At 71.5% G+C, this 115343-nt stretch carries 59 protein-coding genes and 1 pseudogene (1 of these 60 running past the window's edge); 31 read left to right on the top strand and 29 right to left on the bottom strand.

The features are described 5' to 3' along the window. The 3 genes from ABGB17_RS18135 to ABGB17_RS18145 all read left to right on the top strand — a co-directional run. On the top strand, nucleotides 1-1112 hold a 1112-nt coding region (locus ABGB17_RS18135; RefSeq protein ID WP_347630929.1), incomplete at its 5' end, for an aminotransferase class I/II-fold pyridoxal phosphate-dependent enzyme. Continuing rightward, nucleotides 1109-3517, top strand: a complete 2409-nt coding sequence (locus ABGB17_RS18140) for a DUF4910 domain-containing protein (protein WP_347630931.1) — start codon at nucleotides 1109-1111, stop codon at nucleotides 3515-3517. The genes ABGB17_RS18135 and ABGB17_RS18140, both read left to right, overlap by 4 nt. Next, the gene (locus tag ABGB17_RS18145; protein ID WP_347630933.1) at nucleotides 3514-4758 is read left to right on the top strand and encodes an MFS transporter; all 1245 of its coding nucleotides are present in this window, start codon (nucleotides 3514-3516) and stop codon (nucleotides 4756-4758) included. The genes ABGB17_RS18140 and ABGB17_RS18145 overlap by 4 nt, the downstream gene beginning before the upstream one ends. Here ABGB17_RS18145 and ABGB17_RS18150 read toward each other — a convergent pair. The 4 genes from ABGB17_RS18150 to ABGB17_RS18165 all read right to left on the bottom strand — a co-directional run bounded on the left by ABGB17_RS18150 (nucleotide 4755) and on the right by ABGB17_RS18165 (nucleotide 8919). After that, a complete protein-coding gene (locus tag ABGB17_RS18150) occupies nucleotides 4755-5903 on the bottom strand; it encodes an alkaline phosphatase family protein (RefSeq protein ID WP_347630935.1) in 1149 nt (382 codons plus the stop codon). The two genes, ABGB17_RS18145 and ABGB17_RS18150, sit on opposite strands and share 4 nt — an antisense overlap. A gap of 82 nt (nucleotides 5904-5985) precedes the next feature. Beyond that, entirely contained in the window at nucleotides 5986-6129 is a 144-nt protein-coding gene (locus ABGB17_RS18155) for a hypothetical protein (protein ID WP_347630937.1), read from the bottom strand. A 1176-nt stretch (nucleotides 6130-7305) separates the two neighbouring features. Continuing rightward, nucleotides 7306-7428: a hypothetical protein gene (locus tag ABGB17_RS18160; protein WP_347630938.1), complete on the bottom strand. Its 123-nt coding sequence runs from the start codon at nucleotides 7426-7428 to the stop codon at nucleotides 7306-7308. Between the two features lie 540 nt (nucleotides 7429-7968). Further along, nucleotides 7969-8919 (bottom strand): hypothetical protein, encoded by a 951-nt coding sequence (locus tag ABGB17_RS18165; RefSeq protein WP_347630940.1) that lies wholly within the window; start codon nucleotides 8917-8919, stop codon nucleotides 7969-7971. Between the two features lie 656 nt (nucleotides 8920-9575). Between ABGB17_RS18165 and ABGB17_RS18170 the strand changes: the two genes are divergently transcribed. The 3 genes from ABGB17_RS18170 (at nucleotide 9576) to ABGB17_RS18180 (ending at nucleotide 11071) form a co-directional block, all read left to right on the top strand. Then, nucleotides 9576-9839: a hypothetical protein gene (locus ABGB17_RS18170; RefSeq protein ID WP_347630942.1), complete on the top strand. Its 264-nt coding sequence runs from the start codon at nucleotides 9576-9578 to the stop codon at nucleotides 9837-9839. A 195-nt stretch (nucleotides 9840-10034) separates the two neighbouring features. Further along, nucleotides 10035-10583: a hypothetical protein gene (locus ABGB17_RS18175; protein ID WP_347630944.1), complete on the top strand. Its 549-nt coding sequence runs from the start codon at nucleotides 10035-10037 to the stop codon at nucleotides 10581-10583. A 113-nt stretch (nucleotides 10584-10696) separates the two neighbouring features. Continuing rightward, nucleotides 10697-11071 carry a DoxX family protein gene (locus tag ABGB17_RS18180; RefSeq protein ID WP_347630946.1) on the top strand — a complete coding sequence of 125 codons (375 nt, stop codon included), beginning with the start codon at nucleotides 10697-10699 and terminating at the stop codon, nucleotides 11069-11071. Nucleotides 11072-11075: 4 nt separating this feature from the next. On the opposite strand, the gene ABGB17_RS18185 is transcribed toward ABGB17_RS18180, so the two are convergent. Together ABGB17_RS18185 and ABGB17_RS18190 are read right to left on the bottom strand one after the other, a co-directional pair. Then, nucleotides 11076-12191, bottom strand: a complete 1116-nt coding sequence (locus ABGB17_RS18185; RefSeq protein ID WP_347630948.1) for an MBL fold metallo-hydrolase — start codon at nucleotides 12189-12191, stop codon at nucleotides 11076-11078. Between the two features lie 324 nt (nucleotides 12192-12515). Beyond that, the gene (locus ABGB17_RS18190; protein WP_347630950.1) at nucleotides 12516-13520 is read right to left on the bottom strand and encodes a transcriptional regulator; all 1005 of its coding nucleotides are present in this window, start codon (nucleotides 13518-13520) and stop codon (nucleotides 12516-12518) included. A gap of 146 nt (nucleotides 13521-13666) precedes the next feature. Here ABGB17_RS18190 and ABGB17_RS18195 point away from each other — a divergent pair, with 146 nt between their 5' ends. From ABGB17_RS18195 to ABGB17_RS18220, 6 genes are all read left to right on the top strand, one after another. Continuing rightward, nucleotides 13667-14746 carry a sigma-70 family RNA polymerase sigma factor gene (locus ABGB17_RS18195; protein ID WP_347630952.1) on the top strand — a complete coding sequence of 360 codons (1080 nt, stop codon included), beginning with the start codon at nucleotides 13667-13669 and terminating at the stop codon, nucleotides 14744-14746. An 11-nt stretch (nucleotides 14747-14757) separates the two neighbouring features. Further along, complete coding sequence (locus tag ABGB17_RS18200) at nucleotides 14758-16491, top strand: MFS transporter (RefSeq protein ID WP_347630954.1); 1734 nt, start codon at nucleotides 14758-14760, stop codon at nucleotides 16489-16491. A 125-nt stretch (nucleotides 16492-16616) separates the two neighbouring features. Beyond that, nucleotides 16617-17792 carry an MFS transporter gene (locus ABGB17_RS18205; protein WP_347630956.1) on the top strand — a complete coding sequence of 392 codons (1176 nt, stop codon included), beginning with the start codon at nucleotides 16617-16619 and terminating at the stop codon, nucleotides 17790-17792. A 52-nt stretch (nucleotides 17793-17844) separates the two neighbouring features. Beyond that, on the top strand, nucleotides 17845-19524 hold the full coding sequence (locus tag ABGB17_RS18210) for a serine/threonine-protein kinase (protein WP_347631063.1): 1680 nt from the start codon (nucleotides 17845-17847) through the stop codon (nucleotides 19522-19524). A 161-nt stretch (nucleotides 19525-19685) separates the two neighbouring features. Further along, on the top strand, nucleotides 19686-20402 hold the full coding sequence (locus ABGB17_RS18215; RefSeq protein ID WP_347630958.1) for an alpha/beta fold hydrolase: 717 nt from the start codon (nucleotides 19686-19688) through the stop codon (nucleotides 20400-20402). A 169-nt stretch (nucleotides 20403-20571) separates the two neighbouring features. After that, nucleotides 20572-21912, top strand: coding sequence for a SpoIIE family protein phosphatase (locus ABGB17_RS18220; RefSeq protein WP_347630960.1), 1341 nt, complete (start codon nucleotides 20572-20574; stop codon nucleotides 21910-21912). A gap of 56 nt (nucleotides 21913-21968) precedes the next feature. Here the strand turns inward: ABGB17_RS18220 and ABGB17_RS18225 are convergent, their stop codons facing one another. Genes ABGB17_RS18225 through ABGB17_RS18255 form a run of 7 tightly spaced genes read right to left on the bottom strand, consistent with a single transcriptional unit; the run spans nucleotide 21969 to nucleotide 28424 of the window. After that, a complete protein-coding gene (locus tag ABGB17_RS18225) occupies nucleotides 21969-22481 on the bottom strand; it encodes a hypothetical protein (protein ID WP_347630962.1) in 513 nt (170 codons plus the stop codon). A gap of 29 nt (nucleotides 22482-22510) precedes the next feature. Then, on the bottom strand, nucleotides 22511-23785 hold the full coding sequence (locus ABGB17_RS18230; protein WP_347630964.1) for a DUF418 domain-containing protein: 1275 nt from the start codon (nucleotides 23783-23785) through the stop codon (nucleotides 22511-22513). Between the two features lies 1 nt (nucleotide 23786). Then, entirely contained in the window at nucleotides 23787-25004 is a 1218-nt protein-coding gene (locus ABGB17_RS18235; RefSeq protein WP_347630966.1) for an acyl-CoA dehydrogenase family protein, read from the bottom strand. After that, nucleotides 25001-25894 (bottom strand): branched-chain amino acid transaminase, encoded by an 894-nt coding sequence (locus ABGB17_RS18240; protein WP_347630968.1) that lies wholly within the window; start codon nucleotides 25892-25894, stop codon nucleotides 25001-25003. The genes ABGB17_RS18235 and ABGB17_RS18240 overlap by 4 nt, the downstream gene beginning before the upstream one ends. Nucleotides 25895-25930: 36 nt before the next feature. After that, complete coding sequence (locus ABGB17_RS18245) at nucleotides 25931-27583, bottom strand: AMP-binding protein (protein WP_347630970.1); 1653 nt, start codon at nucleotides 27581-27583, stop codon at nucleotides 25931-25933. Continuing rightward, on the bottom strand, nucleotides 27580-28173 hold the full coding sequence (locus ABGB17_RS18250; protein ID WP_347630972.1) for a ferritin-like domain-containing protein: 594 nt from the start codon (nucleotides 28171-28173) through the stop codon (nucleotides 27580-27582). Before ABGB17_RS18250 ends, ABGB17_RS18245 begins: the two co-directional genes overlap by 4 nt. Continuing rightward, on the bottom strand, nucleotides 28170-28424 hold the full coding sequence (locus ABGB17_RS18255) for an acyl carrier protein (protein WP_347630974.1): 255 nt from the start codon (nucleotides 28422-28424) through the stop codon (nucleotides 28170-28172). Before ABGB17_RS18255 ends, ABGB17_RS18250 begins: the two co-directional genes overlap by 4 nt. A gap of 471 nt (nucleotides 28425-28895) precedes the next feature. Between ABGB17_RS18255 and hppD the strand changes: the two genes are divergently transcribed. The 7 genes from hppD (at nucleotide 28896) to ABGB17_RS18290 (ending at nucleotide 37737) form a co-directional block, all read left to right on the top strand. Next, entirely contained in the window at nucleotides 28896-29939 is a 1044-nt protein-coding gene (gene hppD / locus ABGB17_RS18260; RefSeq protein ID WP_347630976.1) for a 4-hydroxyphenylpyruvate dioxygenase, read from the top strand. 2 nt (nucleotides 29940-29941) lie between these two features. Further along, nucleotides 29942-31045: an alpha-hydroxy acid oxidase gene (locus ABGB17_RS18265; protein WP_347630978.1), complete on the top strand. Its 1104-nt coding sequence runs from the start codon at nucleotides 29942-29944 to the stop codon at nucleotides 31043-31045. After that, the gene (locus ABGB17_RS18270) at nucleotides 31039-32361 is read left to right on the top strand and encodes a PLP-dependent aminotransferase family protein (protein WP_347630980.1); all 1323 of its coding nucleotides are present in this window, start codon (nucleotides 31039-31041) and stop codon (nucleotides 32359-32361) included. The genes ABGB17_RS18265 and ABGB17_RS18270 overlap by 7 nt, the downstream gene beginning before the upstream one ends. Nucleotides 32362-32688: 327 nt before the next feature. Next, entirely contained in the window at nucleotides 32689-33708 is a 1020-nt protein-coding gene (gene gntD / locus ABGB17_RS18275; protein WP_347630982.1) for a guanitoxin biosynthesis L-enduracididine beta-hydroxylase GntD, read from the top strand. A gap of 48 nt (nucleotides 33709-33756) precedes the next feature. Further along, a complete protein-coding gene (locus ABGB17_RS18280) occupies nucleotides 33757-35688 on the top strand; it encodes an ABC transporter ATP-binding protein (protein WP_347630984.1) in 1932 nt (643 codons plus the stop codon). Continuing rightward, nucleotides 35681-37465, top strand: a complete 1785-nt coding sequence (locus ABGB17_RS18285) for an ABC transporter ATP-binding protein (RefSeq protein ID WP_347630986.1) — start codon at nucleotides 35681-35683, stop codon at nucleotides 37463-37465. The genes ABGB17_RS18280 and ABGB17_RS18285 overlap by 8 nt, the downstream gene beginning before the upstream one ends. A 53-nt stretch (nucleotides 37466-37518) precedes the next feature. Further along, nucleotides 37519-37737 (top strand): MbtH family protein, encoded by a 219-nt coding sequence (locus ABGB17_RS18290; protein WP_347630988.1) that lies wholly within the window; start codon nucleotides 37519-37521, stop codon nucleotides 37735-37737. A 60-nt stretch (nucleotides 37738-37797) separates the two neighbouring features. Here ABGB17_RS18290 and gntD (ABGB17_RS18295) read toward each other — a convergent pair whose 3' ends face one another. Continuing rightward, nucleotides 37798-38829: a guanitoxin biosynthesis L-enduracididine beta-hydroxylase GntD gene (gene gntD, locus ABGB17_RS18295; RefSeq protein ID WP_347630990.1), complete on the bottom strand. Its 1032-nt coding sequence runs from the start codon at nucleotides 38827-38829 to the stop codon at nucleotides 37798-37800. Further along, entirely contained in the window at nucleotides 38822-39958 is a 1137-nt protein-coding gene (gene vioD, locus ABGB17_RS18300) for a capreomycidine synthase (RefSeq protein ID WP_347630992.1), read from the bottom strand. Before vioD ends, gntD (ABGB17_RS18295) begins: the two co-directional genes overlap by 8 nt. A gap of 256 nt (nucleotides 39959-40214) precedes the next feature. Between vioD and ABGB17_RS18305 the strand changes: the two genes are divergently transcribed. The 3 genes from ABGB17_RS18305 (at nucleotide 40215) to ABGB17_RS18315 (ending at nucleotide 43576) form a co-directional block, all read left to right on the top strand. Continuing rightward, nucleotides 40215-41396: a DUF418 domain-containing protein gene (locus ABGB17_RS18305; RefSeq protein ID WP_347630994.1), complete on the top strand. Its 1182-nt coding sequence runs from the start codon at nucleotides 40215-40217 to the stop codon at nucleotides 41394-41396. 228 nt (nucleotides 41397-41624) lie between these two features. Beyond that, entirely contained in the window at nucleotides 41625-42842 is a 1218-nt protein-coding gene (locus ABGB17_RS18310; protein WP_347630996.1) for an MFS transporter, read from the top strand. 41 nt (nucleotides 42843-42883) lie between these two features. Further along, nucleotides 42884-43576 (top strand): CGNR zinc finger domain-containing protein, encoded by a 693-nt coding sequence (locus ABGB17_RS18315; protein WP_347630998.1) that lies wholly within the window; start codon nucleotides 42884-42886, stop codon nucleotides 43574-43576. A 13-nt stretch (nucleotides 43577-43589) separates the two neighbouring features. On the opposite strand, the gene ABGB17_RS18320 is transcribed toward ABGB17_RS18315, so the two are convergent. Together ABGB17_RS18320 and ABGB17_RS18325 are read right to left on the bottom strand one after the other, a co-directional pair. Next, nucleotides 43590-44168, bottom strand: coding sequence for a hypothetical protein (locus tag ABGB17_RS18320; protein ID WP_347631000.1), 579 nt, complete (start codon nucleotides 44166-44168; stop codon nucleotides 43590-43592). 1 nt (nucleotide 44169) lies between these two features. Continuing rightward, nucleotides 44170-44748, bottom strand: a complete 579-nt coding sequence (locus tag ABGB17_RS18325; protein ID WP_347631001.1) for a dihydrofolate reductase family protein — start codon at nucleotides 44746-44748, stop codon at nucleotides 44170-44172. A gap of 130 nt (nucleotides 44749-44878) precedes the next feature. Between ABGB17_RS18325 and ABGB17_RS18330 the strand changes: the two genes are divergently transcribed. Then, nucleotides 44879-45793: a LysR family transcriptional regulator gene (locus ABGB17_RS18330; RefSeq protein ID WP_347631003.1), complete on the top strand. Its 915-nt coding sequence runs from the start codon at nucleotides 44879-44881 to the stop codon at nucleotides 45791-45793. A gap of 49 nt (nucleotides 45794-45842) precedes the next feature. On the opposite strand, the gene ABGB17_RS18335 is transcribed toward ABGB17_RS18330, so the two are convergent. The 4 genes from ABGB17_RS18335 to ABGB17_RS18350 form a co-directional block, all read right to left on the bottom strand. After that, nucleotides 45843-46907 carry an LLM class flavin-dependent oxidoreductase gene (locus ABGB17_RS18335; RefSeq protein ID WP_347631005.1) on the bottom strand — a complete coding sequence of 355 codons (1065 nt, stop codon included), beginning with the start codon at nucleotides 46905-46907 and terminating at the stop codon, nucleotides 45843-45845. A 198-nt stretch (nucleotides 46908-47105) separates the two neighbouring features. Beyond that, the gene (locus tag ABGB17_RS18340) at nucleotides 47106-48338 is read right to left on the bottom strand and encodes an MFS transporter (RefSeq protein ID WP_347631007.1); all 1233 of its coding nucleotides are present in this window, start codon (nucleotides 48336-48338) and stop codon (nucleotides 47106-47108) included. Between the two features lie 136 nt (nucleotides 48339-48474). Continuing rightward, nucleotides 48475-48864, bottom strand: a complete 390-nt coding sequence (locus tag ABGB17_RS18345; protein WP_347631009.1) for a nitroreductase/quinone reductase family protein — start codon at nucleotides 48862-48864, stop codon at nucleotides 48475-48477. 93 nt (nucleotides 48865-48957) lie between these two features. Then, nucleotides 48958-49371, bottom strand: a complete 414-nt coding sequence (locus tag ABGB17_RS18350) for a PPOX class F420-dependent oxidoreductase (protein WP_347631011.1) — start codon at nucleotides 49369-49371, stop codon at nucleotides 48958-48960. A gap of 87 nt (nucleotides 49372-49458) precedes the next feature. Here ABGB17_RS18350 and ABGB17_RS18355 point away from each other — a divergent pair, with 87 nt between their 5' ends. Then, nucleotides 49459-49977, top strand: coding sequence for a MarR family transcriptional regulator (locus tag ABGB17_RS18355; RefSeq protein ID WP_347631013.1), 519 nt, complete (start codon nucleotides 49459-49461; stop codon nucleotides 49975-49977). Between the two features lie 590 nt (nucleotides 49978-50567). On the opposite strand, the gene ABGB17_RS18360 is transcribed toward ABGB17_RS18355, so the two are convergent. Next, nucleotides 50568-51242: a TetR/AcrR family transcriptional regulator C-terminal domain-containing protein gene (locus ABGB17_RS18360; RefSeq protein WP_347631016.1), complete on the bottom strand. Its 675-nt coding sequence runs from the start codon at nucleotides 51240-51242 to the stop codon at nucleotides 50568-50570. Nucleotides 51243-51620: 378 nt separating this feature from the next. Between ABGB17_RS18360 and ABGB17_RS18365 the strand changes: the two genes are divergently transcribed. Continuing rightward, entirely contained in the window at nucleotides 51621-52109 is a 489-nt protein-coding gene (locus ABGB17_RS18365; RefSeq protein ID WP_347631018.1) for a DUF6326 family protein, read from the top strand. Between the two features lie 75 nt (nucleotides 52110-52184). Here ABGB17_RS18365 and ABGB17_RS18370 read toward each other — a convergent pair whose 3' ends face one another. Beyond that, the gene (locus tag ABGB17_RS18370) at nucleotides 52185-52535 is read right to left on the bottom strand and encodes a hypothetical protein (RefSeq protein ID WP_347631020.1); all 351 of its coding nucleotides are present in this window, start codon (nucleotides 52533-52535) and stop codon (nucleotides 52185-52187) included. Between the two features lie 357 nt (nucleotides 52536-52892). Between ABGB17_RS18370 and ABGB17_RS18375 the strand changes: the two genes are divergently transcribed. Then, complete coding sequence (locus ABGB17_RS18375; RefSeq protein ID WP_347631022.1) at nucleotides 52893-53720, top strand: M55 family metallopeptidase; 828 nt, start codon at nucleotides 52893-52895, stop codon at nucleotides 53718-53720. A gap of 667 nt (nucleotides 53721-54387) precedes the next feature. Here ABGB17_RS18375 and ABGB17_RS18380 read toward each other — a convergent pair. Further along, nucleotides 54388-82155 carry a non-ribosomal peptide synthase/polyketide synthase gene (locus ABGB17_RS18380; protein ID WP_347631024.1) on the bottom strand — a complete coding sequence of 9256 codons (27768 nt, stop codon included), beginning with the start codon at nucleotides 82153-82155 and terminating at the stop codon, nucleotides 54388-54390. A 468-nt stretch (nucleotides 82156-82623) separates the two neighbouring features. Here ABGB17_RS18380 and ABGB17_RS18385 point away from each other — a divergent pair, with 468 nt between their 5' ends. Further along, nucleotides 82624-83625: a pyridoxal-phosphate dependent enzyme gene (locus ABGB17_RS18385; protein WP_347631026.1), complete on the top strand. Its 1002-nt coding sequence runs from the start codon at nucleotides 82624-82626 to the stop codon at nucleotides 83623-83625. 35 nt (nucleotides 83626-83660) lie between these two features. Here ABGB17_RS18385 and ABGB17_RS18390 read toward each other — a convergent pair whose 3' ends face one another. Then, nucleotides 83661-84401, bottom strand: a complete 741-nt coding sequence (locus tag ABGB17_RS18390; RefSeq protein WP_347631028.1) for a cellulose binding domain-containing protein — start codon at nucleotides 84399-84401, stop codon at nucleotides 83661-83663. A 212-nt stretch (nucleotides 84402-84613) separates the two neighbouring features. Then, nucleotides 84614-93862 carry an amino acid adenylation domain-containing protein gene (locus ABGB17_RS18395; RefSeq protein WP_347631030.1) on the bottom strand — a complete coding sequence of 3083 codons (9249 nt, stop codon included), beginning with the start codon at nucleotides 93860-93862 and terminating at the stop codon, nucleotides 84614-84616. A 316-nt stretch (nucleotides 93863-94178) separates the two neighbouring features. Between ABGB17_RS18395 and ABGB17_RS18400 the strand changes: the two genes are divergently transcribed. The 4 genes and pseudogenes from ABGB17_RS18400 to ABGB17_RS18415 all read left to right on the top strand — a co-directional run bounded on the left by ABGB17_RS18400 (nucleotide 94179) and on the right by ABGB17_RS18415 (nucleotide 99011). Next, nucleotides 94179-95474 (top strand): MFS transporter, encoded by a 1296-nt coding sequence (locus tag ABGB17_RS18400; protein WP_347631033.1) that lies wholly within the window; start codon nucleotides 94179-94181, stop codon nucleotides 95472-95474. A gap of 212 nt (nucleotides 95475-95686) precedes the next feature. Beyond that, the gene (locus ABGB17_RS18405; RefSeq protein WP_347631035.1) at nucleotides 95687-96439 is read left to right on the top strand and encodes a phosphatase PAP2 family protein; all 753 of its coding nucleotides are present in this window, start codon (nucleotides 95687-95689) and stop codon (nucleotides 96437-96439) included. Between the two features lie 241 nt (nucleotides 96440-96680). Next, nucleotides 96681-97661 (top strand): annotated as a pseudogene (locus ABGB17_RS18410) (IS30 family transposase); the annotation flags it as partial. Nucleotides 97662-97979: 318 nt separating this feature from the next. Further along, nucleotides 97980-99011 (top strand): hypothetical protein, encoded by a 1032-nt coding sequence (locus ABGB17_RS18415; protein WP_347631037.1) that lies wholly within the window; start codon nucleotides 97980-97982, stop codon nucleotides 99009-99011. On the opposite strand, the gene ABGB17_RS18420 is transcribed toward ABGB17_RS18415, so the two are convergent. From ABGB17_RS18420 to ABGB17_RS18430, 3 genes are all read right to left on the bottom strand, one after another. After that, a complete protein-coding gene (locus tag ABGB17_RS18420) occupies nucleotides 99005-99454 on the bottom strand; it encodes a MauE/DoxX family redox-associated membrane protein (RefSeq protein ID WP_347631039.1) in 450 nt (149 codons plus the stop codon). The genes ABGB17_RS18415 and ABGB17_RS18420 overlap by 7 nt on opposite strands. After that, nucleotides 99448-101526 carry a PKD domain-containing protein gene (locus tag ABGB17_RS18425; protein ID WP_347631041.1) on the bottom strand — a complete coding sequence of 693 codons (2079 nt, stop codon included), beginning with the start codon at nucleotides 101524-101526 and terminating at the stop codon, nucleotides 99448-99450. The genes ABGB17_RS18420 and ABGB17_RS18425 overlap by 7 nt, the downstream gene beginning before the upstream one ends. A gap of 432 nt (nucleotides 101527-101958) precedes the next feature. Beyond that, nucleotides 101959-115343 carry the 3' portion of an amino acid adenylation domain-containing protein gene (locus tag ABGB17_RS18430; protein WP_347631043.1) on the bottom strand. It continues 265 nt past the right edge of the window, so 13385 of the gene's 13650 nt are visible here — the last part of the coding sequence; the start codon falls outside the window, past its right edge; the stop codon is at nucleotides 101959-101961.

A 115343-nucleotide genomic window follows, 5' to 3' on the forward strand; every position in this document is an offset into this window, starting at 1 on the left:
ACCCCGGCGCCACCCCCGAACCCTCTCCTCGGCCCACCGCCGGCGCCACCCCCGAACCCTCTCCTCGGCCCACCGCCGGCGCCACCCCCGAGCCCTCCCCCCGGCCCGCCACTGAGGCTGCCTCTCGGTCCGTCACCGAGCCCTCCCCCCGGCCCGCCATCGGGGCCACCGCCGGATCCTTCCCTCGGTCCCACGCACCGGCCGGCGCCACGGCGGACAGGGGGGTACTGGAGATCGTCAGGGACTACGCGCTGCGCGACCCCTACGGCGGGGAGCGCGCCGCCCCCGCCCTGTCCCGGCATTTCGGCACCGAGATCCCCCCTGACCGGGTCGTCGCCGGGGCAGGCACGACGGGCCTGCTGCACAGCCTGAGCGTGCTCGCGGCCTCCGGCATCGTCCTGTGCACGGCCTACCCCCACCCCGACCTGCCCGGCTGGGCCGCCCGGCAGGGGAGCGTCCTGCGCCCCTTCGACCCCGCCTCCGGCGACGCCGCGGAGGTCATCGCGGCCGAACGCCCGTCCCTGGTCCTGGTGGAACGCCCCGGGGTCCTCGGCGACCTCCTCCCCCCCGAGCGTGTCGAGGAGCTGGCGCAGGCCGCCCACCGGGCGGGGGCCCTCCTCGTCCTCGACGAGGCCTGCGCCACCTACGCCGGCCCCGCGGCGAGCGCCGTCCCCCTGACGGCGCACACCCCCGCCCTGGTCGTGCTCCGCAGCCTCTCCAAGGGCTACTGCTGTGGCGGCCTGCGCGCGGGCTTCGCCGTCTGCTCCCCCGGCGCCGCCACGGCTCTGCGCCAGGTCGCCCCGCCCCTCGCGATCTCGTCGCTCTCCTTCGAGTACGCCCTGCGCCTGCTCTCCCTCGGCGACCTGCTCGCCCCCCTCCGTAGCGCGCTGTCCACCGCGAAACCGGCTCTCGTGGACGGCCTGCGCCGCCTCGGCGCCACGGTGGCCCCCGGCCACCCGTCCCTCCCCTGGGTCGTCGTCGACGGTCCCCCGCCGCAGGGCATCGTGGGCAAGCCCATCCGCCCGCTGACCGGCGGCCCCACGGTGACCAGGGTGAGCGTGCCGTTGTCACGGGAGCGGCGGGAGGCGTTCTCCGGCCTGGTGGGCGGGTGAACGTCCGGGAACTCGTGCGAGCGGTGTTCGACGGGTTCGACACCGGCGCCGCCATGGAGGACGTCGCGGCGGTCTGCGCGTTCGACCGGTACCAGGCCTCCGACGGCATCGTGAAAGCCGCACGGTACGTCGCGGAACGGGCCGAGGAGGCCGGGCTTCAGGAGGTGCGGGTGCACGAGTTCCCCGCCGACGGAGCGCGGCGGTGGTGGTCGTTCCGGGCGCCGATGGGCTGGAGTCCGGTCGCGGGGATGCTTCAGGGCGGCGGCGTGGACATCCGGTACCCCGAGGAGCCGTACACGCTCGCGGCGTACTCGAAAGCGACGGTGGACGGCGGGGTGGAGCTGGCCGTGACCGGGGTGGCCGGCGTCGCGAGGGCGCAGGGGGCGGTGGTGCTGCACGACGACGTGACCGTGCCGCTGCCGACGGTACTGGCGCTGGCGGAGCGGCACGGGGCGGCCGGGGTGGTCACCGAGCAGACCTCCCCAGGTGGAGGCATCGGCAGGGTCGAGCTGCGAGCGGATGGCTCACTGTTCACGTTCAGCGTCCCCCCGGGGGTGGTGTCACGGCTCGCCGACGCGGGACAGGTCCGGGTCGCCGTCACCGTCGACCCGACGGCCACCATGCCACTGGTGACCGGCGTGCTGCCGGTGGACGACGCCACGCCGATAGGCGATGCCACCGACGAGATCCTGCTTTATGCACATCTGTGCCATCCCCGGCCAAGCGCCAACGACAACGCCACCGGCGTGGCCGCGTTACTCGGAGCGGCAAGGGTACTGGCATCCCGCCAACGAGCGGCCCAGGAGCGAGCAGTCCAGGAACGACCAGCGCGGGACCCAGCGGCACAGAACCTGGCGGCACAGAACCTGGCGGCACAGAACCTGGCGCCGCGGGACCCGGCGCCGCGGGACCCGGCGGCACAGGACCCGGCGGCACAGGACCCGGCGGCACAGGACCCGGCGGCACAGGACCCGGCGGCACAGGACCCGGCGGCGCGGGGGCGGCGCAGGAGGGTGCGGTTCGTTTGGGGGCCGGAGTTCACGGGGATGGCGGCGTACCTGCACGAGGTGGCCGAGCGGGTGCCGTTCGCCGCGGTGAACGTGGACATGGCCGGGGAGGACCAGCGGGTGTGCGGGGGGCCGCTCATCGTGGAGCGGTGCGCCGACCATCTGCCGGCGTTCGTGAGCGCGCTGGCCGAGCACGTGGTCACGGTGTTGCCGCAGGCGGCGCGGTCGTACGCGGGGACGGTGGAGTGCGACACGTGGGCGTGGCGGGCCACCCCGTTCGTGGGTGCGTCGGACCACAGCCTGCTGGTGGACCGGGCCGTCGGGACGCCGGTCGTCACGCTCGGGCACTGGCCGGACCGGTTCAACCACAGCTCGGGCGACACCCTGGACAAGGTGGACCCGGCGGAACTGCGCCGTACGGCGACGGTCGCCGCCGCCACGGCCGCGGTGCTCAGCACGGCCACCGCAGCGGACCGCCCCGAGCTGGAGAACATCACGCTTCAATGGGCGGCCGCACGGCTGATGGAGTGCGTTCCCTGCTCTCCCGGCACTCCTTTCTCCCCCGTCTCTCCTTTCTCCCCCGTCTCTCCTTTCTCCCCCGTCTCTCCTTCCTCCCCCGGCACTCCTTCCTCCCCCGGTGCCGGGCGGGCCGCCGCCCTGCTGCGGCACCGCGCGGAGGTGGGGGACGCGGCCCTCGGGTGGCTGGACGAGGTGTGCGGGGACCGCGGAGGGCCGGGGGCGCGGCAGTGGCTCGCCGGCCTGGCCGCGCACGTCGCGACGCTGCTCCCCTCCGAGGTGCCGGACGGCGTGCCGGCGGGCCGGCCGGTGCGGCGGTGCTGGCCGGGGCCGTTCAACGTGCGGGGCTTCGCGGAGGCGGCCGGGGACGCGGGCCGGGAGTGGGTGGACGCGAGGCTCACCGCCGGCCGCGCCCAGGGGTACACGCTCATGCTGGCCCTGGCGCACGCCATCGACGGCGTACGCGACCGCACGGGGGTGGCCAGGTACGCGGAGCTCGCGTCCGGCATCCCGGTCGAGAAGGACTTCGCGGAAGAGTTCCTGGACCTGCTGGTGGCGGCGGGCTGGGCCCGGGAGGATGAGGCCACGGCGCACCCCGCCGGCGCGGGAACCCCGCGTCCCGACGAGGGGGCGGCCGGAGAACCCGGAACGACACACCCCACAGACGAGGAAACCACCCGTCCCCACAACGGGACCACCGGAGAACCCGGAACGACACACCCCACAGACGAGGAAACCACCCGTCCCCACAACGGGACCACCGGGGAACCCGGGACGGCGCACCCCGCCGGTGCCGGAGCACCGCCTTCCGGTGACGGGGCGGCCGGGGGGGCGGTGCCGGGGACCACCAGACGATCAGCGAGACCGAAGGAAGGCCCGTGACGTCCGCGACTCCAGCGACACCGAAGGACGCCCAGGCACGGCCGATGCGCCGGCTGATGCGTGACCCGCGATTCCTGCTGTTGTTCGCCGGTCAGGCGATCAACATGTTCGGGGATCGGGCGCTGCTGGTGGTCCTCGCCATCTGGGTGAAGGAGCTGACGGGGTCGGACGCCCTGGCGGGTGTGGTGTTCGTGCTGTTGTCGGTGCCGTCGTTGCTGGCGCCGGTGACGGGGCTGCTGGTGGACCGGTTCCCGCGGCGGGCGACGCTCATCGTCAACGACCTGGTGGCGGCCGCCCTGGTGTTGTGCCTGTTGCTGGTCAGGGACGCGGGCGATCTGTGGATCGTGTTCGCGGTCACCCTGGGGTACGGCATCTCCAACGCCATCTTCAACGCGGCACGCGGCGGGCTGCTGCACTCCATGGTCCCGGGGGAGCTGCTCGGCGACGCCAACGGCTTGTTCGGTTCGCTCGCCCAGGGTTTGCGCATCCTCGGGCCGCTGCTCGGCGCGGGCATATTCGTGACGCTCGGGCTCGGCGCGGTGGCGATCCTGGACGCGACGACGTTCCTCGTGTCGGTGCTGGTGTTGCTGATGTTGCGCCGCACCCCCGACCTGGTCCGCTCCGGTGAGCGGGAGGAGAGCCACCTGTGGCGGGACCTGACCGCCGGGGTGCGGCACATCCTCGGGAACCGCGACCTGCGCGGCGCGGTCATCGCGCTCGGCCTGTCCCTCGGCGCGGCCGGCCTGATCAACCCGGCGATGTTCGCGGCCGTCGACCAGGGGCTGAACCGCTCCTCGGCGTTCATCGGCGTCATCTCGGCGTTCCAGGGCGCGGGGTCCATCGCGGGCGGCCTCGCGGTGGGCACGCTCATCCGGCGGTTCGGCGAGCGGCGCACGGCCGCGATCGGGTTCCTGTTCAGCGCCGTCGGCCTGCTGCTGGTCATCCCCACCAGCGAGGCCGGCATGTGCGCGGCCGGTGTCCTGGTCGGGGTGTCCATCCCGGTCTTCATGGTGGCGACGACGACGCTCGTGCAGCGCAGCACCGAGAAGGAGCTCCAGGGCCGCGCCCTCACCGCGATGGACGCCCTGATCGACATCCCGTTCGTCGGTTCCCTGGCGCTCGGGTCGTTCCTCATCCAGTTCGTGGAGTACCGCCTGGTGTACGCGTTCAGCGCGGTGGCGTTCACGGTGGTGGCGGTGTTCGTGCTCGTGCCGCGCCGCAGGGAGCCCGCGGCGGCCTAGCCCCAGGTGGCGAGCGGTACGGCCGTCTCGTCCTCGGTGAGCGCCCCGTGCTCGTACGCCAGGCCCGGCACGGGCAGCGGGAAGCGGGGCGACGCCGCGATGGCGACCACACCGCCGATGCGCTCGCGCACGGCCGGGGTGAGGTCCATCAGGCCGAGCGACGGCAGCTCCGCGGCGTCCACGACGACGGCGTGCTCCCCGAGGGCGTCGCGCAGCCGTCCGGCGGCCTCGTCGCGCCGTTCCTCGCGGGGGTACAGCCACCGCACCCGACCGGCGCCCCCGGCGGGCAGCACGCACAGCTCGGGGATGTCCACGCGGGCCCAGGCGTCCTCGAGCGCGGTGTCGCGGACGCACCGGACGTGGCCGTGGTCGGAGTGCGCGAGCACGGTCCAGCCGCGCCCGGCCCAGTCGAGGGCGTGGCGTTCCAGCACGCGCAGGGCACCGAGCGCGCGGTCGTCGTACCCGTGGCGGTGCAGGTGGAGGTCGAGGTTGACGTAGATCCACAGCAGCAGCGGCCGGTCCTCGCGGTGCGCGGCGAGCGCCCCTTCGACGTCGCGGGCCACGGCGGCGGCGAGGGCCGCGGGGTCGTCCGCCTCGGCGTCCAGCGCCGAGGTGTCGGGGTCCGGCACACGTTCGGCGCCGCGCAGCAGTGCGGTCACCCAGGGGCCGGTGAGCGTGTCCAGTTCCCGCCCGATGACGAGGGCACGCGCGCGGGGTGCGGCGGCCTCGAACACGGTGGGCAGGCCGCGCAGCGTGTCGCCGGGGCCGGGGCCGGGGGTGGCGGACAGCACGTCGCCGTCGCTCACGTCGACGATCGTCTCCCCGGTGATGACGTTGACGAGGGCGTTCTCGGCGGGCGAGCGGTAGACGGCGCCGACGACGAGGTGGCCTGGCACCGCCGCGCCGGTGACGGCGGTCATCCACGCCGTGGCGGAGGTGCTGGGGAAGGTGGAGTTCAGGACGACCGTCTCGGCGGACGTCCAGGTCTCGGCCGCCGCGCGTGCGGACAGGCCGTCCACCGCGAGCACGACGACGCCGCGGTCCGCGCGCTCCAGCGCCCCGAGAATGTGCCCGGGGACGGCACGCAGTGATAGCCGGGGATGCGGGCGGACAGCACCCCCGGACACCATCCTGCGGTCATTCACCCGTTACACCACAGCAGTCCCGAAAACCCGTTTCCGGTTCCATGCCCAGGACCGTGAACGAACCGGGCGGGACCATTCTCGATCAGTAGTTCGGCACGCAGTCGGTGCAGGTGGTGCGGAACTTCATGACCTGAACGGCCTGCCGGGCAGCGAGCATCTTCTGGACGAGTTCGGGCGTGAGCATAACGGGGGTTTCGGTTGTCGTCCTCGTCAGTTCGGGCGTCATTAGAGCCTCCTGTCGTGGGAATACACCGCGCTGCTAGTAAAACGCTAACACAGCGTAAAATATGCGTAGATAGCCGTCAACCATGAAACAACCGGACACTGCATCCCGGCCATTAAATGCACTGTTTCCCCCAGGTCCGCCCTGGCGCCGCCACCACAGGCGCGACCCGATCGAGGCCGCCGGCAGCAGGACGAGGACGCTCCCCACGTACCAGAGGCCGCTCCCCCGCGAACCGGTCGCGCGGGCGGCACCGGCAGGTCGGAGTCGGCGGCGCAAACGAGGGGGACGCTTCACGGACCTGAGCGAGGCACAGGCGACCACGGCGAGACGATTGGCGGACGGCACCCGGTCCAGGCGGGCCGTCACGGTGTAGCGGCCGGCCTCTCCGGCGGGCAACGCGCGCCGCCAGGTGACGCGGCCACCGGAGACGGTGCCATTCGTCGTGGCGGCGACGAAGGCCGGTCCGGGCGGCAGGGTCCGACTGAGCAGCAGGGAGGGTGTGCGCCCGCTCCCGCCGTTGCCCACGTCGATGGTGCAGGTGAGGCGGTCGCCGCGCTTGACGCCTGGTGGCCGTTGCCGATGGCGATGGCGATGCGCAGCGCGTACGGCTGCTCCGGCGGTTCGAGGCGCCGGCGTGCGCGGCCGGGACCGGCGTCAGGGCGAACGCCAGGGCGAGGGACGTCAGGGGACGGGTGGAGGTGCGACGGAAGGTCATGAGAAGGGTCCCCGTTGGCTGGGCGGCGCCCGCGTTCCACGCCACGGCAGGGCGGGTCGGGGGGAGCCGGGGCCGGTGCCGGTGCCGCTCCGCCGCGCCGTACGCGGGAATCCGCGGGTCGTCGCTACTTCGGCGAGTTCTCCGGGAGTTTCGGGATCAAAGGGTGGTGACGACGTAGTCCAGAATTCCGATGCAGGTGTCCGGGCGGAGGAACGGAATGGTGATCCGGTAGTCGTCGGTGACGGTGTCGCCGGCGGGGCGGCGACGCGGTGTTCTAGGTCGCCACGGTCACGGGGGTGTCGGTGGACAGGTTGACGAACGACCCTACTGCGCGGGGCCGAGACCTGCAGGCTCGTGCCCGGGATGACGTCGGTGTTCCGGGGATCGCCGGGGTCAGATCGGGTGTGCGGGGATGACCGTGACGGTGTGGCCGGTGATGTTGCCGGTGGTGAGCAGCATCGTCACCTGGGCGGTGGGGGAACCCCCGGCTCACCGGCCAGGGTGATGGACGCGGTGAGCGTGATCGACGAGGTGACCTCGACGTTCACCGTGGTGGAGCCGGTGCCGGTGTCCGCCCGCGCCACCGGCTCCCGGGGCCGGGCATTGCCCCAGCCGCCAGCGCAAGGCCGGCACCTGTAACCCGCGAATATCTGGTTCTGGACATATTCCCCGTGCGAAAATAGCTCGTCACGATGACCACCCGCATTTCCTGCGATAGACCTCCCGCTTCAGCACACCGCGGAAATCGAGGAGATCGCCTGGCATGGCCATTTCGACGGACGGCAAACCGGCGTCATCGCCTGCCGGCGATATAGCCGACCGTCCCTGAATACCTGCCGGACGGGGCAAATCGGAATATCCACCTCAGGTGAGGCACACACGGCGTTGGTCCCGGACTTGCCGCTCGGCAATGCGGGGCTGGCCACCGGGTACGCCGGGTCGATGGTGTTGTCCGCGAAAACTGCTGGAACAGCCTCGTACCCGGCGCCGGCGGGGGACCCGGGAGGGCGACGAGCGCGCCCCAGAGCAGACCGGCCAGTGCGGCGCGCATTTCCAGGCGGCGGACCGGTGACGTCCGCGCGGCGCGGGTGGGAAGGAGCCGACCAGAAGCGGGAAGGAGCCGGCTAGAAATGGGGACCGTCCTCGCGGTCGCGTGTGACGGCGGCGGCCGCGGTGCGGCGCCGGCGGCGCAGGATCCAGAAGAGGGACAGCGCCGCGAGGGCGGCGAGCGGTATCGCCATCAGGTGCAGCGGGAGGACGACGATGCGGGTGGAGGCGTGCGTGCCGCCTCCGGGGCCGGGGATCGACACCGTCGCGCGGCAGACGCACATCAGCGGCGGTTCCCAGCTCGTGCTGACCTCGCGGACCGAGCCGCGCAGCACGGTGAAGTCGGGGAACCGCACCACGTCGTCGCCGACCCGGGCCGTCAGCCGCCCGGCGCCGCGGAAGTCGCGGTGCACCGTGCCGAAGTCGCGGACGCGGGTGGTCAGGTGCACGGGGCCGCCCGTCGTGAACCCGGGGGCGCGCAGCTCGGTCACCGCGACCGAATCGTCCACCGGTCCCGGCACGGTGATGAAGACCGGCGCGGCGATGGCCCGGTTCACCCGGGTGTCGGCCGCGTTGCGCCCGGCCGGCACCTTGAACAGCACCGCGAGCTGGTGGTCGCCGGGCTCCGGGGCGACCGGCACGGTGAGCCGCACCAGCACCCGGCGCGACTCCCCCGCCGCCAGCCGCAGGCCCACCGGGCTGACGGTCACCCACTCGGACGCGGCGTACGGGGCCCTCGGCTGGAAGGTCATCACGCCGCGCTCGTCGGTGACGAAATCGGCCTTCTCGACGGTCACGTGGAACGGTGTCCTGCCCCGGTTGGTGAGGCGGAAGTACCGGCTTGCCGTCACCGTGCCGGCCGGGATCTCCAGCCGGGTGGGGCTCACCTGCAGTGAGTGGTCGTACGGCGAAGGCTTGGCGCCGGCGGGCGCCGGGACGAGCGGCACGCACAGGACGGCGGCGAGGGCTGCCGCGCGCCGGAGCACGGCACCGTTCGATCGCGCCTGCCCGGATCGCAGCACTCTCATCCCCGTATCCCCGTCACCCCTTGTGATCAATTACGGAAAGCCTCGGGCCGATCACCACCGAGTGTCAAGAATGACCACCTGAAAGACTTCGTATGCCGATCCCCAAGCAGAACTCTTCACGCCTGCATTTCTCGACAACGGCCCCGAACGCGACATCAGCCGCCTCGACCCGCTAACCCCGCCCATTTCCAGGAGATCATGACGAGGAATTAAACGGCCAGCATGCCGCTATTTCCCCACTCGTGGGTCATGAGGGCGATCATGCCGTGATACCGGCCGAGATGGGGGTAAAACCGCGACAGCCCAACGATCAGTCGTCTGCCGGTCGATCTCAGCTTGGGGGAACATCAGTGTTCAAGCGGCTCACATCCACCCTGGCAAGTGGCGCGATCCTGTGCGTGTGCGGCGCCCTCACCGCGTCCCCCGCCCTCGCCGCCCCGCGAGGCGGCCCCCAGGCCGTCCCCCGCCAGACGGAGCTCTCCGCCGCGTCCTTCGAGGTGAGCATCGAGGTCCTCCCGCCTTCCGGCTCCACGCCCGCCCGTCCGGCCTCTCCGGCGTCCGGCACGGACTGGGGTGTCACCGAGGACCGGAGGTCGTCCGGCGACCGGCAGGGAGAACGGGTCCGTGAGCTCCTCGGCGGCTCCGTCGTGGGAGTTATGGAACACGGCACGAATTCCGGCGGCACGCGCGATTCCGGCCACCATGCCCGCACTTCGTCCGGGAAAATCGAGAAGGCACGGGAAAAGGCCGTCCCCACGGCCCGGCAGGAGAAGCCCGCGGAAACCGCACGGATTCCGTTCACCGGAATCAGTGCCCAGCGCCTCGGCGTCCTGATAACCGCGGCTTCCCTGACCCTCCTCACCGGTGGCATCCTTCTCCGCATGGTCACCCGCAGAAAGCGCAGGACCCCGGATTCGTGACGCCCCCGCCGCCATGGGTCCGCATCGATCCCTGGAACGGGTACGCGGCCCCCCGCACGGCCGCTTCGCCACGGTTGGTGAAACTTTCAGCAGCTCAGGCCGCTGATCGGCTCCGGGCCGCCGGGCCGTCCGCCCGTGCTGGTCCCCCCCGCCGACGCCACTTATGGTGACGTCAGCGGAGCAAAGGAGTGGTGAATGGCACACCGCGCAAGCTCACGATTCCTGACGGCGGCGGCACGGCTGCTGACCGTCCCGGCCGCCCTGGTGCTGGGGCTCGCACTGAGCCCCGCGGCGGCGCACGCCGACACGTACCGGACGGCGTCCTCCACCGGGTCGGGGCCCACGACGTACTCTGGGCAGACGAACGCGGCGAACAACGCGCGAGCGGCGTTGAACAGCCAGGCCCGGGCGGCCGGGGAGGTCTGCCCGTCCGTCACGACGACGACCCAGCTCGTGTACACGGCGCCGGACGGCTCCGCGTACGTCTACAACGCGACGGCTTCCGGCTGGTGCACGCCGGCGGCCGCCCCGCCGTACGTCGTGCCGAGGTCGGCCACGGCGCAGGGCGGCGGCAGCTCGTCCCAGGCCGCGCAGAGCAACGGCGCCGCGGCGGCCCAGGCGGCGGTGCTCGCCGCGGGTGTGGCCTGCTCGGGGTGGCAGTACTCCTACGCGGTCGTCTACATCGCGCCGGGCGGCGCCTGGTACATCTACGACGTCACCGCGAGCGCCCTCTGCACGAACTGACCGGCCCCGCTCAGGCCGGGCGGCCGGAGGCGGTGGCGGCGGGCTCACGGAACGGCGGAACAGGACTAGGTTCAGTTGAACCTTAAAGTGCTATTCCGTAAGAACGGACTTCGATGAACATCGTTCTGTGGGTCGTCGCCGGCCTGCTCGCCCTCGTCTTCACCGGCGCCGGCGTCATGAAGCTGATCCAGCCCAAGGAGAAGCTCGCCGCCTCCGGCCTGGGCTGGACCGAGGACTTCTCCGCCGGCGCCGTCAAGGCCATCGGCGCCGTGGACCTCCTCGGCGGGCTCGGGCTGGTCCTCCCGGCCGTCACCGGCATCGCCCCCGTACTCGTGCCGCTGGCCGCGCTCGGCCTCGCCCTGACCATGGCCGGCGCCATCGTCGTCCACGCCCGCCGCGGGGAGACCCCGGTCGTCGTGTTCAACGTCGTGCTTCTCGTCCTGTGCGCGTTCGTGGCGTGGGGACGCTTCGGCCCCTACGCCTTCTGACGCGTCAGGTCCCGAGCGTCTGCCACCAGCCGTCCACCGGCGGAGCGGCGTGCGGATCGACGGTCTCCCCCGGCCGGGGCACCACGATCCGCACGTCCCGCGCCTTCGCCTCCCGCCACAACCGGTCCGGCGGCTCGGTCCAGGAGTGCATGGCGAGGGTGAACGTCCCCCAGTGGACGGGCAGCAGGGTACGACCGCCGAGGTCGAGATGGGCTCTGACCGCCTCCTCGGGGTCCATGTGGATGTCCGGCCACGCCGGGCTGTACGCCCCGATCGGCATGATGGTCAGGTCGAACGGCCCGTGCGCCGCCCCGATCCCCGCGTACCCCTCGAAGTATCCCGAGTCCCCCGCGTAGAAGACCCGATGCCGCTCCCCCGCCACCGCCCACGACCCCCACAGGGTGTCGTTCCGCGTGAAGGCCCTCCCGGAGAAGTGCCGCGCCGCCGTCGCCGTGAACCGCAGCCCCGCGACGTGCGCCTCCTCCTCCCAGTCCAGCTCGATCACCCGCTCCGGCGGCACCCGCCACCGCTCCAGATGCGCCCCGATCCCGAGCGGCACCAGGAACGGCGCGTCACCGAGCCGCGTGAGCGCGCGCACCGTGGCCAGATCCAGGTGGTCGTAATGATCGTGCGAGATCACGATCGCGTCGATCTCCGGCAGTTCCTCCAGCTCCACCGGCAACGCATGCAGCCTCCTCGGCCCGAAGAACTGCAAAGGCGACACCCGCCGGCTCCACACCGGATCGAACAGGACGTGCCGCCCCTCGATCTCCACCAGCGTCGTGGCGTGCCCCATCCACACCGCCCGCAACTCCCCCGAGGTCCCGGCCGTGGGCGCCCGCAGCGGAACCGGCCCTCCTGGCCGCCGAGCCTCACGTTGGGTGAACAGATCCCGCCAGAAACCCTCCGGCGGCTTACTGGGCGCGAGGGTCCGCCCCGGCATCGGGTTCACGAACACCCCACCGTCGAACAACGCCGACGCCCGCATCCGCTCGGCCCGCGCGCCTCCGGCCGTCAACGGCCGCACCCCGAGCTCAGCGGGCACGTTCCGCAACGCCCACCCCGCCGCCAGCAGGGCCCCTCCCGCCAGCACCCGCCGCACCACCCGACTACGCGCCATCAGCCCGCCTTTCGCAGCTCCGAGACACATACACGATATATCGCGGCATGGGTACCGGGCTGCGTTCGCCGTCCCGGGGCCTCGATACGGCACGGCGAAGTAAGGGGACCTGTCATGGACCGAACCTGAGGGTCAGCCGTCTTACCTGGTCAGAAGCCCTGAAGAGCTGAGGTCCGGCGCGTTCGCCGGCATGGTGAGGGGAAAGGCACAGCCCGACCGCGCCCGAACCGCTACCCCGTGCCGCCGAGCGGAAACCAGGCGACTTGTGGCGTTCTGTCCGCCAGATCGTCCTGCCTGGCCGCCCCGGTGCCCGAGGTGTGACGCTCACTCCGGGTTCAGGAGACGGTCCCCGAGGGGGGTGCGGTAGTAGAGGACGGACCGGCCGGAGCGGCGGCGGTCGATCAGGCGGGCGGCGAGGAGGACCTTCAGGTGGCCGCCGACCGAGCCGAGGCTGTGGCCGGTCAGGGCGACGAGGTGGGTCGTGCTCCGTGGTTCGCCCAGGTGGGCGAGGATGCCGGCGCGCACGGGGCCGATCAGGGCGCGTACCGCGGCGGGGGGCGCGGTGCCCGCGCGGACGGGCGGGGGCGTGGGGTTCTCCCCGGCGCGGAGGGCCGGAGGGGCGGCCAGGAAGCCGGTGCAGGGGTAGATGATCGCGTAGCGGTGGGGGGTGTCCCAGGTGACCCAGCCGTGGGTGGTCGTGGTGGGGATGAACAGGAGTTGGGCGTCGTCGGCGATGTGCCTCGGCGGGTTGTCGTAGGGGTTGATCCGCAGACGGCCGTCGCCGAGCCAGCGCAGGCCGGGGCGCAGGCCGGCCAGGGCGGCGGCCCAGCCGCCGGTGCCGAGGTGGCCGGTGCGCGAGACGATGTCGGCCTCGAAGACGCGGCGCAGGCGGGGCCACTCGGGCTGGACGGTGGCGGTCCAGACCCATTCCAGGAGCGCGGCGGCGCGGGCGGGCAGGTCGGGGACGCGGAGCTCCGCGGGGAGGGGGGCGCCGACGGCGACGGCGAGGTCGGCGGCGGCGACCTCGGCGGGGGTCTGCCGGACACGCCGCAGTTCGTCGTGGAACGTCCGGTCGTCGTCCCGCGGCGGGGTGATGAGGAAGTCCGCCAGCCACGTGGGACGCAGCGCCGCCCAGACCAGCAGCGCCTCCACCCGGTCGCCGTCGAGCCGCTCCCGGTACGCCGGGCGGTGTTCCCTGAGCCACGCCTGCCGCCCCGGAGCCGCCCGTCCCTTGTGCAGGGCGTTCAGGGCCGCCACGGTCTGTGCCAGCGGCGACACGGTGAAACGGCTCCCCGCCAGCACGTCCGCGCCGACCCGCCAGATCCCCATGGTCCCTCCCTCCGGGCGCCGGGCCGCCACCTTACGTCACGTCCGCGACGGGACGGCATTGCCGGAAATCTGCGGCGGACCGACCATTTTCCGGTACCGGCGGTGTCCATTCATCCGTGAGGGACTTCGGACCAGAAGGAGTGACCATGCGAGGTGTCCCGCCTGGCCGGGAAACCGAAGCCTCGGCCGGCGACGGGGGCCCGGCCGAGGATCCGCTGGCGCGGGCGCGGCGAGGAGACGGCGAGGCGTTCCGGGAACTCGTCGAGCCGTACCGGCGCGAGCTCCAGGTGCACTGCTACCGCATCCTCGGCTCCGTGCAGGACGCCGAGGACCTGCTGCAGGAGACGTTGCTCGCGGCATGGCGCGGGATCGGCGGCTACGAGGAGCGCGCGTCGGTACGGACGTGGCTCTACCGGATCGCCACCAACCGCTGCCTCAACGCGCTGCGGGACGGCGCCCGCCGGCAGGACCAGGTGGACTACCAGCCGGAGGTCCCGTTGCCCGAGCCGTCGCGCCGCCGCGCGGAACCGAGCTGGCTGGAGCCGTACCCGGACGTACTGCTCGACGAGATCGCCGACCACGCGCCCGGGCCGGAGGCGCGATACGTGGGCAGGGAGTCGGTGTCGCTGGCGTTCCTGGCGGCGCTGCAGCAGTTGCCGCCGAAGCAGCGCGCCGTACTGGTGCTGAGGGACGTGCTGGGGTTCCGGGCCGCCGAGGTGGCGGAGATTCTCGGCACCACCGAGAACGCGGTGACCGGCGCGTTGCGACGCGCGCGGGGCACGCTGGCGCAGGAGTTGCCGGCGCCAGGCCGGGAGAGCGCCCCGCTGCCGGACTCGCCACGGGAACGGCGGATCATGGACGACTTCGCCCGTGCGTTCGAGGCCGGGGACGTCGACGCGATCGTGGCCCTGCTGACGGACGACGTGTGGCTGACCATGCCGCCGCTGCCGCTGGAGTACCAGGGCTTGGAGCCCGTCCGGCACTTCCTCGCCACGATCGCGCTCCGCGACGGCCACCGGCACGTGCTCATCCCGACGCGGGCGAACGGCCAACCGGCGTTCGGCTGCTACATACGCGACCCGAGGACGCCGATCATGCACGCGCACGGCCTGCTCGTGCTGTCCCTGACCGGCGACCGGATCTCCGCGCTGACCCGTTTCGTGGACAACTCGTGCCTGACGGGCTTCGGGCTCCCGCGGTCGCTGCGCGCCGGCGAGCAGGCCTGAGAAGGGAAACGGTGAATTCCGACGGGGGACGGATGACGTCCAAGCAGGCATGGGTCCTCGGGCTCGCCGCGCTGGCGTCGTTCATGATGGCACTGGACAGCTCGGTCGTGACGACGGCGCTGACCACGATCAAGCACGATCTCGCGGCGTCGGTCGAGGAACTCGAGTGGACCGTCAACGCGTACAACCTGCCGTTCGCGGTGCTGCTGCTGACGGGGGCCGCGCTCGGTGACCGGTTCGGCCGCCGCCGGGTCTTCGTCGCGGGGCTCGCGCTGTTCACCGCCGCGTCGGCGGCGTGCGCGCTGTCCCCGGGCATCGGCGCGCTGATCGCCGCCCGGGCCGCGCAGGGTGCCGGTGCCGCGATGGTGCTGCCGCTGTCGCTCACCCTGATCAGCGCGGCGTTCCCGCCCCGGCAGCGGGGCAGGGCGATGGGGCTCTACCTGGGGATCACCGGTCTCGCGACGTTGGGCGGGCCGTTCATCGGCGGCGTCATCGCCGAGGGCCTCGCCTGGCAGTGGATCTTCTGGCTGAACCTGCCGTTCGGGGTGATCACGATCCTGCTCACGATGCGGCGCGTCGGCGAGAGCCACGGCCCGGACACCCGGCTCGACCTCGGCGGGGTGGTGCTCGTGACCTCGGGCGCGTTCGGCGTCGTCTGGGGACTGGTCCGCAGGAACGCGGCGGGCTGGGGCAGCGCCGAGGTGGTGGGAGCCCTGGTCCTCGGGGTCACGCTGCTGACCGCCTTCGTGCTCTGGGAACGGCGCGCGAAGGCACCGATGCTGCCGATGCGGTTCTTCCGGCTGCGAGCGTTCGCCACGGCCAACCCGGCGAACTTCTGTGTGTTCGCCTCGCTGTACGGCACGCTGTTCTTTCTCGCCCAGTACTTCCAGACCGTGCTCGGAGAAGGACCGCTCGGCGCCGGTCTGCTGCTGATGCCGTGGACCGCGACGCTGATGCTCTGCGCGCCGATCGCCGGCGCGCTGGCCGACAGGTACGGCGAGCGGACGTTCGTGGCCGGCGGGCTGGCGCTCCAGACCCTCGGCACGGGCTGGATCGCCGTGGTCGCCGGCACCGGGGCCGGCTATCCCGCACTGCTGCCCGCGCTGATCCTCAGCGGGGTCGGGCTGACCATGGCCATGCCCGCGGCGCAGAGAGCGGTGGTCGGGGCGGTGCGGCCGCACGAGATCGGCCAGGCGTCCGGCGCGTTCATGATGCTCCGGATCTTCGGCGGCGTGTTCGGCGTCGCGGTCTCGGTCGCCGTCTTCGCGAGCGCGGGGGGCTACGCGTCGGCCGAGGAGTTCAACGAGGGTTTCACGGCGGCGATGGCCGCGGTCGCCACCCTCGCGTTCATCGGCATGCTCACCGCGCTCGGCATGCCGCGCAGAAGACCGGCCGCCGTGGCAGCACCGCCGCGGGGGGACGAGCCCAAGGAGGAGTCACACATGACGAGTACATCCATCATCCGATACACGACCAAGCCGGACGCCGCCGACGAGAACCAGCGGGTGGTCGAGAAGGTGTTCGCCGAACTCGCCGAGAAGGCCCCCGCCGGCCTGCGCTACGCGACGTTCCGGCTGGCCGACGGCGTCACGTTCGTCCACATCGTGCAGAAGGAGGAGGGCGACGACACCCTGACCGAGCTCGCGGCGTTCAAGGAGTTCGGCGACGGGTTCAAGGACCGGGCCGCGAGCGGGCCGGAGCGCCAGGGCGCGACGCTCGTCGGGTCGTACAACTTCATGAGCTGAACCGGCGGCATCCATGACGGCCGCGGACACCGGCGCATCGCGCCGGTGTCCGCGGCCGTACGGCGCTGTTTCGGCTGAGGCCGAAACTGTGGCGGCCGTGCCGGGCAGGGCCGCAGACTCCCCCTATGCGCACCTACCGGCAGCTCTTCCGCACCCCCGAGTTCACTCCGTTGTTCGTCGGCGCGTCGGCGCAGGTGGCGGCGTCGACCGTCGCGGGGCTGGCGCTCGGGTCGCTGGTGTACGCGAGCACCGGGTCGCCGCTGTTGTCGGCACTCAGCCTCTTCGGGCCGTCGTTCGCGCAGGTGGCGGGGGCCATGGTGTTCCTGTCCACCGCGGACCGGGTGCCGCCGCGGGCCGTGCTGGCGTCGCTGGCCGCCATGTTCTCCGTGGGGACGGCGCTGATGGCGCTGCCGGGGATGCCGGTCTGGGGCATGTTCACGGTGATCGTCGTGATGGGGCTGGTGCAGGCGGCGGGCAGCGGGGTGCGGTGGGGGCTGCTGACCGAGATCCTGCCGGAGGGCGGGTACATCCTCGGGCGGTCGGTGTTCAACATGTCGGTGGGTGTCATGCAGATCGCCGGGTTCGCGCTCGGCGGCACGCTGGTCGCCGTGATGTCGCCCCGGGCGGCGCTGCTCGTCGCGGCCGGGCTGGACCTGGTGGCCGCGCTCGTGGTGCGGTTCGGGCTGACGCGACGGCCGCCGCGCGCCGCCGGACGGCCGTCGGTGCGGGAGACCTGGCGGGGGAACGCACGGCTGTGGGCGTCGCCGGAGCGGCGCCGGGTGTACCTCGCGCTGTGGGTGCCGAACGGGCTCGTCGTCGGGTGCGAGGCGCTGTTCATCCCGTACGCGCCGGACGCGGCGGGCGTGCTGTTCATGTCGGCGGCGTTCGGCATGCTCGCGGGCGACACGCTGGTCGGGCGGTTCCTGCCCGGCCGGTGGCGCACCAGGCTCACCACCCCGCTGCGGGTGCTGCTCGCCCTGCCGTACCTGCTGTTCGCGCTGCCGCTCCCCCTGCCGGTGGCCGCGATGGCCGCCGCCCTGGCCTCGATGGGCTTCGGTGCGGGACTGCTGCTCCAGGAACGGCTCATCGCGCTGACCCCGGAGGAGATGCGCGGCCAGGCGCTCGGGCTGCACTCCTCGGGCATGATGACGATGCAGGCGGTCGGGGCTTCGGTCGCCGGCCTGTTCGCGCAGCACATGCCCGTCGGCGTCGCGATGACCGTGATGGCGGTGCTGTCGCTGCTCACCACGACGTCCCTGGTGCCCCGCCGCGCCGCCGTCCTCGCCGAGGCGCGCGATTGAGGTGAGGCGCCTGCGAAACGGGTGATTCAGGCGCTATGTTCCCCAGGTGACCATGACGCCGTCCCCGCGTACCCTGCTCGGGCGTTACCGGCTCGTCGCCCCGCTGGGCCGGGGCGGGATGGGCACCGTGTGGCGGGCCACCGACGAACTGCTGCGGCAGGACGTCGCGATCAAAGAGGTGCGCCTCCCGCCGGACCTGGACGAGGCCGCGCGGGCCGAACTGCGCGAACGGACGCTGCGGGAGGCCAGGGCCGCCGCCCGGCTGCGCGCCCACCCGTCCATCGTCACCGTGCACGACGTGGTCGCCGACGACGGCCGCCCGTGGATCGTCATGGAGCTGGTGCAGGGCCAGTCCCTGCACCAGGTGGTCAGGGCGCACGGCCCGCTGCCCCCGCACGAGGTCGCCCGCATCGGCCTCAGCCTCCTGGACGCGTTGACCGCCGCCCACGGCGCCGGCATCCTGCACCGCGACGTCAAACCGGCCAACGTGCTGCTCACCGGCGCCGGCCGCGTCGTGCTCACCGACTTCGGCATCGCCAGCCTGGCCGGCGACGTCGCCCTCACCCAGAACGGCGCGGTCGCCGGCTCCCCCGGCTACATCTCCCCAGAACGCCTCCGCGGCGACGACGACCGCCCCGAGTCGGACCTGTGGTCCCTGGGCGCCACCCTCTACACCGCCGTAGAGGGCCGCTCCCCCTATGCCCGCGAACAACCCGCCGCGATGTTCGCCGCCGTCCTCCTCCACGACCCCGACCCCATGCGCCTCGCCGGCCCCCTGACCCCCGTCGTCACGGGCCTCCTGGTCAAGGACCCCGCCCGCCGCATGCCCGCCGCCGAGGCCGCCTGGCACCTGCGCGCCCTGCTGCCCCCCGACGCCCGGACTCCCCTCCCCGGCCCGGCCGCACCCGGCCGCGCACCCGCGCCCCAGCCCCCTTTCCAGGGCCCGGCCGCACCCGGCCACCGGCCCGCACCGCAGCCGTCCTCCCCCGGCGGCCGGGGAACCACGCCTCCGCCCGGGGGTCCCGGCACCTCCGCGCCTTCGCACCCCACAGGCCCGACCGCGCCTCCTCCCCACGCCGCCGGCACCGGCCCCGTGCGTCCCGCGCGCAAGAACAAGGCACCGGTCGTCGTGGGAACGGTGCTCGCGGCGCTGCTCGTCACCGCGACCGGGGTGACCGTCTGGCAGATCCGCCAGCGCGAGCTCCCCACCCGCCCGCAGGCTCAGCCCACCGCGACGAGGACGACGACCGCCACCGCCACCGCGACCACCACCAAGGCGGCCGCGAGTGGCCTGTTCGCCCAGGAACCCCGCGCCTGCTCCCTGCTCACCGACCGCCAGGCCGCACTCCTCCTGGCCGGCACCGCCAAACGCCAGTTCATGACCCGCGGCTCGTGCATGTGGCAACGCACGGACGGCTCCTTCTTCAGCATCCAGCTCGCCCGCTTCAACGACACCGGCATCGCCAAGCTGGCCTTCACCCAGATGCGCACCACCACCGAGGAAGAGCCGGAACGCTACCCCGGCACCTACCTCCGCAACGGCCCCGACGTCGGCGACGAGGCCATCAGCTACACCCGCCGCGAACCGGAGATCGGCGTGCATCGCACCTCGATCCTCTTCCGCAAGGACAACCTCACCGTCACCGTCTACTTCACCCTCCGCGCCCCCGGCTTCACCCGCGCCGACCAGGCCGCCACCCTCATCGAACGCGCCCTGGAAAACTTCCGCTGACCCCCGGACGGGCGGCGTGCGACCCCGGCCGGTTTCCGGAGGTAAGTAGTGGGGTTTTAGCACCGGTATGGGGCATTGGGCCCTGCTAGGCTGGCGTTTTCGGGGAAACGCCGGGTGGTCGTTACGGGTGAGGTCAAGTGAACAGAGGGAACCGGTGGGTTATGAGGTGGGCCGCGCGGCCTTTGGCGCGGGTTCGTCTCTTTTGTTTTCCGTATGCGGGTGGGGGGGCTTCGGTCTACCGCACTTGGCATGAGCAGCTCCCCGAGCACATCGAGGTGTATGCGGTGCAGACGCCGGGACGGGAGTCCCGGCTGGGGGAGCAGCCGTATTCGCGGATGGCGGATCTGTTGCCCCCACTCGCCGAGGGACTGTCGCCGTTGCTGGACAAGCCTTATGCCATCTTCGGGCACAGTCTGGGGGCGGCGATCGGGTTCGAGTTGACGCGGTATCTGCGGCGCACGGGTGGGGAGTTGCCGGTTCATCTGTTCGTGTCGGGGCGGCAGGCGCCGCACCTTCCTTCGCGGAACGAGCGGATTCACGGCATGTCGGATGACGCGTTCCTCGCGGGGGTGCGCAAGCTGGACGGAATCAGTCCTGAGCTGTTCGACCATCCTGAGCTGCTGGAACTGCTCCTTCCATTGTTGCGTGCCGACTTCGCGATGAGCGAGGACCACACCTATCGGCCGGAGCACAAGCTCGACGTGCCCATCACGGCGTTCCACGGGACCGACGACCCGACGACCCGTGAGTCGGAGATGGCTTCCTGGGCGGCGCACACCAGCGCGCCGTTCGCGTTGCGCGTGCTGCCGGGCGACCACTTCTTCGTGCGAGCGGAGCAAACGCGCCTTCTGTCCGATATCGCCGGACGCCTCACCTGACGCCGGATATCCCCGGTTTTCGCTAATCACTCGAATATGCATTTATACACAAAAACACCGCGAAAAACGGCGTTCACCACGGCAGCCGGGCGGTATCAGCCTATATTCAGCACGTGGTCAGTGGCGCTCGCGGCTGCCGGAGGACGACGCTCAAGTGAATCCTGGTTTCGTGATCAAGGATCCGCGCAGCCGTGTCGAGTTACGCGTGCGCGGCGACGCGTCCGTGCAGGAACGCCTGGCGTTCCTCAATGACGCGAGCACGCGCATCGGCAGCACTCTTGACCTGGCGCAGACGTGCCGTGAAGTGGTGGACGTGGCGGTGCCGCGCATCGCCGACGCCAGCGGCATCATGGTCCAGGAGCGGCTCATCACCCAGGCCGAGTTCCCTGGGCATCCCACCGACAGCGGCGCCCTGGTGCGCCGCCTCGCGACGGCGGTGGCGGTCGCCGACCCGTGGGCCTGGGACACCGCCTTCCCGGCCGGCGAGGTCACCGTGTACCCGCCGTACCTGCCGCAGGCGCAGGCCATGGCGACCGCCAAAACGGTGATCGTCCCCCGGCTGGACCGGACAATCGTCGAGGACAACGCCCGTGCCTTCGAGCGCCCCATCATCTCGCGGCTGCTGCTCGACTGCTCGTTCCTCGTCACCCCGCTGATCGCCCGGGGCATCGTGCTCGGCTACGTGGTACTGGTACGCGAGCCGTCCAGCGACCCGTTCCAGGAGACCGACGCCGCGCTGGCCGAGGAACTCGCCGCGCGCACCGCGATCTGCATCGACAACGCGCGTCTCTACCACCGCGAGCGGCGCACCGCGCTGACCCTGCAGAGCAGCCTGCTGCCGACGCGCCTGCATCGGCCGCCCGGCCTGGAGATCGCCCACCGCTACCTGCCCGCGGGCAACCTCGAAGGGGTGGGCGGCGACTGGTTCGACGTGATCCCGCTCCCCCGTGACCGCACGGCCCTGGTGGTGGGTGACGTGATGGGCCACGGCATCGGCGCCGCCGCCACCATGGGCCAGCTCCGCACCGCGACGCAGACCCTGGCCACCCTGGACCTCGACCCCGCGGAGCTGCTGTTCCAGCTGGACCGCGTGGCCCGGCGTCTGCACCCCGACCACATCGCCACCTGCGCCTACGCCACGTACGACCCGGCTTCCGGCGCCGTGGCGGTGGCGAGCGCGGGCCATGTCCCGCCGGTGCTGGTCCCCGCAGGCGGCGCCCCCGTGCCGCTGCCTGTCGTGCCCGGCCCGCCGCTCGGGGTGGGCGGCGAGCGTGTCCAGCTCTGTACGGCGACGATGCCCCCCGGCGCGATGCTCGCCCTGTACACCGACGGCCTGGTGGAGACCCGCGACCGCGGCATCGACGTCGGCATCGCCGTCCTCTGCTCACTGCTCGGCGGCCCGCCCCGCGACCTCGAACGGGTGTGCGACACCATCACCGAGGTGTGCCGCCAGGTCGACGAGCGCGACGACATGGCGCTCCTGCTCGCCCGCGCGGTGGGAAACCCGTAGCGGACACACGAACGGTGTGCCGGGCCACGGAGCCGCCCGGCACACCGTCGCGAGGTTCAGCCGACCGTGACGACCTTGAAGGGCGTGCCCGGGTCGTCGGGGGTGCAGTTGACCGTCACCTGGCCGTACACCTGGAGGTCGCCGGTGACCGTCGCCTTGCCGGGGCGCAGCTCGTACGTGCCGGGCTTGGTCGGGGTCCAGGTGCCGTTCAACTGCATGCTGATCAGGTCACCGCCAGGGAAGGCGCCGCCCTTGGCCTCCGTCTTCACCGTGACGTTCTCCGGGCCGGTCACATCGATGTCGATGCTCGCGGTCCAGCTCTTGACGTCCTCCGGCGAGTCGATGGGGGCCTTCACGGCCAGCGCGATCGCGGTGGGCGTGCCCGCCTTGACCGTGCTGGGGGTGAGGGTGGTGTAGCCGGTGGTGCTTCCTTCCAGCGGGCCGACGGTCGGGATCTGGCAGGTGTACGGAGCCTTGAACTCGTACCTGAACGCCAGGGCCTGGCCCGCGATGGCGACGAGCGCGACCACCGAGAGGACGGTCGAGGTCTTCTTGCCGAGGGTGATCACCCGGATACTCCTTGGTCGTTGGCCGCGGCTCAGGCCTGCGCCGGCTGGTCGGACTGCTCGCGGACCACCGGTGCGGGCTCCTCAGAGGGCTTCGCGGGCTCCTTGGGCTCCTTCTTCCGGTCCGGCACCGTGATCATGATGACCTGGTGGGTGAGCCATTCCAGCGGCCCGCGCCGTCCCCAGTTGCGCCACATCGTCGCGAAGACCAGCGAGAACACCAGGAAGCTCGCGAAGATGTGGAACGAGAAGGGCGGCTCGCCGAACGGCATCAGGGCGAGGAAGTGCCCGACGTAGATGGTGAGCGCGAGGCTGCCCGTGGCGGCGAGCGGCCACAGGAGCCGCTGCCAGGGCTGCTTGTCCATGATGATGAGGAACGCGCCGAGCAGGAACGACGCGATGCTCAGGCTCATCACCACCATGGGGATGCTGAGCGCGTAAAGCTGGTGCGGCGGCGCCATGAGCAGCGAAGCCCAGGGCACGGGGCCGCTGTCCGCCGTGCCGGGGATGCCGGAGCCGGGCGGGCGCAGCTGCTGCAGCACGCCGAGCGGGGTGGCGACGAACCACGACACCGCGAGCGACGCCGTGAGGCCGATCGCGCCGAGCTTGACCATGCGGACGCGCAGCGCGTGGCCGTTCAGGTCGAGCCGCCCGATCGCCAGGCCGGTGAGCAGCAGCGGCAGCGCGTACAGCATCTGCGGGTGGGTCGTGTAGAACAGCGCCCACGCCGGCCAGTCCATCGGGCTGAGCAGCACGTCGAAGCCGCTCACCGGGGGATAGGTGTAGAACTCCCTGGCGAAGCCGCCCGCGTAGTTCAGCACGACGAGCGTGATGATCGGGTTGACCACCGTCATGACGCCGGAGGTGATCAGCAGTGTCTTCGCGCTGAGCCGCAGGAACGGGATCAGCAGCAGGAACCACACGAAGTACCACATCAGGATCGGCTCGCCGATGCCGTCCATGTACAGCGAGAACGGCAGCAGCGCGACCGACCGCATGGCGAGCCGGCGCCGCGTGATCGTCATGGCGTGCCCGGACGGCGGCTTCATGCCGCCGGTCATCAGCGCCGCGGACACGCCGGCGCAGATGACGAACAGGCTCATCGGCCGGCTCGGCAGGTTCTGCTCCAGCCAGCCGAGGATCGGCTCGGGCGCGGCCGGCGGCAGGATCGGCGCCAGCCAGCCCGTGGGCAGGACATGGATGTAGATCATCGCGAGGATCGCGAGCGCCCGGACCACGTCGAGGCCGAGGAGGCGTCCGAGGGGCCGGATCCGGTTCGGTGCTGGGGGGCTGGCTTGAGAAGTCATGTCACCGATCGTCCAGACGTGGCAGATCGCTCATGCTCAGGCGACTGATGAGGTCCTCGAAGGCAGGGTCCTGCCGATCGATCCCCGAAGCGACCATGTCGGCCAGCACCTCATCGGTCCCGCCACCGAGACGGGAGAGCCTGGCGTCCCGCCAGAATCGTTCGAGTGGGAAGTTCTTTGAGTATCCGCGCGCGCCGAACACCTGCATAGCCGTGTCGATGATGCGGCAGGAGCTCTCGCCCGCGGTGAGCTTGAGCGCGGCGATCCCGTGCGAGGGCATCCGCCCGTCGCCGCGGGCGGCCTCGACCAGCTGGGCGAGCCGGCTCTCCAGGTTCCACAGCTCGGCCTGGCAGGCCGCGAGCCGGTGCCGGATCGCCTGCTTGTCCATGATGCGGTCGTTGCCCACGCTGCGGCGCCGCGCGTACGCGATGGCGAGACGCAGGGCGGTGGCGGCCGAGCTGATGAGCTGCGCGCAGATGGCGAGCCGCTCGAACTGCAGCAGGTGCGTGGCGTACAGCAGGCCGACCCCGTGGTTGCCGAGCAGCGCGTCGGCGGGCAGCTCGGCGTCGAAGGTCACCTGCCCCACGTCGCAGCCGTGCAGGCCCATGGTGTCGAAGAAGCCGTCGACGGTGACCCCGGGGTGGTCCAGCGGCAGCAGGAACAGGCTGAGGTCGCCGACGTGGGCGGGGTTCTCCATCTTGGCGAGCACCAGGATCTGGTCGGCCCGCCCGACGTTGGAGATGTAGCGCTTGCAGCCGCTCAGCCGCCACCCGCCTTCGACGGCCACCGCGGTGGTCCGCATGCCGGCGAGGCTGGAGCCGCCGCGCGGCTCGGTGGCGCCGAAGCAGCCGACGACGCGGCCGTCCAGCGCGTCCTCCAGCAGCGCCTTCTGCCGTTCGCCCTTGGCGAGCCACTGCAGGGCGCCGATGAACACCTCGCTGTGGCCCATGGCGACCAGCGCGAGGCCGCTGCTGGCGGTGCAGATCTCCTGGCACATGGCCACGAGCCGCGGAACACCCCGCTCGGCCCCCTGTTCCCAGCGGCGGCGGAACAGGCCCGCCTCCCCCAGGGAGGCGATGACCTCCTTGGGGATGTGGCGGTCCTGTTCCCAGCGTTCGAAGTCCTTCTCGTCGAAGGCGGCGAGCATGCCGCGGACCTGCTCGCGAAAGCCGGCCACCTCGTCGCTCTCCGTCCCCGCGTACCCCCGTTGAAGGCTCATTCCACAGGCTCCAGCCAGTCCTTGTGGCTCGCGGAGTGCACGGCGTCGTGCAGGTCCTTGATGAGCGTCGCGGTGACGTCGCCGCGGTCGCCGCCGCCGATGGGACGGCCGTCCACCGCGGACACCGGGACGATCCCGGCGGCCGTGCCGGTGAGGAACACCTCGTCGGCGAGGTAGAGGTCGGTGCGCACCAGCTCGGTCTCGCGGGCCGTGATGCCGCGCTCGGCGGCCAGCGTGAGCACCGACTCCCGGGTGATGCCGGGCAGCGCGCCGCTGGTCGTGGGCGGGGTGAGAAGCTCACCGCGGCGCACGACGAACACGTTGTGCGCCCAGCCGTCGGCGACGTAGCCGTCCTTGTTGAGCAGGAGCGCCTCGTCGCACCCCGCCGCCCTGGCCTCGGTCTGCGCCAGCATCGCGTTGAGGTACTGGCCGGTGGCCTTGGCCGCGGGCGGCAACGAGTTGGCGGTGAACCGGTGGAAGCTGGAGATCTTGGCCTTGACGCCCCCCGTGGGCGGCGCGCCGACCAGCGGGCCGTGCTGGAACGCGATCACGGCGGTGTGGAACGGCGCACGCAGCGGGTCCGCGCCCTGGCCGAGGAACATGATCGGCCGCAGGTAGCAGTTGTCGAAGCCGTTGGCCTTGATGACGTCGAAGGTCGCCTGCCGGAGCTCCTCGACCGAGTACGGGGCCGGCACGCCGTAGATCGCCGCCGAGCGCCGCAGCCGTTCCAGATGGTCGGTCAGGCGGAACACCACCGTGCCCCGGTCGGTGGCGTGGCTGCGGATGCCCTCGAAGAACCCGATGCCGTAGTGCAGGCCCAGGGTGCTGACGTGGACGGTCGCGTCTTCCCATGCCTTCAGTTCGCCGTCGAACCAGATCTTGCCGCTCATGAGGACGCGCCTCCCTTCTCCCGTGTCGAAATCGGCTTACCTCAGCTCGGCCAGCGTGCGCCGGTCGAGTTCTCCGCTGTCATGGAGCCTGCGGCACTGAGCCCGCTGCACCTTGCCGGACGTGGTGACCGGGATCGAGCCCTTGCGGACGATCCGGACGGACGTCAGGCGGGTGCCGAGCAGTTCGGTGACCGTCGAGCGGATCCTGCGCGCGAGGTCGGCCGCGTCCTCGGGGGACGCGGTGAGCGACCGGTCGCCCTCGACCACCACGGAGAACCGGTGGTCCCCGCCGGAGTCGCGGAACGCGGCGCACGCCGCGACCTGGCCCGCGCCGGCGTCGTGGCCGATGGCCTCGACGTCCTCGGCGAAGATGTTGCGCCCCGCCAGCGAGATGACCTCGTTGCGGCGGCCGAGCACGTACAGCTCGCCGTCGTGCACGAAGCCCGCGTCGCCGGTGTCCCACCAGTCGCCCTGCCGGGGCTGGAAGCCCTCGGCCGTCTGGTAGCCCGCGAGCAGCCACTCGCCGCCGAGGTGGATGGGACTGGGCTCCAGCCCTTCCCGCACGCGCACACGGTTGCCGGGCAGCAGCGGCCCGACCGAGACGTGCCCGCCGGGGCCGCGCACCGGGCCGCGCAGCAGCGGGGTGCTGGCGCTGCCCACGATGCCCTCGGCGAGGCCGTAGCTCGGGCGGATGACCTCCCACCGGAACCCGAGGGGGCCCGCGACGGCGTGGAAGTCGAGCAGGGTCTGCCAGTGCAGCCGCTCCCCGCCGCTGAGCGCCATGCGCATGCGCGACAGGTCGAGCCCGTCCTCGTACGGCACCGACGCGGCGAGCCGGTAGGCGAAGTTGGGCGCGGCCGTCATGGTGGCCCGGTACTTCGACAACATGGTGAGCCAGTTGGACGGCTTGCCGGCGAACGTGCTCGGCGCGGCGATGACCATGTTGACCCGCGCGCACAGCCCGGTGAGGAACATGGCGACCAGGCCCATGTCGTGGTACAGCGGCAGCCACGACACGAGCGCCTCTTGCTCGACGTCGGGGATGCCCATGCCCTGCTCGATCATCGCGAGGTGGCCGGCGAGCCGGTCCCCCGGGATGACGACGCCCTTGGGGGCGCCGATGCTGCCGGAGGTGAACTGGATCAGCGCCCGGTCCGGGATCGCGATGTCGGGGACCGTGCGCCGCTCGTGGTCGCCCGCGGTGAGGACGGCCGGGTTGAGCGCGGTCGCCTTCGCCGGCATCGGCAGGTCGGCCGGGTCCTCGGAGGAGATGAAGTAGCGGCAGTCGATGGTCTCGAGCACCGGGATGAAGTTGCTCCGGTACCACTGCAACGCCGCCGCGCGCGGCGGGGGCGGCACGGAGACCACGCAGCCGCCGGCCATCCAGACGCCCAGCACCGACAGGATGGACTCCAGGGTGTTGGAGATCGTCATGGCGACGGGCGTGCCCGGCTCGACCCCGGCCTTGCGCAACCGCTCGGAAGCGGCGGCGGCCCTCGTGGCGAGGTCGGTGTAGCTCAGGCGTACCTCGGACTGCCGGTCGACGACCGTCAGCCCGCGCCGTTCCACGGAGAACGGCCGGACGATCTCCTCCAGGGAGAGGTGCCCGCGCGGGGGCGCGGGCGACTCCAGGAGAAGCTCCCCGCCGGCCGTCTGCCGATCGCCGGCGTTCACTGCCGGGGCCGTCATGTCGATCGGACCGCCTCGGCGCCGACGGCGGTCATGTCCTCCATGGCCCGCTGGTCGGCGATCAGGGCGCGGTCCATGACGGCCTGCACCTTGGGGTCGGCGAGGGCCCGGCGCTCCAGCTCCTCCTGGATGTAGGAGACGTGCCAGGTCTCGTCCTTGATGATCCCGCGCAGCGTGCGCCGGATGATCGACGGGATCTCCTGGACGTCCAGGTGCTCCACGTACTGCGCGCAGCCACGACGCTCGGACACCCAGGTCAGCGCCAGGATCTCCTCAAGCGTGCGCGGGATGCCGAAGTGGTGCCCGAGCCGCGTCTGGTACGGCTCGTCCACCGGCATGATGTCGCCCCCGATGTCGTGGATCGCCTTGGTCCACAACCACGCGTGCACGGCCTCGTCCCGCAGGTGACGGGTGAGGTCGTTCTTGAGCTGCAGGTTGTCGGCCAGCCGGCTCAGGCGCAGGATGACACCCGCGCCGTGCACCTCGGCCGCGCGGTACTGGTTGAGCAGCCACATCGGGTCGTGCTCGTCCGGGGCCGCGTACGCCCCCGGCGCCGCGTACTCCCTCGTCACGTTCTGGTCCGTGGTCACGCGTGACTCCCCTCATGCACGCGAACCAGGACGGTCGCGACACTTCCCACCGTCTGGAAGTCCTCCATCGAAGTGAAATCCAGCTGTTTCCCCGTCTCCATGTGAAGCGCCGCGAGCAGTTCGGCGGCGTCCAGCGAATCCAGCCCGAGATCGTTGACCAGATGAGTGGAGGGGGATATGTCCTTGAGCGCGATGGAACGCCCTCGGCTAATCAGCTTCGAAACGAGATCGATTGCCTGTGCCTCGGTCATGTCCCGACTTCCTCGCATAGAGAAGCAATTCAGGCACAGAGTTCCATAGCGGAGCGCCACGGGTCAAGCCGGTTTCGGCCCACGGACGTGATATACATCACACCGGCGAGGAAAGCGTAATGAAATCGGGTTGAAAGGCGTACGCATTACCCTGCGGATCCCGTATTCAACGAGTGCCGGAGATAACACCGTGAACACCGGGGACAATGGCGATCCCGGTTGGCCGACGGGGGTGTACGGCGATCTTGCGGGCCGCTGACCAGCGAAGATGTCCAAACAGATACCCGGGAGAGTGATTTTAAAACCACTCCGCACATGCTGTCTCCACCTCGGTGCGAGTCCCGGACATCTCACTGAAAATAGATTGAAAAGTGATCTTCATAGTCTGACGATCGCAGAGCCAGGTGGACCACAGGATGGGGGCGTAGGGTCGCTATGAGAGAAACGCCGCACGGTGACGTGGTCGAAGCCGTGAATTTGAATCATGTCGAGTTCTATGTCAGTGACGCGGACGCGGTCGCCGGCGGTCTGGCGGACCAATACGGGTTCCGCACGGTGGCGTGCACCGGGCCCGGTGAAAGCGTCCGCTCCATCGCGGTGCGGCAGGGCGGGATCACGCTGATCGTCACCTCCGCTGCCTCCGCCGGGCATCCGGTGTCCGAATTCGTGGAAACGCACGGCGACGGCGTCTCGTCCATCGCGCTCCGCGTCGACGACGCGCGGGCGGCCTTCGACCGCGCCGTGGCGCGCGGCGCCCGCCCGGTCGCGGCCCCCGCTCCCCTCGGCGGCGGCGTCGCCGCCTCCATCCAAGCCTTCGGCGACGTGGCGCTGCGCTTCGTGCAGCTTCCCGCGGACGCCGGGGACAACCCGGTGCCGTGGCTCCCGGCCGTGGCGGACGCCGGCGAGCCCGGCACCGGGCTCAAGGTGCTCGACCACTTCGCGGTCTGCCTGCCGCCCGGCGGCGTGGACCCGCACGTGCGCTTCTTCGAGAAGGTGCTCGGCTTCACGATGATCTTCCAGGAGCGCACCGTCGCGGGCGACCAGGTGATGGACTCCAAGGTCGTGCAGAACGCCGCGGGCGACGTCACCCTCGTGCTGCTCGAACCCGGCCACACCAGCGGCGAACCCGGCCAGATCGACATGTTCGTCAAGGCCAACGCCGGCCCCGGCGTGCAGCACATGGCCTTCACGTGTGACGACATCGTGCGCACCGCCGCCGAGCTGCAGGAGCGCGGCGTCGAGTTCCTCGACCCGCCGGACAGCTACTACGAGCTCGTCACCGGCCGCGTGCCGGTGCTCAGGGAGCACACCCTGGAGGAGCTGGAGCGGCTGAACATCCTCGCCGACCAGGACCACGACGGGCTGCTGTTCCAGAGCTTCACCCGCTCCACCACGCCGCGGCGCACGTACTTCAACGAGGTGATCGAGCGCGCGGGCGCCACGACCTTCGGCAGCGGCAACATCAAGGCGCTCTACGAAGCCGTGGAGCTCGAGCAGTCGCGTCAGAAGTCCTGACCATGTCGGTGCGCCCTCTGACCATCGGGGAGGTCGAGCAGGCCGCCGAGGCCGTGCTCCCGCCGGAGACGTGGGACTTCGTCTCCGGCGGCAGCGAGGCCGAGGTGACCCTGCGGGCCAACCGCGCCGCGTTCGACCGCGTCGCGCTGACCCCCCGGGTGCTGACCGGCGTCGCGGCCCCTGACACGTCGGCGCGGCTGCTCGGCACCGACATGACGCTGCCGCTGGCGGTCGCGCCGATCGCCTACCACCGGCTGTACCACCCCGAGGGCGAGCTGGCCGTGGCCCGCGCCGCCAAGACGCTCGGCGTCCCGCTGACGGTGGCGACGCTCAGCAGCCACCGGCTGGAGGACGTCGCGGCCGTCGGCGGCCCGCTGTGGTTCCAGCTCTACTGGCTGCGCGACCGCGGCCAGATCACGGACCTGCTGCGCCGCGCCGAGGCCCTGGACTACCGCTGCGTCATGCTGACCGTGGACTGCCCGCCGTACGGCAGGCGCCTGCGGGACGTGCGCAACGGTTTCCGCCTGCCGCACGACGTGGTGGCCGCCAACCTCGCCGACCCGCACCGCCACGTGGCGCGGGCGGGCGAGCCCGGCGCCGCCTCCGCCATCGCCTCCCACACCGACGCGATCATGCATCCGGCGCTGAGCTGGAGCGACGTCGCGTGGGTGCGGGACAACACCCGGCTCCCCCTGGTGCTCAAGGGCGTGCTCGACCCGCGGGACGCGGTGCTCGCGGTGGAGCACGGCGCCGACGCCGTCGTGGTGTCCAACCACGGGGGCCGCCAGTTCGACGGCGCCCCGACCGGTGTCGCCGCGCTGCCCGGTGTCGCCGAGGCCGTCGCCGGCCGCTGCGAGATCCTCGTGGACGGCGGGGTGCGGCGCGGCACCGACATGCTGAAGGCCCTCGCTCTCGGCGCGGACGGCGTGCTCGTCGGCCGTCCCGTCATGTGGGGGCTGGCCGCGGACGGCGAGCGCGGCGTGGAGACCGTGCTCACGATCGTCCGCGAGGAGTTCACGAACGCTCTCGCGCTGACCGGCTGCCCAGGCCCGGCAGCGGCTCGCGACCTCCGGGTCACGCTCGCGCAGGAGGACCGCCCATGGTGATCGAAGGCTTGGACACGCCGCCCGGGCCGGGCCCGGCGGCGGACCTGCTGGCCGCCGAGCTGCACGCGTCGCTGACCGACCCGGCGCTGGAGGGCATGAACCTCCTCAACGAGCTGGTCATGCGCTTCCCCGACGCCATCTCGTTCGCCGCGGGACGCCCCTTCGAGGGGTTCTTCCGCGTCGAGGACCTGCACCGGCACCTGCGCACCTACTGCGAGTACCTGGAGACCGAGCTCGGCCACACCCCCGAGCAGGTGGTGCGCACCTTGTTCCAGTACGGCAGGACCAAGGGCGTCATCCACGACCTGATCGCCCGCAACCTCGCCGTGGACGAGGGCATCAAGGCCGACCCGGACTCCATCGTGGTCACGGTGGGCTGCCAGGAGGCGATGTACCTCGTGCTGCGCGCCCTGCGCACCGACGAGCGCGACGTCCTGCTCGCCGTGTCGCCGATGTACGTCGGCATCACCGGCGCGGCGAAGCTGGTCGACATGCCGGTGCTCGGGGTGGAGGACGCCGAGCACCTCACCGACCTCCAGGCCGTCATCGACCGGGCCAGGGCCGAAGGGCTGCGTCCCCGCGCGCTGTACCTGGTGCCCGACTTCTCCAACCCCTCCGGGTACAGCCTCTCGGTCGCCACCCGGCACCGGCTGCTGGAGATCGCCGAGCGCGAGGACCTGCTGCTGCTGGAGGACAACCCCTACGGCCTGTTCTCGCTGGACGACGAACGGCCCCCGACGCTGAAGTCCCTGGACACCCGGCGGCGGGTCGTCTACCTCGGGTCGTTCGCCAAGACCTGCTTCCCCGGCGCCCGCGTCGGGTACGCGGTCGCCGACCAGTACGTCAGGGACGGCGAGCGCGTCGAGCTGTTCGCCGACCAGCTCTCCAAGATCAAGAGCATGCTGACCGTCAACACCCCCGCGTTCGCGCAGGCGCTGGTGGCCGGCAAGCTCCTCGAATCGGGCTACAGCCTGAACTCCGCCAACGCCGCCCTGCGGCAGGTGTACCGCGACAACCTGCGGCGGGTGCTCGACGGCCTGGCGCGGCGCTTCCCCCCGGGCGGGCCGATCGAGGTGACCTGGAACACGCCGGGCGGCGGGTTCTTCATCGTGCTCACCGTGCCGTTCACGGTGACCGACGAGCACCTCGAACGCTGCGCGCGGGAGCACGGCGTGCTGTGGGTCCCCATGCACCACTTCTACGACGGCCCGTCCCCGACGAATCAGATACGGCTTTCCTGCAGTTCTCTGGACGCCGCGCGGATCGACGAGGGACTGGACCGGTTCGCCGACTTCGTGGCCGGCGCCATGAATTGACTTCCCGCGGCACACGCGAATTCCGGGGGTTCCGGCCGTCACCTGCGCGGCCGGGCGGGTCGTCGCTGATTCAGATCGCCGGGGGTGACGACCGGGAAAATGCGGTTGCCGGTGCGGAGAACATTATGGAGACCGAACGGACGGGAGGGTTATTCGCTGGCGGGGGCCTGGTGCCGATGCTAGCCTTTTTGGAAGTAATTTGGAATTGATAACCGAAAGCCCCGGGCAAGTGCCATTCTGGCCATTGCGGGGCCGGGCAGGTGAATCCCGGCGGTCGAGAGCCTGCTCATCTCAAATTCCCGGCAGCACTCGATATCGGAGACCACAATGACGCCTGCGAACGACCCGATTCACGTGATCTCCGCCGACGAGGCGGACATGATCGAGAACCTGACGCTGAAGCTTGCCCAGCAGTACAGCGGCCCCGAGGACGAGGAATTACTGCGTGAGCTCCCCGTCATCGCGGCCGACCTGCCGTCCGCGCAGCGCAGGTACATCCGCAACTTCGCCCTGGACGACGACAACGGCTACTGCGTCATCCGGGGTCACAAGATAGATGACGAGCGCATCGGCGACACCCCCGCCCACTGGCGTGGACGCCCGACGCCCTCCCCCGAGTTCGCCGAAGAGATCCTCATGCTGCTGCACGGGGCCCTGCTCGGTGAGCCGTTCGCCTGGCGCACCCAGCAGGACGGCAGGCTCGTGCACGACATCTTCCCCATCAAGGGCTACGAGACCGAGCAGATGGGCATCGGCAGCACCGAGCTGCTGACGCTGCACACCGAGGACGCCTTCCACCCGTTCCGGGCGGACTTCCTGCTGCTCGGCTGCCTGCGCAACCTCAAGGGAATCGCGTCCATCGTGGCCGACATCCGCGTCGACCAGCTCTCCGACAAGCACATCGACATCCTGATGCAGAACCGCTTCATCATTCGTCCCGACGACTCCCACCTGGCCGAGAACAACCTGAGCGGCGACGCCGACGGCGCGAAGTTCAGCGAGATCGACCGGCTGAAGAAGGACGACGTGCGGGTCGCGGTGCTGTGGGGCGACCGCAACAAGCCCTACATCAGGATCGACCCGTACTTCATGGAGGTCCCCGACGACGACCCGGAGGCCAAGGAGGCCTTCACCGCCACCGAGGAGATGCTGGAGCGCAACGTCACGGACGTCGTGCTGGAGCCGGGCGACATCCTCATCATCAACAACCACCGCCTCGCGCACGGCCGGCGCGCGTTCATCGCGTCGTACGATGGCCGGGACCGGTGGCTGAAGCGGGTGAGCGTGACCACCGATTTCCGGAAGTCCCGCGCGCAGCGCGGCGCGGCGACCGCACGATTGATCTGACGCCTGGCGAACACACCTGTATCCCGATCAGCGAAAGTGCGTGAATCCGTGAACACACGAGAAGGCGCCGCGCAAGCGAGCGCCGGCCAGGGGGGCGGGTCCCGCCCCCCCTGGCGGTTGCCGGAGACGGCGCGGAGCATCCTGGTCGTCCTGCGTGTCCTGCCCGAGGTGGGCCGGGCACGCACCTGGACGCTGGCGGTCTGCGTCATCCTGGCCGCCGCCCTGCCCATCGGCATCGCGGTCGCCGCCGGTCAGCTGATCGGGACCATCGACGACGCGGTGCGGGCCGGCCCCGGCTCGGCGGCGGCGGGCACCGCCACCGCGCTGCTGGTGGCCATCGGCGTGATGGTGGTGGTCGAGCGCGCCGCTGCGCCCGTCATGGGCGCCTCGGCCGCCACGCTCGGCCGCGACCTCGACCGCTACCTGCAGGAACGGGTGCTGACCGCGGTCAACAGACCTGGCGGCATCGCCCACCTCGAGGACCCGGCGATCCAGGACGAGATCCGGATCGTGCGGGGCCTCGGCATGAGCGCCTACCGGCCGAGCCAGACCGTCGAGGCCCTGCCCGCCGTGCTGGCGAACTGGCTCGGCGCGCTCGGCTCGGTCGCGGTGCTGTTCGCGTTCGAGTGGTGGCTCGGCCTGCTGTGGCTGATCGCCTGGCCGCTCATCGTGTACCGCATGCAGCGTGACTACGCCCGCATCGGTGAGGAGGGCTACAAGCAGAGCACCGAGCTGCGCGGCGTGGAGTACACGCGCGACCTCGCGCTCGCCGGCCCCGCCGCCAAGGAGATCCGGGTCTGGGGCATCAACAACTGGCTGGTGGACCGGTTCGAGCGCTCCTGGCGCCGCGCCATCGGCCCGGTGGCCGCCGCCCGCCGTCCGAGCCCCCTCGCGGTGCTCGCGTCAAGCGGCACCATCCTCGCGCTGAACGTCGTGTCGTTCAGCCTGCTCGCCTACGGCGCCATCCAGGGCAACCTGGAGATCGGCGCGCTCGCGGTGTTCGTGAACGCCCTGATCAACGCCAACTCCTTCGCCGTCGGCGACGAGCACTTCTACCTGTCCTACGCCTCGGTGACCGTGCCGAAGCTCCTCACCCTGGAGGAGCGCCTGTCGGCGAGCGCGACGGCCGGGGAGCGCGCACCGCAGGCCCTGACGGCCGCGGTGGCGCCGGACGCGCCGGCCAAGGCCATCAGGTTCGAAGGGGTGTCGTTCCACTACCCGCGTTCCGAGCGGCCGGTGCTCTCGGACTTCGACCTGGAGATCACCGCGGGCCGGTCGCTCGCCATCGTCGGCGAGAACGGCGCGGGCAAGACGACCCTGGTCAAGCTGCTCAGCGGCCTGTACGTGCCGACCGGCGGCCGGATCACCGTGGACGACGCCGACCTCGCGACCCTGGACCCGCAGCAGTGGCGGCGCCGGGTCGCCGCGCTGTTCCAGGACTTCTCCCGCTACCACCTGCCGGTGCGCGACAACATCGGGCTCGGCGCGCCCGAGCACGCCGGCGACCTGGACATGATGCGGGCCGCCGCCGAGAAGGTCGGCGTGCTCGACGTCATCGAGGCGCTCCCCCACGGCTGGGACACCGTGCTGTCGCGCGAGTACGAGAACGGCGTGGACCTGTCCGGCGGCCAGTGGCAGCGCATCGCGCTGGCCCGCGCGCTGTTCGCCGTGGAGGCGGGTGCCCGGGTGCTGGTGCTGGACGAGCCGACGGCCGCGCTGGACGTGCGGGCCGAGGCCGACCTGTACGAGCGGTTCCTCGACCTCACCGAGGGGCTGACCACCATCCTGATCTCCCACCGGTTCTCGACCGTCCGCCGCGCCGAGCGCATCATCGTGGTGCGCGACGGGCTGGTGGCCGAGGACGGCACCCACGAGGAGCTGCTGGCCCTCGGCGGCCGGTACGCCCACATGTTCAATCTGCAGGCGGGGCGCTTCCGCACCGATTCCGTCGCGACCGGCGAAGGAGGAGCAGATGCGTGACACGTTCCGCGCGTTCGCCACGACGATCGGCTTCGGGTTCCGGGCCGCGCCGTGGCACGCGGCGTTCCAGATCGTCACCGAGATCGCGCTCGGGCTGGTCGGGCCGTTCACCGGGTACAGCATCAAGCTGCTGCTCGACGCCGCGGTCGCCAAGGACCTCGACCTCGCGCTGACCGGCGGCACCGTGCTCAGCGTCACCATCGCGGTGCTGCTGGTCGCGATGTACTACAACGCGCACTGCATCTTCACGGTGATCGAGCGCACCCAGGCCCTCGCCGACCGCAAGCTGATGAACCTGATCGGCGGCATCGACGGCCTCGCGCACCACGAGCGGCCCGAGTACCTCGACCAGATCTACCGTCTCCGCGAGGAGCGCGAGAGCCTCGCCGAGATGACGAACGCGTCGGCGGGCTTCGTGGCGGCGATGGTCAGCTTCGCCGCGACCTCGGTACTGCTGGCTCAGGTGCACCCGGCGCTGCTGTCGCTGGCGCTGGTGGCGGGTGTCTCGATGTACATCAGCAGCAAGGCCAACGACATCCGTGTCGAGGCCCAGGAGGACACCAGCGAGCCCGAGCGCCTGCGCCGCCACCTGTACGACGTCGGCACGACCGCCGGCGCGGGCAAGGAGCTGCGCGTCTTCGGGCTCACCAAGGAGATCGTGCGCCGCCACCACACGGCCTCCGACGAGGTGCTCCAGACCCGCAACGAGGCGGACTGGCGCGCGGCGCGGCTGAAGGGCATCGACGCGCTCATCAACGCCGGAGCGTTCATCGGCGCGATCGCGCTGGTGCTGACGCTCGCCCTGAACGGGCAGGCCACCATCGGCGACGTCGGCCTGGTCGTGCAGCTCGCGGTGGAGATGGGCATGGTCGTGGCCGGCACCGTCGGCTACGGCGGCGACTTCCTGTGGACGCTGAAGCAGGCCCGCCGGTTCATCTGGCTGGAGCAGTACGCCAAGTCCGCGGTGAAGCCCACGCCCGAGCCGCTGCCCACGCCGAAGCGGCTGGCGCACGGCATCGACCTGGACGCCGTGACGTTCCACTACCCCGGCACCGACCGGCCGATCCTGGACAACGTGTCGGCGCACCTGCCGGCGGGGTCGGTGGTCGCGCTGGTCGGCGAGAACGGCGCGGGCAAGACGACGCTGGTCAAGCTGCTGTGCGACTTCTACCAGCCGGACGGCGGGCAGATCCTCGTGGACGGCGAGGACCTCGCGCGCGTGCCGACCCGGCAGTGGCACCAGCGGGTGAGCACGGCGTTCCAGGACTTCGCGCAGTTCGAGTTCCTCGCCAGGGAGACCGTCGGCGTCGCCAGCACCGGCAAGATCAATGACGACGACGTGCTGAACGGCGCCCTGGCCAGGGCGGACGCCACGTCCATCGTCGCCGCGCTGCCGCAGGGCCTCGACACCCAGCTCGGCACCACGTGGAGCGAGGGTGTGGACCTGTCCGGCGGCCAGTGGCAGAAGCTGGCCCTCAGCCGCGGCCTGGTGCGCGAGGACCCGCTGCTGGTGGTGTTCGACGAGCCGACGGCGGCACTGGACCCGCAGACCGAGCACGCCCTGTTCGAGCGGTTCGCCGCGGCGGCCCGCGCGGGCCACGAGCACGGCACGGTCACCCTGCTGGTCTCCCACCGGTTCTCCACCGTGCGCATGGCCGACCTGATCATCGTGCTGGAGAACGGCCGCATCCGCGAGATCGGCGACCACCAGCAGCTCATGGACCGGGGCGACCTGTACGCCGAGCTGTACGAACTCCAGTCCCGCGCCTACCGCTGATCCCCTTCAGTCATATATATCCCTTACCAATACGCACGAAGCAGGAGAGAACAATGAACGCGTTCGACGACCCCGACGGCCGGTTCCTGGTGCTGGTGAACGACGAGGGCCAGCACTCGCTGTGGCCGGCCTTCGTGAAGGTGCCCGCCGGGTGGAACGTCGCCCACCCCGAGGACACCCGCGAGGCGTGCCTCGACTACGTCAACAAGAACTGGACCGACATGCGGCCGAAGAGCCTGGTCGAGCGGATGAACGCCAAGGTCGACGCCTGACCGCTCCTCAGACGCGAAAAGGGGGCCCGCCGGACGGCGGGCCCCCTTTCGTGTGCTGTGTCAGTAGATGGTGCGCGAGTCGGCCGTGCGCCGCGCGGCCCGCGACTTGCGCAGGTCACGGGCGATGTTGAGCCGCTTCAGCCACCGGTCGGTGCCGTCGAACCGCGCCGTGAACGCCTTGCGGCCGTGCACCGCGCGGTAGTTGTCCAGGAAGAGCACGTCCCCCGCCTGGAGGACCACGCCGCCGATGCTCGCGTCGATCTCCTTGATGATCGCCTGGAGCGCGGCGGCCGCCTCGGGGTCGTCCTCCGGGGTGTCCATGAAGTACGGGTCCAGCCGCAGGTACGGCTTGTCGGGGTGCCCGAACAGCATGGCGATGGGCTGGGGGTTCTCCTCCAGGCTCATGATCCACTCGTAGCTGCGCTCCAGCAGCTTCCGCGTCTCGGGGTCGGTCTCCCCTCCCCCGGCCCGGTTGTGCGGCAGGTGGGAACGGTCGGCGCGGATGGGGAACCGCTGCTGGCGCATCACCTCGGCCATCTCGGGCTCGATGTGGATGTCGTCGACCGACGCGGCGGTGGTCTCGATGCCCTCGTGGTTGCGCATGCACATCAGGCCGACGTAGTCGGTGCGCAGCGGGTGGAAGGCGTCCTCGGTGTGCCAGGTGAGCAGCTCCTCGCTGCCCGAGCCGAGCTGCTCGTGCTTGTGCGCCTCGATGGGCATCACGTCGTGCATGAGCCGGCCGTCCTGCTGGGTGGCCCACGCGATGGGGTCGCCGAGCAGGCAGGCGCACAGGTAGAAGAAGAACTCCTCCGGCAGCGCGGTCTTGCTGCCGATGCAGTCACGCCAGTGCGGCGGCGTCGGGCCGATGCGCTCGTCGTCGATCGGGTAGCCGCTGACCACGCACAACGCGTCCGGCTCGGTGAGCCGGAAGTGGTTGAGCTGCAGCCGCAGGTCGCGGGGCAGCTCGTGGGCGTACGTGGCGGCGTGCTGGACGAACTCCGGGTCCTCCACCGAGTCGTACTTGGCGATCAGCTCGTCGGTGAGCGTGCGGATCGCCTTGACGTCGGCGTCGGACAGGTTGACCTTATACATGCTTCCCACCCCGTTGGCCGTTGTCCCGCAACGCGCGGGCCAGTGTGTCGAGGCCGGCCGCGAAGCCCTCCGACGGGCCGCCGAAGCCGAGGCGCACCCGCTCCGGATCGCCGAAGCAGACGCCGGGCACCAGCAGCACGCGGTCGCGCCGCGCCAGCTCGTGGCAGAAGTCGGTCGTGTCCTCGATGCCGATGAGACGGGGGAACGTGGTCACCCCGCCGTGCGGCTCGGGAAGGTCGATCAGGTCGTCGTTGGCCTTGGCCCACTGACGCAGCACACCGAGGTTGCGCCGCGCCTGCTCCCGGCGGCCGGCGATCAGGGTCTCGGCGCCGCGGGCGACGTGCCCGGCGAGGAACTCGACCAGCGGCGACAGGTGCAGCGTCATGCGGTCACGCAGGTCGAACGTCGCCCGCAGCAGCTCCGGCGGCGCGATGACCCAGCCGACCCGCAGGCCCGGCAGGCCGTAGCCCTTGGACAGCGTGCCGATCGAGATCGAGTGCGACGGGTAGTCGTGCACCGGGTCGGCCAGCGGCTCGGTGCCGTAGGTCAGCTCGCGGAACGCCTGGTCCCAGATCAGGTACGCCCCGGCGTCGGCGGCGATGCCGACCAGTTCGTCCCGCTGCTCCGCGGTGAGCGACGCCCCCGTCGGGTTGTGCGGGAAGTTCACCACGATCGCCTTGGTGCGGTCGCTCATCTTCTTGCGCAGCAGAGTCAGGTCCGGCACGTACCCGTCGTCCGGGCTGAGCGGCCACGACACCACGTCGCAGCCGAGGCTGCGCGCGATCGAGTAGTGCGTGTGATACGCGGGCTCCACCACGACGATCTCGTCACCCGGTTCGAGCAGGGTGCTCATCATCAGGTAGATGGCCTCGCTCGCCCCGTGGGTGACCATCACCCGCTCCGGATCGCCGTCGCCCCACTGGTCGGCGATGGCCGCCCGCACCTCGTCGCCGCCGAGGGTCGTGCTGTCGCGCAGCACGATCTCGTCGAAGGACTCCAACGGGATCCCGAGCAGTTCCCGCACATCGGCGACCGAGTAGTCCTCCACACCGCTGCTGCCGATGTCGAAGTCCACGTCGAAGTAATAGCGCCGCATCCAGTCTTCGAGCGCAGATGATTCATACCTCATGCGCCGGCTTCCCCTCCCGCCGTGATTTTCATGAGCCAGCACGAGCGCGTTCCCATGTGTGGCTGGCTATACGCATGCCATATCGGGCCGGCACGCTTCACGGCCCGCCTAGGACACTTTTCCGATGGTCCCAGAAAACCCCGGGCGGCAGAAGGGAGAAAGGTTCGCCCCCGAGGTTTTCTCTCTTTCGACGGCTGCGGTGCGCATAGTACGTTTCGTGCTATCGGATGCTGAGCGGTTATGCAAGGGATGACGGATGGACACCACGATACGAGCCGGCGGAACCACGTCGTCGACAGTAAAGCGAATCACCGATGTCGATGGGCTGCGTGGCTTCGCGGTGCTCGGCATCCTCGCGGTCAATATGCTCGATCTGGCCGACCCGGGCCGCATGGAGGGCGCCACCGCGTTCACCGGCCCCCTGGACGCCGGCGTGCGGGCTTTCGTGATCGGCGCCGGGCAGCTCACGTTCCTGACGTTGTTCGCCTTCCTGTTCGGCTACTCCTTCACCTTGCAGAAGGCGGGGGCCGAGGCCGAGAAGTCCAGCGTCGTCCCGCGGACGTTGCGGCGCCTCGCCGCGCTGATCGCCATCGGCGCGGTACACATGGTGTTCCTGTGGCGTGGCGACATCTTGATGTTGTGGGGTCTGCTGGGGCTGGTGCTCCTGGCGCTGAGCGGCCTCAGACCGAAGGCCGCCCTGATCACCTCGATCGTGCTGACGGCCCTGGCGGTGCTGTACCAGGGCTACAACGTGCTCACCGCCGAACCCCCGGAGCCGGTCGGGCCCGAGACGCTCGCCGCGGGCCAGGCCGCGCTGGACGCCACCCGGGGCGGCATCGCGGACTACGTCTCGCTGAACCTCGACTCGTTCTCGCTCGAGGACCTGTACATGTCGCCGCTCCAGGTCCCGCCGATGATCGCCGTGTTCCTCCTCGGCCTCGCCGCGGGCAAGGTCCGCTGGCTGGAGAACGACGCCGTCCTCGACCGCTGGCTCCCCAAGGTCCAGCTCATCGGCCTGGCCGTCGGCATCCCCACCGGCATCGCCCTCGGCTACGCCGAGGCGCAGGGCGGCGACTTCACCACCGTCCCCGGCCTGCTCGGCCAGATCGGCGTCCCGTTCCTCATCGCCGGCATGGCCGCCACCTTGATGCGCATGTCCCGGAGCGGCAACGGCATCCTCCGCACCCTGGCCCCCGCCGGCACCATGTCCCTGACGAACTACATCATGCAGTCCGTCCTGATGTGCCTGATCTTCACCGCCTACGGCCTCTCGCTGGCCGGCCAGGTCTCCCCCCTGGGCCTCCTCGGCATCACGGTCGTCATCTGCGCCGCCCAGGTCGCGTACAGCATCTGGTGGATGCGCCGCTACCGCTACGGCCCCCTGGAGTGGTTGCTGCGTCTGGCCACGTACGGCCGGCCCCCGGCGATGCGCCGCTGAGCCCTGACCCCTCACCGAGAACCGCGTAGCGCGCCCGCGCCACGCGGTTCTCTTGTTGTGCGATGAGAAGTCGCGGCCGCCGACACGATCACTGTACCGGCTAAAGCGGGTTGACCGGTAGCACCCTGGCGGGCTAGCTTGCTTATTGACGCAGTCAGTTCCCGGGTGCGTACCTGGACGGCTACCTGTGCAACTCCGAACAGTGGTGACTCCTCTCGTGGAGGCAGCGTGCGAGAACGGTTAGGAAGCAAATCGGCGATCGTCTCCTTGATCGCTCTGACCCTGGCGGTGTTCGTCTACGTGACGACCGAGTCGCTGCCGATCGGCCTGCTCCCGTTGATCGCGAAGGATCTCGGCACCAGCGCGTCAGCGGTCGGGCTGCTGGTCACCGGGTACGCCCTGATCATCGTGGTGGTGACCCTGCCGCTCACGCGGCTGACCCGCCGGCTGCCCCGGCGGCGGCTGCTGTGCGTCCTGCTCGCCATATTCGTCGTGGCGACCTGCGTGTCGGCGGTGGCCTGGGACTACTGGCTGCTCATGGGTGCCCGGATGGTGACCGCGCTGAGCCAGGCGCTGTTCTGGGCCGTCGTGATGCCGGCCGCCGCCGGCCTGTTCCGGGCCGAGGTGCGCGGCCGGGCGCTGTCGATCCTGTACGCCGGCGCCTCCGCCGCCACACTGGCCGGCATCCCGGCCGGCACGTGGCTCGGCCAGCAGACCAACTGGCGGGTGGCGTTCCTCGCGCTCAGCGGCCTCGGCCTGCTCGTGCTCGTCACGGTGGCCGCCGTGCTTCCCGGCACGCCGCCCGGCCAGGGCGCGGCGGACCGCGGCACCGCACCCGACCGCGGCCGGTACCTGTCGATCGTCGCCACCACTGCGCTGACCGTCACCGGCGCGTTCACGGCGCTCACCTACATCAGCCCGTTCCTGACCGGCGTCAGCGGCTTCGCCGAGTCGTCGGTCGGCCCCCTCCTGCTGGCACGCGGCATCGCGGGCCTGGCCGGCGTCTTCGTGGTCGGCTACCTCATCGACCGTGACGGCTGGCTCACCATGACGGGCCTCGTCGGCCTGCAGGTGCTCGCGCTCGCCGGGCAGTACGCGTTCGGCGCCTGGCAGGTCACGACCGTCATCACGATCTCCCTGTCCGGCTTCACGCTGGCGGGCCTGACCGCCGCCCTCGGAGCACGGGTCCTCATGTACGCGCCGGGCGAGTCGGTCATGGCGAGCGCCGCCACCTCCGCGGCGTTCAACGCGGGCATCACCGCGGGCGCGTTCCTCGGCAGCACGCTGCTGCCCGGCTGGGGCGTCCGCAGCACGGCGCTGTTCGGTGCTTTGATCAGCCTGGTGGCGTTCGCCGTCGTGCTGGCGGAACCGCTCTTCTCCAGCCGGCGGAAGGTCGCGCCCCCGGCCGTCTGCCGCCCCGTGCCCGAGCACGCCAGAGCCTCGTAGACACAACCACTGTAACCCGTTTAGGTGGTAGCCTGATGGATATGCCACTCGACGTGTGCGAGCTTCCACTGGTCGGCGGCCACCCCGCCCTCGATCTGGTCAACACGATCGAACGAGGGGCACCGCCCGACAGCACGCCGCCGCCCCACGACTTCCTGTCGGACCCCTCCGCGTTGCTGCGCTGGTCGGTCGCCGCAGGCCTGATCAGCGACGCGGAGGCCGGCCCGGTGGGCCGGGCCTGGCACGACGACCCCGCGGCGGCACACGCGGCACTGGCCGCGGTGCGGGACATCCGGGAAGGGCTGCACGTCGTGATGGTCGCGACGATCCGGCCCGCCGACGGCGGGGCGGCGGGTGGCCCCGGCGGCGACCCGATCACGGCCGGGGCCGCGCTGGTCGCGCTGCACGAGCGGTGGTCAGGAGCGGCGGCCCGCGCGGCGCTGGTCCTCGACCCAGGCGACCCGCCGCGCGTGCGGCTCACCTACGGCACGGTGCCCGCCATGCTGGTACCCGACCGCGCCGCCGAGGCCGCCCTCGACGTGCTGCGCACCGCCGGCCTGCCCCGGGTACGCCGCTGCCCCGTCCCCGAAGGCGGCTGCGGCTGGCTGTTCCTCGACCAGAGCCGCAACGGCTCCCGCCGCTGGTGCCGCATGGCCGACTGCGGCACCACCGCCAAGGCCCGCCGGCTCACCGAACGCCGCCGCGCCGCGCGCACCGACCCCCGGCGGCCCTGAGTCACGGATCCCCTCATCGGACTGCCGGGCTGTCCCAGCCGGAGACGAACCACCGGACCGCTCCGGTGGCCGGGTCGTACAACCGCCGGTTCAGCGTGCCGATGTTCCCTCCGTAGACGTGGATCCCGACGGTCGGCTCGTCGCCGACGGCCTCGACGGCGTGGACGTCGTCGTCGGTCGTGCAGCACACGGTGACCTGACCGCGTTCCCACACGTGCTCACCGGCCGGCGTCAGGGCTCTGACCGGCTCGGACGCCACGGGCTTGACGTAGCGGAGCTCGCGTTCCGCCCCCGAGTGGATCCCGGCGACACCCCATGTCTCGTGTCCGTGCACGGGAGTGCGTTGACCCACGTTCCAGACCACCGCCGCCAGCGACCAACTGCCGTCGGGTGCGATGTGGAGCGGGTAGGTGACATGGCGCTCGTCCGACGGCCGGGTGAGCTCCGGGGGGAGCCGGTAGCCGCCGGCCAGCAGACCGGACAACCGGGCCGCGACCCGGCTCGTGATCTCGTGCTCGTCCTCGATGCCGCTGACCAGGGACGCCACGTCTTCGATGAAGGTGTCCAAGGTCTCCGCTCTCACCGAGACCATCTCAGCGCACCGCCTTCAGGACGCGGTAGCGCAGGTGGGTCACCGAGCCCGCGACGGGTCTCCCCTCCGGGACCAACTCGGCCCGCTCCCCCGCGAACAGCGGTGTGCCCTCGCCCAGCAGCAGGGGAACCAGGTGGATGCGCACCTCGTCGAGCAGGCCCGCCCTGAGCAACTGCCGGGCGACGTCCGCGCCGAGCACCCAGACGTCCTTGTCTCCCGCGGCCTCCTCGGCACGCCGGGCCGCGGCCTCCAGGCCGTCGAAGGCGAACGTCCCGCCGTTGTCGCCGAGGAGGTCCTCCCTGGTCCGGTGGGTGACCACGAACGTCGGGACGCCGGGCCACGGCGTGCCGCCCCACGGGCCCAGACCGAGGTCGAAGGAACGCCGCCCGACCAGAACGGCTCCGATCGTCCCGTCGGACTCCCGCAGGACGCCGGCGTCGGCCTCGCCGTCCGGGCCCTTCCCCGCGTGCCACTCGTGGAGCCGTTCGCCGCCGTCCCCCATGGGCTCTTCTTCTCTGACGTTCGGCCCGGTCGTGAACCCGTCCAGGGACACCGACACGTCCAGCACGATCCTGCTCATCGCACGCCTCTCCCGCACTCCCTCGGTGCCGCCGCCTCCTGGGCGAACCGCCTGTCCGACAGAGCATGGCTCAATAGACATATGACGTCTAATGCCGATCTTCCGTTAATTTCATCGATATCATCGATGGATGCTCAGTCTGATCCACCTCAAGGTTCTGGCCGTGGTGGCACGGCATGAGTCCGTCACCGAGGCGGCGAAGGAGCTGCACTACTCGCAGTCGTCGGTGAGTCACCACCTGGCCCGCCTGGAAGCGGCCACCGGAGCGAGAATCATCCAGCGCGTCGGCCGTGGCATCCGGCTGACCCCGGAGGGCCGGCTGCTGGCCGTCCGGGCCGCCGAGATCGTGGGACGGGTCGACGCGGCGACCACCGAGCTGGCGGCACAGGTCGGCCTCCAGGCAGGGCGGGTCCGCCTCGCCGCCAACGCGTCGGCACTGAGCACGATCGTGCCCAAGGCAGCCGTCATGCTGGCCCAGGCACACCCGGGACTGGACCTGATCCTGGTCGACCGTCACCCCGTCGAAGCACTGCAGATGCTGCGGCACGGCGAGATCGACATCGCGCTCGTCTTCCAGCACGCCGGCGCCCCGCTCGAAGAGGAAGAGGGATTCCGCCCCGTCCACATCACCGACGACCCCATCTACCTCATCAGCCGGCAAGCCGGCGACACCATCGCCGGCCATCGTCACTCACCCTGGATCGGCGGCTGCGAACGGTGCCGCGACGAACTGACCGCCGTGTGCCGCCAAGCAGGCTTCACCCCGCGCATCGCCTCACTCAGCGACGACATGGTCGTCGTACAAGCCCTCGTCGCCGCCGGCATCGGCGTCACCACCCTGCCAGGACTCGCCCTGCGAGCCCACCGCCACCCCGGCGTCCACGCCACCGAACTCCCCGGCTGCCAACGCCGGCTCCACGCCGTCACCTACGGCGACCCACCCGACCCACCCGCCGTCGCCGCCGTACTGGCCACCCTCACCGAGGCAGCCACCGAACGCCACGCCCAGGTGGATCCGCGGCAGGGTCTTCCGGCGCGCCCATAGTTCAGGTCTTGTTGTCGGTGAACCGCGTGCGTGCGGCCGGCGGGTCCGCTCAGGTGAGGAGTCGCGCGAGCTCGGCCATCTCGGCCGGTGGGTCGGCCACCGGCTGGATGAGCAGTTCGTCGATGCCGGCCTGTTCCAGGGTGGTGACGCGGGCCCGGAGGTCGTCGCGGGTGCCGACCAAGGCCAGGGTGTTCATCAGTGAGGGCAGGATCAGGTCCCGGTCCTCCGGTGCGATGCGTCCGAGATAGTCGGGGTAGAGCTTGGTGTGCCGGTCGGGTGCGGTGGCGGTGGTGCCGCGCCGGTCGAGGAGTCGCCGCACCGCCTCGCGTTCCTCGGGGCCGAGTTGCTCGGCGAAGGCGGGTGCGTCGGCGGCGGTGTCGGCGGCGAAGGCCAGCAGGGACAGGACGAGGTGGCCGGTCGCGTCCCGGGCCGCGTCGCCGTAGGGGTCCTCGTCCTCGCCGAGTATGTGCAGTGCGGTGACCACGTAGGAGTCCGTGCGGGAGCCGGGGTCGCGTGGCGTGTCGTGAGCGGCGTGGCGGCGGGCGTCGTGAAGTGCCTGCCAGGCGGCGGGGTCCAGCAGGCCGAAGGAGATCAGACCGGTGCCGCGGCGGCCGGCGACGGCGGCGGCCTTCGGTCCTAGCGCGGCCACCACGAACTCGATCGGGTCGGCCGTGTTCGCGTGCCCCCCGGTGTGCAGGAACCGGACGTTGCGGACTCGGTCGCCTTCGCGGTACTCGATGGTGCGTCCTGCGCACAGGTTCTGCAGTGCGGCGGTGAAGTTCTCCGTCGTGGCCACTGTGGCCGGCCGCATGCCCAGTGTGCGCCGGGCGGTGTTCCCGGTGCCGACCCCGCAGATGATCCGGCCTGGCGCCAGGGCGTTGAGGCTGGCGAACGCGCTCGCGGCGGCCGGGGCAGAGCGCAGCGCCGGTGAGGTCACGCCGATACCGAGTCTGATTCGGTTGGTGGCCTTCGCACACAGTGCCAGGGCGACGAAGGGGTCGCCGTGGACCATCGGGGTGTCGTTGAGCCAGAAGCTGTGCAGGCCCAACTCCTCGGCCTGTACGGCGAGGTCCTCCACACCGGGGTGTGCGGCGACCACGACACCTGCACGCATCAAAACCTCCACGCCGCAAAGAACCGAACGTACTCAGCCTGACACCAGACGGTGGATCGAGCACGTAGAGGTCGCTTGGACCTGCTTCCCGCCGCCCGTCGGACCTACCTCATCGGCGCCGCGTCGGCGGGACGGTGTACGGCGAATCCCGGTGCCGTTCTACGGCGAAGCACCCGGTGGACGTTCCTGGGCACCGCACTAGGCAGGGGCGCGGTTCACCAGCACGCGGGCGAGGACGGCCGTGGTGGCGCCGGCCAGGACGACGGAGAGCAGGCCGGCGCGCAGGCTGATGTGGTCGGCGACCAGGCCGACGAGGGGTGGGGACAGCAGGGAGCCTCCGCGTAGGAGCCAACTGACGATGGTCAGGCCGGTGCCGGCGGGGAGGCCGGGGAGTTCGTCGGCGGCGTGCATGGCGGCCGGCACGAGGGTGGCGACGCCCAGGCCGGCCAGGGCGAAGCCGGCCAGGGTGGTCCCCACGAAAGGCAGCGCGAGCGCGGCGCCCATGCCGGCGGCGGCCAGGATGCCACCGGCGCGGGCCACGGTGCGTTGGCCGAAGCGGTCCACGACGCGGTCGCCGGTGAGGCGGCCGGCGGTCATGGCGCACTGGAAGGCCACGAACGCCAGGCCGGCGGTGGCGGCGTCGGCACGCAGGTCGCCGCTGAGATAGATGGCACCCCAGGACGCGCCGGCGTCCTCGACCAGGGCTCCGCACGCCGCGAGCACACCGAGCGCGGCGAGCATCCGTACGGTCACGCCGACGAACACCCGCCGGCCCGGCCGGCGGGTGGAGAGGGCGGCCGGATGGGCGGCATCGGTTCCGGGGAGGCGTTCGGAGCCGTCCGGGCCGGGCAGCAGGAACCGGTACGCGACCAGGGCGACGACGCTGAACAGCGCCGCCGAGACGCTCAGATGGACCGTGAGGGGCACGCGGAGCCCGGCGGCGGCCGAGCCCATCAGGCCGCCCAGGACCGCACCGACACTCCACACCCCGTGCAGGGAGTTGAGGATCGACCGGCCGTAGAGGCGCTGCACCCGCAGACCGTGCGCGTTCTGCGCGACATCGATGACGGCGTCGAGGGCCCCCACGACGAACAGCACGGCGGCGAACGCGACCCAGTTCGGCGCGAAGGGCACGGTCAGCGTCGCGGCGGCGAGCAGCACGATCCCGAGCGCCGCCACGCGTGACGAACGGAACCGGCGGATCGCCCCCGCCGCCAGCAACCCCGCCAGCAACGCCCCGAGCGGCAGCGCGGCCAGCGCGGTCCCGAGGACGGCGTTGCTCAGCCCGAGCTCGGCCTTGATCTGCGGGTACCGGGGAACGACGTTGGCGAACAGCGCCCCGTTGGTGAGGAACACCGCCGCGACGGCGGCGCGTGCCAGACGTACCTGGCGAACGGGCGTGCTTGAGGAGACGAAGGTGGCAGGGGACATCGACTTTCCGATCACAGCCGCGTCGGCGGGACGTGGTACGGCGAACCCGGCGCCGTCCCACCGTGAGCGACCGGCATCCCCGCCGAGCTTAGCGGTTTGCGGCGAATACCCCTTTCACCCTGTTTCGACGGTCCTCTCACGCCTGAGGTGTCAAGCGGATGACCGGCAGCTCTCTGTCGGTCTTCTCCTGGTAGGACGCGAAGCGGGGAGCGGCCGAGGTGATCTGCCGCCAGGCCTGTTCACGTTCGGGCCCGTGCAGTTGCTCGGCGGTCACCGCGACGGTGCGGCCCTCGACGTCGATCCGGATCTTGTCCGGGTTGGCCGCGAGGTTGAGGTACCAGGCCGGGTTGCCCGGCGCTCCGGCGGCCGAGGCCACGATCAGGTAGCTGCCGTCCGGGCCGGGAAACCAGCCGACCGGCGTGGTGCGTTCCGCGCCGCTCTTGCGTCCGACGGTGGTCAGGACCAGGGCGTTGAAGCCCATGACGGCCCCCTTGCGGCGGATCCGCCGGGCCATCAGCCGGTTCATCCAGCGAAGCATCGCCCCGGACGGCTGCCGGGCACCACGGGTACCGGCGGGTGTGTCAAAACTCATTCGAGTCCTCCGAGATCAGCAGGTCGGTCACGCGGGATCGTGGACCGTCCGCCGCACCTTGACCTCGCGGTCATGGCCGAACGGCAGCCCTTCGAGGTTGAAGCTCCACGACACCGTGGGAGTGATGCGCATGCAGGGGGCGGACCCGAACCGGCCCTCGCGCTCGACCAGCTCGGCCTCGCCGTAGACGCGCAGGTACCGCGGCGCCCACGGCTCGGCGGACACCAGGTCGTCGACGACCAGCGCGACCTTGGTGTTGCCGCTCCGCACGTTGCGTGACCTGCGGGTCCTGGCCGGGTCGATGCCGCCCACGTACAGATGCGTCCCGTCGAACTCGAACCCCACCGGCACCACGTCCGGCTGACCGTCACCGGCGACGGTGGCGATGCGGGCCAGACGCTGGGAACGCAGGTAGGCGATCTCTTCGTCGCTGAAGGACATCTCCGGGCCTCTCCTCGATGGCGGCTGTTAGTTAATGAGACATACTGTACGCGGCATTAACTATATGCCATCTGTACCATGAATGTCGTGACCAGGACGAAACCCACGACCACCACGACGCCACCCCCGGAAGGGCAGGCATGCGCCGGCCCGTGCGCCGGCATGAACGACACCGAGATGGACATCCCCACCGCCCTGGTCCGGCTCACCGCCCTGGTACAAGGCGTCTACGCCCGCGCCTCAGAACGCCACGGCCTGACCCCCGTCCAGGCCAGACTCCTGTGCGTCCTGCTGTCCGGCCCCCGCGGCATGGCCGATCTGGCCCAATGCTTCGGCGTGGAGAAAGCCGCACTCACCGGCCTGATGGACCGCGCCGAACGCCGCGGCCTCGCCCAGCGCTCAAGCGTCCCAGGCGACCGCCGCGCCCTCCAGGTAACCCTCACCGAAGCCGGCCACCAGGCCGCGACCGCCTTCCACACCGAGGTGAACGCCGAACTCACCCACCTCACGTCGTCCCTCACCGAAGACGACCGCGAACACCTCCGCACCACAATGGCCGAGATCATCACCAAATGCGGAACAGCCCCCACCCCAGCCCGCCACTGACCCAGCCCCAGACCTGCGCAACAGGGTGAGGCCGCGAGCACGACGACCGCGATGACCAGCCCCAGCACGTCTACGGCCAGGCCTCGTTCGCGGCCCGGCACCTTCTTGGCGACGTCCCGGCCGGTCGTTTCGGCGGGAAACCCGGCCGCGACGTGGAGGCTTTGGGTGTCCAGCACGACCAGGCTCGGGTCGGCTAATCGCTTCTTCTGCTCGCGCAGATGCCAGCGCGACAGGTCGTGGATCGTCTTGTCGGTGCCGTCGTCGCGCCATTTGGCGAAGTAGTAGTACGTCGCGCCCTTGGGCGGCGGGTCATGGGGAAGATAGTCCCATTGGACGCCGGTTCGTCCCTGGTAGCGGATCGCGTTGACGATCTCCCGCAGCGCATAGTTGCCTTCGTGGCCGCTGACCGAGGGGTGCGCGGCCGTTCCATGCCGCGAGGACCGGTTCGATCAACGCCCACTGAGCGTCGGTTAAGTAGCTCGGGTACGGCTGGCGCTCAGTCACCGCGCCGTCCCAGCACAACTGGACCCGCAGACTGGCGGTAACACCACGAATCCACACGATCACATAACGACATCACGGATGGAGGCTCACGTAGGCACTCTCAGGGACTCGAGGGCGGCTAGGACGAGGTTGAGGCCGAAAATGAACTCCTCCGCCGGGTCGAAGCCGGCAGCGACGAGCACCGCGGCGGACTCGTTGAGGTAGGGGAACTCGTCAGGAGGAAGCTGGGGCAGGAAGACATCCTCGGCCATGTCCGCGAACTCATCGGTGGTGTCGAACGGCAGGCCGGCTTCCTGCAGGGCGAAACCGTAGACGTAGCTGTCGAGCAACCAGTTGGCGTGCGTCGCCATCAAGACCGGGAAGCCGGCCCTCCGCAGACAGGCGGTGACCGCTTCGCGGTGGCGGAGGTTCGCGGGCCCCGGCGATGTCCGCGACTCCATCAGGCCGATCGCCCACGGGTGGCGTACGAGAACCTGTCGGGCGGATACCGCCCGACGTCGCATCGCTGACTGCCAGTCGGTCGCTTCGGGCGGGAGCTCGATCTCCTCGAACACGACGTCGATCATGGCGTCCAGCAACTCCTCCTTGCTCGCCACGTAGTAGTAGAGCGACATCGCGCCCGCGCCGAGCGCGCGAGCCAGCCGGCGCATGCTCAGCTCGCCGACCCCCTCGCGGTCGGCGAGCCGGACCGCTTCGACCACCACCCGCTGCTTGCTCAGCCCCGCATCTGACGCGACCTGCCGTCGTTCCCTCGCAGACAACGGGTCTCCTCGCTCCCTCGAACGGCTTGACAATCGTCCAGCGTACGGTCATGGTACAGCGTACGATCGTAGTACAGCGTACGACGTACGATGTACGAACCAGCGACAGTCGTAGCTCGGACGTGAAGAGGCTTCTGTGGGAATCGAACAGCGATCGAGTGCCGGAGCACGCCTGGTGCCGGGGGCGAGTCCGGCCGGGGCGACGACGATGCGGGCCGCCGACCAGCACCGCTACGGCCTGCCCTCAGCGCTCGAGTCGTCCGAGGTCCGGGCTACCGCTGCCCGGTCGAGGCGATGTGCTCGTCCAGGTGGGCGCGGCCTCGGTACATCTCTGCCGCCACTCCGGCGGAGGGACCGCTCCTCTCGAAAGAAGAACCGATGACCATCCGAACGAAAACCCCGAACCTGCTCGACAACCCGCCGGTCCCCGTGCAGGCCAAGCTCGCCGCCGCGTGGACCAGCTTCATGTTCCTCTACATCTACGTCGACTACTTCCACCTCCACAAGCCCGGCGTCATCGACAACCTCCGCGCCGGCGTCGTCTTTGAGTTCGACATCAGCCCGACGTTGTTGACCATGATGCTCGCGTCCGTGGCGATCCCGGCCCTGATGGTGATGCTCTCCATGACGCTGCCCGCCCGGGTGAACCGCGCCACGAACCTCGTTGTTGCATCGCTCTACATCCCCTACTCGGCGGTCAACGCGGCAGGGGAGTCCTGGGACTGGGCCTTCTTCTACGGCCTTTCCATCGGAGTCGAGGTGCTGCTCCTGGCCTTCATCCTGCGCTCCGCCTGGACCTGGCCTCGAACCCCCGCCGTCCCAGCCGGTCCCGCGACGACCGGCCTTCGACAGGACCTCCGACAGTAGGTATCCGTGTAAAGCCCTACGGCGTGAAGCCCGCCGCGCCCGTAGGCCGAACGGCGGCTGACCGACCAGCAGACCTCATCCAACCACCCGCAACGACGAAAGGGGCATCAGCTCGCTTAACGCACGCTGAGGGCGGATGGTGCGCAAATCCTCAGCCACCTTGCCCAGGTCGCGACGCGCGAACTGGTTGACCGCCACGGCATCGGGGGCGGCGGCGAGCGCCACCGTCTCGGCCGCCTCGGCGTCCCCCGCCGCAGCGTGCGCCCGTGCCAGGCAGGCGCCGAACCATGCGCGGTCTCGCCGGTAGGACTGGGGCAGTCTCGTCAGGCCAAGATCGAGGAACGCGACGGCGCGGGCGGCGCCGCCAAGCGTCAGCTCGGCCATTCCACGCTGCATGTCGAACCATCCGTCGTCGTAGAAGTACATCCACGGCGGCTCGTCCTCGGGACGCCGCGCGGCGGCCCGGATCAGTTCCTCGGCTTCCTCCAGAAGACGTCGTGAGGGCTCGGCAGCAGCCAGATTTCAGGCTCCACAACCGCCCCCGCCGCTCGGCACGCATGGTCTCGGGCATCGTCTCGGTCGCCTGGTTGTGGGACAGCGGCCATCTGCCGGTCTGGTGGCGGCGCGGTGTCGCGGTCTGGCGAGCGCGCAGGTGGCGCCGGGCCGCCCGCCGGTGCTGACGCAGAGGTGCGGCTCGGTGGACGCTCAGGCATCGCGCCACACGGCCGGTCGCCGCCATGGTGTCGGCATGTCGTCGGTGAGAGCACGTAGGCTCCCTGAAGCATGAAGGTGTTGATTTCGGTCGACATGGAAGGTGTCTCGGGGATCGTGCATCCCAGTGAGACGAATCCGGATCGATACGACTACGAACGCGGCCGGGCCTTGATGACGGCCGAGGCGAACGCTGTGATCGCGGGCGTCCTGGACGCCGAGCCCACCGCCACGGTCTGGGTCGCCGACGCGCACGGGCCGTTCCGCAACATCCTGCCGGAGTCGCTGGACCGGCGGGCCCACCTGGTGCGAGGCAAGCCACGTCCCCTGGGCATGCTCGGCGGCCTCGACGAGCACACCGACGCCGTTCTGCTGGTCGGCTACCACGCCCGCGCCGGCGGCGGCCCCGCCGTGCTGGCGCACACCATGAGCGACAGCATCCTCGACGTCCGTGTCGCCGGGCGCTCCATGGGTGAGATCGGCCTCAACACCGCCATGGCCGGCCACCTGGGCGTACCGGTCGTCCTGCTCAGCGGCGACGACACCGCCTGCGCCGAACTTCGCGACCTGGTCCCCTCGGCCACCACCGTCGAGGTCAAACAAGCCCTCGGCCAGGCCACCGCCGTCACCCTCCACCCCGAGGAAGCCCGAGACCGACTCCACCAGGCGTCCGCCGAGGCCGTCAAGCGGCGCACCCAGGTCCCGCCTCTGATCATCACCGGACCCGTCGACGTCCAAGTCGATCTTTACAGCCCGGTCACGGTCGATCTGGCCACTCTCGTGCCGGGAGTATCACGAGCCGAAGGTGCCCGCACGGTCGCCTTCACCGCCGCCGACATCGCCGAGGCGTACCGCCTCGTCCTGCTCCTCGTACAGCTCGCCACCATCAAGCCCGGTTGAACCGCCCCGCCGGCAAGTCTTCCCGTTCCGACAGATCGCCCTTCCCGAGGCACCGATTCCGGCGATCGACAGGCGACGACGCCGGGACGGCTCTTGTATCCCCTCGTCCTCGGATCGCGCTGGCCACCGCGCCGGAGCCCTCACGAAACGACAGGTAACGAGCACGATCGGCCCTGGGCTCCGGGGCGAAGCCCACGCGGCGTGTTTCGCGGTGGAGCCTGTCGCGCCGGTGGGGCCTGTCGCGCGGTGGGTAGTCGCGCGGGGTTGGGTGGGTGGTGACGATGGAGTGGGGAAACTCAAATGGGTGGGCAACGACCACAGCAGCCGAAGTGGGGGTTGCGGGGGTCGAAGGGGGCGGAGCCCCCTGGGAGAACACAGCCCGACCCGGAAGGCGCCCCAGGCGCCTGGAGGCGAGGACCAAGGGGTGGACGCCGCAGGCGACCTCTCCGCGTTGCCGGTTGGCGGCCGTGACGAGGCGCCGGGTTCGCCGTACCACGTCCCGCCGACGCGGCGCCGGGAGAGGACGACCGTACAGGTGAGGGAGGAGGGCGGCGTCCCGCATGCCCGCACCGGGGCGACGCGGCACATGTCCACGCGCCGGGGCGGCTGATGCCGCCCCGGCAGGGGATGCCGCCCCGGCGGGGATGCCGCCCCGGCAGGGGGTACGTCAGGGCTGGTCGTCTGCCTTGGTGAGGCAGTGGGTGATCAGGGTCTTGAGGGTTTCTATGTAGCGGGTGGCTATCTGGGTGATGGTTTCGGTGGTGTGGAGGGCGGTGCTGTGGTTCCACTCGAAGACCAGGCTGCCTTCGCCGGACTGGGAGGCTTCGATCTGGAGCATGTGGGCTCTGGACTGGTCGCCGGAGAGGGTGGGGCCGCAGAGGTCGCCGGGGAGTTCGTCGGCGAGGAGGCCTACGGAGTCGTCTTCCACGGCGTCGAAGCCGCCCAGGTAGTTGTAGCTGACCACGGGGACGGGGAGGGTGCGGAAGGTGCTGATCCGGGGGTCGGCGGGGTCGGACAGGTAACGGAGGGCGCCGTAGCCCACGCCGCGGGTGGGGACGGTGCGGAGGTGGTCGCGGACGGTGGTGATCAGGTGGGCGGGGTCGGCCGCCGTGGTCAGGGAGACGGGGTAGACCGAGGTGAACCAGCCGACGGTGCGGGTCAGGTCGAGGTCGCCGGCGATGTCCTCGCGGCCGTGGTTCTCCAGGTCGAGGGTCACCTTGTCGTGGCCTGACCATTCGGCGAGGGTACGCGCGAAGGCCGCGAGGAGGAGTTCCACGGTCTGGGTGCCGTAGGCGCGGTTGGCGCGGGTGAGCAGGGCCGAGGTGGACCCGGGGTCGAGCTCGACCTCGACGACGTCGGTGGTGGCCTCGGTGTTGCCGCCGCCGGGGACGTCGACCGGCAGGGTGAAGCCGGTGTCGAGCTGTTCGGTCCAGTACGGGAGTTCCGCCTTGACCTGGGGAGACTCGGCGTACTCGGTGAGCGCCTCGCCCCACCGCTGGAACGAGGTGGTCTTGGGTGCCAGGGCACCCTCGGCCGTGCCGGTGGCGGCGATGGCCTGGTACGCCAGGTCCAGGTCCTCCAGCAGGACGTTCCACGACACCATGTCCATGACCAGGTGGTGCGCGACGATGCCGAGCCAGGCGGGTTCGTCGCCCCGGTCGAAGTACACGGCCTGGACGACGGGGCCCTCGGCGAGGCTGAGGGAGGTCTGGGCGGCGGTCATCCGCTCGCTGACCAGGTCCTCCAGCCGCGCACGGTCGAGGCCGGCGGCGTCGTAGACCGAGTACACCGCGGCGTCCTCGTGCGGGGCGTTGTGCTGCGACCAGACCCCGCTCTCGGGGTCGCGGGTGAAGCGCATCCGCAGGGCATCGTGGTGGTCCAGCAGGGTGGCGAACGTCGCCTCCAGGGCACGCGAGTCGGTGCCGGGGGCGAGCTCGAACAGGCCGGACCAGTTCCAGTGGTCCCGTTCGGCGATGTCGTGCCCGGCCCACCAGTGCTGGATCGGGGTGAGCGGCACCGGCCCGGAGACCTGTCCCTGCTCGGCCTCGACCGCGGACGCGCCGCGTTCCACCACGGGAGCGAGCTCGCCGATGGTCTGGTGGGTGAAGATGTCGGCGACCTTCAGCTTCAGCCCGGCGGCCTTGGCCTTGGCCACGATCTGCAGGCTGAGGATGGAGTCGCCGCCCATCTCGAAGAAGTTGTCGGTGAGGCCGATCCGCTCGAGGCCGAGCACCTGCGCCCAGACCTCGGCGAGCGCCACCTCGACCTCGGTGACCGGCGGGACGTACTCGGCGGCCTGCTCCAGCGTCCAGTCGGGTTCGGGCAGCGCCCGGCGGTCGACCTTGCCGTTGGGGGTGACCGGGATGGCGGCGATCGGCATGACGAGCGCGGGCACCATGTACTCGGGCAGCTTGCGCCGCATGTACCCGAGCACGTCGGCCTCGCCGTCGCCCTCCTCGTACACCACGTAGCCGACGAGGCGCTTGCCGGACGCGCCGTCCTCGCGGGCGACGACCACCGAGTCGCGCACCCTCGGGTGGCCATTCAGCGCGGCCTCGACCTCGGCGAGCTCGATGCGGAACCCGCGGATCTTGACCTGGTCGTCCACGCGGCCGAGGAACTCCAGCATGCCGTCGGCCCGCCAGCGCACCCGGTCGCCGGTGCGGTACAGCCGGTCGCCCGGCACCCCGGACACGACGTCCGCGACGAACCGCTCGGCGGTGAGGTCGGGCCGCCCGACGTAGCCGCGGGCCACGCCGGCGCCGCCGACGAACAGCTCGCCCGCCACGCCGACCGGTACGACGTTCATCCATTCGTCGAGCACGTAGACCCGGCGCCCGGACAGCGGGCCGCCGATGGACACGACGCCCTCGCCGTCCGGCAGGCCCACGTTGATGTCGTACATCGTGCAGGCGATGGTGGTCTCGGTCGGGCCGTACGCGTTGATGATCTTCAGGTCGGGCAGCAGCGACTTGACCTTGCGGCAGTGGGCCACCGACAGCGCGTCGCCGCCGCACAGCACCATCCGCAGGCCGGACAGCACCTCGGGGGCCGTCTCCGCGACCTGGTGGAACAGGCCCGAGGTGACCACCGAGACGGTGACCTTGTTCTCCCACAGGATGCCGACCAGGTCGAGCCGGGCCATCTGGTCCGCCGAGGCGATGGCCAGCGTCGCGCCGTTCACCAGGGCGCCCCAGATCTCGAACGTCGAGGCGTCGAAGGAGATCGGCACGATGTGGGACAGCACGTCGTCCGGCTGGACCACCACGATCGGGTCGCGGCAGATCCGCGCCACGGCTTCGTGGGTGACCTCGACGCCCTTCGGCAGGCCGGAGGACCCGGAGGTGTACATCGCGTACAGCAGGTCGTCCGGCTCGGCGAACCACCGGGCCGTCGCGGTGTCGGCGTCACCCTCCTGGACGTCGCCGAGGGTCAGCACGCGGCGCACCGCGTCCGTCAGTCCCTCGGGCCAGCCCACGTTGGTGATGACGGTGCCGATGCCCGAGTTGCTCACCATGTAGGAGAGACGGGAGTCCGGCTGCGACGGGTCGAGCGGCACGTAGACCGCGCCGGCCTGCGTGACGCCCATCATGGCGACGATGTACTCGATGCCGCGCTCGAAGTGCAGGCCGACCTTGTCCAGCGCGCCGACGCCGCTGCGGCGCAGCATGCCGGCGACCTCACCGGCCCTGCGGTCCAGCTCCGCGTAGGTGATCTCCCGGCCCGCGGACACCACCGCGACCTTGTCCGGGTAGAGCCGGACCTGCTCCTGGAACATTTCCGGCAGCGTCGCCCGCGGCACCTTCGCGGTCGCGGTCTCGTTCCACGCCACCAGCATCCGCCGCTGCTCGTCCCTGGACTGCAGAGGCACGTCCCGCACGAGGATCTCGGGGTTCTCCGCGACCACCGACAACACCCGCAGGTACTGGTCGAACAGCCGCACGATGGTGGCCTTGTCGAACGCCGAGGTGGAGAACTCCACCGCGAACGCGAGCTGCTCCTCCATGTCCACCGAGAACATCAGCGGGTAGCGGCCCTGCTCGAACATCAGCAGCGCGTCGAAGCCCTCGGCGTCCGCGGCCGACATGTCCTGCTGTCCCTCGATCTCCGAGCCCTCCACGGGGAGGTTCTGGAACGCGAGGATGCTGTCGAACAGCGAAGCCCCGCGCGGGATCGGCGAGTACCGCTGGATGTCGAGCAGCGGGCTGTACTCGAACCGCTGCACCGCGAGCTGGTTGTCCTGCAGGCGGCGCAGCCACTCGATGAACGGCACGTCCCCCGGGACGTTCGCGCGCAGCGGCAGCGTGTTGATGAACAGGCCGACGATGGACTCCATGCCGGACAGCTCGGCGGGCCGCCCGGACACGGTGAGGCCGAACATCACGTCCGGCTCGCCGCTGTAGCGGGACAGCAGCAGCGCCCACCCGGCCTGCACCACGGTGCCGACGGTGACCCGGGCGCGCCGGGCCAGCCGCTCCAGCGCGGCGGTGGTCTCGGCGGACAGGTCCACGATGTGGTAGTCCGTGCCCCAGTGCTCGGCGACCTGGCGGTCCACCGGCAGCGGCGTCGGCGCCTCGAACCCGGCGAGGTACTCCCGCCAGAACCGCTCGGCCTCGGCCGGGTCGCGGTCACGCAGCCAGGCGATGAAGTCCCGGTACGGCCGCACGTCGGGCAGCGCCGCCGGCTCGCCCTGGCGCAGCGCCTCGTACGCCTGCGACACCTCGTCCATGACGATGGACACGCTCCAGCCGTCCATGACGACGTGGTGGAACGTCCACACCATCCAGTACCGCTCGCCGCCGAGGTCCATCACGTAGACCCGCATCAGCGGCGCCGCGGTGACGTCGAACCCGCGGTCGCGGTCGGCGCGCAGCAGGTCCTCGAGGCGCCGCTGGTGCACGTCCGCGTCGTCGCTGTCGCTCCAGTCGAGCAGCTCGAACGGCACGGGCATCGCGGGGTGCACGACCTGCAGCGGCTCGGCGACGCCCTCCCAGACGAACCGGGTGCGAAGCACGGCGTGCCGCTCGACCACGGTGTCCCAGGCCCTGCGCATCGCGTCGGCGTCCATGCGCACGCCGCTGTACTCGCGCAGCTCCTGCGCCCAGTACACACCGGAGGCGTCCTCGGGGGCCTCCAGGGTGTGGAACAGCATGCCCTGCTGCACCGGGGTGAGCGGGTACATGTCGGAGATCGGCGCGGAGCCCGCGGCCACGGCGTCCAGCTCGTCCTGGCCGAGCCCGGCGAGCGGGAAGTCCGACGGGGTGTAGCCCCCGGCGCCCGGCGCCAGGCAGTGCTCGACCAGGCGCTCCACGGCCTCGACGTACCGGTCGGCGAGCCGCTGCACGGTCTCGGTGTGGTGCAGGTGGCCGGAGTAGTGCCAGTCGAACGCCACGCGGCCGTCGGCGGCGTCCACGACCTCGACGTGCAGGACGTGCGTGCGGAGCTGCCCCTCGGCGGTGGACGGCCCGGCCAGCGCGCCGGGCAGCTCGCGGGCGACGACGCCGGCGGGCTCGTGGCGGGCGGCGCGGGTGAACAGCACCTGCCGGTCGCCGGTGACGATCCGCCACGGGGCGGCGGCGCGCACCTGCTCCTTGACGGTCTTCAGCACGGCGCCCGGGTCGCCCGCGGACGCCCGCACCGGGAAGACCGACGGGAACCAGCCGACCGTGCGGGACAGGTCGATGCCGTCCGCCGCGGTGTCCCTGCCGTCGCCGGCGACGTCCACCGTGACCCCGGGGGCCCCGGTCCACGTGCCGAGCGCCTGCACCAGGGCGGCGACGAGCAGGTCGTCGTCGCGGGTCCGGTACGCCTGGTTGGCGCGGGTGCGCAGCGCGACGGCGACCTCGGCGTCCAGCCAGACGCGGACCGTGCGGGCCGAGTCCTCGGTGTTGGCCCCGGTGGAGTCCACCGGTACCGCGAACCCGGTGCTGACCTGGTCCGGGCCCTGCGGCTCCGGCAGGCTCCGCAGGTGCTCGGCCCACTGCTTGACCGAGGTGGTCTTGGCCGGCAGCGCGCCCTCGGCGGTGCCGACGGCGAGGATGCCCTGGTAAGCCCGGTCGAGGTCCTGGAGCAGCAGCCCCCACGAGGTCGCGTCGGCCACCAGGCGGTGCACCGTGACGCCGAGCCACGCGGGCTGGTCGCCCCGGTCGAAGCAGGCCACCCGCAGCAGCGGGCCTCCGGTCAGGCTGAGCGACCGCTGCAGGCGCGTCATCGTGGTGGTGACGAGGTCCTCAAGCGCGGCGCGGTCCAGCCCGGCGGCGTCCACCAGGGTGAACACCTCGGCGGGCTCGTCGGCGGCGTTGTGCTGCGTCCACTCCCCGAGCGCGGTGTCGTAGGCGAGCCGCAGGCGCAGGCCGTCGTGGTGCGCGACCACCGCCTCAAGGGCCCGGCCCACGAGGCGCGGGTCGGTGCCGGGGGTGAGCTCCAGCACGCCGGAGCGGTTCCAGTGGTCGCGCCCGGCGATCACCTGTGCGGCGAACCAGCGCTGCGCCGGGGTGAGCGGGACGGGCCCGGTGACGGTGCCCTGCTCGGCCAGCACGGCGGCCGGGGCGTCGCGCACGGCGGCGGCCAGCTCGCCGATGGTCTGGTGGGCGAAGACGTCGGCGACCTCCAGTTGGAGGCCGGCGGCGCGGGCGCGGGCGACGATCTGGAGGCTGAGGATGGAGTCGCCGCCGAGCTCGAAGAAGTTGTCGAGCGCGCCGACCCGCTCCACGCCGAGCACCTCGGACCAGATGGCGGCCAGGGCACGCTCGGCCTCGGTGCGCGGCGGCACGTACTCGACGATCGTGCCCACCAGGGCCGCGTCCGGCTCGGGCAGGGCCCGGCGGTCGATCTTGCCGTTGGCGGTCAGGGAGAAGGACTCCACGATCATGAAGACCGCGGGGACCATGTACTCCGGCAGCCTGCCGCGGACGAAGCTCCGCAGGTCGGCGACCTCAAGCTGCATGCCGGTCCTGGGGACGGCGTAGCCGATGAGGCGTTTGCCGAGGGTGGGTTCGTCGCGGGCGACCACCACGGCGTGCTGGACACCGGGATGCTCGGCCAGCACGTTCTCGATCTCGCCCGGCTCGATACGGAACCCGCGGATCTTCACCTGGTCGTCGGTACGCCCCAGGTACTCAAGGTTCCCGTCGGCGCGCCAGCGGGCCCGGTCACCGGTGCGGTACAACCGCTCCCCCGGACGGCCACTGACATGATCGGCGACGAACCGGGTCGAGGTGAGGTCCGCCCGGCCCAGGTAGCCGCGCGCCAGACCGGCACCGGCGACGTACATCTCGCCGGGCACACCGATCGGCGCCGGACGCAACCGCTCGTCCAGGACATACACCGCCAGATCCTCGATCGGCACACCGATCGGCGAACCACGCCAGGAACCCTGCACCACACTGTCGTCCACCACCAGGTACGACACATGCACCGTGGTCTCGGTGATGCCGTACATGTTGACCAGCGCCACGTCCGGATGCCGCTCACGCCAAGGAGCAAGGCGCGCCACCTCCAGCGCCTCACCACCGAAGATCACATACCGCAGCGCCAGGTCGGGGATGTCCTGCCGCTCGGCGTCGGCCGCGGTGAGCTGGTAGAACGCCGAAGGCGTCTGGTCCAGCACCGTCACCCGCTCATCGGCGAGCAACTGCAGCATCGCGGCCGGGGAACGGGAGGTCTCGAACGACACCACCACGACCTTGCCGCCCCACAGCAGCGCACCCCACAACTCCCACACCGAGAAGTCGAACGCCGCCGAGTGGAACATCGTCCACACATCATCGGGCCCGAACGAGAACCACTTCTGCGTGGAGGTCAACAGCCGGATCACGTTCGCGTGCTCGATCATCACCCCCTTGGGACGCCCCGTGGACCCCGAGGTGTAGATCACATACGCCACGTCCCGCCCCGACACCGCCACCCCCGGCGAAGACGAGGCGTACGAGGCGGACTGCTCCAGCAGTTCCTCGTTGACCGTGGTGACCGGCTCGGCGTCCTCCAGCATGAAGGTCACCCGGTCGGCCGGGTAGTCCGGCGGGATGGGCAGGTACCCGGCGCCGGACTTGACGACGCCGAGCAGCGCGACCACCAGGTCCACGGTGCGCGGCAGGGTGACCGCCACCAGACGGCCCGGCGCCGCGCCCCGCTCCACCAGCAGGTGCGCCAGGCGGTTGGCCCGCGCGTCCAGCTCCGCGTACGTCAACGGGCCACCGTCACCGCTGACGGCCACCGCCGACGGCGTCTCACGCACCCGGCGCTCGAAGACCGACACGATGGACTGGTCCGTGCCGGCGGGCTCGGGCACCGCGACCGGCGCGGTCAGCGTCGCGTGTTCCACCGGGTCGAGCACGTCCACGGCGTCGGGCAGCACGGCCGGGTCGGCGGCGACCTCGCCGAGCACCCGCTCCAGGTGCCCGAGCACCCGCTCCACCGTGGCCGCGTCCAGCACAGCGGTGGAGAACGCGATCTCCACACCGAGACGGTCCTCCAGGTCCACCATCACCGTCATCGGGTAGTGGCCCTGCTCGACGTTCTCCACCGGGGCCAGCAGGCCGCCCTCCTCGCCGGAGGGGTCGGTGCCCTCGTCGAAGGCCTCCTCGGGGTAGTTGCCGAACACGAGGATGCTGTCGAACAACGCGGTGCCGCGCGGCACGGCGCTGTACCGCTGGATGTCCACCAGCGGGGTGAACTCGTACCGCCGCAGGCCCACCTGGTTGTCCTGGAGCCGCTGCAGCCACTCGATGAACGGCACGTCACCCGGCACGTCCACCCGCATGGGCAGGGTGTTGATGAACAGGCCGACGATCGACTCCATGCCGGACAGCTCGGCCGGGCGGCCGGAGACCGTGAGGCCGAACGTCACGTCGCGGTCGCCGCTGTAGCGGGACAGCAGCAGTGCCCACGCGGCCTGCACCACGGTGCCGAGGGTGACCCGCGCCCGGCGGGACACGTCCACGAGGGCGGCGGTGACCTCCGGCGTGAGGTCGATCTTGCGGCGGTCCTGCGCCCAGTGCTCGCCGGCCTGCCGGTCGAGCGGCAGCGCGGTCGGGGCCTCGAACCCGGCGAGGTACTCCCGCCAGAACCGCTCCACCTCGGTGGCGTCGCGGCCCTGGAGCCAGGCGATGAAGTCCCGGTACGGCCGCACCGCGGGCAGGTCCGCCCGCTCGCCGCGGCGCAGGCCCTCATACACCAGGGACAGCTCGTCCATGACGATGGGCAGGCTCCACCCGTCGCACACGCCCTGGTACAGCGCCCAGATCAGCCAGTACCGGCCGTCTCCCCGGTCCACCAGGTACACCCGCATGAGCGGCGGGCGGGCCAGGTCGAAGCCGCGGTCGCGGTCCACCTGGAGCAGCCGCTCCAGCCGGGCCTCGCGTCCCGCGTCGTCGTCGTCCAGGCCGGACCAGTCGAGGAACTCGAACGGCGCCCGCAGGCCCTCGTGCACCACCTGCACCGGCTCGGCGACACCCTGCCAGACGAACCCGGTGCGCAGCGCGTCGTGCCGCTCCACCACGATGTCCCAGGCCTGGCGCATGATCTCCGGGTCCACCCGGTGCCCGCCGAGCTCGTACACGCCCTGCGCCCAGTAGACGCCCGCGCCGTCGGCGGGGGCTTCGAGGACGTGGAAGAGCATGCCCTGCTGCACGGGGGCCAGCGGGTAGACGTCGCCGATGCGGGCCATCTCGCCCTGGCCGGCGGAGGTGCCGGCGGCGAGCAGGTCCACGGAGGCCTGGTCGAGCCGGGCGAGCGGGAAGTCGGACGGGGTGTAGCCGCCAGCGCGCGGGGACAGGCAGTGCTCGACCAGCTCGCGCAGCGCCTGGAGGTACCCCTGGGCGACGCGCTCGATGGTCTCGGCGTGGTGCAGGTTGGCGCTGTAGTACCACTCGAAGACCATGCGGCCCTCGGCGGACTGCGACACCTCGATCTGCAGCACGTGGGAGCGGGTCTGCTCGTCGCCCTCGGTCGGGCCGGACAGGTCGCCGGACAGCTCGCGGGCGAGCAGGCCCACCGCGTCGTCCCCTGCGACGTCGGCGCCGCCGGTGTAGTTGAACAGCACCTGCGGGCCGGCGAGGCCGCGCAGCCGCCGCAGGGCCGCCGCGTCGCCGTCCCCTGGCTCGGTGAGGTGGCGCAGCGCGCCGTAGCCGACGCCGCGGCGCGGAGTGGCGCGCAGCTGCTCCTTGACGGACTTCAGCACGCCCACCGGGTCGTTCAGATCGGTGCCGGACAACGCCACCGGGAAGATCGAGGTGAACCAGCCGACCGTGCGGGACAGGTCCACCCCGTCCGCGACGGCCTCGCGGCCGTGGCTCTCCAGGTCGATGGTGACGGCGTTCGTGCCGGCCCAGCGGCCGAGGGCCTGGAGCAGGCCGGCGAGCAGCACGTCGTTGATCTGCGTGCGGTACGCCTTGTGCACCCGGGTGAGCAGCGCGGACGTCGTCTCGGCGTCCAGCTCGACCTGGACCGTGCGGCCCGAGGACTCGCTGTTGACGCCGGTGCCTTCCATGGGCACCTGGAAGCCGGAGTCGAGCTGGTCCATCCAGTAGTCCAGCTCGCCCCGCACGTCCTCGGAGGCGGCGAACGCCTGGAGCTGCTCGGCCCACTGGCGGAACGAGGTCGTCTTCGGCGCGAGCGCGCCGTCCGGCGTGCCGCCGCGGGCCAGCACCTCGTACATCTGGTGCAGGTCCTCCAGCAGGATGTTCCACGACACCCCGTCCATCACCAGGTGGTGGACGGTGACACCCAGCCAGGACGGCTCGTCGCCGCGGTCGAAGTACGCGACCCGCAGCAGTGGCCCCTCGGCGAGGCTCAGCGACCGCTGGAACAGGCTCATCCAGTCGGTGACCAGGTCTTCGAGGCGCCGCGTCGCGAGCCCGGCGGCCTCGATCACCGAGAAGATGTCGGCGGTCTCGTCGGCGGCGTTGTGCTGCGTCCAGGTGTTGTCGTCGGCGTCGTAGGCGAACCGGATCCGCAGCGCGTCGTGGTGCGCCACGAGGGCGCTGACCGCGCGGGACAGCACGGCCGGGTCCACGCCGGGGGCCAGCTCGAAGACGCCGGACCAGTTCCAGTGGTCGCGGTCGGCGATGTCCTGCCGGGTGAACCAGTGCTGGATCGGGGTGAGCGGCACCGGCCCGGTGACCGTGCCCTGTTCCGCCAGCATCACGGCGGGCGCCTGACGGACGGCGGCGGCCAGGGCCCCGATGCTCTGGCGGGCGAACACGTCCGCGACGTCGAGCTGGAGGCCGGCCGCGCGGGCCCGCGCCACAATCTGCAGGCTGAGGATCGAGTCGCCGCCGAGCTCGAAGAAGTTGTCCTGCACGCCGACGCGCTCCACACCGAGCACCTGCGACCAGATGCCGGCCAGGATCAGCTCCGGCTCGGTGCGCGGCGGCACGTACTCGACCCCCGCGATCACGGTGGCGACGTCCGGCTCGGGCAGCGCGCGGCGGTCCACCTTGCCGTTCGCGGTGAGCGGGAACGCGTCCACGGCCATCAGCACGGCCGGGACCATGTACTCGGGCAGCCGGGCCCGCAGGAAGGCCCGCAGCTCGGCGACGTCGGCCGTGGCGCCAGGCTCGGCGACGACGTACCCGATGAGGCGCTTGCCGTTCGGGCCGTCGTCCCTGGCCACGACCGCGGCCTCCTGCACGGAGGGGTGCTCGGCCAGCACGTTCTCGATCTCACCGGGCTCGATGCGGAAGCCACGGATCTTGACCTGCTCGTCGGTACGGCCCAGGAACTCCAGCATCCCGTCGGCCCGCCACCGCACCCGGTCACCGGTGCGGTACAGCCGCTCCCCCGGGATGCCGCTGAGGTGGTCCGCGACGAACCGCTCGGACGTCAGGCCGGCCCGGCCGACGTACCCGCGGGCCACGCCGACCCCGCCGATCAGCAGCTCGCCGGCCACCCCGGCGGGCACCACCTTGAGCCAGGGGTCGGTCACGTAGACCCGCACCCCGGCCAGCGGACGGCCCACCGGCACCATCAGCCCGGCGGCGTCCACCTTCACCGCACCGGCCTCCGGGACCAGCGGCATGAGCAGCGAGTCGATGGCGGCCTCGGTGACGCCGTAGACGTTCGCGGGGATCGCGGACGGCGCCACGTCGCCGACCGCCGACACCAGCGCCTCATGACGCCAGATGTCGGTACCGGAGATCACCAGGCGCAGTTTCTCCAGCCCGCCCGACTCACGGCAGTACCCGGCCAGCTCGCGCAGCAGCGATCCGGGGACGATCTCCGCGATCTCCACCTCGTGCCCGGCCAGCACCTGGTGCAGCTCCGCCACCGACACGAAGTCGCTCTGCGGGGTGAACACCACCGCCTTGCCGAAGCACACCGCCCTGACGATGTCGCCGACGGACACGTCGAACCCGGCGCCGGCCATCGACAACATCGACCCGGGGCCGCCGAGCCGGTCGAACACCTCGCCCCACCCGGCGACGTAGCCGCTGAGCCCGCGGTGCGAGATCCCGACCCCCTTCGGACGCCCGGTGGAGCCCGAGGTGAAGCACACGTACGCGAGCCTGTTCGGCGAGACCGGGATCTCGACGGGGACGGCGTCCGGCGGTGGCGCGCCGACGCGGTCCACCATCAGCACGGCGCCGTCGAACGCGGGCAGTTCGCCGGTCAGCCCGGTGTGGCTCACCAGCACCCGGGCGCCGCACTCCTCCAGCATGAACGCGAGGCGGTCCACCGGCTGGCCCACGTTCAGCGGCACGTACACGCCACCGGCCCTGAGCACCGCCATGAACGCCACCACCAGGTCGACGCCGCGGCCCAGCAGCACACCGACGGGCACCTCGGCCGTGACGCCGGAGGCGCGCAGCCACCCGGCGAGCGCCTCGGCGCGGGCGTCCAGCTCGGCGAACGTCAGCCGCGCCTCGCCGCACGCCACCGCGACCGCGTCAGGCGTGCGCCGCGCCCAGCTCCGCACCAGCTCGTGCGCCGGCACGAGCGCCTCGTCGGCGACCGGCACCGAGCGCGCCCACTGGGCGACCAGCGCCTCCCGTTCGCCGGGGAGCACGATGTCGATGTCGCGCACCAGCACCGAGGGGTCGGCCGAGACGGTGCCGAGCACCTGGGCGAAGCGGTCGAGCAGCCGGTCGATCGTGGCGCCGTCGAACGCGGCCGTGGAGAACTCGACCTCCATCTCCAGGCGGGTGCGCAGGTCCACCGCGAACGTCAGCGGGTAGTTGCCCTGCTCGAACGACTCGATGGACGCGAACGCGTCGCCGTCGTCCTCGCCGGCGGCCGCCTCGGCGTTGTCGGAGACCGCCTCCTCCGGGTAGTTGCCGAAGACCATGATGCTGTTGAACAGCGACGAGCCGCGCGGCACCGCCGAGTACCGCTGGATGTCGGACAGCGGGGTGTACTCGTAGCGCTGCACCTCGACCTGGTTGTCCTGGAGCCGCTGCAGCCACTCGGCGAACGGCACGTCGTCGGGCACGTCCATGCGCATGGGCAGGGTGTTGATGAACAGGCCGACGATCGACTCCATGCCGGCCAGCTCGGCGGGGCGGCCCGACACGGTGAGGCCGAACATCACGTCGGACTCGCCGCTGAAGCGCGACAACATGAGCCCCCACGCGGCCTGCACCACCGTGCCGAGGGTCACCCGGGCGCGGCGGGACAGCTCGACCAGCCCGGACGTCACCTCGACGGGCAGTTCCACGCGCCGCTTGTCCTGGGCCCAGTGGTCGGCGGCCTGCCGGTCCACCGGCAGCGGGGTCGGCGCCTCGAAGCCGGCGAGGTAGCGGCGCCAGAACTCCTCGGCCTCGCCGGGCCGCCGGTCCTGGAGCCATTCGATGAAGTCCCGGTACGGCCGCACCGCGGGCAGGTCCGCCCGCTCGCCGCCGCGCAGGCCCTCGTAGACGAGGAACACCTCGTCCATGACGAGAGGCAGGCTCCACCCGTCGCAGATGCCCTGGTACAGCGCCCAGATCATCCAGTAGCGCTCGGCGCCGCGGTCGATCAGGTAGACGCGGGTCAGCGGCGGCCGGGCGAGGTCGAAGCCGCGCTCGCGGTCGGCCTGGAGCAGCTCCTCCAGGCGGGCCCGCTGCTCGGCCTCGTCGGTGGTGTCCGACCAGTCGAGCGCCTCGAACGGCACGCCGACGCCGTCGTGCACCACCTGCACCGGCTCGGGCACCCCCTGCCAGACGAACCCGGTGCGCAGCGCGTCGTGCCGCTCCAGCACGGTGTCCCACGCCCGCCGCAGCACGGCGGGGTCCACCCGGTGCCCGGCCAGCTCGTAGAGGCCCTGCGCCCAGTAGACGCCGACGCCGTCGTCGGAGCCCTCCAGGACGTGGAAGAGCATGCCCTGCTGCACGGGGGCCAGCGGGTAGACGTCGCCGACGCGCACGACCTGCCCGGTGAGCGCGTGCTCGGCGGAGGTGCCGGCGGCGAGCATGTCCACCGCGGCCTGGTCGAGCCGCGCCAGCGGGAAGTCCGACGGGGTGTAGCCGCCGGCCTCCGGGGACAGGCAGTGCTCGACCAGCTCGCGCAGCGCGTCGGCGTACGCCTGGGCGACGCGTTCGATGGTCGTGGTGTCGTGCAGGTTGGCGCTGTAGTACCACTCGAAGGCCATGCGGCCCTCGGGGGTCTGGAACGCCTCGATCTGCAGCACGTGCGACCGGGACTGCTCCTCGCCCTCGGTGGGGCCGCAGAGGTCGCCGGACAGCTCGCGGGCGAGCAGGCCCACGGACTCGTCGCCCGCGACGTCGGCGCCGCCGGTGTAGTTGAACAGCACCCGCGGGCCGGGCAGGCCGCGCAGCCGCCGCAGGGTCCCGGCGAAGGACGGGTCGGTGCCCGCGTCGGCGTCGGTGAGGTAACGCAGCGCGCCGTAGCCGACGCCGCGGCGCGGGGTGCGGCGCAGTTGCTCCTTCACGGACTTCAGCACGCCGCCGAGGTCGTCGAGGTCCGGGCTGGACAGGGCGACCGGGAAGATCGAGGTGAACCAGCCGACGGTGCGGGACAGGTCCACGCCGTCGGCGATCGCCTCACGTCCGTGGCTCTCCAGGTCGATGGCCACCGCGTCGCTCCCGGCCCACCGGCCGAGTGCCCGCAGCAGGCCGGCGAGCAGCACGTCGTTGATCTGCGTGCGGTACGCCTTGTGCACCCGGGTGAGCAGCGCGGACGTCGTCCCGGCGTCCAGTTCCACGCGGACCGTGCGGCCCGACTCCTCGCTGTTGACCCCGGAGCCCTCCACGGGCACCTGGGCCGCGGACTCGAGCTGCTCCAGCCAGTAGCCCGCCTCGGCACGCACGCCCGGGGAGGCCGCGAAGTCCCGCAGCTCCTCCGCCCACTGCTGGAACGAGGTGGTCTTCGGCCCGAGCGCGTCCTGCGGGCGCCCGCCGCGGGCCAGCACCTCGTACACCCGGTGCAGGTCCTCCAGCAGGATGTTCCACGAAACGCCGTCCATCACCAGGTGGTGCGCGGTGATCCCGAGCCGGCCCGGCTCGCCGCCGCGCTCGAACAGCGCGACCCGCAGCAGCGGCCCGTCGGCCAGGGAGAGCGACCGCTGGAGCGCCGTCATGCGCGTGGTGACCAGCTCGTCCAGGTCGTCCCGCGCCAGCCCGGCGGCGTCCACGACGTGGAACACCTCGGCGGGCTCGGCGGCGGCGTTGTGCTGGGTCCACTCGTCGAGCGTGGCGTCGTAGGCGAAGCGGACGCGCAGCGCGTCGTGGTGCGCGACGAGGGCGTCCACGGCGCGGGCCAGCAGGCCCGCGTCGGTGCCGGGGGCCAGCTCGAACATGCCGGACCAGTTCCAGTGGTCGCGGTCGGCGATGTCCTGCCGGGTGAACCAGTGCTGGATCGGGGTGAGCGGGACGGGCCCGGTCACGGTCCCCTGCTCGGCCAGCACGACCGCGGGGGCCTCGCGCACGGCGGCGGCCAGCGCCTCGATGCTCTGCCGCGCGAACACGTCGGCCACGTCGAGCTGGAGGCCCGCCACGCGGGCCCGCGCCACGATCTGCAGGCTCAGGATGGAGTCGCCGCCGAGCTCGAAGAAGTTGTCCTGCACGCCGACCCGCTCGACGCCGAGCACCTGCGACCAGATGCCGGCGAGGACGGTCTCGGCGTGGGTGCGCGGCGGCACGTACTCCACCGCGGCGGCCACCGCGGCGACGTCCGGCTCGGGCAGCGCCCGCCGGTCCACCTTGCCGTTGGCGGTGAGGGTGAACGCCTCGACCACCATGAGGACCGCCGGCACCATGTACTCCGGCAGGCGGGCCCGCAGGAACACGCGCAGTTCGGCGACGTCCACCGCGGCGCCGGACTCGGGCACGACGTAGCCGACCAGGCGCTTGCCGTTCGGGCCGTCGTCCCTGGCCACGACCGCGGCCTCCTGCACGGAGGGGTGCTCGGCCAGCACGTTCTCGATCTCACCGGGCTCGATGCGGAACCCGCGGATCTTGACCTGCTCGTCGGTACGGCCCAGGAACTCCAGCATGCCGTCCGCCCGCCACCGCACCCGGTCACCGGTGCGGTACAGCCGCTGCCCGGGGATGCCGCTGAGGTGGTCGGCGACGAACCGCTCGGCGGTGAGCCTGGCCCGGCCGACGTACCCGCGGGCCACGCCGACACCGCCGACCATCAGCTCGCCGGCCACCCCGGCGGGCACCACCTTGAGCCAGGGGTCGACCACGTAGACCCGCACCCCGGCCAGCGGGCGCCCGACCGGCACCATCGAACCCGCGGGGTCCACCTCCGCGGCCCCCGGGAGCAGCGCGGGCAGCTTGCCGGACACCAGCGGCATGAGCAGCGAGTCGATCGCGGCCTCGGTGACGCCGTAGACGTTCGCCGGGATCGCGGTCGGCGCGACGTCGCCGACGGCGCTCACCAGCGCCTCGTACCGCCAGATGTCGGTACCGGAGATCACCAGCCGGAGCCTTTCGAGCCCGGCCGACTCGCGGCAGTACCCGGCCAGCTCACGCAGCAGCGAACCGGGGACGATCTCCGCGATCTCCACCTCGTGCTCGGCCAGCACCCGGTGCAGCTCGGGCACCGACACGAAGTCGCTCTGCGGGGTGAACACCACCGCCTTGCCGAAGCACACCGCCCGCACGATGTCGCCGACGGACACGTCGAACCCGGCACCGGCCATCGACAACATCGACCCCGGGCCGCCGAACCCGCCGAACACCTCGCCCCACCCGGCGACGTACCCGGCCAGACCGCGGTGCGTGACCCCCACGCCCTTGGGCCGGCCGGTCGAGCCGGAGGTGAACGCCATGTACGCCAGCCCGTCCAGGTCGGCCTCGGCCTCCACCGGGCCGCCGTCGGCCGGCGCCTCCTCGTCGAGGCGGTCGGCCATCAGCACCGGGCCGTCGAACGGCGGCAGGTCCCCGGCCAGCCCGGTGCCGCTGACCAGCACCCGGGCGCCGCACTCCTCCAGCATGAACGCCAGGCGGTCCACCGGCTGACCCACGTTCAGCGGCACGTACACGCCACCGGCCCTGAGCACCGCCATGAACGCCACCACCAGGTCCACGCCGCGGCCCAGCACCACGCCGACGGGCACCTCGGAGGTGACGCCGGAGGCGCGCAGCCACCGGGCGAGGGCCTCGGCGCGGGCGTCCAGCTCGGCGAACGTCAGGCGGTCGTCCCCGCACGCCACGGCGAGCTCACCGGGGACGCGCCGGGCCTGGCGGCGCACCAGTTCGTGCGCGGGCACCAGCGCCTCGTCGGCGAGCGCGACCGTGCGGGACCACGGGCCGGTGAGGCGCTCACGCTCGCCGGGCAGCACGATGTCGATGTCACGGGGCAGCACGGTGGCGTCGGCGGCCACCAGGCGGAGCGCGGCGGCGAAGCGGTCGAGCAGCCGGTCGACGGTCGTGCCGTCGAAGGCGGCGGTGGAGAACTCGACCTCCAGCGACAGCCGGTCGACGAGGTCCACCGCGAAGGTCAGGGGGTAGTTGCCCTGCTCCAGCGACTCGGTCGGCAGGAACCCGGGGTCGTCGGCCGGTGCGGTGTCCAGGTCGGCCGGCAGCTCCTCCTGCGGGTAGTTGCCGAACACCATGATGCTGTTGAACAGCGACGAACCCCGGGGCACCTCGGAGTACCGCTGGATGTCCACCAGCGGGGTGTACTCGTAGCGCTGCACCGCGACCTGGTTGTCCTGGAGGCGGCGCAGCCAGTCGATGAACGGCACGTCCGCCGGGACGTCCACCCGCATGGGCAGCGTGTTGATGAACAGGCCGACGATCGACTCCATGCCGGCCAGCTCGGCGGGACGGCCCGACACGGTGAGGCCGAACATGACGTCACGCTCGCCGCTGTGGCGGGACAGCAGCAGCGCCCAGACGGCCTGCACGACGGTGCCGAGGGTGACGCGGGCGCGGCGGGACAGCTCGGTGAGCGCCGCCGTCTCGTCCTGCGACAACACCACCTGACGTTTGTCCTGCGCCCAGTGGTCGGTGGCCTGCCGGTCCACCGGCAGCGGCGTCGGGGCCTCGAACCCGGCGAGGTACTCCCGCCAGAAGCGCTCCACCTCGGCGGTGTCGCCGCGGCGCAGCCACTCGATGAAGTCGCGGTACGGCCGCACCGCGGGCAGCGCGGCCGGGGTGCCCTGGCGCAGGCCCTCGTAGACCTGCGAGACGTCCTCCATGACGACGGGCAGGCTCCACCCGTCGCAGATGCCCTGGTACAGCGCCCAGATCATCCAGTACCGGTCGTCGCCGCGGTCGATGAGGTAGACCCGCATGAGCGGCGGGCGGGCCAGGTCGAAGCCCTGCTCCCGGTCGCGGTGCAGCAGGCCCTCCAGCAGGGTCTGCCGCTGGCGGTCGTCCGTGGCGGCGGACCAGTCGATGAACTCGAACGGCACGCGCAGGCCCTCGTGCACGACCTGCACCGGCTCCGGCACGCCCTGCCAGACGAACCCGGTGCGCAGCGCGGTGTGCCGCTCCAGCACGGTGTCCCAGGCCTGACGCATGACCTCCGGGTCCACCCGGTGGCCGCCGACCTCGTAGATGCCCTGCGCCCAGTAGACGCCGGCGCCGCCGGCGGGGGCTTCCAGGACGTGGAAGAGCATGCCCTGCTGCACGGGGGCCAGCCGGTAGACGTCCGCGACGCGGGCGGAGCCGGCCGACGCGGTGAGCAGGTCCACCGCGGCCTGGTCCAGGGTGGCCAGGGGGAAGTCCGACGGGGTGTGGCCGCCGGCCTCGGGCGACAGGCAGTGCTCGATCAGCTCGCGCAGCGCTTCGACGTGCTCGCGTGCCACCCGCTCGACGGTCACGGCGTCGTGCAGCTCAGGGCTGTAGTACCACTCGAAGGCCATGCGGCCCTCGGCGGTCTGGAACGCCTCGATCTGCAGCAGGTGGGAGCCGGTCTCGCCGGTGGGCCCGGCCAGCTCGGCGGGCAGCTCGCGGGCCACCAGGCCGACGGACTCGTCCCCGGCGACGTCGGCGCCGCCGATGTAGTTGAACAGCACCTGCGGGCCCGCGAGGCTCCGCAGCCGCCGCAGCGCGGCCGCGTCCCCCGGCTCGGGCTCGGTGAGGTGGCGCAGGGCGCCGTAGCCGACGCCGCGGCGCGGGGTGGCGCGCAGTTGCTCCTTGACGGACTTCAGCACGCCGGCCGGGTCGGACAGGTCGGCGCTGGAGAGGGCCACCGGGAAGATCGAGGTGAACCAGCCGACGGTGCGGGACAGGTCCACGCCATCGGTGACCGCCTCGCGGCCGTGGCTCTCCAGGTCGATGGTCACGCGGCGCGTGCCGGCCCAGCGGCCGAGGGCCTGGAGCAGGCCGGCGAGCAGCACGTCGTTGATCTGCGTGCGGTACGCCTTGTGCACCCGGGTGAGCAGCGCGGAGGTGGCCTCGGCGTCCAGCTCCATGCGGACGATCCGGACGGAGTCCCCGTCGAACGTCCCGGCCCGGTCCACGGGGACCTCGAAGCCGGAGTCGAGCTGCTCAAGCCAGTAGCCGAGCTCGTCGCGGGCGTCCCGCGACGCGGCGAACGTCCGCAGCTCACCGGCCCACTGCTGGTACGACGTGGTCTTCGGGGCGAGCGCGCCCTTGGCGGAGCCCTGGGTGCGGATCGCCCGGTAGGCGAGGTCCAGGTCCTCGAGCAGGATGTTCCAGGAGACGCCGTCCATCGCCAGGTGGTGGACGGTGATCCCGAGCCAGCCCGGCTGGTCGCCGCGCTCGAAGTACGCGGCCCGCAGCAGCGGGCCGTCCGCCAGGCTCAGCGACCCCTGCAGGGTGGTCATGCGCTCGGTGACCAGCGTCTCCAGGCGCTCCTGGCTCAGGTCCGCCGCGTCCACGACCGTGAACAGCTCGGCGGTCTCCTCGGCGGCGTTCTCCTGCACCCAGGCGCCCTGCTCGGCGTCGTGGGTGAAGCGGAGGCGCAGCGCGTCGTGGTGCGCCACCACCGTGTCGAGCGCACGGCCGAGCGCCGCCGCGTCCACGCCGGGGGCCAGCTCGAACACGCCTGACCAGTTCCAGTGGTCGCGGTCGGCGACGTCCTGGCGGGTGAACCAGTGCTGGATCGGCGTGAGCTCCACCGGCCCGGTCACGGTCCCCTGCTCGGCCAGCACCACGGCGGGCACCTGACGGACGGCGGCGGCCAGGGCCCCGATGCTCTGGCGCGCGAACACGTCCGCGACGTCGAGCTGGAGGCCGGCCGCGCGGGCCCGCGCCACGATCTGCAGGCTCAGGATGGAGTCGCCACCGAGCTCGAAGAAGTTGTCCTGCACGCCGACCCGCTCGACCCCGAGCACCTGCGACCAGATGCCGGCCAGGACCAGCTCGGCCTCGGTGCGCGGCGGCACGTACTCGACGCCGGCGACGACGGTGGCGACGTCCGGCTCGGGCAGCGCGCGGCGGTCCACCTTGCCGTTGGCGGTGAGCGTGAAGCCCTCCACCACCATCAGGACGGCGGGGACCATGTACTCGGGCAGCCGGGCCCGCAGGAAGACCCGCAGCTCGGACACCTCGATCGTGGTGCCGGGTTCGGCCACCACGTAGCCGACCAGCCGCTTGCCGTTCGGGCCGTCGTCGCGGGCGACGACCGCCGCCTCCTGGACGTCCGGGTGCTCGGCCAGGACGTTCTCGATCTCACCGGGCTCGATGCGGAACCCGCGGATCTTGACCTGCTCGTCCGTGCGGCCGAGGAACTCCAGCATGCCGTCGGCCCGCCACCGCACGCGGTCACCGGTGCGGTACAGCCGCTCGCCGGGCACCCCGCCGAGGTGGTCGGCGATGAACCGCTCCGACGTCAGACCGGCCCGCCCGACGTACCCGCGGGCCAGGCCCACGCCGCCGATCAGCAGCTCGCCCGTCACCCCCACCGGGACGACGTTCAGCCACTCGTCCACGACGTAGACCCGCACCCCCGCGAGGGGCCGCCCGACCGGCACCATCAGCCCGGAGGAGTCCACGGCCACCGCGCCCGGCGGCGGCTCGGGCTGCTCGCCGGTGAGCAGCGGCATGAGCAGCGAGTCGATGGCCGCCTCGGTCACGCCGTACACGTTCGCCGGGATGCCGACCGGCGCGACGTCCGCCACGCTGGACAGCAGGGCCTCGTACCGCCAGATGTCGGTGCCCGAGATCACCAGGCGCAGGTGCTTGAGCCCGCCGGCGTCGCGGCAGTACCCGGCCAGCTCACGCAGCAGCGAACCGGGGACGATCTCGGCGATCTCCACCTGGTGCTCCTCCAGCACCTGGTGCAGGTCGGCCACCGACACGAAGTCGCTCTGCGGGGTGAACACGACCGCGCGGCCGAAGCACACCGCCCGCACGATGTCGCCCACCGACACGTCGAACCCGGCGCCGGCCATGGACAGCATGACTCCGGCGCCGCCGAGCCGGTCGAACACCTCGCCCCAGCCGGCGACGTACCCGGCGAGGCCCCGGTGCGACACGGCGACCCCCTTGGGGCGGCCGGTGGAGCCGGAGGTGAACGCCACGTACGCCAGGCCGTCCAGCGACGCGCGGGCACCCACGACGTGCCCTTCGAGCACTCCGCCGGCATGATTGCCGTTGACGCCGGTGCTCGCGACCCGCTGGGTGAAGTCGTAGTCGTTGAGGCGGTCGATCATCAGGACCGGCCCGCCGAACGCCGGCAGGCTCCCGGCCAGACCGGTGCCGCTGACCAGCACCCGGGCGCCGCAGTCCTCCAGCATGAACGCGAGGCGGTCCACCGGCTGGCCCACGTTCAGCGGCACGTACACGCCGCCGGTCTTGAGCACCGCCATGAACGCGACCACCAGGTCCACGCCGCGGCCCAGCACCACGCCCACCGGCACCTCGGGGCCGGCGCCGGACTCGCGCAGCCACGCGGCGAGCACCTCGGCGCGGGCGTCCAGCTCGGCGAAGGTGAGGCGGGTGGTGCCGCTGACGACCGCGATCTCGTCGGGGATGCGGCGGGCCCACTCCTCGACCAGCTCGTGCACCGGCACCAGGGCCCTGCCGTCCAGCACGTCGTCCACGACGGGCAGGCCGGAGCGTGACCAGTGCTCCACGAGCATCTCGCGCTCGCCGGGCAGGGTCAGCTCGACCTCGCGCACCGGCATCGAGGCGTCGGCCGCGACCGCGCCGAGCACCCCGGCGAAACGGTCGAGCAGCCGGTCCACCGACGTCCCGTCGAAGGCGGCGGTGGAGAACTCGACCTCCAGCGACAGCCGCTCGGCGAGGTCCACCGCGAAGGTCAGGGGGTAGTTGCCCTGCTCCAGGGAGTCCATCGGCATGAAGGCCGGCTCGCCGGGGGCGTCGCCGGCGCCCTGCGGCAGCTCCTCCTGCGGGTAGTTGCCGAAGACCATGATGCTGTGGAACAGCGACGAGCCGCGGGGCATCGCCGAGTACCGCTGGATGTCCACCAACGGCGTGTACTCGTACCGCTGCACCGCGACCTGGTTGTCCTGAAGGCGCGGCAGCCACTCGGCGAACGACAGCTCGGCGGGCACCTCGACCCGCATGGGCAGGGTGTTGATGAACAGGCCGACGATGGACTCCATGCCGGCCAGCTCGGCGGGGCGTCCCGACACGGTGAGGCCGAACATCACGTCGCGCTCGCCGCTGTAGCGGGACAGCATGAGCGCCCACGCGGCCTGCACGACGGTGCCGAGGGTGACGCGGGCGCGGCGCGACAGCTCGACCAGCGCGGCGGACACCTCTTCCGACAGCTCGACGCGACGGCGGTCCTGCGCCCAGTGGTCGGTGGCCTGGCGGTCCACCGGCAGCGGCGTCGGGGCCTCGAACCCGGCGAGGTACTCCCGCCAGAAGCCCTCACCCGCGCCGAGATCCTGCTCGGCCAGCCAGGCGATGAAGTCGCGGTACGGCCGCACGGCGGGCAGCGGGGCGCGGCGGTCCCGCCGCAGGCCCTCGTAGACCTGCGAGACCTCCTCCATGACGACGGGCAGACTCCACCCGTCGCACAGGCCCTGGTACAGCGCCCAGATCATCCAGTAGCGCTCGGCGCCGCGGTCGATCAGGTAGACGCGGGTCAGCGGCGGCCGGGCGAGGTCGAAGCCGCGCTCGCGGTCGGCCTGGAGCAGCTCCTCCAGGCGGGCCCGCTGCTCGGCCTCGTCGGTGGTGTCCGACCAGTCGAGCGCCTCGAACGGCACGCCGACGCCGTCGTGCACCACCTGCACCGGCTCGGGCACCCCCTGCCAGACGAACCCGGTGCGCAGCGCGTCGTGCCGCTCCAGCATGGTGTCCCAGGCCTGGCGCAGCTTGTCCGGGTCCACGCGGTGGCCGCCGAGCTCGTACAGCCCCTGCGCCCAGTAGACCCCGGCGCCCCCTGTGGGGGCCTCCAGGACGTGGAAGAGCATGCCCTGCTGCACGGGGGCCAGCGGGTAGACGTCGCCGACGCGGGCCGGGCCGGCCGACGCGGCGAGCAGGTCCACCGCGGTCTGGTCGAGCTTGGCGAGCGGGAAGTCGGACGGGGTGTAGCCGCCCGCCTCGGGCGACAGGCAGTGCTCGACCAGCACGCGCAGGGCCCGCACGTAGTCCTGGGCGACGCGCTCGACGGTCTCGGTGTGGTGCAGGTTGGCGCTGTAGTGCCACTCGAAGGCCATGCGGCCCTCGGGGGTCTGGAACGCCTCGATCTGCAGGGCGTGCGAGCGGGACTGCTCCTGGCCCTCGGACGGGCCGGCCAGCTCGCCGGGCAGCTCGCGGGCGATCAGGCCGCCCGGTCCTTCCCCGCCGGCGTCGGCGCCGCCGAGGTAGTTGAACAGCACCTGCGGGGCGGGGAGGGCGCGAAGCCGCCGCACCGCCGGGTCCGCGTCGTCGTCGTCGGTGAGATAGCGCAGCACGCCGTACCCCACGCCGCGACGGGGGGTGCGGCGCAGGTGCTCCTTGACGGACTTCAGCACGCCGGCCGGGTCGTCCAGGTCCTGGCCGGACAGCGCCACCGGGAAGATCGAGGTCAGCCAGCCGACCGTGCGGGACAGGTCGATCCGGTCGTTGATCGCCTCGCGGCCGTGGCTCTCCAGGTCGATGGCCACCGCGCCGGTGCGCGCCCAGCGGCCGAGCGCCTGGAGCAGCGCGGCGAGCAGCAGGTCGTTGATCTGGGTGCGGTACGCCTTGTGCGCCCGGGTGAGCAGCGCGGACGTGGCCTCGGCGTCCAGCTCGACGCGGACCGAACGGCCCGACGCCTCGCTGTTGATGCCGTTGCCGTCCAGCGGCAGGCGGAAGCCGGTGTCGAGCTGCTCCAGCCAGTAGCCGGTCTCGCCGCGCGCGTCGTCCGAGGCGGCGAAGGTGCGCAGCTCGCCGGCCCACTGCTGGAAGGACGTGGTCTTCTGGCCGAGCGCGCCCTTGACCGGGGCGCCGTCGAGGATGGCGTGGTAGGCCTTGTCGAGGTCCTCCAGCAGGATGGTCCACGACACGCCGTCCATCACCAGGTGGTGCGCGGTGACGCCGAGCCAGCCCGGCTCGCCGCCGCGCTCGAAGTACGCCACGCGCAGCAGCGGGCCGTCGGCGAGGCTGAGCGAGCGCTGGAGCGCCGTCATGCGCGTGGTGACCAGCTCTTCGAGCGCGTCCCGCTCCAGGCCGACGGCGTCGACGACCGAGAAGACCTCGGACGGCTCGTCGGCGGCGTTGTGCTGCACCCAGGCGTTCTGGCCGGCGTCGTAGGCGAAACGCAGCCGCAGGGCGTCGTGGTGGGCGACGACGGCGTCCACCGCGCGGGCCAGCGCGCCGGCGTCCACGCCGGAGGCGAGCTGGAACATGCCGGACCAGTTCCAGTGGTCGCGGTCGGCGATGTCCTGCCGGGTGAACCACTGCTGGATCGGGGTGAGCGGCACCGGGCCGGAGACCGTGCCCTGCTCGGCCAGCACGGCGGCCGGGGCCTCACGCACGGCCAGCGCCAGCTCGGCCACGCTCTGGCGGGCGAAGACGTCGGCGACGTTGAGCCGCAGGCCGGCCGCGCGGGCGCGGGAGACGATCTGGAGGCTGAGGATGGAGTCGCCGCCGAGCTCGAAGAAGTTGTCCTGCGCGCCGACGCGCTCCACGCCGAGCACCTGCGACCAGATGCCGGCCAGCGTGATCTCCGCCTCGGTGCGCGGCGGCACGTACTCCACGCCGGCGACGACGGTGGCGACGTCCGGCTCGGGCAGCGCGCGGCGGTCCACCTTGCCGTTGGCGGTCAGGGTGAACGCCTCGACCACCATGAGCACGGCGGGGACCATGTAGTCGGGCAGGCGGGCCCGCAGGAACGCGCGCAGCTCGGGCACCTCGGCCGTCGCGCCGGGCTCGGCCACGACGTAACCGACGAGGCGCTTGCCGTTCGGGCCGTCGTCGCGGGCGACCACCGCGGCGTCCTGGACGTGCGGGTGCTCGGCGAGCACGTTCTCGATCTCACCGGGCTCGATGCGGAAGCCACGGATCTTGACCTGCTCGTCGGTGCGGCCGAGGAACTCCAGCATCCCGTCGGCCCGCCAGCGGACCCGGTCACCGGTGCGGTAGAGGCGCTCCCCCGGGATGCCGCTGAGGTGGTCGGCGACGAAACGCTCGGACGTCAGGCCGGCCCGGCCGACGTACCCGCGGGCCACGCCGACCCCGCCGACCAGCAGCTCGCCGGCCACCCCTGACGGGACGACCCTGAGCCAGGGGTCCACCACGTAGACCCGCGCCCCGGCCAGCGGACGGCCCACCGGGACCATCAGCCCGGCGGGATCCACCTGGAGTGCGCCCTCGACGACGCCGGCCTCCGGGACCAGCGGCATGAGCAGCGAGTCGATCGCGGCCTCGGTGACGCCGTAGACGTTCGCGGGGATCGCGGACGGCGCCACGTCGGCGACGGCGGAGACCAGGGCCTCGTACCGCCAGATGTCGGTACCGGAGATCACCAGCCGCAGCCTGTCCAGGCCGCCGGACTCACGGCAGTACCCGGCCAGCTCGCGCAGCAGCGAACCGGGGACGATCTCCGCGATCTCCACCTGGTGCTCCTCCAGCACCTGGTGCAGCTCCGCCACCGACACGAAGTCGCTCTGTGGCGTGAACACCACGGCCTTGCCGAAGCACACCGCCCGCACGATGTCGCCCACCGACACGTCGAACCCGGCGCCGGCCATGGACAGCATCGCCCCCGGGCCACCGAGCCGGTCGAACACGCCGCCCCAGCCGGCGACGTACCCGGCCAGGCCCCGGTGCGAGACCCCGACCCCCTTCGGACGCCCGGTGGAGCCCGAGGTGAAGCACACGTACGCGAGCCCGTCCAGCGCGACCTCGGCCACGGGGCCGTCCACCGCGGGCGCCTCGCCCAGCTCGTCCACCAGCAGCACGGCGCCGTCGAACGGCGGTAAACCCTCGGCCGGCCCGGTGCCGCTGACCAGCACCCGGGCGCCGCACTCCTCCAGCATGAAGCCGAGCCGCTCCACCGGCTGCCCCACGTTCAGCGGCACGTACACGCCACCGGCCCTGAGCACCGCCATGAACGCCACCACGAGATCGGTGCCACGGCCCAGCACCACACCCACCGGCACCTCGGCCCCGACACCCGACGCCCGCAACCACCGGGCCAGGTTCTCCGCACGCTCGTCCAGCTCGGCGAACGTCAGCCGCTCGTCGCCGCAGACCACCGCGAGGCCGTCCGGGGTGCGGCGTGCCCACTCCGCCACCAGTTCGTGCGCGCGGGTCAGGTCGCCGTCGGCCAGGGGGGCGCCGGAGCGGGCCCAGCTCCCCGCGAGCAGCTCACGCTCGCCCGGGAGGGTGATGTCGATGTCCCGCACCAGCACGCCGCCGTCGGCCGACACCGTGGTCAGCACCGCCGCGAGCCGGTCGAGAAGCCGTTCGACGGTCACGTCGTCGAACGCCGCGGTGGAGAACTCGACCTCGATCTCCAGCCGCTCACGCATGTCCACCGCGAACGTCAGCGGAGTGTTGCCGACCTCCACCGACTCCAGGGTGCTGAACCCGCCCCCCTGCGCGCCGAGCGCGCTCTCGTCCTCGGGCGTCTCGTCGTCGGGGAAGTTGCCGAACACCATGATGCTCTCGAACATCGCGGTGCCACGCGGGATCGGCGAGCACTTCTGGACGTCCATCAGCGGCGTCTGCTCGTACCTGCGGACCTCGAGCTGGTTGAGCTGCATCCGCCGCAGCCACTCGTCGAACCGCACGTCCGACGGGACCTCGACCCGCATCGGCAGCGTGTTGATGAACAACCCGACGATCGACTCCATGCCGGCCAGCTCGGCGGGCCGCCCCGACACCGTGAGCCCGAACGCCACATCCCGCTCACCGCTGTACCGCGACAACAACAACGACCACGCCGCCTGCACCACCGTGCCGAGCGTCACCCGCGACCGCCGCGCCAGCCCCACCAGCGCCCGCGTCACGTCGACCGGCAGCTCCACCCGCCGCCTGGCCTGCGCCCAGTGCTGCTTGACCTGCCGGTCCACCGGCAACGGCGTGGGCGCCTCGAACCCCGCGAGATACCCCCGCCAGAACTCCTCCGCGTCCTGCGGCCGCCGCCCCTGCAACCAGGCGATGAAGTCCCGATAAGGCCGCACGGCGGGCAACTCCGGCTCCGCCCCCCGCCGCAGCGCCTCGTAAGCCTCCGCCACCTCCCCCACGACCACCGGCACACTCCACCCATCCGCGCAGATGTGATGGAACGTCCACACCAACCAGAACCGCCCCGACCCAAGATCGATGAGATGCAACCGCATCAACGGCGGCACCGCGACGGCGATCCCGCGCTCCCGCTCCCCCCGCAGGAACGCGTCAAGCCGCTCCCGCGTCCCCTCGCCATCCGACCAGTCGAGCACCTCGAACGGCACCGGGACCTTGTCGTGCACCACCTGAACAGGCTTCGCGACACCTTCCCAGATGAACCCCGTACGCAAGGCGGGATGCCGCGCGACCACGACCTCCCACGCCCGCCGCATCGCCGCGACGTCCACCCCACCACTGAATTCATATACCTCTTGCGCCAGATACATCCCGGCGCCGTCCGGAGCCTCCAGCGTTTCGAACAGCATCCCCTGCTGCATCGGCGCCAAAGGATAAACGTCTTCAATCACGGCTTGCTCCCCGTTTCATCCATTTGAGGCCCCGGACTCAAAGAGGAAAGCACCCTCGACAACATTTCCCAGAGTCCTCGAACACCAGACGCTCAACAGAGCCGACACCCGCCGACGTGGGAACATCACCACACGCCGCTCCAACGGAAAACGCCGGCCGACGATACGCCACCTGCGCCCCCCGCTCACACACGACTGTCCAATCTGGCTGCAGCGACAGGCTACGATAATGATCTTTCAGCCAGTTTTCAGTCCGTTGTCCACAGGCCGCACCTACACCCCAAGGGAAATCAGCGTCACCGGCAGACGGTTCAGAATTATCACACGAATTCCCACGCCGGAAGATCACCCCGCCACCCCGCCGGAATGACCATGACGGCACCCCGGGAAACGTGACGTGACACCGGCATGGAGAAACGTCCCGGCCGCATCACCATTTCCTGATCGTCGCGGCTACGCTCTTGTGTCGTGCAGGAGACGCGCCTCGACACCGCTCGGATCCAAGCGGCCCGCCGGGTGATCGACCCGATTTTTCTCGACACCCCGCTGTACCGCTGCGACGCGCTGGAGCCCGGCCTCGGGTGCACGGTGAGCATCAAGCTCGAAACGGCGAACCCGGTCCGCAGCTTCAAGGCGCGCGGCACCGAGGTGATCGCGAGCCGGCTCGCCCGCGACGAGTCGCGAGCCGTGGTGTGCGCCAGCGCGGGCAACCTCGGTCAAGCCCTCGCGTGGTCCGGTCGCGGCCGGGGGCTCGACGTCACCGTCGTGGCATCCCGCTTCGCGCCTGCCGCCAAGCTTGACCGCATCCGCGCGTTGGACGCCAGGCTGGAGCTGGTGGACGGCGACTTCGACACGGCTCGCGAGCGGGCGGCGGCCATCGCACGCCACGACGACATCCGGCTGGTCGAGGACAGCCTGGACCTCGAGACCTGCGAGGGCGCGGCGACCATCGGCCTGGAACTGGTGGACACCGCGCCGTCGTTCGACGCCGTCCTGATCGCTCTCGGCGGCGGGGCGCTGGCCACCGGTGTGGGTCATGTGGTGAAGGCCTTCGCGCCCCAAGTCGAGGTGATCTGCGTCCAGCCGCTCGGCGCACCGGCGATGACGTACTCATGGCGCCGACGGCGCGTCGTCACCACCGAGTCGACCGACACCATCGCCGACGGCGTCGCCGGCCGGCTCCCCATCCCGGCCGTCCTGGACGACCTCCTCCTGGTCGCCGACGACGCCGTCCTGGTCCAGGAGGCGTCGATCATCGCCGGTATGCGGATGCTCCTCGACCACGCCGGCCTCGTCGCCGAACCGTCCGCCGCGCTCGGCATCGCGGCGATCCTCGAGAACCGTGACCGCTTCGCCGGCCGGCACGTGGTCACCATCGTGTGCGGCAGCAACGTCGACATGGACGCCTATCACCGCTGGGTCGGTGGGGCTTCACACGGGTCGCCGCCGGAGGCCCGCCGGCGTCGATGAGGCGGTCACGTCCTCCCAAGCCGGTGGACGGGTGTTCAGCCGCCGATGCCGACGACGGTGACGTGGACCCGCCACGGCTTCTGCGGAAGCGCACACCAGGGCGGGTTGTGCAGGCAGGCGTAGTCGGTCATGGTGCTCACGTCGGCGGAACCGGTGGTGCCGGTGCGGTACACCTCGAACAGCGGCTGATCGGTGGGGTATCCGCCGCGGGTCAAGGCTTTCACGAGAGCCGACCCACTGACGGCCGTCGGGCGGTACGCCGCGGGGAGGGAGATCCCGAGGGTCTGTCCGACGTGAAGGGTGATCGTCCTGCCGTTGTCGGCCTCGGTGAGCGTGACGCTCGGCTCACCGGTGATGGCGTCGTTGACGCAGCTCGCCGTCGGGGCCGGGCCGGTGCCGGTGACCCGCATCCCGAAGGTGGTCGAAGCCCCCGGGGCGAGTCGCCCGTTGTGCGCCGCGTTCACCGCGGTGACGTAGGTGGCCGAAGGGGTGCTGGCCGTGGCGATGATGGCGTTCCACGCGGACGTCACCGACTGGCCGCCGCCAAGGGTCACGTTCGCCGTCCACCTGGTCGCGGGATTGGCGGCGGTGTTGGTGATCGTGACGATCACGATGCTTCCCTCGGGGGACCATCCGTCGACGCGCGCGGTGGCGGCGCACCCGGCCGATCCGGCGGCCGCGACCGCGGTGCCCCCGCTGATCGCCGGTGTGGCGAGCATGGTCAGCAGGCCGACGATCGTGCTCAGGCCCACGGTCATCCGTCTTGTCCAAGCCACGGCTACGCACCTCACAGCGCACGCGGACGGTGCCGGCCCAGGCCCGGACACCGCACGATGGGATTCCGGCAGACGCATCGTCAACGGTGACCTTGTCGGTGTCAAGGATCGATGAATCTTTCAGGAACCGCCCCCCGGACCGCGTCCCACCGCGTCGGCGCGTAAGACGGGGCGACGTGGTGGGACGGGGAGCGGCCGTCCGGGGCGACGGGTCAGGAGTGGGGGAGGTCGGACTGGCGCATGATGGCGGCGAGGCTGTCGGCGTCCAGGCCGGCCAGGGGGAAGTCGCTGGGGGTGAAGGTGCCCGCTTGGGGGTTGAGGCAGTGTTCGATTATGCGTTCCAGGGCTTCCACGTAGCGGGTGGCCAGGCGTTCTATGGTCTCGGGGCGGTGGAGGTTGGTGCTGTAGTACCACTCGAAGAGCATCTGGCCGTCTTCGGTTTGGGTGGCCTCTACGCCTAAGGCGTGGGGGCGGGTGTGTTCTTCGCTCACGTTGCGGCCGGCCAGGGCCGGTGGGAGTTCGCGGGCGATCAGGCCGGGGGTGGAGGGTTTGGTGGCGGCTTGGGCACCCAGGTAGTTGAAGCTGACGGCGGGGGTGGGGAGGGCACGGAGGCGGCGGAGGTCGCGGTCGGGGGTGGGGGTGAGGTGGCGGAGGGCACCGTAGCCCACGCCGCGGTGGGGAGTGGCCCTCAGTTGTTCCTTGACCTCGGGGATGAGGGTGGCCAGGTCGTCGAGGTCGGGAGCGGAGAGGGCGACCGGGAAGATGGAGGTGAACCAGCCGACGGTGCGGGACAGGTCGATGCCGTCGGCGATCGCCTCGCGGCCGTGGCTCTCCAGGTCGATGGTGACGGCGCTCGTACCGGCCCAGGTGCCGAGGGCACGCAGTAACGCGGCGAGAAGCAGGTCGTTGATCTGGGTGCGGTACGGCTTGTGTGCCGTGGTCAGCAGGGACGTGGTGCGGCCGGCGTCGAGGCGGACCCTGACGATGGCGGTGTCGCCGCCGGGGGCGGCCTCGCCGGTGTCCACGGGGAGGGTGAAGGGGGTGTCGAGCTGCTTCAGCCAGTACGGCAGCTCGGCGCGGGTCTCGCCGGCGGCGGCGAAGGCCTGGAGGTGTTCGGACCACTGCTTGAACGACGTGGTCTTCTCCGGGAGGGCGCCGTCGGCGGTGCCGGTCTCCGCGATGGCGCGGTAGACGCGGTTCAGGTCGTCCAGGAACACGTTCCAGGAGACCTCGTCCATCACCAGGTGGTGCACGGTGACGCCGAGCCAGGCCGGACGGTCGCCGCGGTCGAAGCAGACGGCGCGGAGCAGGGGGCCGTCGGCGAGGGACAGTGACCGGTGCAGCGTGTCCATGTGCTCGGTGACGAAGGACTCCAGCGCCGGCTGGGCCAGGTGCCGGACGTCCGTGACCGTGAAGATCTCGGTGTCCTCGCGCGGGGCGTTCGTCTGGACCCACGTGCCGCCGTCGAGGGTGAGGCGCATGCGGAGGGCGTCGTGGTGGGCGACGACCGTGTCGAAGGCGCGGGAGAGGGCGGCGGGGTCGGTGCCGGGGGTCAGTTCAAGGACGGCGGACCAGTTCCAGTGGTCGCGGTCGGCGAGGTCAAGGTGGGTGAACCAGTGCTGGATGGGGGTGAGGGGGACGGCACCCGTGACGGCGCCCTGGTCGGCGCGCGGGCCGGAGTCCGCTTCGCGGGCCACCATCGCGAGCTCGGCCACGTTCTGGCGGGCGAAGACGTCGGCGACCTCCAGTTGCAGGCCGGCGGCGCGGGCGCGGGCGACGATCTGGAGGCTGAGGATGGAGTCGCCGCCGAGCTCGAAGAAGTTGTCGCGGATGCCGACGCGCTCCACGCCGAGCACCTCGGACCAGATCGCGGCGAGGGTCACCTCGGCGGCGGTGGCAGGCGCGACGTAGGGGGCGCCGACGGCGGGACGGGCGTCGGGCTCGGGGAGGGCCCGGCGGTCGATCTTGCCGTTCGTGGTCAGGGAGAAGGACTCCACGGTCATGAAGACGGCGGGGACCATGTACTCGGGCAGCCTTGCCCGGACGAACTCCCGCAGGTCGGTGACGTCGAGTTGCATGCCGGTCCTGGGGACGGCGTAGCCGATGAGGCGTTTGCCGAGGGTGGCTTCGTCGCGGGCGACGACCACGGCGTGCTGGACACCGGGGTGCTCGGCCAGCACGTTCTCGATCTCGCCCGGCTCGATACGGAACCCGCGGATCTTGACTTGGTCGTCGGTACGGCCCAGGTACTCAAGGTTGCCGTCGGCGCGCCAGCGGGCCCGGTCACCGGTGCGGTACAACCGCTGCCCCGGACGGCCGCTGACATGATCGGCGACGAACCGGGTCGAGGTGAGCTCGGGACGGCCCAGGTAACCCCGCGCCAGACCGGCACCGGCGACGTACATCTCGCCGGGCACCCCGATCGGCGCCGGACGCAACCGCTCGTCCAGCACATACACCGCCAGATCCTCGATCGGCACACCGATCGGCGAACCACGCCAGGAACCCTCCACCACACTGTCGTCCACCACCAGGTACGACACATGCACCGTGGTCTCGGTGATGCCGTACATGTTGACCAGCGCGACGTCCGGATGCCGCTCACGCCAAGGAGCAAGGCGCGCCACCTCCAGCGCCTCACCACCGAAGATCACATACCGCAGCGCCAGCTCCGGAACGTCCTGCCGCTCGGCGTCGGCCGCAGTGAGCTGATAGAACGCCGACGGCGTCTGGTCGAGTACAGTGACCCGCTCCTCGGCGAGGAGCTGAAGCATGGCCGCGGGAGAGCGGGAGGTCTCGAAGGAGACCACCACGACCTTGCCGCCCCACAGCAACGCACCCCACAACTCCCACACCGAGAAGTCGAACGCCGCCGAGTGGAACATCGTCCACACATCGTCGGGCCCGAACGAGAACCACTTCTGCGTGGAGGTGAGCAGCCGGATCACGTTCGCGTGCTCGATCATCACGCCCTTGGGGCGCCCCGTGGACCCCGAGGTGTAGATCACATACGCCACATCCCGCCCCGACACCACCACCCCCGGCGAAGACGAGGGATAGGAGGCCGACTCCTCCAGCAGCGAGGCGGTGACCGTGGCGACCGGCCGCGCGTCCTCCTGCATGAAGGCGACCCGGTCGGCGGGGTACCCGGGGTCGATGGGCAGGTACCCGGCGCCGGACTTGACCGCGCCGAGCAGCGCGACCACCAGGTCCACCGTGCGGGGCAGCGCGACCGCGACCATGGTGCCGGGCCCCGCGCCCCGCTCGACGAGCAGGTGCGCCAGGCGGTTGGCCCGCGCGTCCAGCTCCGCGTACGTCAACGGGCCACCGTCACCGCTGACGGCCACCGCCGACGGCGTCTCACGCACCCGGCGCTCGAACAGCGACACGATCGTCTCGTCCGTCCCGGCGGGCTCGGGCACCGCGACCGGCGCGGTCAGCGTCGCGTGCTCGTCCGGGTCGAGGAACTCCACCGCGTCGGGCACGAGCACCGGGTCGCCGGCCACCGCACCGAGCACCCGCTCCAGGTGCCCGAGCACCCGCTCCACCGTGGCCGCGTCCAGCACAGCGGTGGAGAAGGCGATCTCCACACCGAGACGGTCCTCCAGGTCCACCATCACCGTCATCGGGTAGTGGCCCTGCTCGACGTTCTCCACCGGTGTGAACAGCAGCCGCTCGCCGGTGGGCACCCCCTCCTCGGGCAGTTCCTCCTGCGGGTAGTTGCCGAAGACCATGATGCTGGTGAACAGCGCGGTGCCGCGCGGGACGGCCGAGTTGCGCTGGATGTCGATGAGCGGCGTGTACTCGTACCGCTGGATCGCCACCTGGTTGTCCTGGAGCCGCTGCAGCCACTCCACGAACGGCACGTCACCGGGCACGTCGATGCGCATCGGCAGCGTGTTGATGAACAGGCCGACGATCGACTCCATGCCGGTCAGCTCGGCGGGCCGGCCGGACACGGTGAGGCCGAACATGACGTCCCGGTCGCCGCTGTAGCGGGACAGCAGCAGCGCCCACGCCGCCTGCACCACCGTGCCGAGGGTGACGCGGGCCCGGCGGGACAGGTCGATGAGGCCGTTCGTGACGTCGGCGGACAGCCGCACGCGGCGGTGGTCCTGTGCCCAGTGCTCGTCGGCCTGCCGGTCGAGCGGCAGCGGCGTCGGGGCCTCGAACCCGGCGAGGTAACCACGCCAGAAGTCGTCCACCTCGGCGGCGTCGCGGCCCTGGAGCCAGGCGATGAAGTCCCGGTACGGCCGCACCGCGGGCAGGGCCGCCGCGCGCTCGCGCCGCAGGCCCTCGTAGACGCGGGAGACCTCCTCCACCACGACGGGCAGGCTCCATCCGTCGCACACGCCCTGGAACAACGCCCAGATCAGCCAGTACCGGTCGGCGCCCCGGTCGATGAGGTAGATCCGCGTCAGCGGCGGGCTGGCCAGGTCGAAGCCCTGCTCGCGGTCCCGGCGCATCAGGTCGTCGAGGTGGGCCTGCCGCGCCTCGTCGTCGTCCAGGCCGGACCAGTCGAGGAACTCGAACGGCGCCCGCGCGCCTTCGTGCACCACCTGCACCGGCTCGGCGACACCCTGCCAGACGAACCCGGTGCGCAGCGCCGCGTGCCGTTCCACCACGGTGTCCCAGGCGCGCCGCATGACGTCCGGGTCCACCCGGTGGCCACCCAGCTCGTAGAGGCTCTGCGCCCAGTAGACGCCCTGACCGTCGGCCGGGGCCTCCAGCACGTGGAACAGCATGCCCTGCTGCACAGGGGCCAGCGGATAGACGTCCTGGACGCGCGCCACAGGAAGGTCGGCCGCCAGCGTGTCCACGGCGGCCTGGTCGAGCCGCGCCAGCGGGAAGTCCGACGGGGTGTAGCCGCCGGCCCGCGGGGACAGGCAGTGCTCGACCAGGTCCCGCAGCGCCCGCACGTAGTCGTGGGCGACACGCTCGACGGTCGTGAGGTCGTGCAGGTCGGCGCTGTGGTACCAGTCGAACGCCATGCGGCCGTCCGCCGTCTGGTACGCCTCGATGTGCAGGGCGTGCGCACCGGTCTCCCCCGTGGGGCCGCACAGCTCGTGCGGCAGTTCCCGGGCGAGCAGGCCGATCGATTCGTCCCCGGCGGCGTCGGCGCCGCCGGTGTAGTTGAACAGCACCTGCGGACCGGCGGCGGACCGCAGCCGCTCCAGGGTGGCGGCGAAGGCCGCGTCGTCACCGGGGTCGGTGAGGTGGCGCAGCGCGCCGTAGCCGACGCCGCGGCGCGGGGTGGCGCGCAGCTGCTCCTTGACGGACTTCAGCACGCCCACCGGGTCGTTCAGATCGGTGCCGGACAACGCCACCGGGAAGATCGAGGTGAACCAGCCGACCGTGCGGGACAGGTCCACCCCGTCCGCGACGGCCTCGCGGCCGTGGCTCTCCAGGTCGATGGTCACCGCGCGGGTGCCGGCCCAGCGGCCGAGGGCCTGGAGCAGCGCCGCGAGCAGCAGGTCGTTGATCTGCGTGCGGTACGCCTTGTGCGCCCGGGTGAGCAGCGCCGAGGTCACCTCCGCGTCCAGCTCGACGCGCACCGACCGCACGGACGCGTCGCTGAACCGGCCGGGCCGGTCCACGGGCACGGTGAACCCGGGGGTGAGCTGCTCCAGCCAGTACCCCGCCTCCGCGCGCACCTCGGGCGAGCCGGCGAACTCCAGCAGGGTGTCCGCCCACTGCCGGTACGACGTCGTCTTCTCCGGCAGCGCCGCCCGGTCGCCGCCGGACTCGTACAGCCGGTGCAGGTCCTCCAGCAGGACGTTCCACGAGACGCCGTCCATCACGAGGTGGTGCACGGCGATGCCGAGCCACGCGGGACGGTCGCCGCGCTCGAAGCAGGCGACCTGGATCAGCGGCCCGCGGGCCAGTGACAACGACCGCTGCACAGCGGTCATCCGCTCGGTGACCAGTGCCTCCAGCCGCTCACTGGTCAGGTCCGCCGCGTCCACGACCGAGAACACCTCGGACGGCTCCTCGGCGGCGTTCTCCTGCGTCCACCGGCCGTCCTCGCGGGCGAAACGCATGCGCAGCGCGTCGTGGTGCGCGAGCAGGCCGTCCACGGCGCGGGCCAGCCGCCCGGCGTCGACACCGGGGGCCAGCTCGAACATGCCGGACCAGTTCCAGTGGTCGCGGTCCGGGACCTCCTGCCGGGTGAACCAGTGCTGGATCGGCGTGAGCGGCACCGGCCCGGTGACCGTGCCCTGCTCGGCGAGCACCACGACCGGGACGTCCCGCACGGCCAGCGCCAGCTCGCCCACGCTCTGCCGGGCGAACACGTCGGCCACGTCGAGCTGGAGGCCCACGGCGCGGGCCCGCGCCACGATCTGCAGGCTCAGGATGGAGTCGCCGCCGAGCTCGAAGAAGTTGTCCTGCACGCCGACGCGCTCCACGCCGAGCACCTGCGACCAGATGCCGGCCAGCGCGATCTCCGCGTCGGTGCGCGGCGGCACGTACTCGACTCCCGCCGCCACCACGTCCACGTCCGGCTCGGGCAACGCCCGCCGGTCCACCTTGCCGTTCGCGGTGAGGGTGAACGCCTCCACCACCATGAGCACGGCCGGGACCATGTACTCCGGCAGCCGGGCCCGCAGGAACGCCCGCAGCTCGGAGACGTCGGCCGTCGCGCCGGGTTCGGCCACCACGTAGCCGACGAGGCGCTTACCGTTCGGGCCGTCGTCCCTGGCCACGACCACCGCGTCCTGCACCGACGGGTGCTCGGCCAGCACGTTCTCGATCTCACCGGGCTCGATACGGAACCCACGGATCTTCACCTGCTCATCCGTACGGCCCAGGAACTCCAGCATCCCGTCCGCCCGCCAGCGGACCCGGTCACCGGTGCGGTACAACCGCTCCCCGGGCAACCCGCTGAGGTGGTCGGCGACGAACCGCTCGGACGTCAGACCGGCCCGCCCCATGTACCCGCGCGCGACACCCACGCCGCCGATCAGCAGCTCACCCGTCACCCCCACCGGCACGACGTTCAGCCACTCGTCCACCACGTAGACCCGCACCCCGGCCAGCGGGCGGCCCACCGGCACCATCAGCCCGCTGCCGTCCACCGCCACCGCGCCGAAGCCGCCGTTCCCGGAGGCCTCGGTGACCGGGCTCTGGTCGGGCAGCAGCGGCATGAGCAGCGAGTCGATCGCGGCCTCGGTGACGCCGTACACGTTCGCGGGGACGGCGACCGGCGCGACGTCGGCGACGCTCGCCACCAGCGCCTCGTGCCGCCAGATGTCGGTACCGGAGATCACCAGCCGCAGGTGCTTCAGCCCGCCCGCGTCCCGGCAGTACCCGGCCAGCTCACGCAGCAGGGACCCCGGCACGATCTCCGCGATCTCGATCTGGTGCTCGTCGAGCACCTGGTGCAGCTCGGCCACCGACACGAAGTCGCTCTGCGGGGTGAACACCACCGCGCGGCCGAAGCACACCGCCCGCACGATGTCGCCCACCGACACGTCGAACCCGGCGCCCGCCATGGACAACATCGCCCCCGGGCCGCCGAGCCGGTCGAACACCTCGCCCCAGCCCGCCACGTACCCCGCCAGCCCGCGATGCGACACCGCCACACCCTTGGGACGCCCGGTCGAGCCCGAGGTGAACGCCACGTACGCCAGCCCGTCCAGCGACACCTCGGCCGCGGGGCCGCCGGCGGCCAGCGCCTCCCCCAGCTCGTCCACCATCAGCACGGCACCGCCGAACGGCGGCAGCCCCCCGGCGAGGTCCGTGCTGCTGAGCAGCACCTGGGCGCCGCAGTCCTCCAGCATGAACCCGAGGCGCTCCACCGGCTGCCCCACGTTCAGCGGCACGTACACCCCGCCCGCCTTGAGCACCGCCATGAACGCCACGACCAGATCAACGCTGCGCCCCAGCACCACACCCACCGGCACCTCGGCCCCGGCACCCGACGCGCGCAACCACCGGGCCAGGTTCTCCGCACGCTCGTCCAGCTCGGCGAACGTCAGCCGCGCCGTCCCGCACACCACCGCCGGCTCGTCCGGCGTGCGCCGCGCCCACTCGGCGACCTGGCGGTGCGCCAGGACCAGGGCCCGGTCCCCCACGACATCGCCCGCCACCGGGACGTCCGAGCTCGCCCACTCCCGCACGATCAGTTCACGCTCGCCGGGGAGCGTCACCTGCACGTCCCGCACCAGCACGCCGCCGTCGGCGGCCACCGCGGAGAGCACCCCGGTGAACCGTTCGAGCAGCCGGTCCACCGAAAGCCCGTCGAACGCGGCCGTGGAGAACTCCACCTCGAAGGCCATGCGCTCGCCCGGCAGGCACGCGACGCTGATCGGGAAATTGCCCAGCTCGATGGAGTCCAGCAGCTCCGACGACTGGAAAAGGTCCGCCCCCGCGTCGTCGGCCCCCGCGAGACCCGGATAGTTCTGGAAACTCACCAGGCTGTTGAAAAGCGCCGTGCCCCGGGGGATCGCGGAATGCCGCTGGATGTCGAGCAGCGGCGTGTGCTCGTACTTCTGCAGCCGCACCACGTCGTCCTGGAGCGACCGCAGCCACTCGGCGAAGGTCACGTCCCACGGCACCTGGACGCGCATCGGCAGGGTGTTGATGAACAGCCCGACAATGGACTCCATGCCCGCCAGCTCGGCGGGACGCCCTGACACGGTGCGCCCGAACATCACGTCCGACTCGCCGCTGCACCTGGCCAGCAGCAACGCCCACGCGGCCTGCACCACCGTACCGAGCGTCACCCGGGCCTGACGGGCCAGCCGCTCCAGCCCGGCGGTCGCCTCGGGGGACAACTCCACCCGGCGCCGGTCCTGGTCCCAGTGCCCCGTCGCCTGCCGGTCCACCGGCAGCGGCGTCGGCGCCTCGAACCCGTCGAGGTAGCCACGCCAGAACTCCTCCATGTCCCCGAGGTCGCGGCGCCCGAGCCAGGCGATGAAGTCCCGGTACGGCCGCACCGCCGGCAGCACCGGCTCCTTGCCCCGGCGTATCCCCTCGTAGGCGAGGGAGATCTCGTCCATGACGATGGGCAGGCTCCACCCGTCGCACAGCCCTTGGTACATCCCCCACAGCAGCCAGTGCCGCCCCTCACCGCGATCGATGAGGTACAGCCGCATCAGAGGCGGCGCCGTGAGATCCAGCCCCCGGTCCCGGTCGGCACGCAGCAACTCGTCCAGCCGCGCACGCTGCGCGTCCTCGTCAGGCGTGCCCGACCAGTCCAGCTCCTCGAACGGCAGCTTCACCCCACCCATGACCACCTGCAGCGGCTCGTCCACCCCCTGCCAGACGAAGCCGGTACGCAACGCCGCGTGCCGCCGCACCACCAGATCCCACGCCATGCGGAACGACGCCACGTCGAGGCCGCCGGAGAACTCGTAGAGGTTCTGGGCCCAATAGGCCCCGATGTTCGCCGGTGCCTCAAGGACATGGAACAGCATGCCCTGCTGCATCGGCGCCAACGGATAAACGTCTTCGATCACGGCTCGCCCCAAATATCGTCGTCGCAGGGCCTTCACATGCAGATATGTGATGTCCGCCCGCGCCCTGCCGCCTATTCGACCCCAGCGGACAGGTTACGGCGATCGCATTTCAAGGCGTTTTCAGTGCGTTGTCCGCACACATTTGAAGTAACACAGCAAAACATGTCATCAAAAGCATGCCAATTGTTCGCGACGCCTTTCGAGGCGGATGCCTGGGTCCCCCGGCAGCTCACTCCCGTCCGCCGGCCCGATCCACGTGACGGGTTCGCGAACCTTCCGGCAGACCGGTCACCGGGACACGAGGCAGGATGAGCCAATGCGTGACACGCCGCCGGATCACCTGACGGAACACAGGGAATCGCTCTGGAGCAACAAGAATTTCCTGCTGCTGTGGTGCGGTCAGGGTGCGGGCGCACTCGGCCCACGCGTGGCGGCCGTCGCGCTCCCCCTGGTAGCGCTCGAACTGCTCGACGCCGGCACGTTCGAGGCCTCCCTGGTCACGTTCCTCGGCTGGCTGCCGTACCTGCTCTTCTCGCTGCCCGCCGGTCTCCTGGCGGACCGCTGGGACCAGCGCCGCGTCATGGTCTTCTGCGATGTGGCCCGCATGGTGCTGATGCTTTCGGTACCCCTGGTCGCTGCGGCCGGTCACCTCAGTCTCGGTTACCTCTACGGCGTCATCGGCCTCTCTGGGACCGTCACCGTGCTGTTCACCGTGGCCTACCGGAGCCAGCTTCCCCAACTGGTGCGAACCACCCACCTGGTCGACGCGAACGGCAAGCTGCAGATGAGCGACTCCGCAGCGGAAATGGCCGGACCGCCCGTGGCCGGAGCGCTGGTGAGCCTGCTCGACGCGGCAGGCAGCCTTGCCGCCAACGCGCTCACCTATGCGATCAGCGCGGTGACCCTCTGGCTGATCCGTACTCCCGGGGCCGCCCCGCGGCGGCAGACCGGAGCCGCCGGTTCCATCGGCACGGCCGTTCGCGAAGGCGTGGCATACGTCCGCGGTCAGCGCGTTCTCCTGGCGCTGCTGCTGTGTACCAGCACCATCAACTTCTTCGTCATGGCGAACACCTCCATACAGGTCGTCTTCCTGCTTCGCGAGCTGCACGCGTCGCCGACCGCCATCGGGTTCGTGCTGAGCGCGAGCGCCGTCGGCGGCCTCACCGCCGGAGTTTTCGCCCGCCGGCTCGCCGCCCGGTTCGGCACCGCACGGATCATCTGGCTGGCCATGCTGGTCCCCGGCCCCTTGTACCTGTTGATGCCGCTCGCCACCCCGGGGTGGGGTATCGCCTGGTACGCCGCCGGCCTGGCCGCTCTCGCGGCCAACTCCACCACGTTCAACATCGCGGCGCTCTCCTACCGGCAGTCGGTATGCCCGCCGCATCTGCTCAACCGGGTGAACTCGGTCTACCTGTGGATCTGCTACGGGGTGATCCCCTTCGGCTCGCTGGCCGGCGGTGCGCTCGGGACCACACTGGGACTCAGGGCAACCATCTGGATATGCGCGCTGGGCATGTGGAGCGCGGCTCTCTTCGTGACGTTCTCGCCCCTGCGAACGATGCGCGACGTTCCGCGGACCGTATCGGCCCTGGCAGACATGAATCCGGCTTGATCTGGGCCGGCACCAATGGTGGAGTGGGAAAACTCGCACAGGTGCGCGATACCACAGCGACCGAAGACGAGGTCCACAGGTCCAGGAGGGCGAAGCCCGCCGTGCCGAAGCGGGAGTGCGTCAGGGTGAACCATGAGAGCTCACGCGAGGTGGCCGTCGGCAGATTGTCGCGCCTGGTCTCGGGCGTCCGGTCAGCCGTACTCGCCGGGAGAGTGGGCAAAGGTCCCGCCCCGCTCGCGGAAGCAGCCCTTCTGCTGCTGGTGATTCTGCTCTTCTCGCGACTTCATGCCGCCGCCGGGCAGGGCGTCGCGGCCACCGCGACCGCCAACGCCCTCGCCCTGCAATCCGTGGAGCGCACCCTCCACCTGGACATAGAGCTCTGGGCGAACCAATGGCTGACCGCGCATCCGTTCCTGATCCAGCCCGCGGTGTTCTACTACCGCCTCTACTACCTCGTACTCATCGGTGTGCTGGTGTGGGTCTTCATCAGCCACCCCGAGGTCTACGTCAAGCTCCGCCGCACCCTCGTGGCGATGGCCCTCCTGGTGCTGCCCGTCTTCTGGACGCTCCCCATGTCGCCCCCCCGGTTCGCGCTACCAGGCGTCGTCGACATCATCGCCTGGCACGACCCCTTCGTCGGCCATGCCACACGAGACCTCGAAAGCGGAAGGAACCTGTTCTCCGCGATGCCCAGCATGCACATGAGCTGGTCCCTGTGGTGCGCGTACGCCGCGTGGCACGCCCTGCGGAACTCCCACCCCCGACTGGCGCCGTTGCCGTGGATCTTCCCGCTGGGCATGACGGCGGTCGTGCTCATCACAGGTAACCACTACGTGCTCGACATCGCCGGCAGCGTCACGTTGCTCACCGGCTCCATCGCCGCCGTGTCAGCCTGGAGCCACTTCACCGAACGCCGCCGGACGACCGCAGCCAGCCACAGGAACCCGTGTCATAACCGCCGCTAGGACGAGCACCGAGGGCCGGGAGCGGCGGGCGATGTCCCCGCACTGCCGGTCGGCGTCCAGAAGGGGCGCCGGGTTCGCCGCACCATGGTCCCCAGACGAACGGACTCCGGCCAGGCACACGAAAGCCCTTGGGCCGTCTTGAGCCGGGCCGGTGTCTTGGAAGGGCCTCTCGCGCGTGGCTGGAAACCTAATTAGCTTCCGTTCTAGTGGTCGTCGCAACACCCCAGCTTGAAGGGGTGCGATGGACTTCGAGATCCGGAAAGATCGGAAACCGCCGGGGCCACGAGCCCTGATCCGTGAGCGGGAGGAATACTTCCGGCTCATGGATCAGGGCTTCAGTACGCGCGAGGCGGCTCGGATCGTGGGGATCAACCTGCGGACTGGCAAGAAGTGGAGGAACGGGCATCACTCGCCCGGACAGGGCCGCAAACCGAAACCCCCGATCCACCAGGAGCAGGCCGGGCATCCGGTCGACCTGGAGGGCCCGCCCTTCCGTTCCTCGCGATACCTGAACGAGAACGAACGCATCCACATCGCCGACCGGGTCCGTGAGGGTGCCTCCATCCGAGCCGTCGCCGCGGAACTGGGCCGAAGCCCGTCGACCGTGAGCCGGGAGATCCGCCGCAACCGGCGGCCCATGCCAAGGGCGGCTTCGCCTACCAGCCCGTTTCACGCCCAGCGACGCCCACACCGCCACGCCTGCAAACGCGTCTCCCGCCCGATCAGGAACATGGTCATGATCAGCGAGCGGCCAGCAGAAGCCGCCGACCGGGCCGTCCCCGGGCACTGGGAAGGCGACCTCACCATCGGCAAGGACGGGCGCTCTGCCATCGGCACTCTCGTCGAACGCTCCACCCGCTACGTGATGCTTCTCCACCTGCCGAACGGGCACAGCGCGCTGGCCACCCGCAACGCGCTCACCACCGCCATCCAAGCCCTTCCCGGACACCTGTGGCGCTCCCTGACCTGGGACCAGGGCTCGGAGATGGCCGCCCACCAAAGCTTCACGGTAGCCACCGACATCCCCGTCTACTTCTGCAACCCCGCCAGTCCTTGGCAACGCGGGTCCAACGAGAACACCAACGGCCTGCTACGGCAGTACTTCCCCAAAGGAACCGACCTGACAGCCCACACCGCCAAGCACCTGGAAACCGCCGCGACTGAACTCAACAGCCGCCCACGCAAAACGCTCGGCTGGGAAACCCCAGCCGAGCGACTCGCATGCTGCTGGCCGCAGCCAGTTGATCAACCAGTGTTGCAACGACCCCTGGAATTCGCCAAAGATCCAGGGCGTCGGCAACGTCATCGGACGTCGGGCGATCTGCACTTCGCAGATCGGCCAGCATCCACGCGACCCGCAGCACTCGCGGCCGCGCGGTACCGGTGATCCGCCCGAAGTCGACCATGAGCATGAGCAGATCCATCATCTCGGACGTCACCGGAAGCGCACCAAGGACATGTAACGCCGCACAATACTTCGGCGATAGCTCAAAGCCGGTCGCGAAACCGCTGCGAGGTGTCGATGCCGTACGCAAACTGCGTGTACTTCTTCACCATCGAGAGCTTCAACATCCCCGGTGCATCTCCGCTCAAGGTGCGGCAAGTCGAGGCCACACGGCAGGTCACCGGCGGCGGTGATCTGGTGTGGCTCGAAATAGTCAACGATGAAGCCGACGTTCCCCTGTCGGTCCAAGGGACCCCGTTCACGCTCCCCCTCGGCTCAGCGACGCCGTTCGCTCCACCACCGCCGAGCCGATACGTCGGTCTCACCGTTTCACGGACGGGAGCTCCTGGGCCCGTGTATCGCTCGGGATATCTCAACACACTGCCGGTGCCGAGTTCTCCTGAGGACACGACCGTCGCCGTGGACGTCTTCGAAGCCAGGTGGCAGCTTGTCACCGCTCAGCAGATCAATAATTCCATATCCCCGCTCCTGCCGATGACGCTCAAGGGCAACATCAAGATCACCGACGCCTCTGTGAAAATCGAAGAGGGGCACATCACCTTGAGAGCGGAGGGCACGAAGCCAGAGGCACTGCTCGGGCTAATCGGGTTCAAGTACGCCGTCAATCTCAGAGTTGTGCCTGAGACCGAGATGGATTTCGCTGGTTCGCAGAACGTGCTTCGCTTCCTTCCTTTCGGCGCCACCATCGAATTGACGAGCAGCGGTCCGAGCATCCCCGAGACGCAGGTCATTCTCAAACTTATTGAAGGGGTCGTCGCCGCGACGGTGACGCCGCAGGTGCGCTCGAGCCTGGAATCGGCGGCCACGGCTGCGGTGTACGCGGCAGTCGGGGCTTTCACCGGGCGGACCGGGGGCGTCGGGACCATCCCGCCGAGCGTCACTCTCACCACGGAGCGGGCACAGGTGGGGACGTTCAGACCGAATCCCAGTGACCCTGAGACCTTCGGGGTTCATCTCCTGCTAGCAGCTGGGACGTTCGGGAGCGTGATCAACGCGCTCTACCCGGCGAGGCCCGGAGGGTCGGGATCCGGATGCATGCCCGCCGCTCTGGTGAGACTCGCCGCCCTCATCTCACGCCAGCCGTATCAGCGCGGGAAGGGTCACTGAGTCGCTGCCACGGCCACCGCCACCACGGCCAGCGCCCATTGAATGCCCACCCAGAGCAGACGGTCCTCGAGCTTGGATATTCGGGCCGGTGCAGCCCGAAAGCGGTTGTCGCCGCTGCCGAAACACCCGCATCCGCCTTCGCCCAACGTGCGGCGAACGATCGCGCGTAACCACAGTGCGCCGAAACAGGTGAACAATCCCGCACTCGCCCATGCGCCGCCTCGGGCCTGCCAGCCAGTCGTCAGCGTCACGCCCAGCAAGAGCTCGCACCACGGCAGGAGGCGCACCACCAGAGGGATCGCCCAGAGCGGGCGATCGAGCAACTGGCGGACCTGGTCGTGTGTGGGCGGCCTGCGGAGCTTCAGCACCGCCGTGATCAGCCAGAACACCCCGAGACCGATCCGGAGCAGCGTGGCGGTCACGGCCTGGAACTCGCTCAGCATCGGCGGCTGCACCCGACCGCGCTCATGATCGTGCCGAGCCAGGCGAACAGCGCGCCCCAGCCGCCCCAGGCCACCAGCGCAGCCACACCACACTCCGAAGGGACCGGCCCGCCGAAGATGTTCGCCAACGTCGCCAGTACCGGACCCACGATGGCCACGAAGACCCACAGCACGCAGTGCACGACTTGCATCACGTTGCAAGGAGTAATCGCCGCGCAGAAGATGGCCCAAAGAATGAACAGGATGAGGCCGACTCCACCCACGATGCCTCCGACGACGACCAGCCATGGCACCTTGAAGCAGATCCCGGCGACGATCGCCAAGCTACCCAGGAGGAGCAGGACGACCGCGATGACCAGCAGGATGGGGCAGAGCGGGGAGGTGGTCGGCACCGTCGGAGTTGCGGGCGCCGTGCAGGTGACCGACGTGGGAGAGACCAGCGGCTGCCCCGCGGCACTGCGCACGTTGCTGACGGTCACGTTGACGGAATCCCCGGGACTGATAGGGAGGCCGCTGATCGTCACGCTGCGTGCCGCGGCATTGTAGGAGACGGTGCCGGGCGTGATCGGCGGGGCACCGGCGATGGAGACGCTGTAGTTGGCGGGGTCCGACGCACTCGCGGGATCGAGATCCTGGTCGAACACGACCGTTACGCTGCCGCCGCCAGCGGAACACCCCGTCGGTGCCGGCGGGCCGCCTGGGACCACCGGCTGGCATCCGGCCACCACCGTATCGACGGATGCCGACAGAGGAGCACACCCAGGTGCCACAACCGTCACCGAGACATGCTTGGTTCCATTGCTCTGATAGGTGTGGGCAACACTGGGAACGCTGGTCGTGGCGCTCTGCCCGTCGCCGAAGTCCCATTCGTAGGTAACGGCGACGGCCGTCGGCGGGAAGGTGACATCGGCCACGAAGACGCGGTCACAGGCGGAGGTTGTGTTGACGCTGAGACTGTTCAGCAATGGGCAGTCGCAGCTCGGTACGGTGACGCTGACCGCGTCGCTGACCGTCCCTATCTCACATCCGGCGGTGATCAGGCTTACGCGCACTTCGTAATGCCCTGGCCCTGGGAAGGCGAAGGAGTAGGTCGAACCGCCTGTCGTCTGGACGAGCGCGGGACCTGCAGCCGGCCACACTTCCCAGGTGAACGGCCCAGCGTACGAGGACGAGGTTGTGGCCGTGAAGGTCTGGGCAGGCGCGGTGCCCGAGCTCACACACGGGATCTGGGTCGGGCCGGTGAGCGCGACGTCGCAGACGCACGCCGGAATGGCGAACTGGAGGGCGTCGAGCAGGACGCTCTCGTCACACTCCGGTTGCTCGACCTTGACCCGCACCCGGTAGGTGCCACTCCCCGGGAAGACGAACGACTGCTGAGGCCCACCACTGGTGTACGGCTGGAGGACCATGCCAGAGCCGACGTCGGTGATCTGCCAGAGGTATGGACCTGTGTAGGCGGGAATCACCGGATTGACCGCCGCGGTGAACTGCACAGCCACCGGGACACCCGGGCGCGCGCAAGGCAGCGGCGGAGAAAGCTGGAGTGTCACCTCGTCACGGCATTGCGGAGGTTGATCAGAGATCGGCTCGCCGTCGAACTCCACGCCGAGAATGCCCTCGAACCGGTCGCCGTAGGGTGACACGTACGGCTCGTCGACTTGGTTTCCGGCATTTCCCGGCCGCGGAAACAGTCCTGGTTGCGCGGTGCTCGAGCCCTGGGCCCTGTCGACCTCGACGGTCCAGATTCCTTGACCGTCAGGTATTCCGGCAGGAACGGTGAGCCACGCGGTCCATCCTGCGGACGCCGGCGTCACGGTGCCGATGGGCTGGCCTCCGGGAGCGAAGATCGCATACGTGTGATCGTTGCCCGGGTTCCCGTCCTGGAAGAGGCGGATTCTGTTGACGCGGAATCCGCTCGCGGCATCCGGGAAGCCTTCGTCGTAGACGCCCGTTCCCAGCCCTGCGGACGTCGGCCATTCAGGCGGAGGAGTTCCGGCCCAGTTCGCACCCGCGCTCCATCCGGCCCCGGTCAGGTCGACCTGTCGTACGAGGGGAGCCCACAGCCGGTACACGTCCTTGACTGGTCCACCAGGCACGGGGGGCCAGTCGGGAGGCCTGGGAGGGGCGCCCGCGAACGACATGGTGGGGATCGCGCCCGGGTAGCCGGCTGTCCAGGCCGGTGCGGGTGACTGCGGTTGCTGGCCGGGTGGCGGACTGTCAGTCCAGTGCACACGAACGCGAACCCGTGCCATGGCCACTCCCGTTCCTACGCCCCGCTCTCAATGTCGCTCCGGCGTCGTCGCCGGTCAATGGCCAAGGAGTGGCGCCGCATCCAGCGATCACGCAGGCCGGTCACGGCAGGCTCCGCTCAGCGATCAAGGCCCCTGACCACCGGTGAGGGCACGATCTGACCCCAGAACTCCAAAGTCCGGCGGACGAGAGTGCTCACTCACCAGCGGCTACAGGCCCCGAGTCTGCCCGAACAGCCGACCCAGTAGCTCCCATTAGCGGCCGCCCATTTGTTTCATGATGGCGGCCAGGGTGGTGTCGTTGAGGTTGGCGAGGGGGAAGTCGGACGGGGTGAAGCCGCCGGCGTCCGGGGACAGGCAGTGGTCGATCAGGGATTTCAGGGATTTCACGTAGTCGTGAGCGACGCGTTCGATGGTCGCGGGGTCGTGGAGGCCGGCGCTGTAGTACCAGTCGAAGGCCATGCCGCCGTCGGGGGTCTGGGCGGCCTCGATCTGGAGGATGTGGGTGCGTGCCTGTTCGGTGCCTTCGGTGGGGCCGGCCAGCCGGGCGGGCAGGGTGCCGGTGATCAGGTCGGTGCCTGAGGTGCCGGGGTCGGCGCCGCCCATGTAGTTGAACAGGATCTGGGGGGTGGGGAGGGCGCGCAGGCGGTCGAGCCTGGGGTCGGTGGGGTCGTCGGTGAGGTGGCGCAGGGCGCCGTAGCCCACGCCGCGGTGGGGGGTGCGGCGGAGTTGTTCCTTGACGGCCTTGACCACGGCGGCGGGGTCGTCGAGGGCGGGGGCGGAGAGGGTGACGGGGAAGATGGACGTGAACCAGCCGACGGTGCGGGAGAGGTCGATCTGGTCGTTGACGGCTTCGCGGCCGTGGCTTTCCAGGTCGATGGTCACCTCGCCGGTGCCGGCCCAGCGGGCGAGGGACTGGAGGAGGGCACCGAGCAGCAGGTCGTTGATCTGGGTGCGGTACGCCTTGTGGACCCGGGTGAGCAGGGCCGAGGTGGATTCGGCGTCCAGGGTGACCCGGACCGAGCGGGTGGAGGCCTCGCTGTTGTCGCCGGTGGCGTCCAGGGGCACCCGGAAGCCGGAGCCGAGCTGGTCCAGCCAGTAGCCGAGTTCCGCGCGCACCTCGGCGGTGCCGGCGTAGGAGCGCAGTTGCTCGGACCACTGTTTCACCGAGGTCGTCTTGGCGGGCAGCGCGCCCTTGGCGGTGCCCTTGGTGAGGACGGCCTGGTACGCCTGGGCGAGGTCCTCCAGCAGGACGGTCCACGACACGCCGTCCATCACCAGGTGGTGCACGGTGACGCCGAGCCAGCCGGGGGCGTCGCCGCGGTCGAAGTACGCCACCCGCAGCAGGGGGCCGCGGGACAGGGACAGGGAGTGCTGGAGGGCCGTCATGTGCTCGGTGACGACTTCCTCCAGCCGGGGGCGGGGTAGGCCCGCCGCGTCGACCACCGAGACGACCTCGGCGGGTTCCTCGGCGGCGTTCTCCTGCACCCACGCGCCGAGGGCGGCGTCATAGGCGAAGCGCATGCGCAGGGCGTCGTGGTGGGCCAGCAGGGTGCCGACGGCCTGGCCGAGGACCTTCATGTCCACGGCGGCGGACAGTTCGAGCACGCCGGACCAGTTCCAGTGGTCGCGGTCGGCGATGTCCTGCTCGGTGAACCAGTGCTGGATCGGGGTGAGCGGCACCGGTCCGGTGACGATGCCCTGATCGGCCAGCGTGGCGGCGGGGGCGTCCCGGACGGCCATGGCGAGCTCGCCGACGCTCTGCCGGGCGAACACGTCGGCCACGTCGAGCTGGAGGCCGGCCGCGCGGGCCCGCGCCACGATCTGCAGGCTCAGGATCGAGTCGCCGCCGAGCTCGAAGAAGTTGTCCTGGAGGCCGACCCGTTCGACGCCGAGGACCTGTGACCAGATCTCGGCGAGCACCAGCTCGGCCTCGGTGCTCGGCGGCACGTAGGTCGCGCCGATCGTCGTGCCGAGCTCCGGCTCGGGCAGCGCCCGGCGGTCGATCTTGCCGTTGGCGGTGAGGGCGAACGCCTCGACCACCATGAGCACGGCGGGAACCATGTACTCGGGCAGCCGGGCCCGCAGGAACACCCGCAGCTCGGACACCTCCGCCACCGCGCCGGGTTCGGCGACGACGTACCCGATGAGGCGTTTGCCGTTCGGGCCGTCGTCCCTGGCCACCACCACCGCGTCCTGCACCGACGGGTGCTCGGCCAGCACGTTCTCGATCTCACCGGGCTCGATACGGAACCCACGGATCTTCACCTGCTCATCCGTACGGCCCAAAAACTCCAGCACGCCGTCCGCCCGCCACCGCACCCGGTCACCGGTGCGGTACAACCGCTCCCCGGGCAACCCGCTGAGGTGGTCGGCGACGAACCGCTCGGACGTCAGACCGGCCCGCCCGACGTACCCGCGGGCCACGCCGACACCACCGACCAGCAGCTCACCGGCCACGCCGACCGGCACGACGTTCAGCCACTCGTCGACCACGTGGACCCGCACCCCGGCCAGCGGACGCCCGACCGGCACCATCAGCCCGGCACCGTCCACGGGCACCTCGGGGAAGTCGCCGGGCGCGGGGCCGGTGGCGGGCAGCCCACCGGGCACCAGCGGCATGAGCAGCGAGTCGATCGCGGCCTCGGTGACGCCGTACACGTTGGCCGGCACGGCGGACGGCGCGACGTCCGCGACGGCGGCCACCAGGGCCTCGTGCCGCCAGATGTCGGTGCCGGAGATCACCAGGCGCAGTTTCTCCAGCCCGCCCGCCTCGCGGCAGTACCCGGCGAGCTCGCGCAGCAGCGTGCCGGGCACGATCTCGGCGATCTCGACGTCGTTCTCGTCGAGCACCTGGTGCAGCTCGGCCACCGACACGAAGTCGCTCTGCGGTGTGAAGACCACCGCCTCGCCGAAGCACAACGCCCGCACGATGTCGCCCACCGACACGTCGAACCCGGCCCCGGCCATGGACAGCATCGCCCCCGGGCCACCGAGCCGCGTGAAAGCGTCACCCCACCCGGCGACGTACCCCGCGAGCCCGCGGTGGGTGACCCCGACGCCCTTGGGACGGCCGGTGGAGCCGGACGTGAACGCCATGTACGCCAGCCCGTCCAGCGGCACCTCACCCGCCGGGACGACGGCACCGGGGGCGGCGCCGTGGAACCGGTCGGCCATGAGGACAGGCCCGTCGAACGGCGGCAGGCCGTGCTCCAGGTCGGTGCTGCTCACCAGCACCCGCGCGCCGCAGTCCTCCAGCATGAACCCGAGCCGGTCCACCGGCTGCCCCACGTTCAGCGGCACGTACACGCCGCCGGCCTTCAGCACCGCCATGAACGCGACCACCAGGTCCACGCCCCGCCCGAGCACGACACCCACCGGCACCTCGGCCGTGACCCCGGCGGAGCGCAGCCACCCGGCCATCGCCTCGGCGCGGGTGTCCAGCTCGGCGAAGGTCAGCCGCGCGTCCCCGCACACCACGGCGGCCGAGTCGGGGGTGCGCCGAGCCCAGCCGGCCACCAGCTCGTGCGCCGGGGCCAGGTCGCCGTCCATGAGCGGCGTGGCGCGCGCCCACGGCCCGGTGAGCAGCTCGGGCTCGCCCGGCAGCGTCACCGGCACGTCCCGCACCAGCAGCCCGGCGTCGGCCGCGACCGCGCCGAGCACCCCGGCGAACCGGCCGAGCAGCCGGTCCACGGACAGGCCGTCGAAGGCCGCGGTGGAGAACTCGGCCTCGACCTCCAGGGAGTCCCGCAGGTTGACCGCGAGCATCAGCGGCGAGTTGCCCTGCTCGAACGAGTCCGCGTACGTGAACACGCCGTCCGTGCCGTCGGGCTTCCGCGGGTAGTTGCCGAACACCATGACGCTGTCGAACAGGGCGCTGCCGCGCGGCACCTCGGAGTACCGCTGGATGTCCACCAGCGGCGTGTACTCGTACCGCTGCACCGCCACCTGGCCGTCCTGCACGCGCGGCAGCCATTCGGCGAACGGCGCGTCCGCGGGGACGTCGACCCGCATCGGCAGGGTGTTGATGAACAGGCCGACGATCGATTCCATGCCGGCCAGCTCCGCCGGCCGCCCGGACACCGTCAAGCCGAACACCACGTCCCGCTCGCCGCTGAACCGCGACAGCAGCAGCGCCCACGCGGCCTGCACGACCGTGCCCAGCGTGACGCGGGCCCGGCGGGCCAGGTCCACCAGGCCGGCGGTCACCTCGGGGGGCAGCTCGACGCGGCGGCGGTCCTGCGCCCAGTGGTCGGTGACCTGGCGGTCCACCGGCAGCGGCGTCGGCGCCTCGAACCCGGCCAGGTAGCCGCGCCAGAACTCCTCGTCGGCGCCCGTGCGGCCGTCCAGCCACGCGATGAAGTCCCGGTACGGCCGCGCCGCGGGCAGGTCCGCCCGCTCGCCGCGCCGGGAGGCCTCGTACAGCCGGGTGGCCTCGTCCACCAGGATGGGCAGGCTCCAGCCGTCGGTGCAGACGTGGTGGAACGTCAGCACCAGCCAGTACCGGTCCTCGCCCCGGGCGACCAGCGTGACCCGCATCAGCGGGGGCCTGGCCAGGTCGAAGCCGCGGTCGCGGTCGGCCTCCAGCAACTCGCGCAGCCGGGCACGCGGGTCGCCCCCGGTGCCCGACCAGTCGTGGAACTCGAACGGCACGGCGGCCCGGTCGTGCACGACCTGCACCGGCTCGGCGACGCCCTCCCAGACCAGCCCGGTGCGCAGCGCGGGGTGCCGCGCCACCACGCCGTCCCAGGCGGCGCGCAGCGTGTCAGGGTCCAGTGGGCCGGTGTACTCGTACAGCCCTTGGGCGAGGTAGACGCCGGAGCCCTCGGGTGCCTGGAGCGCGTGGAACAGGATGCCCTGCTGCACGGGGCTCAGCGGGTACACGTCGGTCAGCTCGGCCCCGGTCTCGCGGACGCCGGCGGCGAGCGTGTCCAGCGTGCCCTGTTCGAGCGCGGCCAGCGGGAAGTCCGACGGGGTGTGGCCGCCCGCGCGCGGGGACAGGCAGTGGTCGACCAGGCCGCGCAGCGCGTCGATGTAGCCCTGGGCGACCCGCTCGATGGTGCCGGCGCGGTGCAGCCCGGCGCTGTACTGCCATTCGACGGCCATGCGCCCGTCGGCGTCCTGGTACACCTCGATCTGCAGGCCGTGCGCCCGGGTCTGCCCGTCGGGGCCGGCCAGCGCGGCGGGGAGGCGCCGCCCGACCAGGCCGCCGGGTGAGGTGTCCGCGGCGCCGATGTAGTTGAACCCGATGTACGGCTCGGGCAGCTCGGCGAGCCGGCGGACGTCGCCGAGGTGGCGCAGCACGCCGAACCCGACGCCGCGGCGGGGGCTGCGTCGCAGCAGCTCCTTGACGGACTTCAGCACCCCGGCGGGGTCGTCCAGGTCGGGCGCGGACAGGGCGACAGGGAACACCGAGGTGAACCACCCGATGGTGCGGGACAGGTCCACGCCCTCGGCGATCGCCTCACGGCCGTGGCTCTCCAGGTCGATCGTCACCGTGTCCGTGCCGGCCCAGCGGCCGAGGGCCTGGAGCAGGCCGGCGAGCAGCACGTCGTTGATCTGCGTGCGGTACGCCTTGTGCACCCGGGTGAGCAGCGCGGACGTCGTCTCGGCGTCCAGCCAGGTGCGCACCACCATCTGGTCGCCCTTGCCCGAGGAGCCGGGGCCGTCCAGCGGCACGGTGGACCGCGGTTCGAGCTGCTCCAGCCAGTACGGGATCTCCGCCCGCGCCTCGGGGGAGGCGGCGTACTCGCGCAGCAGCTCGGCCCACTGGCGGAACGAGGTGGTCTTCGGCGGCAGGGCCGCGCGGTCGCCGCCGGCCTCGTACAGCCGGTGCAGGTCCTCCAGCAGGACGGTCCACGACACGCCGTCCATCACCAGGTGGTGCACGGTGACGCCGAGCCAGCCGGGGCGGTCGCCGCGCTCGAAGTACGCGAGGCGCAGCAGCGGCCCGCCGGTGAGGGACAACGACCGCTGCAGCAGGCTCATGCGTTCGGTGACCAGCTCGGCGAGGCGCCGCTCGTCCATGCCGACGGCGTCCACCACGGAGAACAGCTCGGCGGGCTCGTCGGCGGCGTTCTCCTGCACCCAGGCGCCGCGCGCGGAGTCGTACGACAGCCGCATGCGCAGCGCGTCGTGGTGGGCGACCAGCGCGTCCACGGCGCGGGCCAGCGTACCGGCGTCCACCGGGCCGGCCAGCTCGAACACGCCGGACCAGTTCCACCGGTCCCGGTCGGCGATGGGCTGGCGGGTGAACCAGCGCTGCACCGGGGTCAGCGGCACCGGGCCGCTGACCGTGCCCTGCTCGGCGAGCACCGTGACCGGGGTGTCCCGCACGGCGAGGGCCAGCTCGGCGACGCTCTGGCGGGCGAACACGTCGGCCACGTCCAGTTGCAGGCCGGCCGCGCGGGCCCGCGCCACGATCTGCAGGCTCAGGATCGAGTCGCCGCCGAGCTCGAAGAAGTTGTCCAGCGCGCCGACCCGCTCCACGCCGAGCACCTGCGACCAGATGCCCGCGAGGACGACCTCGGCGTCGGTGCGCGGCGGCACGTACTCGGCGCCGCCGGACGCGGCCACGTCCGGCTCGGGCAGCGCGCGGCGGTCGATCTTGTCGTTGGCGGTCAGCGCGAACGCGTCCACCACCATGAACACCGACGGCACCATGTACTCGGGCAGCCGTTCGTGCATGTACGCCCGCAGGTCCGCCACGTCCACCCCGGCGGGCCCCTCGGCGGTGACGTACCCGACGAGGCGTTTGCCTGACGGGCCGTCAGCGCGGGCCACCACCACGGCGTCCCGCACGCCGGGGTGCTCGGCGAGCACGGCCTCGACCTCGCCGGGCTCGATGCGGAACCCGCGGATCTTCACCTGCGCGTCGGTACGCCCCAGGAACTCCAGCACCCCGTCCGGCCGCCACCGCACCCGGTCACCCGTCCGGTACAACCGCCCACCCGGACGCCCGCTCAGATGGTCCGCCACGAACCGCTCGGCGGTCAGCCCCGGGCGGCCGACGTAGCCCTGGCCGACGCCGGCGCCGCCGACGAGCAGCTCGCCTGGCACGCCGGCGGGAACCAGGTTCATCCACTGGTCCACCACGAACAGCGTGGTGGCGACCAGCGGGCGGCCGATCGGCACCACGCCGTCGCCGGTGCCGTGGCCCGACCCGAAGTCGAAGATCGAGCTGAACGTCGTGCACTCGGTGGGGCCGTAACAGGCCACGAACCGCAGGTCGGGCAGCCGCTCGCGCACCCGCTCGCAGTGCGTCACCGACAGCGCGTCGCCGCCGGTGAGCAGCAGCCGCAGGCCGTCGAACGACTCGGGCGCCGCCTCCACCACCTGGTGGAACAACCCGGCCGTGACGTGGGCCACCGACACCTCGTGCTCGCGCAGGAACGCGCCGACGTCCACACCCTCGACCCGGCCGCCGGTGGCCACCACCAGCGTCGCGCCGTTCAGCAGCGCGGCCCAGATCTCGAACGTGGAGGCGTCGAACGTCACCGGCGCGAGCTGCGCCACGACGTCGCCGGGGCCGATCGCCAGCACCGGGTCCACGCACAGCCGCACCACGCCGCCGTGCGTCACCTCGACGCCCTTCGGCACGCCGGTCGAGCCGGAGGTGTACATCACGTACAACGGGTCGCCGGGGTCCGCGGCGTCAAGGCCGCCCGCCGCGGGCTCGACGTCGCGGACGTCGATGGCCCGCACCCCGTGAAGTTCGACCGGCATCGGCTGTGCGGCGGTCAGCACTACACCGATGCCGGAGTCCTCGATGACGAAACGCAGCCGGCTCAGCGGCCACGACGGGTCCAGCGGCACGTAGGAGGCGCCGGCGCCGGCCACGCCGAGGATCGCGGTGACGAAGTCCACCCCGCGCTCCACGAAGACGCCGACCCGCGCCCCGGCGCCGCGCAGCGCCCGCGCCACCCCGGCGGCCCGGGCGTCCAGCTCGCCGTAGGTCAGCTCCACGCCGCCGCCGCGCACCGCGGGCACGTCACGGCCGGCGGCCACCCGGCGGGCGAACATGCCGGTCAGGGACGTGTCCTCCACCCCGACGCCGGAGACGCCGAGACCGGTCACCCCCGCCAGCTCGGCCGTGCCCACCAGGCCGATCGCCCCGACGGGGGCGTCGGCGCCGGCGGCCACCGCGCCGAGCACACCGGCGAGGCGGTCGAGCAGGCCGTCCACGGTCGCGGTGTCGAAGGCGCCGGTCGAGTACGTCACCTCGAAGCCGAGCCGCTCGCCGCCCGCGAACACCGCGACGTTGAGGGGGTAGTTGCCGAGCTCCACGTAGTCCAGCAGCTCCATGCCGGGCGCGGCGCCGCCGCCGACGCCGGACAGGCCCTCGGTCATCTGCACGACGAAGATGCTGTCGAACAGCGACACCCCGCCCTGCACCGCCGAGCAGCGCTGGATGTCCACCAGCGGGGTGTACTCGTACCGCTGCGCCGCGACCTGGGTGTCCTGCAGCCGCCGCAGCCACTCCGCGAACGGCACGTCCGACGGGACCTCCACCCGCAGGGGCAGGGTGTTGATGAACAGGCCGACGATCGACTCCATGCCGGCCAGCTCCGCCGGGCGGCCCGCCACGGTCACGCCGAACACCACGTCCCGTTCGCCGCTGTAGCGGGACAGCAGCAGGGCCCACGCGGCCTGCACCACGGTGCCGACCGTCACCCGGGCGCGGCGGGCCAGCTCGGTGAGCCCGGCGGTGACCTCAGGGGACAGCTCGGTGCGGCGGCGGTCCTGCGCCCAGTGCTCGGTGACCTGGCGGTCCACCGGCAGCGGGGTCGGGGCCTCGAAGCCGGCGAGGTAGCCGCGCCAGAACCGCTCGGCCTCGCCGAGGTCCCGCTCGGCGAGCCAGGCGATGAAGTCGCGGTACGGGCGCACCGAGGGCAGGGTGACGTGCTCACCTTGGGAGAGGCCCTCGTACACGCGGGTGACCTCGGCCAGCAGGATGGGCAGGCTCCAGCCGTCGGTGGAGATGTGGTGCATGGTCCACACGAGCCACGAGCGGCCCGCGCCCCGGTCGATCAGGTGGACGCGCATCAGCGGGGGCACGGACACGTCGAAGCCGCGGGCGCGGTCGGCGGCGAGCAGTTCGCCGAACCGCTCCTGCTGCACGTCGTCCGGCAGCACGGACCAGTCGAGGGCCTCGAACGGCACGGTGACGTGGTCGTGCACGACCTGCACCGGCTCGGCGACGCCCTCCCAGACGAACGCGGTGCGCAGCGCGGGGTGCCGGTCCACGACGACGTTCCACGCCCGCTGGAACAGCACGGTGTCCACACGCTGGCCGGTGAGTTCGTACAGGCCCTGCGCGAGGTAGACGCCGGAGCCCTCGGGTGCCTGGAGCGCGTGGAACAGGATGCCCTGCTGGACCGGGGTGAGCGGGTACACGTCGGCCAGCTCGGACCCGGCCTCGCGCGCCGCGGCGGCCAGCGTGTCCACGGCCCCTTGTTCCAGGGCCGCGAGGGGGAAGTCGGACGGCGTGTGGCCGCCCGCCCGCGGGTCCAGGCAGTGCTCGACGAGGGCGCGCAGGGCGTCGACGTAGCTCTGGGCGGCGTGCTCGACGGTCTCGGCGCGGTGGGCGCCGGCGCCGTAGTGCCACTCGAAGGCCAGGCGCCCGTCGGCGTCCTGGAAGACCTCGATCTGCAGGGCGTGCGCCCGGGTCTGGCCGTCCGGGCCGGCCAGCGCGGCGGGCAGCCTCCTGGCCACGATGCCGCCGGAGGAGCTGTCCAGGCCGCCGAGGTAGTTGAACCCCACGTACGGCTCCGGCGTCTCGGCGAGGCGCCGCACCCGCGGGTCGGCGGTGTCGCCGAGGTGGCGCAGGGCGCCGAAGCCGACGCCGCGCCGGGGGCTGCGCCGCAGTTGTTCCTTGACGGACTTCAGCACGCCGGCCGGGTCGTCCAGGTCGGGGGCGGACAGGGCGACGGGGAAGATGGAGGTGAACCAGCCGACGGTGCGGGACAGGTCGATGCCGTCGGCGATCGCCTCGCGGCCGTGGCTCTCCAGGTTGATCGTCACCGTGTCCGTGCCGGCCCAGCGGCCGAGGGCCTGGAGCAGGCCGGCGAGCAGCACGTCGTTGATCTGCGTGCGGTACGCCTTGTGCACCCGGGTGAGCAGCGCGGACGTCGTCTCGGCGTCCAGCCACACCCGCGCCACCGCGGCGTCGTCCCCGGCCGCGCCGGGGCCGTCCGCGGGCGGGCGGAAGTCCGACTCCACCTGGGCGAGCCAGTGGTCCACCTCGGCGCGGGCCTCGGGGGACGCGGCGTACTGCTGGAGCAGCCCGGCCCACTGCTGGAACGACGTGCTCTTCGGCGGCAGCGCGCCCTCGGCGGAGCCCGTGGCGGCGATCGCCCGGTAGGCGGCGCCGAGGTCGTCGAGCAGGACGTTCCACGACACCGCGTCCATGACGAGGTGGTGCACGGTGAGGCCGAGCCAGGCGGGGCCGTCGCCGCGCTCGAACAGGACGGCACGCAGCAGGGGGCCGTCCGCCAGGGACAACGAGCCCTGCGCCTCGGCCATGCACCCGGCGACGAACTCCTCGGAGGCGCCGGCCGCGTCCACCACGCCGAACAGTTCGGCGGGCTCGGCGGGGGCGTTCTCCTGCGTCCACTCCCCCGCCGCCGGGTCGTACCGGAACCGGAGGCGCAGCGCGTCGTGGTGCGCGACCACCGCGTCCAGCGCGCGGGCCAGCGCGGCGGGCTCGACGCCGGGGGTCAGCTCGAACACGCCGGACCAGTTCCAGTGGTCCCTGTCGGCGATGTCCTCGGCGGCGAAGCGGTGCTGGATGGGGGTGAGCGGCACGGGGCCCGACACGGTGCCCTGTTCGGCGAGCACCGCGGCCGGGGCGTCCTTGACGGCGAGGGCCAGCTCGGCGACGCTCTGGCGGGCGAACACGTCGGCGACGTCCAGTTGCAGGCCGGCCGCGCGTGCGCGGGCCACGATCTGGAGGCTGAGGATCGAGTCGCCGCCGAGCTCGAAGAAGTTGTCCAGCGCGCCGACCCGCTCCACGCCGAGCACCTGCGACCAGATGCCCGCCAGGGTGATCTCGGCGTCCGTGCTCGGCGGCACGAAGGTGGTCTCCACGGCGAGCCGGACGTCGGGCTCGGGCAGCGCGCGACGGTCGATCTTGTCGTTGGCGGTCAGCGCGAAGCCCTCCACCACCATGAACACCGACGGCACCATGTACTCGGGCAGCCGTCCGTGCATGTACGCCCGCAGGTCCGCGATCTCGACGCCGCCGGGGTCCTCGGGCACGACGTAGCCGACCAGCCACTTGCCGGACGGGCCGTCGGCGCGGGCCACCACCACGGCGTCCCGCACCCGCGGATGGTCGGCGAGCACGGCCTCGACCTCGCCGGGCTCGATGCGGAACCCGCGGATCTTCACCTGCGCGTCGGTACGCCCCAGGAACTCCAGCACCCCGTCCGGCCGCCACCGCACCCGGTCACCCGTCCGGTACAACCGCCCACCCGGACGCCCGCTCAGATGGTCCGCCACGAACCGCTCGGCGGTCAGCCCCGGGCGGCCGACGTACCCACGGCCGACGCCGGCGCCGCCGACCAGCAATTCGCCGGGCACGCCGGCGGGAACCAGGTTCATCCACTGGTCCACCACGAACAATGTGGTGGCCACGACGGGGCGGCCGATCGGCACCACGCCCTCGCCGGCCGGCAACCCGGAACCGAAATCGAATATCGAGCTGAACGTGGTGCACTCGGTCGGGCCGTAACAGGCCACGAACCGCAGGTTCGGCAGCCGCTCGCGCACCCGCTCGCAATGCGCGGCCGACAACGCGTCACCACCGGTCAGCAACAACCGCAAGCCGTCGAAGGACTCCGGCGCGGACTCCACCACCTGATGGAACAAACCAGCCGTCACATGCGCCACCGAGACCTCGTGCTCGCGCAGGAAAGCGCCGACGTCGAGGCTTTCCACGCGCCCTCCCGTCGCGATGACGAGTGTCGCGCCGTTCAGCAACGCACCCCAGATCTCGAATGTCGAGGCGTCGAACGACACGGGCGCCAATTGCGCCACCACGTCACCGGGAACGATTCCGAGCACCGGGTCCACACACAAACGCACCACACCGCCGTGCGTCACTTCCACACCTTTGGGAACTCCGGTGGAACCCGATGTGTACATCACATAAAGAGAGGCGTCCCCACCGGCGTCCGCGGGGTCCGCGCAGACCGATCGCCCGGCAGGCGCGTCCGCGAGGGCGGCCACGCGGACGTCCCCGTGCACGCCGTCCGGCAGGGGCTGCCCGGCGGTCACCACGACGCCGGCGCCGGAGTCCTCGATCACGAAGCGCAACCGGGACAGCGGCCACGACGGGTCCAGCGGCACGTAGGAGGCGCCGGCGCCGGCGGCGCCGAGGATCGCGGTGACGAAGTCCACGCCGCGCTCCACGAACAGGCCCACCCGGTCGCCGGGCCGCACCCCGGCTTCGCGCAGCAGCGCGGTCACCCCGCCGGCCCGGGCGTCCAGCTCGCCGTACGTCAGCTCCGCACCGCCGCCGCGCACCGCCGTCACGTCCCGCCCGGCGGCGACCCGGCGGGCGAACATGCCCACCAGCGACGTCTCGTCCACCTCGACCCCGGAGGCGCCGATGGCGGTCAGGCCCGCCACCTCGGCGGCGCCGGCGAGGCCCACCGCGCCCACCGGCACGTCGCCGCCGGCGGCGATCACTTCGAGCATGCCGGCCAGGCGTTCCAGCAGGCCCTCCACGGTGGACGCGTCGAGGACGCCGGTGGAGAAGGCCACCTCGAACGTGAGGCGCCGCCCGCCGGAGACCGTGACGTCCAGCGGGCGGGGATCGGTGGCGGCGTACGGGAGCGCGGCGAGGCCGGTCACGTCGTCGGGCAGGCAGGTGAGGGCACTGGCGAACAGCGGGGTGCCCGGCTCGATCTCCGACACGGAGTGGATGTCGGCGAGCGGCGCGAACCCGTGGCGCCGCACCCCCTTCTCCTCCTCGTGCAGGCGGCTCAGCCACGCGGAGAACGGCAGGCCGGAGGGCACGCGGACCCGCAGCGGCACGGTGGTGGCGAAGCTGCCGACCATCGGCTCCATGCCGGCGGGGCGGCACGGCAGCCCCAGGCCGAACACCACGTCGCTCTCGCCGCTGTGCCGCGACAGCAGCAGCGCCCACGCCGCGTGCGCCACGGTGGTGAGCGGCACGCCCGCCCGGCGCGCCAGCCCGGCCAGGGCGGTGGTGACCTCGAAGGACAGCTCGGTCCCCCGCCGGTCCCGCTCCCCGTGCCCGCCGGCCGGCCGGTCCAACGGCAGCGGGGTCGGGGCGTCGAACCCGGCCAGGTACTCGCGCCAGAACGGCTCGGCCTCGCCGCGGTCGCGCCCCACCTGCCAGGCGATCACGTCGTGGTAGGGCCACACCGGGGACAGCGCCGAGATCGCGTCCCGGCGCAGCGCGGCGTACGTCAGGGCCACCTCGTCGAGCACGACGCGCAGGCTCGGCCCGTCGCACACGCCCCGGTACACGCCGCACACCAGCAGGCAGCGCTCCCCGAGGTCCACCAGGTACGCGCGCAGCAGCGGCGGGCGCGCCGGGTCGAAGCCGCGGTCGCGGTCGGCGCGCAGCAGCTCCGCCAGCCGCGCCTCGTGCTCCTCGGCGCCGTCCC

The organism is Sphaerisporangium sp. B11E5, from assembly GCF_039871875.1.
GTDB lineage: Bacteria > Actinomycetota > Actinomycetes > Streptosporangiales > Streptosporangiaceae > Sphaerisporangium.

Excerpts from the sequence above, each read along its gene's own strand:
- ABGB17_RS18345 (WP_347631009.1), bottom strand. The coding sequence starts at position 48,864 with ATGAACCGGCTGATGGCCCGGCGGATCCGCCGCAAGGGGGCCGTCATG.
- ABGB17_RS18155 (WP_347630937.1), bottom strand. The coding sequence starts at position 6,129 with ATGACGCCCGAACTGACGAGGACGACAACCGAAACCCCCGTTATGCTC.
- gntD (WP_347630990.1), bottom strand. The coding sequence starts at position 38,829 with ATGTATAAGGTCAACCTGTCCGACGCCGACGTCAAGGCGATCCGCACG.
- ABGB17_RS18320 (WP_347631000.1), bottom strand. The coding sequence starts at position 44,168 with ATGGTCTCGGTGAGAGCGGAGACCTTGGACACCTTCATCGAAGACGTG.
- ABGB17_RS18330 (WP_347631003.1), top strand. The coding sequence starts at position 44,879 with ATGCTCAGTCTGATCCACCTCAAGGTTCTGGCCGTGGTGGCACGGCAT.
- ABGB17_RS18195 (WP_347630952.1), top strand. The coding sequence starts at position 13,667 with ATGCGAGGTGTCCCGCCTGGCCGGGAAACCGAAGCCTCGGCCGGCGAC.
- ABGB17_RS18190 (WP_347630950.1), bottom strand. The coding sequence starts at position 13,520 with ATGGGGATCTGGCGGGTCGGCGCGGACGTGCTGGCGGGGAGCCGTTTC.
- ABGB17_RS18400 (WP_347631033.1), top strand. The coding sequence starts at position 94,179 with ATGCGTGACACGCCGCCGGATCACCTGACGGAACACAGGGAATCGCTC.
- ABGB17_RS18240 (WP_347630968.1), bottom strand. The coding sequence starts at position 25,894 with ATGAGCGGCAAGATCTGGTTCGACGGCGAACTGAAGGCATGGGAAGAC.
- ABGB17_RS18370 (WP_347631020.1), bottom strand. The coding sequence starts at position 52,535 with ATGTACTTCTACGACGACGGATGGTTCGACATGCAGCGTGGAATGGCC.
- ABGB17_RS18185 (WP_347630948.1), bottom strand. The coding sequence starts at position 12,191 with ATGGCGCGTAGTCGGGTGGTGCGGCGGGTGCTGGCGGGAGGGGCCCTG.
- ABGB17_RS18255 (WP_347630974.1), bottom strand. The coding sequence starts at position 28,424 with ATGACCGAGGCACAGGCAATCGATCTCGTTTCGAAGCTGATTAGCCGA.
- ABGB17_RS18315 (WP_347630998.1), top strand. The coding sequence starts at position 42,884 with ATGCCACTCGACGTGTGCGAGCTTCCACTGGTCGGCGGCCACCCCGCC.
- ABGB17_RS18175 (WP_347630944.1), top strand. The coding sequence starts at position 10,035 with ATGGCACACCGCGCAAGCTCACGATTCCTGACGGCGGCGGCACGGCTG.
- gntD (WP_347630982.1), top strand. The coding sequence starts at position 32,689 with ATGACGCCTGCGAACGACCCGATTCACGTGATCTCCGCCGACGAGGCG.
- ABGB17_RS18375 (WP_347631022.1), top strand. The coding sequence starts at position 52,893 with ATGAAGGTGTTGATTTCGGTCGACATGGAAGGTGTCTCGGGGATCGTG.
- ABGB17_RS18180 (WP_347630946.1), top strand. The coding sequence starts at position 10,697 with ATGAACATCGTTCTGTGGGTCGTCGCCGGCCTGCTCGCCCTCGTCTTC.
- ABGB17_RS18340 (WP_347631007.1), bottom strand. The coding sequence starts at position 48,338 with ATGTCCCCTGCCACCTTCGTCTCCTCAAGCACGCCCGTTCGCCAGGTA.
- ABGB17_RS18285 (WP_347630986.1), top strand. The coding sequence starts at position 35,681 with ATGCGTGACACGTTCCGCGCGTTCGCCACGACGATCGGCTTCGGGTTC.
- ABGB17_RS18205 (WP_347630956.1), top strand. The coding sequence starts at position 16,617 with ATGCGCACCTACCGGCAGCTCTTCCGCACCCCCGAGTTCACTCCGTTG.
- ABGB17_RS18290 (WP_347630988.1), top strand. The coding sequence starts at position 37,519 with ATGAACGCGTTCGACGACCCCGACGGCCGGTTCCTGGTGCTGGTGAAC.
- ABGB17_RS18265 (WP_347630978.1), top strand. The coding sequence starts at position 29,942 with ATGTCGGTGCGCCCTCTGACCATCGGGGAGGTCGAGCAGGCCGCCGAG.
- ABGB17_RS18215 (WP_347630958.1), top strand. The coding sequence starts at position 19,686 with ATGAGGTGGGCCGCGCGGCCTTTGGCGCGGGTTCGTCTCTTTTGTTTT.
- ABGB17_RS18335 (WP_347631005.1), bottom strand. The coding sequence starts at position 46,907 with ATGCGTGCAGGTGTCGTGGTCGCCGCACACCCCGGTGTGGAGGACCTC.
- ABGB17_RS18420 (WP_347631039.1), bottom strand. The coding sequence starts at position 99,454 with ATGCTGAGCGAGTTCCAGGCCGTGACCGCCACGCTGCTCCGGATCGGT.
- ABGB17_RS18230 (WP_347630964.1), bottom strand. The coding sequence starts at position 23,785 with ATGACTTCTCAAGCCAGCCCCCCAGCACCGAACCGGATCCGGCCCCTC.
- ABGB17_RS18245 (WP_347630970.1), bottom strand. The coding sequence starts at position 27,583 with ATGACGGCCCCGGCAGTGAACGCCGGCGATCGGCAGACGGCCGGCGGG.
- ABGB17_RS18170 (WP_347630942.1), top strand. The coding sequence starts at position 9,576 with ATGGAACACGGCACGAATTCCGGCGGCACGCGCGATTCCGGCCACCAT.
- ABGB17_RS18235 (WP_347630966.1), bottom strand. The coding sequence starts at position 25,004 with ATGAGCCTTCAACGGGGGTACGCGGGGACGGAGAGCGACGAGGTGGCC.
- vioD (WP_347630992.1), bottom strand. The coding sequence starts at position 39,958 with ATGAGGTATGAATCATCTGCGCTCGAAGACTGGATGCGGCGCTATTAC.
- ABGB17_RS18325 (WP_347631001.1), bottom strand. The coding sequence starts at position 44,748 with ATGAGCAGGATCGTGCTGGACGTGTCGGTGTCCCTGGACGGGTTCACG.
- ABGB17_RS18270 (WP_347630980.1), top strand. The coding sequence starts at position 31,039 with ATGGTGATCGAAGGCTTGGACACGCCGCCCGGGCCGGGCCCGGCGGCG.
- ABGB17_RS18365 (WP_347631018.1), top strand. The coding sequence starts at position 51,621 with ATGACCATCCGAACGAAAACCCCGAACCTGCTCGACAACCCGCCGGTC.
- ABGB17_RS18350 (WP_347631011.1), bottom strand. The coding sequence starts at position 49,371 with ATGTCCTTCAGCGACGAAGAGATCGCCTACCTGCGTTCCCAGCGTCTG.
- ABGB17_RS18165 (WP_347630940.1), bottom strand. The coding sequence starts at position 8,919 with ATGAGAGTGCTGCGATCCGGGCAGGCGCGATCGAACGGTGCCGTGCTC.
- ABGB17_RS18305 (WP_347630994.1), top strand. The coding sequence starts at position 40,215 with ATGGACACCACGATACGAGCCGGCGGAACCACGTCGTCGACAGTAAAG.
- ABGB17_RS18210 (WP_347631063.1), top strand. The coding sequence starts at position 17,845 with ATGACGCCGTCCCCGCGTACCCTGCTCGGGCGTTACCGGCTCGTCGCC.